97 protein-coding genes, 3 tRNA genes and 2 pseudogenes (1 of these 102 running past the window's edge) are annotated in these 115343 nt (G+C 43.6%); 62 read left to right on the top strand and 40 right to left on the bottom strand.

Annotated elements, in window-relative coordinates; translation table 11 throughout:
• Positions 1-21 precede the first annotated feature (21 nt).
• Positions 22-435 carry a GFA family protein gene (locus tag QWZ04_RS13105; protein ID WP_290328671.1) on the bottom strand — a complete coding sequence of 138 codons (414 nt, stop codon included), beginning with the start codon at positions 433-435 and terminating at the stop codon, positions 22-24.
• Positions 436-714: 279 nt separating this feature from the next.
• Here QWZ04_RS13105 and QWZ04_RS13100 point away from each other — a divergent pair, with 279 nt between their 5' ends.
• On the top strand, positions 715-879 hold the full coding sequence (locus QWZ04_RS13100) for a CCGSCS motif protein (protein ID WP_290328669.1): 165 nt from the start codon (positions 715-717) through the stop codon (positions 877-879).
• Positions 880-1003: 124 nt separating this feature from the next.
• On the opposite strand, the gene fecE is transcribed toward QWZ04_RS13100, so the two are convergent.
• Genes fecE through QWZ04_RS13080 form a run of 4 tightly spaced genes read right to left on the bottom strand, consistent with a single transcriptional unit; the run spans position 1004 to position 4653 of the window.
• Positions 1004-1768, bottom strand: coding sequence for a Fe(3+) dicitrate ABC transporter ATP-binding protein FecE (gene fecE / locus QWZ04_RS13095; protein WP_290328668.1), 765 nt, complete (start codon positions 1766-1768; stop codon positions 1004-1006).
• Entirely contained in the window at positions 1768-2736 is a 969-nt protein-coding gene (locus QWZ04_RS13090; protein WP_290328667.1) for a FecCD family ABC transporter permease, read from the bottom strand. Before QWZ04_RS13090 ends, fecE begins: the two co-directional genes overlap by 1 nt.
• On the bottom strand, positions 2733-3734 hold the full coding sequence (locus QWZ04_RS13085) for a FecCD family ABC transporter permease (protein WP_290328666.1): 1002 nt from the start codon (positions 3732-3734) through the stop codon (positions 2733-2735). The genes QWZ04_RS13090 and QWZ04_RS13085 overlap by 4 nt, the downstream gene beginning before the upstream one ends.
• Positions 3735-3741: 7 nt before the next feature.
• On the bottom strand, positions 3742-4653 hold the full coding sequence (locus tag QWZ04_RS13080; protein WP_290328664.1) for a Fe(3+) dicitrate ABC transporter substrate-binding protein: 912 nt from the start codon (positions 4651-4653) through the stop codon (positions 3742-3744).
• Positions 4654-4911: 258 nt separating this feature from the next.
• Between QWZ04_RS13080 and QWZ04_RS13075 the strand changes: the two genes are divergently transcribed.
• The 8 genes from QWZ04_RS13075 (at position 4912) to QWZ04_RS13040 (ending at position 14172) form a co-directional block, all read left to right on the top strand.
• Positions 4912-5445 carry a hypothetical protein gene (locus QWZ04_RS13075; protein ID WP_290328663.1) on the top strand — a complete coding sequence of 178 codons (534 nt, stop codon included), beginning with the start codon at positions 4912-4914 and terminating at the stop codon, positions 5443-5445.
• Positions 5446-5607: 162 nt separating this feature from the next.
• Positions 5608-6543, top strand: a complete 936-nt coding sequence (locus QWZ04_RS13070; RefSeq protein WP_290328661.1) for a hypothetical protein — start codon at positions 5608-5610, stop codon at positions 6541-6543.
• 312 nt (positions 6544-6855) lie between these two features.
• Complete coding sequence (locus tag QWZ04_RS13065; RefSeq protein ID WP_290328659.1) at positions 6856-7680, top strand: OmpA family protein; 825 nt, start codon at positions 6856-6858, stop codon at positions 7678-7680.
• 89 nt (positions 7681-7769) lie between these two features.
• A complete protein-coding gene (locus tag QWZ04_RS13060) occupies positions 7770-8378 on the top strand; it encodes a COG3904 family protein (protein WP_290328657.1) in 609 nt (202 codons plus the stop codon).
• Between the two features lie 94 nt (positions 8379-8472).
• Complete coding sequence (locus tag QWZ04_RS13055) at positions 8473-9159, top strand: hypothetical protein (protein ID WP_290328655.1); 687 nt, start codon at positions 8473-8475, stop codon at positions 9157-9159.
• Positions 9159-10319, top strand: a complete 1161-nt coding sequence (locus QWZ04_RS13050) for a trypsin-like serine protease (protein ID WP_290328653.1) — start codon at positions 9159-9161, stop codon at positions 10317-10319. Before QWZ04_RS13055 ends, QWZ04_RS13050 begins: the two co-directional genes overlap by 1 nt.
• Before the next feature lie 506 nt (positions 10320-10825).
• Complete coding sequence (locus QWZ04_RS13045; RefSeq protein WP_290328651.1) at positions 10826-11071, top strand: hypothetical protein; 246 nt, start codon at positions 10826-10828, stop codon at positions 11069-11071.
• Between the two features lie 188 nt (positions 11072-11259).
• Entirely contained in the window at positions 11260-14172 is a 2913-nt protein-coding gene (locus QWZ04_RS13040; protein ID WP_290328649.1) for an alkaline phosphatase family protein, read from the top strand.
• A gap of 62 nt (positions 14173-14234) precedes the next feature.
• Here QWZ04_RS13040 and QWZ04_RS13035 read toward each other — a convergent pair whose 3' ends face one another.
• Positions 14235-14858, bottom strand: coding sequence for a LysE family translocator (locus QWZ04_RS13035; protein WP_290328646.1), 624 nt, complete (start codon positions 14856-14858; stop codon positions 14235-14237).
• Positions 14859-14930: 72 nt separating this feature from the next.
• The gene (locus QWZ04_RS13030) at positions 14931-15410 is read right to left on the bottom strand and encodes a GNAT family N-acetyltransferase (protein WP_102525005.1); all 480 of its coding nucleotides are present in this window, start codon (positions 15408-15410) and stop codon (positions 14931-14933) included.
• Between the two features lie 96 nt (positions 15411-15506).
• On the opposite strand from QWZ04_RS13030, the gene QWZ04_RS13025 reads away from it, so the two are divergent.
• On the top strand, positions 15507-16430 hold the full coding sequence (locus QWZ04_RS13025; protein WP_290328643.1) for a LysR family transcriptional regulator: 924 nt from the start codon (positions 15507-15509) through the stop codon (positions 16428-16430).
• A 16-nt stretch (positions 16431-16446) separates the two neighbouring features.
• Here the strand turns inward: QWZ04_RS13025 and QWZ04_RS13020 are convergent, their stop codons facing one another.
• Positions 16447-17010, bottom strand: coding sequence for a sugar O-acetyltransferase (locus QWZ04_RS13020; protein ID WP_290328641.1), 564 nt, complete (start codon positions 17008-17010; stop codon positions 16447-16449).
• 157 nt (positions 17011-17167) lie between these two features.
• On the bottom strand, positions 17168-18097 hold the full coding sequence (locus QWZ04_RS13015) for a DMT family transporter (RefSeq protein WP_290328640.1): 930 nt from the start codon (positions 18095-18097) through the stop codon (positions 17168-17170).
• A 148-nt stretch (positions 18098-18245) separates the two neighbouring features.
• On the opposite strand from QWZ04_RS13015, the gene QWZ04_RS13010 reads away from it, so the two are divergent.
• Positions 18246-18701: an Lrp/AsnC family transcriptional regulator gene (locus QWZ04_RS13010; protein WP_290328639.1), complete on the top strand. Its 456-nt coding sequence runs from the start codon at positions 18246-18248 to the stop codon at positions 18699-18701.
• Positions 18702-18826: 125 nt separating this feature from the next.
• Here QWZ04_RS13010 and QWZ04_RS13005 read toward each other — a convergent pair whose 3' ends face one another.
• A complete protein-coding gene (locus tag QWZ04_RS13005; RefSeq protein ID WP_290328638.1) occupies positions 18827-20056 on the bottom strand; it encodes a M20/M25/M40 family metallo-hydrolase in 1230 nt (409 codons plus the stop codon).
• A gap of 127 nt (positions 20057-20183) precedes the next feature.
• Positions 20184-20399 (bottom strand): DUF3820 family protein, encoded by a 216-nt coding sequence (locus QWZ04_RS13000; protein WP_290328637.1) that lies wholly within the window; start codon positions 20397-20399, stop codon positions 20184-20186.
• A gap of 170 nt (positions 20400-20569) precedes the next feature.
• Between QWZ04_RS13000 and QWZ04_RS12995 the strand changes: the two genes are divergently transcribed.
• From QWZ04_RS12995 to QWZ04_RS12980, 4 genes are all read left to right on the top strand, one after another.
• Positions 20570-21235, top strand: coding sequence for an SDR family NAD(P)-dependent oxidoreductase (locus QWZ04_RS12995; RefSeq protein WP_290328635.1), 666 nt, complete (start codon positions 20570-20572; stop codon positions 21233-21235).
• A 72-nt stretch (positions 21236-21307) separates the two neighbouring features.
• Positions 21308-21955 carry a hypothetical protein gene (locus QWZ04_RS12990; RefSeq protein WP_290328632.1) on the top strand — a complete coding sequence of 216 codons (648 nt, stop codon included), beginning with the start codon at positions 21308-21310 and terminating at the stop codon, positions 21953-21955.
• Between the two features lie 213 nt (positions 21956-22168).
• Positions 22169-22660, top strand: coding sequence for a hypothetical protein (locus tag QWZ04_RS12985; RefSeq protein WP_290328630.1), 492 nt, complete (start codon positions 22169-22171; stop codon positions 22658-22660).
• A 15-nt stretch (positions 22661-22675) separates the two neighbouring features.
• Positions 22676-24304, top strand: coding sequence for an ABC transporter ATP-binding protein (locus QWZ04_RS12980; protein ID WP_290328628.1), 1629 nt, complete (start codon positions 22676-22678; stop codon positions 24302-24304).
• 76 nt (positions 24305-24380) lie between these two features.
• On the opposite strand, the gene QWZ04_RS12975 is transcribed toward QWZ04_RS12980, so the two are convergent.
• Positions 24381-24986, bottom strand: a complete 606-nt coding sequence (locus QWZ04_RS12975) for a superoxide dismutase (RefSeq protein ID WP_290328626.1) — start codon at positions 24984-24986, stop codon at positions 24381-24383.
• A gap of 728 nt (positions 24987-25714) precedes the next feature.
• On the opposite strand from QWZ04_RS12975, the gene QWZ04_RS12970 reads away from it, so the two are divergent.
• From QWZ04_RS12970 to QWZ04_RS12940, 7 genes are all read left to right on the top strand, one after another.
• On the top strand, positions 25715-26542 hold the full coding sequence (locus QWZ04_RS12970) for a hypothetical protein (protein ID WP_290328624.1): 828 nt from the start codon (positions 25715-25717) through the stop codon (positions 26540-26542).
• 21 nt (positions 26543-26563) lie between these two features.
• The gene (locus QWZ04_RS12965; RefSeq protein WP_290328622.1) at positions 26564-30436 is read left to right on the top strand and encodes a zinc-dependent metalloprotease; all 3873 of its coding nucleotides are present in this window, start codon (positions 26564-26566) and stop codon (positions 30434-30436) included.
• Between the two features lie 93 nt (positions 30437-30529).
• Entirely contained in the window at positions 30530-31552 is a 1023-nt protein-coding gene (locus tag QWZ04_RS12960; protein ID WP_290328620.1) for an ABC transporter permease subunit, read from the top strand.
• Positions 31553-31555: 3 nt separating this feature from the next.
• Positions 31556-32599 (top strand): ABC transporter permease, encoded by a 1044-nt coding sequence (locus QWZ04_RS12955; RefSeq protein WP_290328618.1) that lies wholly within the window; start codon positions 31556-31558, stop codon positions 32597-32599.
• A 67-nt stretch (positions 32600-32666) separates the two neighbouring features.
• Positions 32667-34472: an extracellular solute-binding protein gene (locus QWZ04_RS12950; RefSeq protein ID WP_290328615.1), complete on the top strand. Its 1806-nt coding sequence runs from the start codon at positions 32667-32669 to the stop codon at positions 34470-34472.
• 14 nt (positions 34473-34486) lie between these two features.
• Complete coding sequence (locus tag QWZ04_RS12945) at positions 34487-35485, top strand: ABC transporter ATP-binding protein (protein ID WP_290328613.1); 999 nt, start codon at positions 34487-34489, stop codon at positions 35483-35485.
• On the top strand, positions 35478-36449 hold the full coding sequence (locus QWZ04_RS12940) for an ABC transporter ATP-binding protein (RefSeq protein ID WP_290328611.1): 972 nt from the start codon (positions 35478-35480) through the stop codon (positions 36447-36449). The genes QWZ04_RS12945 and QWZ04_RS12940 overlap by 8 nt, the downstream gene beginning before the upstream one ends.
• 59 nt (positions 36450-36508) lie before the next feature.
• On the opposite strand, the gene QWZ04_RS12935 is transcribed toward QWZ04_RS12940, so the two are convergent.
• On the bottom strand, positions 36509-37300 hold the full coding sequence (locus tag QWZ04_RS12935; protein WP_290328609.1) for a helix-turn-helix domain-containing protein: 792 nt from the start codon (positions 37298-37300) through the stop codon (positions 36509-36511).
• 297 nt (positions 37301-37597) lie between these two features.
• Here QWZ04_RS12935 and QWZ04_RS12930 point away from each other — a divergent pair, with 297 nt between their 5' ends.
• Positions 37598-38587, top strand: coding sequence for a diguanylate cyclase domain-containing protein (locus QWZ04_RS12930; protein WP_290328607.1), 990 nt, complete (start codon positions 37598-37600; stop codon positions 38585-38587).
• A 56-nt stretch (positions 38588-38643) separates the two neighbouring features.
• Here QWZ04_RS12930 and QWZ04_RS12925 read toward each other — a convergent pair whose 3' ends face one another.
• Together QWZ04_RS12925 and QWZ04_RS12920 are read right to left on the bottom strand one after the other, a co-directional pair.
• Positions 38644-40068 (bottom strand): EAL domain-containing protein, encoded by a 1425-nt coding sequence (locus QWZ04_RS12925; protein ID WP_290328605.1) that lies wholly within the window; start codon positions 40066-40068, stop codon positions 38644-38646.
• A gap of 469 nt (positions 40069-40537) precedes the next feature.
• Positions 40538-42427 (bottom strand): methyl-accepting chemotaxis protein, encoded by a 1890-nt coding sequence (locus tag QWZ04_RS12920; protein WP_435433612.1) that lies wholly within the window; start codon positions 42425-42427, stop codon positions 40538-40540.
• A 290-nt stretch (positions 42428-42717) separates the two neighbouring features.
• Here QWZ04_RS12920 and QWZ04_RS12915 point away from each other — a divergent pair, with 290 nt between their 5' ends.
• Positions 42718-44460, top strand: a complete 1743-nt coding sequence (locus QWZ04_RS12915; RefSeq protein ID WP_290328602.1) for a glycoside hydrolase family 36 protein — start codon at positions 42718-42720, stop codon at positions 44458-44460.
• 276 nt (positions 44461-44736) lie between these two features.
• On the opposite strand, the gene QWZ04_RS12910 is transcribed toward QWZ04_RS12915, so the two are convergent.
• The gene (locus tag QWZ04_RS12910) at positions 44737-45510 is read right to left on the bottom strand and encodes an HNH endonuclease (protein ID WP_290328600.1); all 774 of its coding nucleotides are present in this window, start codon (positions 45508-45510) and stop codon (positions 44737-44739) included.
• Between the two features lie 641 nt (positions 45511-46151).
• Here QWZ04_RS12910 and QWZ04_RS12905 point away from each other — a divergent pair.
• Positions 46152-46298 (top strand): hypothetical protein, encoded by a 147-nt coding sequence (locus tag QWZ04_RS12905; protein ID WP_290328599.1) that lies wholly within the window; start codon positions 46152-46154, stop codon positions 46296-46298.
• Between the two features lie 215 nt (positions 46299-46513).
• On the opposite strand, the gene QWZ04_RS12900 is transcribed toward QWZ04_RS12905, so the two are convergent.
• Both QWZ04_RS12900 and QWZ04_RS12895 read right to left on the bottom strand, forming a co-directional pair.
• Entirely contained in the window at positions 46514-46789 is a 276-nt protein-coding gene (locus QWZ04_RS12900; RefSeq protein WP_290328597.1) for a helix-turn-helix domain-containing protein, read from the bottom strand.
• A gap of 1 nt (position 46790) precedes the next feature.
• Positions 46791-47135 (bottom strand): type II toxin-antitoxin system RelE/ParE family toxin, encoded by a 345-nt coding sequence (locus QWZ04_RS12895; protein WP_290328595.1) that lies wholly within the window; start codon positions 47133-47135, stop codon positions 46791-46793.
• 354 nt (positions 47136-47489) lie between these two features.
• Here QWZ04_RS12895 and QWZ04_RS23560 point away from each other — a divergent pair.
• A pseudogene (locus QWZ04_RS23560) lies at positions 47490-47773 on the top strand (transposase); the annotation flags it as partial.
• Between the two features lie 280 nt (positions 47774-48053).
• Here QWZ04_RS23560 and QWZ04_RS12885 read toward each other — a convergent pair.
• Positions 48054-48638, bottom strand: a complete 585-nt coding sequence (locus QWZ04_RS12885) for a hypothetical protein (protein ID WP_290328593.1) — start codon at positions 48636-48638, stop codon at positions 48054-48056.
• Positions 48639-48913: 275 nt separating this feature from the next.
• On the opposite strand from QWZ04_RS12885, the pseudogene QWZ04_RS23555 reads away from it, so the two are divergent.
• Positions 48914-49188, top strand: a pseudogene (locus QWZ04_RS23555) (IS91 family transposase); the annotation flags it as partial.
• 263 nt (positions 49189-49451) lie between these two features.
• Here QWZ04_RS23555 and QWZ04_RS12880 read toward each other — a convergent pair.
• The 4 genes from QWZ04_RS12880 to QWZ04_RS12865 all read right to left on the bottom strand — a co-directional run bounded on the left by QWZ04_RS12880 (position 49452) and on the right by QWZ04_RS12865 (position 50813).
• Positions 49452-50033: a hypothetical protein gene (locus tag QWZ04_RS12880; protein WP_290328591.1), complete on the bottom strand. Its 582-nt coding sequence runs from the start codon at positions 50031-50033 to the stop codon at positions 49452-49454.
• A gap of 375 nt (positions 50034-50408) precedes the next feature.
• Positions 50409-50482, bottom strand: a tRNA-Cys gene (locus tag QWZ04_RS12875).
• Positions 50483-50558: 76 nt separating this feature from the next.
• A tRNA-Leu gene (locus QWZ04_RS12870) sits at positions 50559-50645 on the bottom strand.
• A 92-nt stretch (positions 50646-50737) separates the two neighbouring features.
• A tRNA-Gly gene (locus QWZ04_RS12865) sits at positions 50738-50813 on the bottom strand.
• Positions 50814-51084: 271 nt separating this feature from the next.
• On the opposite strand from QWZ04_RS12865, the gene QWZ04_RS12860 reads away from it, so the two are divergent.
• From QWZ04_RS12860 to QWZ04_RS12805, 12 genes are all read left to right on the top strand, one after another.
• Positions 51085-51930 carry an SGNH/GDSL hydrolase family protein gene (locus tag QWZ04_RS12860; protein WP_290328588.1) on the top strand — a complete coding sequence of 282 codons (846 nt, stop codon included), beginning with the start codon at positions 51085-51087 and terminating at the stop codon, positions 51928-51930.
• A complete protein-coding gene (locus tag QWZ04_RS12855; protein ID WP_290328586.1) occupies positions 51930-52832 on the top strand; it encodes a LysR family transcriptional regulator in 903 nt (300 codons plus the stop codon). The genes QWZ04_RS12860 and QWZ04_RS12855 overlap by 1 nt, the downstream gene beginning before the upstream one ends.
• A 189-nt stretch (positions 52833-53021) precedes the next feature.
• Positions 53022-53540, top strand: a complete 519-nt coding sequence (locus QWZ04_RS12850) for a sigma-70 family RNA polymerase sigma factor (RefSeq protein ID WP_290328585.1) — start codon at positions 53022-53024, stop codon at positions 53538-53540.
• Position 53541: 1 nt separating this feature from the next.
• Entirely contained in the window at positions 53542-54507 is a 966-nt protein-coding gene (locus QWZ04_RS12845) for a FecR domain-containing protein (RefSeq protein ID WP_290328583.1), read from the top strand.
• Between the two features lie 72 nt (positions 54508-54579).
• Positions 54580-57702, top strand: coding sequence for a TonB-dependent receptor (locus QWZ04_RS12840; protein WP_290328581.1), 3123 nt, complete (start codon positions 54580-54582; stop codon positions 57700-57702).
• Between the two features lie 203 nt (positions 57703-57905).
• The gene (locus QWZ04_RS12835) at positions 57906-59252 is read left to right on the top strand and encodes a PKD domain-containing protein (RefSeq protein ID WP_290328579.1); all 1347 of its coding nucleotides are present in this window, start codon (positions 57906-57908) and stop codon (positions 59250-59252) included.
• Between the two features lie 168 nt (positions 59253-59420).
• The gene (locus tag QWZ04_RS12830) at positions 59421-60803 is read left to right on the top strand and encodes a PKD domain-containing protein (RefSeq protein WP_290328577.1); all 1383 of its coding nucleotides are present in this window, start codon (positions 59421-59423) and stop codon (positions 60801-60803) included.
• A 225-nt stretch (positions 60804-61028) separates the two neighbouring features.
• Complete coding sequence (locus tag QWZ04_RS12825) at positions 61029-61778, top strand: Slam-dependent surface lipoprotein (protein WP_290328575.1); 750 nt, start codon at positions 61029-61031, stop codon at positions 61776-61778.
• Between the two features lie 78 nt (positions 61779-61856).
• Positions 61857-63350, top strand: a complete 1494-nt coding sequence (locus QWZ04_RS12820) for a surface lipoprotein assembly modifier (protein ID WP_290328573.1) — start codon at positions 61857-61859, stop codon at positions 63348-63350.
• 119 nt (positions 63351-63469) lie between these two features.
• Positions 63470-64417, top strand: a complete 948-nt coding sequence (exbB, locus tag QWZ04_RS12815) for a tonB-system energizer ExbB (protein WP_290328571.1) — start codon at positions 63470-63472, stop codon at positions 64415-64417.
• Positions 64418-64420: 3 nt separating this feature from the next.
• Positions 64421-64852 carry a biopolymer transporter ExbD gene (locus QWZ04_RS12810; RefSeq protein ID WP_102524960.1) on the top strand — a complete coding sequence of 144 codons (432 nt, stop codon included), beginning with the start codon at positions 64421-64423 and terminating at the stop codon, positions 64850-64852.
• Positions 64849-65757, top strand: coding sequence for an energy transducer TonB (locus tag QWZ04_RS12805; protein WP_290328569.1), 909 nt, complete (start codon positions 64849-64851; stop codon positions 65755-65757). Before QWZ04_RS12810 ends, QWZ04_RS12805 begins: the two co-directional genes overlap by 4 nt.
• Positions 65758-65816: 59 nt before the next feature.
• Here QWZ04_RS12805 and QWZ04_RS12800 read toward each other — a convergent pair whose 3' ends face one another.
• Together QWZ04_RS12800 and QWZ04_RS12795 are read right to left on the bottom strand one after the other, a co-directional pair.
• Positions 65817-66506 (bottom strand): pseudouridine synthase, encoded by a 690-nt coding sequence (locus QWZ04_RS12800; RefSeq protein WP_290328567.1) that lies wholly within the window; start codon positions 66504-66506, stop codon positions 65817-65819.
• 114 nt (positions 66507-66620) lie between these two features.
• A complete protein-coding gene (locus QWZ04_RS12795; protein WP_290328565.1) occupies positions 66621-67913 on the bottom strand; it encodes a DEAD/DEAH box helicase in 1293 nt (430 codons plus the stop codon).
• 178 nt (positions 67914-68091) lie between these two features.
• Between QWZ04_RS12795 and QWZ04_RS12790 the strand changes: the two genes are divergently transcribed.
• Complete coding sequence (locus tag QWZ04_RS12790; protein WP_290328562.1) at positions 68092-69333, top strand: leucine-rich repeat-containing protein kinase family protein; 1242 nt, start codon at positions 68092-68094, stop codon at positions 69331-69333.
• Between the two features lie 86 nt (positions 69334-69419).
• Here QWZ04_RS12790 and viaA read toward each other — a convergent pair whose 3' ends face one another.
• The gene (gene viaA / locus QWZ04_RS12785; protein ID WP_290328560.1) at positions 69420-70868 is read right to left on the bottom strand and encodes an ATPase RavA stimulator ViaA; all 1449 of its coding nucleotides are present in this window, start codon (positions 70866-70868) and stop codon (positions 69420-69422) included.
• Positions 70869-70895: 27 nt separating this feature from the next.
• The gene (locus QWZ04_RS12780; RefSeq protein WP_290328558.1) at positions 70896-72557 is read right to left on the bottom strand and encodes an ATPase RavA domain-containing protein; all 1662 of its coding nucleotides are present in this window, start codon (positions 72555-72557) and stop codon (positions 70896-70898) included.
• Positions 72558-72880: 323 nt separating this feature from the next.
• On the opposite strand from QWZ04_RS12780, the gene QWZ04_RS12775 reads away from it, so the two are divergent.
• Both QWZ04_RS12775 and QWZ04_RS12770 read left to right on the top strand, forming a co-directional pair.
• Positions 72881-73396 carry an NUDIX hydrolase gene (locus QWZ04_RS12775; RefSeq protein ID WP_290328556.1) on the top strand — a complete coding sequence of 172 codons (516 nt, stop codon included), beginning with the start codon at positions 72881-72883 and terminating at the stop codon, positions 73394-73396.
• A gap of 107 nt (positions 73397-73503) precedes the next feature.
• Positions 73504-73884 carry a c-type cytochrome gene (locus tag QWZ04_RS12770; protein WP_290328554.1) on the top strand — a complete coding sequence of 127 codons (381 nt, stop codon included), beginning with the start codon at positions 73504-73506 and terminating at the stop codon, positions 73882-73884.
• 26 nt (positions 73885-73910) lie between these two features.
• Here the strand turns inward: QWZ04_RS12770 and QWZ04_RS12765 are convergent, their stop codons facing one another.
• Complete coding sequence (locus QWZ04_RS12765) at positions 73911-75167, bottom strand: DEAD/DEAH box helicase (protein WP_290328552.1); 1257 nt, start codon at positions 75165-75167, stop codon at positions 73911-73913.
• A gap of 83 nt (positions 75168-75250) precedes the next feature.
• On the bottom strand, positions 75251-75850 hold the full coding sequence (locus tag QWZ04_RS12760; RefSeq protein ID WP_290328550.1) for an acyl carrier protein phosphodiesterase: 600 nt from the start codon (positions 75848-75850) through the stop codon (positions 75251-75253).
• Between the two features lie 497 nt (positions 75851-76347).
• Here QWZ04_RS12760 and QWZ04_RS12755 point away from each other — a divergent pair, with 497 nt between their 5' ends.
• Complete coding sequence (locus QWZ04_RS12755) at positions 76348-77553, top strand: aromatic amino acid transport family protein (RefSeq protein ID WP_290328549.1); 1206 nt, start codon at positions 76348-76350, stop codon at positions 77551-77553.
• A gap of 263 nt (positions 77554-77816) precedes the next feature.
• Positions 77817-78029: a TFIIB-type zinc ribbon-containing protein gene (locus QWZ04_RS12750; protein ID WP_290328547.1), complete on the top strand. Its 213-nt coding sequence runs from the start codon at positions 77817-77819 to the stop codon at positions 78027-78029.
• A 135-nt stretch (positions 78030-78164) separates the two neighbouring features.
• On the opposite strand, the gene QWZ04_RS12745 is transcribed toward QWZ04_RS12750, so the two are convergent.
• Both QWZ04_RS12745 and QWZ04_RS12740 read right to left on the bottom strand, forming a co-directional pair.
• Entirely contained in the window at positions 78165-78842 is a 678-nt protein-coding gene (locus tag QWZ04_RS12745; protein ID WP_290328545.1) for an HAD-IA family hydrolase, read from the bottom strand.
• 358 nt (positions 78843-79200) lie between these two features.
• Positions 79201-79728, bottom strand: a complete 528-nt coding sequence (locus tag QWZ04_RS12740) for a hypothetical protein (protein WP_290328543.1) — start codon at positions 79726-79728, stop codon at positions 79201-79203.
• A 350-nt stretch (positions 79729-80078) separates the two neighbouring features.
• Between QWZ04_RS12740 and QWZ04_RS12735 the strand changes: the two genes are divergently transcribed.
• The 3 genes from QWZ04_RS12735 (at position 80079) to QWZ04_RS12725 (ending at position 83963) form a co-directional block, all read left to right on the top strand.
• Positions 80079-80549 carry a CreA family protein gene (locus QWZ04_RS12735; protein WP_290328541.1) on the top strand — a complete coding sequence of 157 codons (471 nt, stop codon included), beginning with the start codon at positions 80079-80081 and terminating at the stop codon, positions 80547-80549.
• Between the two features lie 191 nt (positions 80550-80740).
• The gene (locus tag QWZ04_RS12730) at positions 80741-82045 is read left to right on the top strand and encodes an inosine/guanosine kinase (protein WP_290328539.1); all 1305 of its coding nucleotides are present in this window, start codon (positions 80741-80743) and stop codon (positions 82043-82045) included.
• A 175-nt stretch (positions 82046-82220) separates the two neighbouring features.
• Positions 82221-83963 (top strand): formate--tetrahydrofolate ligase, encoded by a 1743-nt coding sequence (locus QWZ04_RS12725; protein WP_290328537.1) that lies wholly within the window; start codon positions 82221-82223, stop codon positions 83961-83963.
• Positions 83964-84069: 106 nt separating this feature from the next.
• Here the strand turns inward: QWZ04_RS12725 and QWZ04_RS12720 are convergent, their stop codons facing one another.
• Positions 84070-84741, bottom strand: coding sequence for an OmpA family protein (locus tag QWZ04_RS12720; RefSeq protein WP_290328535.1), 672 nt, complete (start codon positions 84739-84741; stop codon positions 84070-84072).
• A 225-nt stretch (positions 84742-84966) separates the two neighbouring features.
• On the opposite strand from QWZ04_RS12720, the gene QWZ04_RS12715 reads away from it, so the two are divergent.
• The 3 genes from QWZ04_RS12715 (at position 84967) to QWZ04_RS12705 (ending at position 88456) form a co-directional block, all read left to right on the top strand.
• Positions 84967-85596, top strand: coding sequence for a thiol:disulfide interchange protein DsbA/DsbL (locus QWZ04_RS12715; protein WP_290328532.1), 630 nt, complete (start codon positions 84967-84969; stop codon positions 85594-85596).
• An 18-nt stretch (positions 85597-85614) separates the two neighbouring features.
• On the top strand, positions 85615-86088 hold the full coding sequence (bamJ, locus tag QWZ04_RS12710; RefSeq protein WP_290328530.1) for a BamJ family beta-barrel-assembly machinery protein: 474 nt from the start codon (positions 85615-85617) through the stop codon (positions 86086-86088).
• Between the two features lie 601 nt (positions 86089-86689).
• Positions 86690-88456 (top strand): methyl-accepting chemotaxis protein, encoded by a 1767-nt coding sequence (locus tag QWZ04_RS12705; RefSeq protein WP_290328528.1) that lies wholly within the window; start codon positions 86690-86692, stop codon positions 88454-88456.
• A gap of 92 nt (positions 88457-88548) precedes the next feature.
• Here QWZ04_RS12705 and folE read toward each other — a convergent pair whose 3' ends face one another.
• Positions 88549-89202 (bottom strand): GTP cyclohydrolase I FolE, encoded by a 654-nt coding sequence (folE, locus tag QWZ04_RS12700; protein ID WP_290328526.1) that lies wholly within the window; start codon positions 89200-89202, stop codon positions 88549-88551.
• 164 nt (positions 89203-89366) lie between these two features.
• Between folE and moeA the strand changes: the two genes are divergently transcribed.
• Entirely contained in the window at positions 89367-90602 is a 1236-nt protein-coding gene (gene moeA, locus QWZ04_RS12695; protein WP_290328524.1) for a molybdopterin molybdotransferase MoeA, read from the top strand.
• A 9-nt stretch (positions 90603-90611) separates the two neighbouring features.
• The gene (moeB, locus tag QWZ04_RS12690; RefSeq protein WP_290328522.1) at positions 90612-91364 is read left to right on the top strand and encodes a molybdopterin-synthase adenylyltransferase MoeB; all 753 of its coding nucleotides are present in this window, start codon (positions 90612-90614) and stop codon (positions 91362-91364) included.
• Between the two features lie 110 nt (positions 91365-91474).
• Here moeB and QWZ04_RS12685 read toward each other — a convergent pair whose 3' ends face one another.
• Together QWZ04_RS12685 and QWZ04_RS12680 are read right to left on the bottom strand one after the other, a co-directional pair.
• Complete coding sequence (locus QWZ04_RS12685) at positions 91475-92869, bottom strand: ATP-binding protein (RefSeq protein WP_290328519.1); 1395 nt, start codon at positions 92867-92869, stop codon at positions 91475-91477.
• 70 nt (positions 92870-92939) lie between these two features.
• Entirely contained in the window at positions 92940-93638 is a 699-nt protein-coding gene (locus QWZ04_RS12680) for a response regulator (protein ID WP_290328517.1), read from the bottom strand.
• A gap of 221 nt (positions 93639-93859) precedes the next feature.
• Here QWZ04_RS12680 and QWZ04_RS12675 point away from each other — a divergent pair, with 221 nt between their 5' ends.
• From QWZ04_RS12675 to QWZ04_RS12665, 3 genes are all read left to right on the top strand, one after another.
• Positions 93860-94171, top strand: a complete 312-nt coding sequence (locus tag QWZ04_RS12675; protein ID WP_290328515.1) for a hypothetical protein — start codon at positions 93860-93862, stop codon at positions 94169-94171.
• Positions 94172-94230: 59 nt separating this feature from the next.
• A complete protein-coding gene (locus QWZ04_RS12670; RefSeq protein WP_290328513.1) occupies positions 94231-95070 on the top strand; it encodes a sulfurtransferase in 840 nt (279 codons plus the stop codon).
• Between the two features lie 108 nt (positions 95071-95178).
• On the top strand, positions 95179-97467 hold the full coding sequence (locus QWZ04_RS12665) for a bifunctional diguanylate cyclase/phosphodiesterase (protein ID WP_290328511.1): 2289 nt from the start codon (positions 95179-95181) through the stop codon (positions 97465-97467).
• A 56-nt stretch (positions 97468-97523) separates the two neighbouring features.
• Here QWZ04_RS12665 and QWZ04_RS12660 read toward each other — a convergent pair whose 3' ends face one another.
• Both QWZ04_RS12660 and QWZ04_RS12655 read right to left on the bottom strand, forming a co-directional pair.
• Positions 97524-98822 carry a glycoside hydrolase family 18 protein gene (locus tag QWZ04_RS12660; RefSeq protein WP_290328509.1) on the bottom strand — a complete coding sequence of 433 codons (1299 nt, stop codon included), beginning with the start codon at positions 98820-98822 and terminating at the stop codon, positions 97524-97526.
• 178 nt (positions 98823-99000) lie between these two features.
• Positions 99001-99993 carry a sugar-binding transcriptional regulator gene (locus QWZ04_RS12655; protein ID WP_290328506.1) on the bottom strand — a complete coding sequence of 331 codons (993 nt, stop codon included), beginning with the start codon at positions 99991-99993 and terminating at the stop codon, positions 99001-99003.
• A 449-nt stretch (positions 99994-100442) separates the two neighbouring features.
• Here QWZ04_RS12655 and tal point away from each other — a divergent pair, with 449 nt between their 5' ends.
• The 4 genes from tal to QWZ04_RS12635 all read left to right on the top strand — a co-directional run bounded on the left by tal (position 100443) and on the right by QWZ04_RS12635 (position 106231).
• On the top strand, positions 100443-101393 hold the full coding sequence (gene tal / locus QWZ04_RS12650) for a transaldolase (protein WP_290328505.1): 951 nt from the start codon (positions 100443-100445) through the stop codon (positions 101391-101393).
• A gap of 95 nt (positions 101394-101488) precedes the next feature.
• Positions 101489-103480 carry a transketolase gene (tkt, locus tag QWZ04_RS12645; RefSeq protein ID WP_290328503.1) on the top strand — a complete coding sequence of 664 codons (1992 nt, stop codon included), beginning with the start codon at positions 101489-101491 and terminating at the stop codon, positions 103478-103480.
• Positions 103481-103735: 255 nt separating this feature from the next.
• Complete coding sequence (locus QWZ04_RS12640) at positions 103736-105301, top strand: YjjI family glycine radical enzyme (RefSeq protein WP_290328501.1); 1566 nt, start codon at positions 103736-103738, stop codon at positions 105299-105301.
• Positions 105302-105307: 6 nt separating this feature from the next.
• Positions 105308-106231, top strand: a complete 924-nt coding sequence (locus QWZ04_RS12635; RefSeq protein ID WP_290328499.1) for a YjjW family glycine radical enzyme activase — start codon at positions 105308-105310, stop codon at positions 106229-106231.
• Between the two features lie 4 nt (positions 106232-106235).
• Here QWZ04_RS12635 and QWZ04_RS12630 read toward each other — a convergent pair whose 3' ends face one another.
• Positions 106236-107156, bottom strand: coding sequence for a LysR family transcriptional regulator (locus tag QWZ04_RS12630; RefSeq protein WP_290328497.1), 921 nt, complete (start codon positions 107154-107156; stop codon positions 106236-106238).
• Between the two features lie 629 nt (positions 107157-107785).
• A complete protein-coding gene (locus tag QWZ04_RS12625; protein WP_290328494.1) occupies positions 107786-108667 on the bottom strand; it encodes a hypothetical protein in 882 nt (293 codons plus the stop codon).
• A 258-nt stretch (positions 108668-108925) separates the two neighbouring features.
• Here QWZ04_RS12625 and QWZ04_RS12620 point away from each other — a divergent pair, with 258 nt between their 5' ends.
• Positions 108926-109147 (top strand): hypothetical protein, encoded by a 222-nt coding sequence (locus QWZ04_RS12620; RefSeq protein WP_290328492.1) that lies wholly within the window; start codon positions 108926-108928, stop codon positions 109145-109147.
• Between the two features lie 128 nt (positions 109148-109275).
• Here the strand turns inward: QWZ04_RS12620 and QWZ04_RS12615 are convergent, their stop codons facing one another.
• The gene (locus tag QWZ04_RS12615; protein ID WP_290328490.1) at positions 109276-111807 is read right to left on the bottom strand and encodes an ATP-binding protein; all 2532 of its coding nucleotides are present in this window, start codon (positions 111805-111807) and stop codon (positions 109276-109278) included.
• 334 nt (positions 111808-112141) lie between these two features.
• On the opposite strand from QWZ04_RS12615, the gene QWZ04_RS12610 reads away from it, so the two are divergent.
• Positions 112142-112933, top strand: a complete 792-nt coding sequence (locus QWZ04_RS12610) for a TetR/AcrR family transcriptional regulator (protein WP_102524880.1) — start codon at positions 112142-112144, stop codon at positions 112931-112933.
• Between the two features lie 176 nt (positions 112934-113109).
• Positions 113110-115343, top strand: partial view of an efflux RND transporter permease subunit gene (locus QWZ04_RS12605; protein ID WP_290328487.1) — the 5' portion only. The gene runs 127 nt beyond the window's last position; the window shows 2234 of its 2361 coding nt (coding positions 1-2234); the start codon lies at positions 113110-113112; its stop codon lies off the right edge, out of view.

Genomic DNA, 115343 nt, shown 5'->3' with positions numbered 1-115343 from the left:
GTGGGCCAATGGGTCACGCCATTAAGGCTGCTTATCAAACACCTTTACTCCATCAGGAATCGTGTACCAATCTTGTTTTTCACTGACCCAAACGTGCGCGCTTGGTTCAAACAGAGTTTGATCTTCTAGGCCAACAGGCTTTAATTTGAGCTTCAGTACTGATAAATCATCAGGATTGAAATGGTAAACACGATTGCCGCAATCTGGGCAGAATTTCGCGCCATTTGTGTTTCCGCTATCAGAACTGCGAGACCACTCTTTAAGCTCACCACGAAACTCAATGGCATCAGCAGATACCAAGGCCGTCACGCTAAATGGCGCGGTCGCAAGCTTTTGGCACTCTTGGCAATGGCACGCGATCACCATTTTTGGCTTCTCTCGTAGTGTATACGTCAATTGTCCACACTGGCATGATCCTTCCACTTGGTATTCCATACTCTGCTCCTGAAGATAACTTAACGAAAAGACTGAAATTGCAAATTAAAACATTCACAAAAACAATCTAAGCCAGCTAAATATTGACACTTATGTCTAATGGCAACAAGTGAGCCTCATCTCATTGAAGGAAAGTCTTTGCGGTTAACAGCGGTAACTTGACCATGTCAGCTGTTTCCTTTAAGGCTATTTGTTGACTCTTGATCAGTTTAACCTTAAGATGCATTTAAAATACCACTTTAAATATGTATCATTAAATAACCATAAGAGGACTTACTCATGGCACTTTCTTTCACCAATATTTTCAAAAAAACAGACGACAAAAAAGCGGAAGAAAAACTGGTACAAAGCCCAGTATCAAATGAAGAAACATCTTCTGAAGAGAAAGTAAAAGAAGCGAAAAAACATGGCGAACCAGGTGTATGTTGCGGCTCTTGTTCTTAATTGGATGCAAGAAACTGCACAACAAAACCTCACTCACCCATTGAGGTTTTGTTGTTTTCCTATCCAACAGTCAACCCTACATTCGCAACTCGCTACCGGAATAACTCACTATGGAACAAGGAACTTAGATCGGAATACACATAGGTGAATTAGATACGGGATCTTTCATGATTTTAGCTTCCAAATCAAAAACCTCTAACAACAGTTTCTCATTAAACACTTCATCCGGTTTCCCTTGAGTGATCAATTCACCGCTTTTCAGTACCACCAAATGATCGCTGTACCGACACGCCTGATTGAGATCATGTAGCACCACGATGATCGTTTTCCCCAATCGATTCAGTTCTTTCATTAAATTCATCAATTCCACCTGATGAGACAAATCCAAATACGTAGTGGGCTCATCTAGCATGACAATATCCGTATTTTGAGCGACAACCATTGCTATCCAAGCTCGCTGCCTCTGCCCTCCTGAAAGCGAATCCACTGGACGATGCGCAAATTCCAGCACTCCAGTTTGCTCCATTGCTTTGGCCACATGTTGATGGTCTTCATCTTTAAGCCCTACCCATCGCGATATGTGTGGAGAGCGTCCAAATTCCACCAATTGCTTAACCGTTATCCCTTCCGGGCATTCTAAGATTTGCGGCAATAACGCAATCTTGGTAGCTAATTGAGCATCAGGGTAATGTGCCAGTGCACTCCCATCTAACTCAATAGAGCCCTGACTTAACGGATTAATTCGGCATAGTGCTTTGAGTAATGTCGATTTCCCGCAACCATTTGGGCCAATCAATGCGGTAATTTTGTTTTCTGGAATAGCCAAAGACAAACCGTCAATAATGGTTGTTTGATCGTACTTGATGGAGACTTTATTTACGTTCAGCATTACCAACCCTTATATCTACGCAATAAGAAAATGAAATAAGGTGCACCGATAAGAGAAGTCAGTACCCCTGCTGGCAATTCAACAGGTGGTTGAATGCCGCGAGCTAATACATCTGAGAGTAACACCAATAAACCGCCGACCATCGCAGCACAAGGCAGCAAGCGCTTGTGATCATGGCCAACAATGAGCCTAGAAAGATGAGGTGCCAATAGGCCAACAAAACTGATGGTTCCGCAAATAGAAACACTGACGCTGGACAAAACCACCGCAACACTTAACGCTGTGACTTGAACTCGTTTGGGTGAAACACCTAATGACGTTGCGTTGTCTTCACCTAGAGACATCACGTTGAGCTTCCATGCTAGCCACCATGCGGCGGGCACAAGAACCGTGAGCGCTACGATGATGTAAGGAACTTGATCCCAATTACGTCCCCATAAACTGCCCGTTAGCCAGATCATGGCCGTATTGATTTCTATAGGGTGCACAACCAGCAGAAAATCAATCATACTGCCTAAAAAAGCACTGATCGAAATACCGATTAACGCAAGACGAGCAGGCGTAGGTTTAGACAAACGAGTAATAAACCAGATAACAAGAGCAGCAAACACTCCTCCACTCACCGCCGCTAATGGCAAGTAGCTATCAGGAGCATCAGGCATAACAACCAATAGACCCGTAGCAAACAGCCCGGCACCTGCACTTATCCCCATCAAATCTGGTGACGCAAGCGGATTACGTATCACCCCTTGTACAATCGCTCCCGACAAACCAAGGCCTGCACCAACTAAAACCGCCAGTATCAGCCTAGGCAATCGGTATTGATTGACGATAAAGTCATGCTCACCGCCATCAAAAAGCGTCGTTACAACCTCAGAATACGTCAGGTTCGCTGCGCCTATAAATAGACTCGCAACCGCAACGATGAGCAAAGAGCCAAGTAATATCAAAAACGGATATCGCCTCATATTTTTTTATTCCGCGCAGCCAAGAAAATAAAAATCGGCGTACCAATCAGTGCTGTTATCACCCCAACCGGAGTTTCAGCAGGAAATGCAACCCCTCTAGAAATCGTATCTGACCAACTCAACAGTGTTGCACCAAGTAAGGCATTGAAAGGAATGGATACATGTAAATTCTGACCGATAAGAGGCGCGGCGATATGCGGAACAATGAGTCCAACAAACGCAATCGGCCCCGCGATAGATACACTGGAAGCGGTGAGTAATATGATGGCAACGCACGTCAGTAACTGTGTGCGCTTTACATTGATCCCTAAACTTATTGCAACATCAGACCCAAGCGAAAACAAATTGAGGGATCTTGCGTTAAACAAAGCTAACGCGAGCCCAACAACACTGATCGGCCACAACTTATGCCACTGCTGAGCATTGATCGATGAAACTGAACCTGCGAGCCATTGTATAACGCTGTACGCCATGTCATCCGCAAGGATCACCGACGCTCGTGTTAGGCCAACCAACAAAGCATTAATTGCAATGCCAGCTAAAACCAACTTAAGGGGTAATGGTTTTTTAGAAAAAAAGCCGCCCAATAACAACACGAGAAATCCACTAGACACCGCCCCGAAAGCCGCTACTGCGATGGTTGGTAACGAAGAAAGAACAGGAAAGCCAACACTGCTTAATGCCATAAAACACGCAGCACCCGCGTTTAATCCGAGTATGGATGGCGAAGCCAACGCGTTTGAAGTCAACTTCTGCATCAGTAAACCCGCCACGGCTAAGTTCGCTCCAATTAACATCGCGCTGTAAACCCTTGGTGCTCTTAAAGTGCCAATGATTTGCTGTTCCATACTGGATAAATCAAAAGAGAAGTAGAATTGATAGAGGTGTTTTACGGTCAACTCGAAGCTCGACCAAGTGATCATTGAACAAACAAAGCCGATGAAAAATAAACTGGCTGTGAGCATCACAACCAGTTTTGTTTTGAATTTATAGCTCATTGATATGTTACTTGATAAGCAGCTGTTCAAGATTTTGAGCGATGCCTTCTGCGGCCATCATGCCGCGGTTCAATGACCATAACTCAGGAGACACGTAAACAGTTTGTTCGGTTTTCGCCGCTTTTAACATGTCGTACAGTGGGTTAGTTTTCCAATCATCGACCACGGTGTGATCTTTGTAAGGCCCGAGTAATAACCAATCTGGATTAACTTTAAGTAGCTGTTCGAAGCTTGTTGGAATGTAGGCTTTATCTGTTTGACCCGGAATTGGACTCGCAAGCCCCAGTGTCGAAATTACCCCACCAGCATAAGAAGCTGGGCCATGCATCCACATCCCTTTGTCAGTCACAACCGCAAATTGGATTGAATCTTTACTGGAAAACAGCGCTTTATACGTCGCCATTTTGGATTTATGTTGCGCAATTCGAACTTTCATTTGCGCTTCTTTGTTCAGTGCAACACCAATGATTTGCGCCGCTTCTAAGTTTTCTTGGTACGTTTCACCACGGCTTTTTAGAATCAATGTCGGTGCAATGGCTTTTAAATCTTCATATACCGCGCTATGACGCTCTGCATCTGCAATGATGAGATCTGGCTTTAGTTGGGCGATGGCTTCTAAACTCGGCTGTGATCGCATCCCTACTGACTGCCATTCTTTGATGATCGCTCGAACTTCTGGTATCACTCGCTCGGATTTTTTGTCGTCTGCAATACCAACCGGTGATACACCTACCGAAGCTAAAGCATCGACAAATGAATACTCCAGTGCAACCACTCGTTTCGGTGTTCCTTCAATGGTTAATGTCCCTAATTCATCATTAACTATGCGCGTTCCTGCGAATGCCGCTGAAGCAAACACCACGCATAGGCTTATATACGCCGCAGCAACCAGATTGAATTTCAATCCCTTTGAAAACATAACCAAGCACCCTTAAATGTAACAAATTATAGATGCAGACCATACACTTAAACTTAATGATAATCAATATCATTTAATTTTGATTGATATCTAATCACGCTAACTGGTTACCACAACTGAAGTTTTACGTATGTAAATCCATGTAAGTAGTGTGCTTACAATGGCTTACACGCAATTCATTTGATATGCGTCACATTTATGTTTCAATACGCCTGGATTTTGACAAGCCAAATAAATGGCACAACTTAGAGACATATCATGAAAAAGACTTTATTTGCCCTTTCTCTTATTACCGCTTCTTCGATAGCATCGGCAAACACACCAGCTTCAGTAAACCCTAACCTAGAAGTGGCAAATGGCGTATCTACTGCCAATCTCACTTTTAAAGAAACCGTTGTCGAAACCTGCGGTGTTAAAACAGTGAATACAATAAATGACTACGAAGGCTCTATTCTATTTCATGATGAAAAAGCAGATGCTTCAGAAGACTATGCTCAGTTTACGTTAATCACTAACGGAAATAAGGGCATCAAGGTGACCTCTTCAATCAATCCCAATAGCACTTCTTTGACTAAGTTTGACAACAGTAGCGTTAACGCTTCCGACGTTAAACTTTGGGTAGGCAAAGACTCTAAGCTTGCTAGTTTTGATCGCGCTAATGGTAATGAAATACAAACCTTTCCAACTAACACGCCGATTAAAGTGATTGCTACTGTAAAGGCGGATACATCTGAAATGAAAGCAGTTGAACAAACAGTTGCCGGTATTTTAACTATTTCTTGTAGCGCTTAATCAAACACCAAAAATTGAAAGCTAGGCTTTCAATAATGATGCTTACTGATATTTGGTGTCCACAACCATCAAATATCAGTAAGAAACTTTTGGTTACGCTTCTTATTATAAAAATAATAAAATTTATTTAGTACCACTTCGATTTACGAGTTAGAAAATATAATGAAATTTAACAAATTTTTGTCCATTTTACTGTTGGTATTCTCTGCGCATACTAACGCAGTATGGATAGAAAACGGTTCGAATTCGGTAACAAAACATATTAATAATCTCGGAATGAATGGGCGAATTATCTATACAGAGAAATCTCATTTATTATCTTATGATGAATTACAGAATATAAACGGTGATTCTAACCAGAAGTACCCTCATGCTGCATTTGTGACGTTGAGATTGAGCGGGCCACCGTTATCAACTTTTAATTTGGTTCTTAAATCTAACGTTCGATTAGAAATGTACCAAACAGTAAGAAATCAAACCCCACGAAGAATCGATGGCTTCGACGGTTTGTTCGTCAATATTCCTGTTAGTTTCGATGTTAGTGGCCGAATTGATATTAGCTATCTTTATTTACCCGTAGTTAATAACGACTCGGATAAAAATGAAAAACGCGTATCTCTATACTTAGAAAAAGACAGTAATATCTATTCCATTGATACCGTAACGTTCACGCGTCTTAATAGCGGTCAATATTGTGCCTTACTCGCCGATGATTATTCAGGAAAAATCCAGTTAATGGATGAGTCCATCGGCGATGTTGGTGTAGACCCTGCCCGTATTACTGCCGTCGCGTCTAATGGCGATAATTATCGTCGCGACGATGACGGCGATCATCGCTTAACGTTCAGCACCCGAATAGTACACGATGGCAAATACATTGATCTACCAAGCACAGTGGTCGTCGATCCTGAAGCTTATTCAAAGCATGGTTATCAAAACCAAGAGATCGAAGACGAGTCAGGTGGATTCTATAGACTAAAAGATGAAAAACCTCTTGATACCAAGATTTATCTTAAAGTTAAAAAGAACAGACATGAACTGCGCGCTGGCAACTACCGAGCAACTGTTATCGTAACCTGCAGAGGAAAAAATGATTAAATATATATTGGTCGTTGGGTTATCAATTTTGACACTCAATGCCCACGCTCATTCTCAAAAAACTGAATTAATAAAGCAAACCGTTTATAGCAAAAACGCCGTGGTAAAAGTTGAAGTCGGGAATCTAAATGACATCAATAAAGAATTTGAAATTGAGGTAAATGGGCATATAACCAAGCAAAGAGTGAAAATACAGCCAAGAAAATTCATTACCGTTCCCGTTAAATTATCCATTATACCGAACGTAATTAATCATTTTGAAATTTGCTCAATTATCATAAACAAAAACGTTAAAATACCGAGAACTCGAATATGTACGCCAGTAAAACTCTTATTTCCACAATCGCGATTGCAACAACATTATTCACAGCAGGACAACTAAATGCGGCCAGTCTCGGTATTCCTTCTGCTCATATTCCAAGTGGCTACGACAGAATCACCACCAGCGACGGCCTGACGTGCGAATCCACCATTGCAAGTGACACATACGTAACTACTGGCCTAATGGGAACGCAAAGAACAGATGGTTACAACAGCTCAACAAACAATAATTTGCGCGGGCGAGATGAAATAGGAGCTTACGTTCAAGTGATTATCCCTATTGGCGAAAGCCGAGAAAGGCTTAATTGTAAACGTTTTGAACAGTTAGAAATCGACCGTTTGAAAGCCGAAGTGGCAAAACTCAAGCTTGAATCTGCCATGGGTGACGTTTGGGCCGACTACGAAACTCCAGCGCCTAAACCCATTAATGTACCTGCAGTTGCACCGCAACAAATCGTGCAATTTGGCTCGCAGCACGGCATGAGTCTGTTTAAAACCGGCAGTAAAGATCTAGATTACACAAACCTCTATCAGTTAAAGGGGTTAATCAAAACGCTCAATACACACGATGAATCTAATGTCACGGTTATCGGGCATACCGACAACACAGGATCATCGGCTTTTAACCTACGCCTTTCCAAGGAGCGCGCACAGTCCTTAGCTCACTACTTGTCAAATCAAGGCGTTGATAAAAGCCGTATTACCGTCATTGGGGCTGGCGAAGAACAGCCCATCGCAAACAATGATACGCAGCGAGGCCGAGAACAGAACCGTCGAGTAGAGATCGTAATCGATTCATTTACCGTTAAGCAGTAATAAACAGACAGCCTTCAACAAGATTCTCTGTCCGTACATTCGATTGGCTGGTGCAAACATTCAGCCTAATACCACTAAAGGGATTCAAGATGAAAAACATACTATTAGCATTCACTCTCGTTGCCACTTTAAACGGCTGTGCCATTAAAAAATTTGAGAACATCTACACTTCGTCATGTGGTTATCAAATCGAAGAATGGGAAAAGCCCCTCACTTTTGGCGTAATAGACGGCATAGCCTACGCAAGTGGTATCATTTGTGAGGGTTCACCGGATGCGTTTAACGCACTGGTTAACGATCATCCAGCAATCAGCATGATAAAGATGGGGGTTATTGACGGATCAGCTGATGACTACGCGAACCTGGAATTGGCACATACAATACGAGAAATGAACATTGCGACTCACCTTTCTGCCAATAGCAGTGTTGCCTCTGGTGGTACCGACTTATTCCTGGCGGGGGTCACAAGAACCATTGAAGACGGAGCCAAGATAGGTGTTCATTCGTGGGCAGCTGGCGATATTCAAGGCCATCAATTACCAAAGAACTCACCTGAACATCAGATGTACCTTGATTACTACCAAGAGATGGGCATTCCAACCGATTTTTATTGGTTCACTCTGGAAGTGGCACCCGCTAATCAAATGCATCAGATGACAAAATCTGAAATTCAAAAATACGGACTAGCGACCAACTAGGCTCCCGTCTTCCCATTTGATCAGGGCGATAATAGCCGTCAACTTATTTGATGGTTTTGTCTTGTCGAATTGAACCTTCTATATTGGAAATAAAATGAAAGTATTCGCCTTTTTATTATTAACCATTTGCTCGTCCGCCATTTCATCAGAGATCCATGTTGATCTTGAAAACTTGACCAATAAAGCCAAGCAATGCTCGGCAACGCTGTGCGCTGAAAGTGAGTTTATTGGCTACACCACCAAGCCTAATGACAAACACCGATTCGCAAGGAGTGTCGACCTAAGCGGGCTAGATTGGGCCTTTTGGTTCGGAAATGACCAGAAAATTGCCAAGCCAAACGCTGATTTCATTGGACCGGTGACCACCTTTGGAAAAGTTACCTTTATCGAAAACCAAGCTGTCCATGGTAACCAGTTCTACTGGGAGAATGGGCAATCATCTGACTACCAAGACGAGTCTGTGTTTTCTGCGGCTATCCGCCACGGCGGGTTTTCTTTCCAAGTTTCTCCAAACAAAATCGGCGCATTTCAGCTCGACCTATACAGCCATAACTGGCTAGCGTCATCGGATTTTGAGGTCTGCACTCCAACAGAATGCATCAAGATCATGAACGACATCACCCTGCACATGACTAGCATAAAAAACAGCGCCACATTCACAACGCAAACTCCCCAGGATGTCATCACCATTAACTACGTCATGGCACCAAGGCAATATGATTTTGACCAATCTAACGGATATCACGCGATTGAAGCCGTAAAACTAACGGAAGTGAAGTAATGAGAAAACTCATCCTTATACCTGTATGCCTAGCCGCATTTTCTGTTCAAGCTGGTCTTGGAAAAATGGACCGCTCCGTTACTCAACATAAAGCGTTCGCGTTACAAACAAAATTTGATTTCGCATGTCACCTAAACGCAGGTTCCGCAACCATTATTGACCCATATTGGGCGATTACGGCTAACCATGTTTCCAATTCAAAATCCGAAGGCGACAACGTTTTGACCTGCTATTCTTATGAAAAAGATCAAAATGGTGTTTATCAACAAATAGATCGCCAAGTCGCCAAATCAGACTCAAACAACCATTACGGTGAATATGAGTTTACTGATGGCGTCTATGATTTTGCTTTAATTCGACTCGATACTCCGATTCGAAATATCAAACCTGCCAAGCTCCCAGCTAAAAGTATGTTTAATTACAATGAAACCTACCAAGTTAACCAAATCGGTTTCGGGAACTATAACGGTCGCAATGGCGGAACAAAGGAAGTGAAATACAACCACACCGACAGAAAATGGCTAGCAGAATCGAACCTTGCGCCATCCATCATGAAAGAAACGGATCTTCACTGGGTCGCGATACATGGTGACTCTGGTTCAGGCATCACAATCGAACACGAGAATGAGTTTTATATATTGGGTGAAATAGGTCTTCAATACTATGGCGAACTTGGTTGGCAAGATACTTTTGATGATGTCATTCAACGTGTTGATTGGATCCAAAAGCTGATGAAAGAGCGTGGTTTCTCCTACGCTGAACCCGTTGCACTAACAACAGTTATGTGGGATGAAAACAGCCACAAAAATATATCAAATGCTCATGCGTACTACAGTACGTGGACTGCGCATAACATGGACTTTAATCAAACTTATTGGCGCAAGGATGGGGGCATTGTTAATACCGCTTATGTTCAAGCTGGCGATCGTTACACATTTGAAACCGTCATTCCCAAAAACCCTGAAATGCCCGCATTTGATCTGTACGTCAACAGCCGAATCGTTGCTCACAACATTAAGGCAGACAAGCAGTCACTGAAGCTCACGGTTAATGCATTCACAAACCAAAGTGATCAATTAGTCATTGAGTTCAAACCCTTGGTGGCAAACGGAACCAAAATCGTGATCGATCACTTTCTTGTGAAAAAAGCCAAACCATAAAACCACCTCATCAACCTGTTAGAAAGCGTTAACAGCCTAGGTTGTTAACGCTTTGTTAGCAGAATAAGCGCAACTCTAACTTCGATATGTTGCCTGAGGTGCAGTCAATCTCTGATAATTCTTAATATTGCCCATTGTCAGCAAGCCCCTGTGCCTATTTATTTGCCTAGCAAACCTATTTGTTATCATCATCCCCATTCCGCTTACAGCGATAAAACTGCCATATAGCTTGTTTCGAACATCCTCCTTTGAGTAGTCACCTGTGGCATCCATGAACACGAGACTAACCGCTCCCAAAATGTGAGCTAATTAGGCAATATTTACGAAAAAACACTGATAAAAATAAACACTTAATCTCCCATAGTACTTAGGGTCAAAAATTCGGCTAAGACAATCAATTGACGAACCCGCCTTGTTTGAGAGTCATTTCAAACTTTTTCCATAAATTAGTTTGTCCAACTAGCTCATTGGTGTTATTTATAAATTACACCAAAAGGAGATAGACCATGAATACAAAGGCTTTCATTGCATTACTCGCACTAGCTAGCAGCTCAGTATTTGCTGTAGAGGTCACGTTTGGTGAAACCGTCGAGCGCACATGTTGGATAAAATCTGAGACTCATCACGCCAAAAACAGTAATCTAACACTGACAAGTTACGATAAGAACGGCGCCGCAGTTTATACTCTCGATACAAGAAAAATTGAGAGTAATCGCCAAAATAGCGATAACCACACTGTTTCGTGTAACTAAATTAAGCTGTTAAAGAAACGTTCGACGCATTTACATCCATCGACTCTGTTTTGCGCTCTTCATGGGTATTTTCACACTTTTCCAACGCCCTCTCTCTGTTTTTCTATTGAACGCTTACGACTAATATTGACTAAAATGCATAAACTGAAACAATAAACAAAATCGATACATTGAGCGTAAGTATAGCTATGCATTTTAAGAGAATATCTACCAAGCCTAATCATTGGCTAATCGGTAGCATTTTGGCGTCTTGTTTCACCAGTACCTCCGTTTCTGCCGACATCTCGTCCACTCCAGTTATTGGCGGTATATTCAGCTCGAGTAATGTACTCAAAAACCAAGTGTTGTCGTCACTCAGTTACTCAACAACCTTGAGCCGCGATGCCAGTCTATTTACTCTCGCAGGCGTGACGTTAGACACTTACATTCTGTCTTTGCCTCTTGACGTCAAAACCAAGGCGCGCGTGATCGCCCAATTATCTAACCCCACGTATTCCATTCCTTTAGGCTACTTTCTATATCACTATTACGATCGCTATAGCGGCTTAGGCAGTGAAGACGTCTTCAAACAATACCTATCAACGGTCTATGACGAGCAATCATTAAAAGACTTTGAACATAGCCTGTATCAATTTGGTGAAAAAGCATCAAAGACTGAGCATCCAAATGAAGCCAAAGGCCACCATGAGGGCATCCAGGTTGATCAGCAGTTTATCGCTAATATGGTGGTGATCTACGATGCGTTGTTTGAGATTGGTGTTTGGCAAGATATGGATACCTTACCCGAGTCCTATACTTACTTGACCACGAGCCCTCACGATCTTGACATCATTAACAAGATTCAACCTATCATTGTTGGGCTCATCAACAAACAAGCTAACAGTATGGATGAGGGGGACATGAAGCATGCCCTTCTTGCCATTGCCGAAGACGGCCAAAAGGAAAATGCCAACAAACCGAATAACAAAGCGCAAGCGCTAACGGTCACCTTAATTGACTTCGTTCGATTAAACTTGCTAAAGGCCTATCGCCAATTCGTATTCCAAGATGAGCGAGAAGCTGCGCTTAACCAATGGATGCAAGATGCTTTTGACGATGCACCAGACACCCTTGTTGGTTTTTTACACTCTCAACAAAACAGACGCTTTGCGGTACAAGTAACCGTCGATGGTTTACAACAGGGTCTCATCGAAGGTCTGGTCGATCCAAGCTCACCTTTTATATCGCTGGCAAATCAGAATCATCAGCAAAGGCATAACACCAAACCAAAACATGAGAACGTCATCGAACCTCAGCATGAACAACAAGTTCGTTTCATGGAAATTTTAGCTGATCAAACTTATAACGACCCACACTATTTACCCTATTTAAAACGCCTTTACCGTGACCACAAAACCAACATTTCTCGCGTTGGCATCTCATCAACGCCAACCATTAGCGTTCGCAACCTACCCATAATTAAGACAGGAGCAAAAGTGTCTGGCAAAGGGGGCACTGGCATTCCTAACTTCCACTTTGTCGACCGTGAAATTGACCGCGCTTACTATTTCTTCGGCAACGATGCCCTGCAGCTCGACGTATTGATGGCTGATAACCAAGTCCAAACTATGTTTGATCGATTGGATTATCTAAAAACGCTGAACTGTAACGGACAATACGACTGGAATGCGCACACCACTTATGATGGCTTGGTTAATCTAGGGCTTGGAGAGTCGCTTCGAGACTATGGTGAGAAGCGCTGTGTAAAAGAACTACAGCAACGGGCTAAAGTTGAACAAGCATTGAAGCAAATGCGCTCTGCATTAATCAATGATATTCAAACCTATCAGTCTATTTCTGGGTTCGATCTGTTCACTAAATTCGCTAAAAAAGCAGAAGTTGAACAATCTATTAAGCGCTATGCCGAGCGAGATGGCCATGGTATGCCAGACTTCACTTTAATCTACAATCCTTGGCCTGACCATTTTGCGCATTTTACAGGGCCATTTAGCGATGAGATATTAATGCCAACCGGTGAACTTAATCGGCTCGATTACTGGTTAACGCAAATAGAACAAACCTATCGCGATGCGGGTGTATACAATACAACTCTGTGGGGAATGGCCGGAGATCATGGGTTAACTCCCGTGTTCTATGCCCTTAATCCAGAAAAAGAAGTGCTCACCCAACTTCAAGCAGAGTTAGATTATCCAATCGTGGTACAAAAGATCTCATCTGATGAAGGAGAAGGCCCTAAAATCACCAACGCGTTACACTACCCAAGTTTAAAACACGTAGACGTGGTTGTCGCTTCAACGGCAGGTGGTAACTTTATGATGGACTTCTTTAATTCTGAAAGCGGCTGGAAAGTTCAACCTGTGTATCACGAGTTAACAAATTGGTCTCCTATCGCCGCACCTGCAGGTCAAAGTATCGATATTATTGACCAAATCAGCGCTCGTTTACCCGATTCACTGGATTACATGGTCGTAAGGGAAAGTCGCTGTGACGCCGACAATTGTGAAGTACGAATTATTGGTAACCGCGATACCCAACGTATCGATGAACTGATCACCCGAAACGGTGATAAGCTGTTCTATGAATCGGCTCTAAATAACCAACACACTCAACTACTCGGCCTACAACAGCTTAACCCTTACTTACCAAAACCAAGCGATGCAGATTTTGCACAATACTCAGCACTGATCGATAAGTGCATTAACCGCGCGACCAAGTCCGATACCCACTCTTGGTGTAGTACGCAAGAATGGAAACAAGTCACTCGGTTAACGCTAAGACCTGACTCCGTCAATCAACTGGCTAATATTTATTTGGAAGATCGTGCAGGCACGGTCAACCTATTTCCCAAAGCGGGCATAGGCTTTAATACCAAAGTACCAGGGCGTCACGCAGGTGAAGACTACTTAGAGAAAGATGCGTTCATAGGCTTTTGGGGTGCACCGATTGGCGTTAATTCAACACCGCTAACCATCGAAGAAAACGGTTCACTAGCACCGACACTGTTTGAATACCTAACGGGAGAAACCGTCATCACAGGAGAAAATGGATGGGGCTTCCCCTCGCTGCTTGATAAGTTGGATATTCCTCACACCAGAAATTAGTATCCGCCTAATATGGTAAGCTCACACAAAGTAAGCTCGCACACTGTGAGCTTACTTTTCTATCAACCAACATTCCCACCAAAAGCGAGTAAAAGACCAAAACAGGCAAGTAACACGCTGGATAATTGGTTGAATCTTCGGCTCGCATTTTTACTGGTCACGACTCGGCCTATTTTTGCGCCTAAAATAGCGTACGTCGCCAGCACCCCGCCGACAGACACCGTTGAAGTCAGAATAACCAACATGACATCCGACTGACTGAGTGAAGGCACATCAATAAAAATTGGAAAGAACACCATGTAGAACAAAATGGCTTTCGGATTGGCAATAGCAATAGCGAACCCCATTAACAAACTGGATGACCACGCCCCTTGTGTAGAATTGGCTTTTTCATCTTTAGTGATGGGTTGCTGCCACGCTTTATATGCCATCCAAAACAAATAGCCGACACCTGCATACCTAAGAGCAACCGACCCTTGGCCGATCATTGAAGACACCATTGCCAGACCGGAAATCGCAAACAGGATAAATACATAATCCGCGAATAACACACCAAAGGTGGTCAGCAAACCATGTTTAGCGCCTAGAAGTATTGAACGCGAGGTCACGGCAAACACACTGGGCCCGGGGATGAATGCGGATATGGCCATCGCGCTGCCTAGGGCAATCATTACACTAAATGTCATGTCTCTTCCTTATTGACATTGAGAGGGCAAAATCAGCACAGAGAGGCAACCCGCCCCTCTGTTGGCCGAACATCAACTTTGTGCAAACTGCTGAAGTTCATCTCCGGTCATTCGATAGATAATCCATTCACTTTGTGCTTTGGCACCGATCGATTCATAAAACTCAATCGACTTCTGATTCCAATCAAGCACCGTCCATTCAAATCTTCCACAATCACGTGCTACCGCTATTTTGGCTAAGTGCTTCATGATTGCTTTTCCTGCCCCTACCCCACGTTTATTTTCAGCCACATACAGATCTTCTAGGTACAGACCATACTTACCCAACCATGTAGAATAGTTAAAAAAGTAGACTGCAAATCCGATGGCTTCACCATCATGCTCACAAATCAGCGCCTCGGCGTGAGTTTCTTCACCAAATAGCTTATCTTCTATTTCTTTAACACTATTAAGTACGGCATCAGGTTCTTTTTCATACACGGCCAAATCATTAATAAACTGTAGAATAGCGCTTGCATCCGCCTTTACAGCGCCGCGAATCTTAATCGTCATATTTCCCTCTGTTCTTGACTGATTGAGCGTCCAGTGTAAGCTGAATAAACCAATGAATGAAATGCATTGTATTGAAGTGCTAAATGAAGAAGATGCATGGGCAGTTTTAATAATCTCGACCTTAACTTACTTAAAGTCTTTGCGGCTATGTATCAAACAGGCTCTGTTACACAAAGTGCCGACCAGCTAAACCTGAGTCAGTCAGCTTGCAGCCATGCACTCACCCGCTTAAGAGAGCGGTTGAGTGATGAGCTGTTCATTCGAGTCGATAACAAGATGCTTCCGACCGAGTATGCCCGTCACCTAGCTCCAAATATCTTGCCCGCTTTGGCTCTATTAAACAAAGGGCTCGAATCTTCACGGCCGTTTTGTGCTCAAGACAGACACGTGTTTCGAATTGCCGCAACGGATTACACATCGTGGTGTATGCAACCCTTTCTGTCGTCAATAAGCCAACAGTATCCGAACATAGATATTGAGTTTCTTCAGCTAGAGCAACGCTTGCCCGTAGAGGAATTAAAGCAAGGTGATATTGATTTGGTGTGTGGTTTCTCTCATCAAGAAGAATCGAACGAAGCGCTAGAGCATCTCATTTGGTTTGAGGATAAATACGTAAATGTTCGCTGTAAGCAACACCCAGTTCAAAACTCACTCACATTAGAACAATTTTTAACTTTCCCGCATGTGCTGATTACACCGTGGAATGAGCCCCGTGGCATCATTGACTTTTCATTGGCTCAGATCAAAAAGAAACGGCGTATCGGACTAAAAACAGCCAGCGTATTAGCCGCTCCTCATTTCGTCATTGATACACCTAATTTATTATCGATACCGAGCCGATACGCTGATCACGTTTGCCAAACACTGCCACTGATTACTGACGCACTGCCTTTACCAGTACCTAACTACCAATTGATGCTTTACTGGCACAGAACCTTGTCAAAATCACCAAAGCTAGAATGGTTTATTCAGCAGTTTTCTGCGTTTCATCAATCAAACCTAGTCAGTATTCAAACATAGTGAATGGCCAAGCTCACTATTTCGAGGTTTTAGGCGGGTTCTCGCGTAAGACCTTAGCCGGATTTCCTACGCAAATGGTATTGGATGGTAAATCTTTAACTACAACGCTTCCTGCGCCTACTACAACATTATCACCAATGGTGACACCCGGACACACAGTAACATTCGCGCCAAGCCAAACATCATGACCTAAGCGAATCGGTAATGCGGACTCAAGGCCACTAGAGCGCTCCGTCGGATCTAACGGGTGAGTGGCGGTTGCTATCACGACTCCAGGGCCTAGTAGACAGTTATCGCCAATGGTGATGGTATTGCAGTCTAAAAACGTACAGCCATGATTGGCGTAAAAATTCTGACCTAAATGAATGTTGTAGCCATAATCGCAATAAAAAGGCACGTTTAGGCTGGCATTGGTCTCGTACCCCAGTAACCGGCTTATTATCGCTCCGCGATTACTGTTTATTGGGTGGCTTTGGTTTAGCTCATAGCACGCACTTTCCGCACTTGCTCTATCGGCACTAAGAGTGCGATCCGAAGGGTCGTAATTTAGGCCAGCCAGCATTTTTTGTTTTTCGTTCATGATTCACTTCTTGAGGTTAGAGTCATACAAAACTTAATCGTAAAACCGAGTATATCGTTTTGTAACCACACCAAAAGAGGTGAAATTCTAATTTTAAGTCATTTTACTCACAGACATGACATTGATATCAAAATACAAGCGCCTGATGAATGACACGTCATGTTTTATTTGACCAAATAACCCCTGTAATGGTTAGGCTCACTCCGCACACAATGGCAATCGATAGAGGTTCATCAAAAACCGGAATCGCTAACATCGCCGTAAGACACGGAGAAATAGACCCCATAATTGAAGCGCGTACTGATCCGAGTAGACCCACCGCATAGGAATATCCAATCGTTGCCAGCACACCAACCCCCACACCCTGAACTAAAACAAATGGCATCGCTTCTTGTACGGAGAAGCTTCCCCAATGAGTCGTCACGGTATCAGTCAAAATTAATGCTAATGTGATAAAAAAAGATGAGTACGACAGTATAATAGCAACCGAAAATGCACTTATTGCCGCTCGTTTGATCCCTACCGTATAAATAGCCCATAGAACGCTCGCACTGAGCAATAAGCCAACACCGGTGAGCATATCCGCAGATCCATCGCTCGAGTTACCTATCACCATAGTTACAACACCAAGTAATATCAGCGACAAAGTGAAGGCCCGTTTTTTAGAAACTTTCTGACTCAAAAAGAAATGGCCGATCATTGCGACAAACAGCGGCGGTGTGCCCGCTAATATTGTGCCTACATAGGCGGTAGGCGCACTTTTTGCCCCTAGCGAAGCTAAAAATAAAAATGGGACACCGCCCACTAAAAGCAATAACACATCAGATGAACGAACTTTCTTTAATTCATGGATGTTGGCGAAAATAAAAGGAGTTAAGAGAATCATAGGCACAGAAAAACGAATTAACGCAACGTCTGCGATTGCAAGCGGCGAAGAACCGATGGCGCGTACAGAAAGAGCAAAGCCAGACCAAACGAGCAAAACGGCCGCCATTACCATATACCCATTCATCAAAGGGGTTATCGCACTTCGATTCACTTTAGTTGTGAGCACGTTAGTTGTGAGCGCTTTACTTGTCTTTTCCATCTAAATGACTTCCTATGCCTATATCCTACCTAGTATTATTCATCAATACAGGCGCATTTAGCTGGCAAAATTAACGTCATTACTTGTAATTGCTGATGGAAAAGATTAATTTTTCATTATTATTTAACGGAAATCGCCAAGAGAAGTTATGGATAACATAGATCGTCGTATTCTAGAGGTTCTTCAAAAAGAGGGACGCATTTCCACGGCTGACTTGTCTGAACGAGTAGGATTATCGCCGTCGCCTTGCGCAAGACGCTTAAAACGTCTTGAGGACGAAAACTACATTGAAGATTATCAAGCGAATTTGAGTAAAGAACGAGCCGGCATCGCGATGACATTTTTTGTTGAAGTGAGCCTTAATAACCACCAAGAAGAATCGATTGCGAATTTTGAACAAGCGTTGTCGGAAATGAAAGAAGTCATCAACGGCCACATCGTTTCAGGTGGTTATGATTACTTATTAGAAGTTGTCAGCCCAAACTTAGCGGAATATGAAGCCTTTACTAGAAAACTCCACAAAATCACAAGCCTCAAAGACATTCGTACCCACCTATCGGTAAGACAAGTAGTTACGAAAAAATCACTGCCAATTTACCTATAGCAATAATCTACTGCGGACAAGCTCAATGATGTCCTGACTGGTGGGGCTCATAGAGAAGCGCATAAAAAAAGAGCACTCATTCAAACTGAGTGCTCTTGCGTCTCAATAAAACCGAAAGCGTCTGATTACAAGTTGTCTAAACGAATATGACTGTTTTTAAGATCATCTCGCTTAATGCCTGCACCATCATTGAAGCTGTTGAGATGACGCAGTAGCTCCGTGATCGCTTCGATAGAAGCTAAGAGGTCTCCAGTATGAGCCGATTCCGATGACGTATGCATATTACGAATTGGGTAACCAATAGTAATTGCGGCGCTATCAACACCAGCAAGGGCTGCTGCCATTCCGTCGGTGCCCATATCACGGCCAGAGAAGTCCAACTGATGTGGTATTTCTTTTTCAGCGCATAGATTAACCAGCGTTTGAACCAGGTATTCAGACGCAACAGAGCCGCGACCAATGGTAAAACCGTCGCCCATTTTAAGCGGATTCATATTTCTGCTACCGATACCCGGAGCCGCTTCGTAATCGTGATTGACATCCGTTGCAATAAGCACGTCAGGTTTTAGCTCACCCACAACTTGAGTTGAGCCAAAACGGCCAATCTCTTCGTGAGTGGCAATCGTATAAAGCACGCGTACATTTTCAAGACCTTCATTTGCAAGCGTGCGAGCAATTTCAGTCACCGAGAAACAACCTAACCCGTTGTCTAAATACGCGCCATAAAAGGTATCTGGTGCAACGCCTCGTTTAATGGGGCGATCAAGTAAGATTGGATCACCTGCACGCAAGCCTAACGCCTCTACCTGAGCTTTTCGCTCATCACCATGCATGTGAAGTTCTAGATAAATAGACTCAGGTTTAATGCCCTGCTCACCGGAACGCTGGCCCGGAGTCGAGAAGTGAATGGCACCCAATGCTTCCACAGTACAACCTTGAATCACTTTGTAAGCGCCGACTTTTTCTGGATCTTGGCAGAATACTTGAACTTCGTGACCAATCAGCGTTGTTGGCAGGAACGAATCCGTGTTAATCCATACTTTTCCGTCTTCATCTATCTTACGAACTTGCATGCGAATTTTATCTGCATGGCCAACAATCATGACACTAGTAAGGTCATCACGACCAGGATGAGAGTCAAACACCAAGCTCGCATTGGCTTTAAACTGATGAACGCCCCAACCTTCAGGCATGAAGGATTCAAATTCTGGCTTGATCACACCGTAGCTCATTGCCGCTTCAAACCCAATTGGTGACGGTGACGCCAATACTGCTGACATGAATTCAAACTGAGCTTTAGGCATCGGTGCCTTCCAAGCTTTTACTGAATGTCCTTCATTGATTTCCGTACTCATTGATATCCCTTACTACTAACAATTAATGGCCAATACGGTAATAATAACCATTAATATTTTCAAGCTGTTATCACTATTTCATGAAATTAAGTTTACTTAGATCTTTACAGGTTATGGCAAATATAATTTACATTCTCTTCAGCGGCCTGATGACTTCTTCTAAACCTTCCACTTTCAACGCTAAGCAAAGTTGTAATAACTTGCCTAACTCACCTTCAGGAAAGCCTTTCTTATCGAACCACAATAGGTACTCTTCCGGTAGATCTATCAAGCAACGTCCCGCATATTTTCCAAAGGGCATTTTCATATTGGCCAATTTGATCATATTTTCTGGTTCTAGCATCTTATTTCTTAATCGTTAATTGGATTTGCCGTTAGTTTATCGGTTTAAACAGAATTTGTACTCACCGATTTGAAATTCACTTGGAGTGCTATTTTTGTTTTACAAGTCACATCCATTCGGGTGTTTCATCGTTATGATTCCGAAGATCTTAATACAGTGAAGGCACAACAATGATATTAATTACTGGCGCAAGCAGTGGCTTAGGCGCAGCACTTGGGCGACTTTACGGCAAAGAAAAACGCGCAATGACTCTGACGGGACGTAATAAACAAAGGCTAAATGATGTTGCCCTTGATTGCGGTGAGCATGTCAACACCATTACCGCTTCGCTTTCTAACCACCAGCACGTTGAGCAGCTATTCGAACAGTTTACTTCACCACCGTCTTTGGTCATCCATTGTGCGGGAAGTGGTTACTTTGGTCCGCTTGAAGATCAAGATCCTGGCGCAATGGCTCGCCTAGTGGAAAATAACCTACTATCAACCATGTACCTATTAAAACAGCTCGTCGCAAGATACAAGCACTGTAACACCACGGTTGCCATTGTGATGTCTACCGCTGCGCTGTCGGCTAAGGCAGGTGAAACCACCTATTGCGCGGTCAAATGGGGAGTGAAAGGCTTACTCGAATCTACGCGGCTAGAACTTAAAGGTTACCCAATGAAGTTAATCGCCGTTTACCCAGGCGGAATGGCAACGGACTTTTGGTCGACGAGCGGGAAAGATCTGGATAGCTCTGAGTTTATGACTGCAGACGAAGCAGCAAGCATGCTAAAAAGCGCCCTAACAAGCACGGAACATGGTTATGTTTCCGACATTACCATTAACCGAAATTAGTCACAATTCGGCTATTAAAATGATTGCGCCTTCGATACACTTTAGCCAAACCTAAATGCTACCGAGAAATTCATGTCTAAGCGCCGCCTACCGATTCCGTTGATCTTACTGATTCCGATTGTATTACTCGCCATTGTGATTATTGCAGGAGCCTACCGCTTTAGCATGACGGACGAAGAAATCGGCCAAAAACAGGGCTGGATTACCAGCAAACCTGATGAAGTAATGCTCAACCTTTTCTCATATAAAAACGGCAAACCTCTCAAGCTCATTCTCCCAGACAGCAATCTAACGGTGGCGTTAACACACTTTGTCGGCACTGGTACGAATCGCCGGGCTGTTGGGGAGTTTAATCATGACGCAGAGCGTGGTGAATTAGCTTACGACTACTTCCAAACGGCCATGCTCAATTTTCATGAACCAACAGATAACATGATTTATGTTGCGCCTTATACGGTGAGTAACCAAGGTTCAGGAATCTTCCACTACCTTGGATTGTTTGAGGTCTACCAAGATGAACAACGTATCCAGCAACTCGATACATTCTTCCTAGGTGATCGCTTAAAGAATGTAACCGTCATACCCTATGAACCTTTTGATGTAACGAACTCAGTAGAGGTTACGTATTGGGTCCATGGTGAACAACAAGCAATGGCCGAAGAACCGTCTAAAGAAATGAAAATCACCCTTCCATTGACACCTACACATTTCAAAAAATAGAATCAAAAAAGGCAGCTCTCAGTGAGCTGCCATACTCACCAGCTCATTCAGTCTATTTCTTTAACCCTTTCAGGTTAGCGAGCCCAATTGTCCCTCAACCCTATTCAACTCACAGCAATTTTCTCAAAAAACACAAATATAAATGATAATTATTTGCAATTGATAGTCAGTTTCATTTAAATTACGTATTCTTCGAACGAACAGGTAGTTTAAATGGATATCGAACAGTGCTGGTCTCATTACTTAAAAGCGGAAGAGCTTAACCAACAAGGCCATTGGCCTGAAGCTTATCATCTATATGATGATGTGTTATCCAGCCTACCTGATAATATTCAATTGGCGGTTATGTGTGATCGCACTAAACCCTGCCAGCTGGCCTGTTTATTAGATGGTTTTCGAACAGCGACGGTAAACCAATCCGAAATACTGAACAACCTCGGCAAACGCGAGGAAGCGTTCGAACTCCTCAACCAAACCTATGCGTATTTCCAATTTCTTACTCTAGAGTCAATAGATTTGCTTAAGGCACTTGAAAATGTACTGCATAAACACTGCGAAGATCTCTTCCGCCACCTTGCCGCTTTTTGCGCCGCACAGAGATCAGCAAATTGGATGCTTGAAATGGAAAACATTCAAAAAGCACACCACCATTTTTATCAATTACAACACACCAGCACCATTGAGCCATCTCATAGACTCAATTAATTCATAAGGTTATTCATGTCTCCAATATTGACTGTAAAGGATTTGTCGATTTCGTTTTCTACCAACGATGGACAAGTTGATGCTGTAAAAAACGTCAATTTCACTCTGAATAAGGGCGAAACGCTGGCGATCGTAGGAGAGTCCGGATCCGGTAAATCTGTCTCGACCAGTGCAGTAATGCGTCTATTGCCGCACAATGCCATCGTATCCGATAGCTCATCAGTTCACTTTAACGACACCTCTTTGCTTGATCTTCCTGAGAACAAAATGCGAGATTTTCGTGGCAATCGCATTGGTATGATATTCCAAGAACCGATGACGTCATTGAACCCCTATATGCGCGTTGGTGTTCAAGTTGCTGAAGCATTAACTTGTCATAAGAAAGTGTCTAATTCACAAGCAAAAAAACGCGTGCTTGAATTGTTTGATTTAGTGCATTTACCGGAACCTGAACAAGCCTATACGAAATACCCACATGAATTTTCTGGCGGCCAGTTGCAACGTATAATGATTGCCATGGCGTTAATGAATGAGCCCGATATTCTGGTCGCTGACGAACCGACTACGGCGTTAGACGTAACGGTGCAAGGTGAAGTGCTTAATCTCATCAAAGAAATACAACAAAAAATGGGCATGGCGATTCTATTTATCACTCATGACTTAAGTGTGGTAAAACACTTTGCCGACCGCGTCATCGTTATGTGTAAAGGCGATGTCGTAGAAACCGGGGAGACTCAAGCTCTATTCTCAGCCCCTCAGCATGAATATACTGAAATGCTGATTAACTCAATTCCGAAAGGCGGTAAAGACCCTGCCGTCACCACTGACAAACCGTTATTATCCGCACAAGACATTCGCGTTAAGTTCTTAATCAAGCCTGCATTTTTGCACAAGAAAGCCGTTCACTTTGAAGCGGTGAAAGGCATTTCTCTCGTTCTAAAGCAAGGCGAAACTCTCGGTATTGTTGGCGAGTCCGGTTCTGGTAAATCCACACTGGGTCGTGCGCTCATCGGGTTGTTACCATCGAGTGGTAGTATCCAGTTTAAAGGGCAAGACCTGACTACCTTGTCGAACAAGGAACGCTTTGCCCTTAAAAAAGACATACAAATGGTGTTTCAAGACCCCTATGGTTCTTTGTCGCCTCGCATGACAGTTGGCGACATCATCACCGAAGGGTTAACCGTCCACCAACCGCACTTAAGTAAAAAAAATAGGCTTCAAAGAGCTCGTATCGCATTAGAGGAAGTTCGGTTAGAAGCGAGTTCAATCAACCGCTACCCACACGAGTTTTCAGGCGGCCAACGTCAACGTATTGCTATTGCGCGCGCGTTAATCCTTGAGCCCTCTTTTATGCTATTAGATGAGCCAACCTCAGCGTTAGATCGTTCTGTGCAATTGACGGTTATCGATCTTCTAAAGGACATTCAAAAACGCCGTCAAATTGGCTTTTTGTTTATCAGTCATGATCTCAGTGTCGTAAAGGCGCTATCTGACCGAGTTATGGTGATGCAAAAAGGACAAGTAATGGAAGAAGGTACTGCTGAAAACATCTTCCGCTTTCCTAAGCATGACTACACCAAAAAACTCATTAATGCTTCTTTCGATTTAGAAGCACTAAGCGAGCCAACAGAGGTTGTGGCTTAACCTGAACGAGTGGTTCCAACGTCTCCGCTTCGATATAAAAATGGCTGATTGCTTATGCATTCAGCCATTTTTTCAATTAAAGCGCTGCTTGATAGTGCGCTTCGACCGCTTTCCAGTCCACCACTTGCCACCACGCGTTTATATAGTCCGGGCGACGGTTTTGGTAGCTAATGTAGTAAGCATGCTCCCACACATCTAACGCTAGAATAGGCGTACCCTTAACTGCCGCCACGTCCATCAAAGGGTTATCTTGGTTGCTTGTTGAAGTGATTTGTAACTCGCCGTCAACAACAACCAACCAAGCAAACCCAGAGCCAAAGGTATTGATTGCAGCATCGCTAAACTGTCTTTTAAATGCTTCAAGCTCACCAAAGGTACGCTCAATCTCAGAAGCCAACTTGCCTGATGGTTCAGATTGAGGCGAAGCAGACATACAGTTCCAATATAGAATGTGATTGTAATAGCCGCCTCCATTATTTCTGACCGCGGGAGAATGCTTACTGATGTTGGCAAAAATCTCGGTTAAAGATTGGCTTTCTAACTCGCTGCCAGCGATAGCCGCAGTAAACTTATCGAAATAAGTGCGGTGGTGTTTACTGTAATGAACTTCCATCGTTTTAGCATCGATGTATGGTTCTAAGGCACTATATCCATAGGGTAATTCTGGAAATTGATGAGACATGACTTTCTCCTTTTTATGTCGACATCAACACTATTGCAATTGATTATCATTTGCAAACGATAATTACTATCAATTGATTGCCCTGCTTGGATATTCTCAATCTATTCTGACACTCACCAGAACTCTTTGCTCCCGTGGTACTGGATCCACTAAAACAATGGTTTAGATCATGACCGCTTTACAGTCATCAATTTAAATACCAGTGATGAAAATCACTGAAATATACTAGAAAGATGCAATTTATTATTTAGTCATATTCATACGCTCATATGTTCTAACTCCGATATTAAACTTTAAACAGGTTACATATTTAGAATGGGCTAATGTAACGGCAGGCTAATATGTTTTGAAATAAATTCACTGATGCTATTCGTACTATTTACACAGACGAAAACGTTTGCGTTGTTGTCATAGTCTCACATCTCAAAACTAGGCACATACGCCAAATCATAAACAAAACCCAACACATATGACCTTAAATTACATATAAATAAGAACTTAAACCCAACATAAAGAAGAATATCAAAGTTTTAAAAATATCAGGTCCTTTTAACTGGTTTCATCTAATAAGACCATAAGCTCAACCAAACGGTACTTTATAAATAGGAATACCTTGTAAAGCGCATGTCGATTATTATTGATAAGTCTAATTAGAATAGTAATACCAACACTTCGTGACGCATGGAGCGGAAACGAACAGTAAGATCCACACAGGGAATGGGCATATCATGAAACTCAGTACAATTAGTTGCATTATTGCATCTGCATTAATGTCAGCCCCCCTTCACGCAGAAGAAACACCAGCACCGAACACGTCGAGCGAACAAGTAAAAACTTGGGGACTCTCGCTAGGTCTGGATTACAGCAGAAATGGTTATAAAGATAGCCACCACCTTGCTGAACGAAATTTGTCTGCCAAGGCATCGATTATATATAACTACAGTTCCGATATTAACTTTACAGCTAACTTTTCTGGATACCACAGTTACGATGCTTTTCTTGGGGATTATTGGGAAGATGTTTGGCTAACAGCGAATAAGAAAGATCTATGGAACCCAACAGATTATATAGCGATGTCTGTTGGAGCACGTGCTCTTATTCCGGTCTCAGAACTTTCCAAAAAAACAGATCTGCAATCCGCCATTCGAGGTGACGTTATTTTCGCCTTCGATTTGGGTGGTATTTTAGAAGGACTTAATATAATCGATGCCGTTCGATTACGTAAGAACTTCCATAAATATACTACAGTCGGCACCTTACCTTTAGAGGAGTATAGGCTTAGCAATGCACTGTCCATTAACTATAAACCAAACAAGTGGTTCTTTAATATCATGTTTGATAGTTCCACTTCTTGGAGTTATAGGGGCACAAGTTATTCGCCAAAACTCACTCACGCAGAAGAAATAGGGTATCAATTCACCGATCAGTTCAGTTCGGCTATTGGCATGACCAATAGCGCAACTTATTACGATCCTGATAGAGGCCCTAGCCCGCTAAGTACATTGTTTGATCTAAAAAAACCAACCTATTACATCACACTAAATTATAACTACTAACCATATTGCAAGGTGAATAATATGTTTAAGCAACTGGCCATTGCATCTGTGGTGAGCATCGCTCTCTATGGGTGTGGCGCAGAAGAGCGCACCTATGAAACTGTAGCTCGCGCTCAAGAGCAAATCACAACACAATCTCTAGATACCGAATCTCTTTGGTTATATATGCCTTCTACGGGGGCAACACCGCGTTACGCTACAAGCCAACGTGGCTTTTTCCAAGGAACACCAAAACTGGTTAAACTTCGCTTTGACGATGCCAATGGTATTTTGGCTGAAGAAGTCGACCGCGATACAATACGAGCGGGTAAGAGTTCGCGTTATGCAGACGTCATTAACCAAGCCCCTGTTCTGAAAATCCCTGGGACATTCCAGCAATACCGATGTGCTGAAAACGATTTCGATGAATGTACCAACAAAGAAGAATTAAACAAAGATGCGGACGCAACTTGGAATACCGCTTCCCATTTCACCCCAGATTTCGCAGAAATCAAATCGCTAGCGGTTGATTCCGTCGACGCGTGGTACACCTCTACCGATGTTAAAGAAACGGCAAAGCCAAGACTTACGCACTGGGAGTACGATCCAAAATCTGGCACCATCAATGTTGAAGTTGAGCGTACATTTACCGCCGACTCTGACGACGCCTACAAGTTTGGTTACGACTTAGACAACTTATCGTTCAAAACGCGCTTCTTCTATTCCTTAGTAAAACTCGATTCCATCGCAAGTAAAGACTACGAGAAAGTACTTTACCCTGGTAGAGACTCCTCCCGTTACGGTTTCTTTAATGATGAGAAAGTCGAACGTTCCGCAACAGGCGAAATTGGGCTGCAAGGTCAAAAATTCCGTTTGCTGAACCGCTTTAATCCGAAAAAAGAAATAAAGTACTACTTAAGCGACAGCTATTTCGAAAAAGGCAGTGAGCTATTTCTTGAAACCACCCTTGAAACTATTAAAGAAATTAACGAGGTATTGGAAGCGGGTAAAACGGGTGTCCCATCAATCAAAATTGTGAATGAGGACACTCCTAAAGGCATCCACACCGGTGATCTTCGTTACAACGTACTTAACTTGATCACAGATCCTGTAGACAGCGGTCTACTGGGTTACGGCCCGTCAGCAACTAACCCGCTAACTGGTGAAATAGTACATGCACACGTGAACCAGTACGCAGGGGTGATCCGAGCGTCTTCGCGTCGCATGTGGAATCAACTCACCATGCACTATAACCGTGGCGAAATCGATAAACCTATCGCTCCAGTACCTGCGCCTCAACCACCAGCAGACACAATAGGTAATGTTGCAACCAATACTGGTTTTGCTGGCGTAGAAGACAGCTTAGTCGCCAATAAAACAACGGCACTGTCAGACTCGACTCCTTTCACCGTTCCAAATGAACCTAATTTTGCTAACGGCTACACACAATGGCTAACGGCAGGGCAGCAACCGACAAAAAGCTTTAGTAAGCAGGTCGCACAGCGCCAATTGGAATTAGATAGAATGGCTGAGAACAACATGTATTCAGAGGAATTCATGTGGGTCAGCACTCGCTCTAAGGGGTTAGTCACGGGCATTGATTACCTACAAGGTGATTACTTTGATAACTCTGATCTTGACCCTTCTGCGTCCGACTACCAAGACAAGGTCAACACCAAACTTAAAAAATGGTCGAAACTGTCTGCGGAACAACAAAAAATCGTCAGTAATCAGATTTCAAAGCACATGTATCGTTCAACCTTGGTTCATGAACTTGGGCACAACCTAGGCTTACGCCATAACTTCATGGGATCGGCAGATAAAGACAATTTCTATACGCAAGAAGAAATTAGTGCTCTTAATTACACCAAAATACCGGCCCACAGTTCGGCAATGGACTACGGCGCCTCAATTTTTGATGAGCTGCCGATCTACGGGAAATACGACGTCGCTGCGTTACGTTTCGGCTACGGACGCAAATTGCAATACACAACAAAAGTCGACAAGGTGAACCCAGAGACAGGGCTTATCGAAAAAGTCGACGTGACCAAATATGCCAACTTCGAAGACATTGACGCCGAGTTAAACCTAAATGAACAGGCATACCTACTAGGTTCAGTCAAACAGCTAAAAGAGACCGTCTTCAAAAATGATTCTGAAGCTAAGTTTACCAACTTTGATTACTGTACTGACGAACACGTTAGAAGTAACAGCACGTGTAACCGCTTTGATGAAGGTTCAAACATCCTTGAGCAAACTAAATTCCGTATTCAAAAATACTGGGATAGCTACGACCTAAGGAACCGACGTGACGACCGTGAACAATTTTACGAGTATCAAGTACAGAGCTACGCCTACTCTCGCTGGTATGAGTTCAATGAAATTCGTTCAGTCGTGGATGATCTTGGTGATATCGATTACCAACTATCTAAGCTGAGAGGCTCGGAGGACAGCTATGGTAAGAGCGTCGCCAATTACTATACCGATAACTGTCAACGTGCCGATGTCCGCAGAGGCTTACCTGAAGGTGCAAAAATGGTGTGCGACACCTTTGATGCTTCATTACTCGCTGCAAACTTTTTTGTCGAAGTAATGAGCAAGCCTGATCGTGTCTGTGAGATAAGAGTGTCTACCAATTCAGGACAGATCACGCGTTTCGTGCCGCTGTCTGACTTATGGAGCTCTTATGGGCCAGGCATACAAGACAAAACCACCTTGCCTGAATCATGTTTCGATAAAGATCTGGTCGCAGAAATGGCGTCAAGCCGTGATAACATCACCGTATTGTCTGAAACTCGTGATGGCCGCCCTTATGCCAACATGCGAGCTAACAACCCTTACAATACGTCTTCGACTGCCGTTGACCAATTCGGTATTTGGCCAGACAAATTAGTCGCCGCGCAAATGCTTGTTAAGCGTACTGATTACTCCAGCGCAAGAGACAAATCAAACATCGCCCTGCTAGATGTATCGAGCATCCACGGTAGTGTTCAAGGTACACCGCAAAAAATCAAAACTTATCTTGGTTACTTAGGTTACGGAATGGATTCGTTTGCTGACCCAATCTTTGTCGATAAGGATGGTGAACGTGCAACAACGGTAACGCCTTACCAGCCAGATATTAAGCGAGCGATAGACGTACCGCCGTATTTGTTCAATTTGAAATCGTTTTTTCAATTATCACAAAATACAGTTACGCCAATGTTTACCGCGCTCCTTAATAACTTAGTGGCATTCGGGTATGCCGAAGAGTACGGCCTAGCTGACAGCTCGCAAGACTTGTTGGACGACATAACGCTTACGCGTCCAAACGACAGTGTTGATGATAAGGGCAGTGTTACCTTCAGCTTAAAAGCCAGAAATTACGTAGTAACGCGTCGAAATGGCTTGGCAAAAAACATGGCTGAAAAGGCTTTGTTAATTAACGGCCGTCAGGATGACTTGCTCAAACTGGATGACACTAATTACATAACAAAACAGAACCTGAAAGCTAATGGTGTTAAAACACTGAATGACTTTAAGTTGGTGATGTTACGTGATACGGCTGCCGTTGGATTGCTGAAGAAGACGTCGTACTTCGACGGTATGTTTAGAGCGACACTGTTTTCACCAGCAAAATTCACCCTAGATAAAGACAAAAAATGCTATACCGTTACCGCAGAGCCAACACGCTGTAACAGCAAAGACAACTTGCATGCTGCGTGGAAATCACTGCAAGCCAATGAAGATGACGAAACCTATCTGACTGCATTACTTAATTGGGCTGACCAATACAAAGATCTGATTGCTGAAGAGTTAAAACGTAACCCTCAAAACACTGAGATTTACGATATCAACCCAGAATCAATTTGGCTTTGGAGTTCGAGAGAATACATCCAATATCGCTATGCATTAGAACAACTGCCTGTTCTATAAATACCTAACGTAGTTGCAACCCTCAAGACTGGCTCATATCGAGTCAGTCTTTCTTTGCCTCTATTTCCATAAAATTCAATTAAGGAGTTTGAATTGTTAGCCTATTTTAGTCGGCGGTTGTTGTTGATTATTCCTACCTTTATTGGCGTTACCTTATTGGTATTTGCTCTTACACGGTTTGTGCCTGGTGGCCCAGTAGAAAGAATGATCTCGCAAATGCAAAGCCAATCGATAGATGGTGGCAGTGCCGGTCAACAGCAAGGCTCCCAGTCTTTATCCGAAGATCAGATCGCAGAGTTAAATGCCTTTTACGGGTTAGATAAACCGATTTTTGAAGCCTATTCAGAATGGTTGATGAAATTGATTCAATTTGATCTTGGTGAGTCCACCCGTTATTACGAACCCGTGTGGGACATGATTCAAGAAAGGCTGCCTGTCTCAATGTTCTTCGGCTTTTGGACATTCGTGATCAGTTACTTGGTCTCAATCCCTCTGGGCATCCTCAAAGCCATTAAGCACGGTTCCAAATTTGATAACGTTAGCTCCGTCATGGTGTTTATTGGCTATGCGCTCCCTAACTATGTTGTCGGCGTTTTTCTGATTTCTTTTTTTGCCTTCCACTTAGGTTGGTTCCCAATGGGCGAGTTCGTCAGCGACGATTTCGAAGACCTTCAGTTTTCTCAGCAGCTTTATGACCTCTTCTCCCACGCTTTATTGCCTTTGATTTGTTACATCATTGGGGATTTCGCCATCTTGACCATGACGATGAAGAATAACTTGCTAGAGAACCTTGCTGCGGATTACGTCAAAACCGCCATCGCCAAGGGCTTGCCATTTAACAAAACGGTAAGAAAGCACGCATTAAGAAACAGCCTGATCCCGATAGCGAGCCATCTAGGGAATGTCGTTTCTGTATTCGTGGCGGGCTCTTTTCTTATCGAAGTGGTATTTAACATCGATGGCATTGGGCTTCTCGGCTATGAATCCATCGTCGAGCGAGATTACCCCGTTGTGATGGGTATTTTAACCATTTCATCTCTACTGCTGATGTTTGGCAATATCTTATCTGATCTCTGCGTTGCAGCCGTCGATCCTCGAGTGAAATTTGGACATTAATGTATGCAAATTGACCCACTAACCAAGAAAAAACTGAAACGGTTTCGTTCGATAAAGCGCAGTTATTTCTCTTTTCTGATCCTAACCACTTTGGTTTTGCTGTCTTCTGTCGCTGAATTATTAGTCAACAATAAAGCACTGATGGTTTCGTATCAGGGAGAATGGCATTTCCCAACTTACACTCACGTAATAAGTGGCCGAACATTCGGGCAAGATTATGAATATGAGGCGGACTATCGCGAACTTGAACACCTTTTTAAAAACCAAAATCAAGGGGATTGGGTCTTAATGCCTCTCGTACCTTGGGACCCGTACGAACAAGACTTCGATGGCACGAATTACCCTCCTACTGGGCCATCCGTGACAGAAAAACATTACTTGGGTACCGACCAATCTGGCCGAGATGTTCTGGCGCGTTTGGTATATGGCTTTAGGATTGCCATTTGGTTTGCCATGTTAACGCTTGCTATCTCATACACCATTGGGGTGCTTGTCGGCTCACTTATGGGATATCTCGGCGGTCGATTTGACCTGATCATGCAGAGGTTTATCGAAGTGTGGTCAATGGTACCGTTTTTGTACGTCATCATGATCATGGTGTCGATCATTCAGCCAAGTTTTCTCCTTTTTGTCTTTATCAATGTTCTATTCGGTTGGATCAGCATCACCTGGTATATGCGGACTATGACCTATAAAGAAAAAGCACGTGAATATGTCACGGCAGCGCGCGCTCAAGGCGCTGGTATGTTCAGGGTGATCATCAAACACATTCTGCCTAACACCATGGTCATGATTGTCACGCTCGCGCCATTTGGCATTGTCGCCAATATCACCACCTTAACCGCATTAGATTACCTCGGACTTGGGCTGATGCCACCGACACCAAGTTGGGGCGACTTGCTGCAACAAGGTAAGTCTAACTTGGACGCCTATTGGATCATAAGCTCCGTCGTGTGTGCCATCGTTCTGGTTTTAACCATGGTGACGTTTATTGGCGAAGGAGTACGAGAAGCCTTTGACCCGAAAAAATACACCCGATACGTCTGATTATCTCAAATACACAATAAAACAAGAGTGCAAGGTAGCACCCTATTACAAAGAGTTTGGAGACACTATGAAAACACTGTTTACATCGTTATTGCTGTTAATACTCGGCACGTTTTTTCCATCCATTGCGAGCGCTGACTCTGTGCCGCAAGGGTTAAATTGGGTTTCTAACAACGAACAACCAACCTTCGCAGATAGCAACGCCAAGCAAGGTGGCACTTATCGTATTCACATCAACAGCTTTCCACTGACCATGCGTACCGTTGGGCCAGATTCAAATGGTAGCTTTCGTGCGTTTATTATGGATGGTAATCCTTCTCTCATTCAGCAACATCCAAACACCCGTCAATACCTACCAGCGCTTGCAAAACAGTGGGCCATAGGCGACGACCACAAAACCGTCTATTTTAAACTGGATGAAAATGCACGCTGGACGGATGGTAAGCCCGTCACCAGCAAGGATTTTGGGTTTGTGTTTGATTACATGCGAAGTAAACACACTAAAGCACCTTGGTATCAAGACTTCTATACCAATAAAATCGCAGGGATCACCATCTTTGATAAGCATACCTTTGCCCTGCATTCAGCCAACGAGCTGGCTAACGATGAATTGCTCATGCGTCTGAATATTTTGCCAAAACCCGCTCATTTTTACCCGAAAGGCATCCCAAATAATTTTGTCAAACGTTACAACTGGAAAGCAGAACCCGTAACGGGGCCGTACGAGGTCGCCAAAATCAAGAAAGGCAAGTACGTTAAGCTGTCGAAAGTCGATAACTGGTGGGGCTACGGCAATAAATACTATCAGCATCGCTACAACGTTAACCACATCATGCTAAAAGTCATCCGTGACTCGGACATTTCTATTAAGTACTTTGAAAAAGGCGAGCTTGATGCCTATTACATGGTCTTTCCTTCCATCTGGCACGAAAAAGCGAAAGGCGATTTATACGACCGCGGCTTTCTCGTCAAAGAATGGTTTTTTAACCAATCCCCTCAAGGAGCGGCAGGCATTTGGCTTAACCTAAATGCAGACAAAATGGGAAATTCGGATCTACGACGTGGTATCGCCCACTCTATGAATGTACCGAAAATGATCGACATTGCGCTGCGTGGTGACTATACCCATCAGCAAAGTTTTGGTTCAGGTTTTGGCGACTACGACAACAAGCAAATCCAAGCCAAAGCGTTCGACTTGGCACTGGCAGACAAGTACTTTGACATGGCCGGGTACAGCGCTTTAGACAAAGACGGCATTCGCATAAACCAAGCAGGTGAGCGCTTGAGCATCACGCTAACCTATTTATCCAAAATGCACTCACCTCGCGTGATTGTATTGAAAGAGGAAGCGAAAAAAGCGGGGCTAGAAATTGAGCTCAAGTTGGTAGACGGGGCAACAGGCTTCAAATCATTACTTGAGAAAAAACACCAAGCCGCATTTTTGGGCATGGGCGCCCCACAAATGCCCGTGTATTGGCAGTATTTTCACTCTTCGAACGCCAAGCCACAAACTAACAACTTTACCAACTTTGCCGATCCCGCGATGGATAGCCTAATCGAACAATACGACTCTGAATTTAACGTCGACAAGAAAGCGACGTTGTCTCGTCTAATTCAAGAAAAAATAGCCCAGTGCGATTGTGTTATTCCTACCTATTCAGTGCCATTTTCAAGAGCAGCGCATTGGCGTTACGTCAAGCTTCCAAAAAACATCGGTACCGCCTTGTCTCGCGATATTCTAGATGCAAAAAGCATGGAGTACGGCTTGTTCTGGATAGATTTGGAAGAGAAGAAAACCACCATGAAAGCTCTTAAATCTGGCCAGTCGTATCCTTCAGTAACCCGAATAGAAAAGCGTTTCGCTCAGAAGTAATGGACCCTGTAAGCATGAAAAATGATTGTATTTTGTCAGTGGAAGGCCTTGAAACAACCTTTACAACGGATGATGGTGATATCACCGTCCTCAATGAGGTTTCTTTTGATGTCTCTAAGGGAAAAACCATTGGTATTGTTGGTGAGTCCGGGTGTGGTAAAAGTGTGACCGCCGCATCCATCATGGGGCTACTCCCTCATCCATACGGAAAAATAACGGCGGGCTCAATTCTTTATAAAGGCAAAGATCTTGTACAAATGCCAGCAGAAGCACTGTACCAAACTCGTGGTAATGAAATCTCGATGATTTTCCAAGATCCTATGACGGCGTTAAACCCTGTTCATACTATAGGGAAACAACTTTGCGAGGTGTATGAACTGCACAAACCTGACCTATCGCGCAAACAGCAAAAACAGGCAGCGATAGAGATGTTAAAACAAGTCGGCATTCCTGCCGCCGAGCAAAGAATCGATAACTACCCTCACGAGCTATCAGGAGGCATGCGTCAACGTGTGATGATCGCGATCGCACTAGCTTGCAACCCTGATGTCTTGATTGCCGATGAACCCACTACCGCATTAGACGTTACGGTGCAGGCTCAAATACTCGATTTGATGAGCGAGATGCAGGACAAGAGCAACATGGCCATTGTGTTGATCACTCATGATATGGGGGTCGTCGCTCAAAGTTGTGACGAAGTGGTGGTTATGTACGCAGGTAATGTCGTTGAAAAAGCCGACGTCTATACCCTATTTGATTCTCCACGCCACCCATATACCCAAGGTCTACTTCAGTCAATTCCAAGAATGGATGGCGAGCCAAAATCACAACTTGGCACTATTCCGGGTTCAGTACCCAGCTTGCAAGAGATGCCATCTGGCTGCCGATTTCGAAGCCGATGCCAATACCAAATGCCACAATGTGCCACCCGAATACCGAAACTGATGTCTATTGGTCATCATCACTCCGTCAGCTGCTTTCTTATGTCAGAGGAAGGGAACGTAAATGGCTAACACTCTCTTAGAAGTACGCAATCTCAAACAACATTATTTGATTCGCAAAGGGCTATTTAGCAACAATGTTTATACTTACGCGGTTGACGGTGTTTCATTCACCGTCAAAGCAGGCGAAACACTCGGGCTGGTTGGCGAATCAGGCTGCGGAAAAAGTTCACTTGGTCGCTCACTGCTTAAGCTCAATGAGCCGACCTCAGGGCAGATCATTTACGACGGGCAAGACATCACCCATTTTACCGCTAGGCAAATGGTTTCGTTGCGTAAAGAAATTCAAATCATTTTCCAAGACCCAATGGAAAGCCTCAATAGCCGCCATACCATCGGGCGGATTTTGCAAGAACCCTTCGACATTCATAAAATAGGAACCCAAGCAGAGCGAACTCAAAAGGTCAAAGAATTACTCATTAAAGTTGGGTTACCAGAATCGGCTGCAGAGCGATACCCTCATGAATTCTCTGGAGGGCAACGTCAACGCATTGGGATCGCTCGTGCTATTGCGTTGAACCCGAAACTCATCGTCTGCGACGAAGCCGTATCAGCGCTCGATGTTTCCGTCCAATCGCAAATCATCAATCTTCTTCTTGATCTGCAGGCGACGATGAACCTCGCGTTAGTATTCATTGCCCATGATTTATCCGTTGTGAGGCACATCTCTGACAATATAGCGGTCATGTACCTTGGCCGCATTGTTGAAATGAGTGATACCAGTTCTCTTTTTGCCCGCCCGCAGCATCCTTACACCCAAGCGTTAATCTCCGCCATCCCATTGCCCGACCCGCGATCGAGAAAAAAACGAGAGCCGCTTAAAGGCGATGTGCCCTCTCCTATCTCTCCTCCCAAAGGATGTCATTTTGAATCAAGATGCCATTTTGCGACAGAGCAGTGCAAAACCGACTACCCTCAGTTAAAGCACGTCGACAACCATCATTATGTCGCCTGCCACAGAATTGAAACGACTTAATAGCCTGAAACTAAAACAATAAAAAACCAGACATCAAGTCTGGTTTTTTATTGTTCTTTTTAGGCTTCAACCCTAGCGATTTGCGCCCGAACTTGAGACAAGAAATCGTTGGGAAGCGTACGTATTCCCTCTGAGAATCGTAACGTTTCGTGTGGTGTGACAAACAATAAAACGTTACACAAATCGCCCTCACCATCGGCGTCTTTCTTCATATTTTCAGTATGATACTTCAGCACTTCTTGAGTAAGCATCTTATTCAAGGCATCAAGTTGAGATTCTTTTAAGTTCATACGCGAAAACCCCACACGAACACAGTTAGGGTTTTCCAGTGCTTGCGCTTTAAGGATATCTTTGTACTTCAAGCTTAATTTCGAGTCTTCAGAAAAGCGGTAATACAACGGGCCATTTAGCTGCGTTTTATTGTCATCCGTTAGCTTGACTAATCCAAGCAACTCAAGCGCTCTAAAGTACGCGTACGTCGATGCCTCGTCCAAACCGTATTTCTTTTTCATGTGATCATGACTGTCGCGATGCCTAATATGCCTAAGCTCTCGATAGAAGTCATACAAGTGAGGAAACTGAAAAAAGATCTCATCTTGAGTGTTATTAAAAAAACTCTCGTTGTCATGCTGAAGCTTGACGGCCAATTTTTGCAGTTCTTCTAATGTGGTATCTATCTCACGACAATAATCGAGTAACCGCTCCAACGTAATATTGGGGCTATATAGATGACGCTTAAACGTTGAAAGAGGCACACCAACTTCATCTGCGAGATCGCGATAAGTCCGCCCTTTTGTTTTAATCACACTTCTGAGTGCTGCTAATAGATATTCTGAATTTGCCGCTCGCATCCTGCTGAACTCCTACATCCTGTTCTGCGAATTATTACATTTGTATATAAGTTATAATTTTTGGCAACCTATTTCTAACCATTTACCTCTACTTGCTCACAAGATCGTCTCATCTTTCTCTGATACAGGGCTAAATTTATGTCGAGAAGGGAACACTGATCATCGGTATCAATTATCACTATCATTGATATTGTGACACCTAAACACTCAATATTTTATAAAGCATGAATCTTAGGTTATTGTTAGCCGTAGATTAAAAAGATCCTGCATGGAATCTGCGGGCTTAAGGCGTACTTCATGGATGAATACTTAAAGAAAATCAAACAGTTTGAAGCGGAAAATAAACGATTAAAACAAGAAAACGCCCGCTTAAAAGAAAAACTCAGCGTGACACTAGATGGCACTGGCCTTTGCCTATGGGAGCAGCATGTCCCTAGTGGTTCATTGACCATATTCAACGTTGAATGGGGCAAGATGCTTGGCTATCAAGCGAACGAATTAAGTGCAACGGTCGACATGTGGAAAAGCAAATTACACCCTGAAGACTATGACTTTACCGTTCGTGCATTTGAAGACCATATCAATGGCAAAACCGATTTCTATCAAGTCGTGCACCGAATGATCCACAAAGACGGAACAGACAGCTGGGTATCAGACCGTGGCCGCGTTGTGGAGTATGACGACAATGGGCTGCCACTTCGCATGATGGGTACGCATATCGATATTACGCAAGAAAAGCGCTACGAAATCCAACTCGCAACCTTAGCAAACAGTGATCCTCTTACTGGCTTATTAAACAGAAAAGCCATGTTAGAGAGCTATCAAAACCACTTAGCAACACACAGCGATAGTGGCTCTGCGTTGATATTCATTGATGTAGATAACTTCAAAGCCGTCAATGACGAGCTCGGACACAAAGCCGGAGACGACCTACTACTCGAGATTGCAACTTGGCTCAAAAATAATGCGATGGAAAACTGCAGAATTGGCCGACTAGGTGGAGACGAATTCGTCATACTCTGTAGCTACTCGCACCGTACTGAGCTAATGAAGTTGTGTCACCGACTCCTCTCATTTTCAGCCGTATCACTCCAACATTCGCAAGCTACATTGACCTTAGGATTTAGTATTGGTATATGCTTGTTTACGGGTAATCAACATCGCTTTGAAGACGTCTGCCAGCGTGCCGATTCAGCCATGTATCAAGTAAAGAAAAATGGAAAAAATAGTATCGCGGTGGTCAATATTGATGACGATTGCGCTACGCTTTGTCACGCTGCTCGCTAAGTCATAGGATTGCAGCGGTCATCCCATCGATTACCTATCTATCCAGGCCGTTGGCACTACGCACCTAGCAAAGAAAACGCCTTGTTTTTTTCGCATGGTTTAGAATAATAATAACCCTGAATATAAATATTACTCTTTTTAAGCGCTTTAATAATTTCTACTTGTCCAATGTTTTCAACGCCCTCAATCACGACAAGTCGACTAAAGTGCGCGCACAATTCAAGCACTTGAAATAACGTTTGCTTCTTATGCGAGTCTATTTCGATATCATCGACATAACGCTTATCAATTTTAACGGTGGAAATAAAAGGTAAGTTCAACGCATCTAAATTTGCATATCCGCTGCCAAAATCATCTAAAGAAAACCTAAAACCCAAACTGGTCAACGACTCAACTACGGCTTTTAACTCATCACTGTAGATCAGTTGATTGTTTTCAGTAATCTCAAATACCAACCGTTTACGTAGCGGTTCGCAGGTTAGCGTTAAAGCCAGAACATCTGAGACAAAATTAGGCGCGCATAGATCATTAGTCGAAATGTTTACAGATACTGGGGGTATCAGCTGGTTTAGCGATAAGCGAGCTTTAAGATCGCCAATAACATTTTTCAATACAATGAAGGTGAATTGATAATGCAGGTGCTCATGTTGTTCTAGTATCGGAACAAAATCACCTGGCCCAACGTTGAGTTCATTATTCCATCGTACCAGTGCTTCGTAGGCAGAAGGCTTTTCGTCACTTAAAGCATCATAAATTGGTTGATAAACCACATGAAAACTCTGCTCTTCATAGCAAATTGATCGATAGAGCTCTCGAGTTAAGTATTTTTCCTTCATTGCAGAGCAATAGCTTTCTTCTTGGTGAATGTACAACCCTTCAACAGTGCTCAGCGCTTTTTTCATCCCAAAGGAGAGTCGGCGTTCCATTTTATCGAGATCGGCCAATACCGATTTACTCGACATATAAAGAGATGAAATCGCGTAATCCATTGCGACCAAGCCTCCATCAAACACTAATTCCTTAGGTAATCGTTCAATGAGTTTCTTTTGTTTTTCTGCTACGTCTTTGTTATTGAGTGGGTTATAAACAGCGAATGCAACAACCAAATACTCATCACTATATACTTTCAAAAAAGTCGGACAGACACTTTGGTTTATCTCTTTATACAGTTTCTGGCGAAGCTTGTCTTTTCGTGTCAAACGGTATAATGACTGCTCAGAGCGCCCAACCTTAACTAAAGAAATGTGGTAATACACTGTCATTTTCCTAGCTTCGATTCGCTTCATTAGCGAAGAAAAATACTCAAAGCCAAAAATGTCTTTTTTTAACGATTGAAAATACTCTTCACTATTTAACACTTGCCCATATCTAAAGTCAGTACTTCTATTCTCACTGTGTTTAAGCGAGCCTATTGAAAGTTTTAAATAGGCAATAATAAACACACATAGAAACATCGCTAACACAACGGTTAGAAATACCATCTTGGTTTACCTTTATTAGTTTGTCTTACGAAGGCAGAAAAGCTTATACATACACTTGAGTAAACAAAGTGTATGTGACTGTATCTGCAAGAAAAACAGCACACTACCACTTACCAACAAGAGAGCCAAGAACAAAATACTAGGGAAGCATCCATATAGAGCAATAACTCAACCATAAACCATTAATATAAATAGAATTTAAGTCACAGAACGTCAGAGCTGGAAAAAATATTATTTTATCCCGCTTTCTTTTTACTCGCATAATGAGCCATATAAAAACGAAACGACCGACATTAATTAGCTTGTACTAATTAATGTCGACTAGTATTTTTAATAAGATGTTGCTAATTAAGTCATATTAAAAATACGACATTAACAATATAAGAATGCACAATTAATAATAAATCAAAGAACACAAGCTTGTTATCGCTTCTGCTCTTTTATGTTCTAACAAATATCGGTCACGAAACTAAAGCTTGAATCGTGAAAGTTCTTGTTTCAAATCACTTGCCAAATGACTCAGTTGATCAGCCTGCGAAACTGCATCTGTCGCATCTAGCGCCATCACATCACTCACTTCACGAACAGACTCAGTGTTCGCATTTATTTCTGCTGTCACCAATGACTGCTCTTCTGCCGCTGAGGCTATTTGGGTCGCCATATCACTGATCATCTGAATCGCTTCGCGAATTTGAGCCAAACTCTCTCCTGCCATATCCACATCGTGCACGCTTGTTTTCGCCATATCATGGCTTTGTGTCATCACTTTGACAGCGCCGTTGGTTGCTTGTTGCAAGCGTTTTATCTTGTCTTCGATCTCTTCTGTTGAAGCATGAGTACGTTGAGAAAGCACTCGAACTTCATCAGCAACCACCGCAAAGCCGCGACCTTGTTCACCGGCCCTTGCAGCTTCGATTGCCGCATTAAGCGCAAGCAAATTAGTTTGCTCGGCTATTTCACGGATCGTCGCCAAAATAGAAGCAATTTGCTGACCATGCTCTTCCAATTCACTGATGATAGAAACTGCACTCGTAAGTTCAGTTGCTAACTCGTTAATTGATGATTGACTCTTAGCCATCTGTTGAAAGCCTTGCTCACTTAATTCGACAGAGTGGGTCGCACTTCTCGCTGTGCTGTCTGCATTAGACGCAATTTCCGATGTTGCTGTTGCCATTTCAGTCACAGCAGTCGCTACCATCGTTATTTCATCTTGCTGTTTACTGACACTTTCACTGCGTTTTAATGCGCTACTGTTGGCTTGATCAGCACCGTTGTTCATTGCCGTTGAAACTTGAGTGACGTTTTTCATCATTCCATGAAGTCGGTCTACGAACACATTAAACTTATCGGCAAGCTGCCCTACTTCATCTTTACTCGACACTTGAAGACGTTGTGTTAAATCACCATCCCCTTCCGCAATATCAGCCAGCGCTTCACTCACTCGGCCAAGTTCAACTAATTGACGAGCCACAAACCACGACGTAGCCGCCGCCATAACGATCAATACAATCAAGCCTGTCGTTATCTGACTGACCAACATGTCGAACAAAGGTTGTTCTAATACCTCTTTGTCCATTTCAATCACAAGGAGCCAGTCAGTCCCCTTAATGGGCTCTGCCATGATGACTCGCTCAGCACCATCGACTTGAGTGAAGATTGTCTTGAGGTTTTGTGCAGCACTATTTAAACCAGAAACGCTCAGCTCAGGTGCAATCTCATTAACTTGCTTAAGAATGAAGTCTTTATTCTTATGAGCAACGACCGTGCCTTGCTTATCAATCAGAATCGCACGCCCATTACCTGGAACCTCAATTGCCAATACATCTTGAATAAGTTTGTCCAGCGCAAGATTTGATGCCGCCACACCAATGATCGAACCATTTTTTATGACTGGGTCAGTCAGTGTAACCACCAAGGTTTGCATTGTTACACTCACATAGGGCTTGGTAGTAATAGCACTATTCTCAGCCAGTGTTTGTTTATACCAACCTCGCACTCTTGGGTCATAGCCCGGTTTATTAAGTGAAGGGTCATGGCGAAACATCTCACCTTCTTTATTACCGTAATAACTCAGTCCAAAACCACCAGATACAAGGGTTTGACGTAAATGAGGAACAATATCTATCGAAGGGTTAAGTTGAACTTGCTGTTTAAGTCCGTGTACTGCCTGTTTCTTGTCATAGAACCAGTCACCAATTCCTTTAGCATGTGCTTGAAGTGTATTACGGCTTTCACTCTCAATCGCCTGCCAACTGTTATTTTGAAAGGTCTTATAACCCATGAAAAGGAGAATGGCAGATGTAACAGCAATCGCCAAAACTACAGAGAAAACCATTTTCCTCTTTAGACTAAATTGCATATTAAGAACCTCTTATAGAATGCTTTAAGAATTATAAAAAGAAATCCTATCACCCATACACATGATTTAATTAGGGTTACTCCTAAAAACCATGAAACAAATTGAGCATTGTGCTTAATTGTGACTTTGATTCATTCACGACTTGCCGTTAGGTTTAATCAACACACACCGATCTCGTCACAAAAAAATCTCACATCGTGATCTTGATGCTATTGATAAAATAGACAGCTCCCAATCTCCATGCTGTAATTCGAATAACACGCTATGTGTTTTCGATTGTAGAGTAAACCATGATTCAATCTGTGATGTTAGAGAATGGCTGTAACCTAGATTTACTTCAGCCTGATGTATCCCATACCCTTGTACGTAACGAAGTCGAACTCGAGTTTCAAGGCATTCACAATGAAGCGATTCCAGAGTCCTATTTAGTCGCCCGCACTTTTTTAGCCTGTGAGCATCACGCCAAATTACTTGGCGATGGCTTCCAAATGCTAGCCCAAACCGGCGGTACCTTTGACCAGCTCATTGATATCGGACGCTGCCCAGATAACAACGAAAGCTATCGTATCTACCCGAATGACGCCGCGAAGCGTTTCTACAATTACTTGGTATTCGAGCAGGCAGATGGCTATCATCTATTTGGTTTTACTTCATGCCATCGTTTCGCGGGATACTTCGAACTATCCCCAACCTCAACCGGGTTTGATATTGACGTTTACCTTGATGGTGAAAACAGCCAACCAGAAAGCTGGGACACTAACCAACTCGAAAGCTTTTGTGCGCTTCACGGTGAGTCACTGTCTGGACTCTATGCTGAATATTCAACACTTATCAAACAGCGTCATGGGCTGCGTTCCGGCGTGAAGCAGAATGCGCCGATCGGTTGGTGCTCTTGGTACGCCTACTACGCTGATGTCACCGAAGACAATATCAAGCTCAACGTAAATCAAATGCAAGAGACGCTTGACGATCTAGAACTGGTCTTGCTTGATGATGGCTATCAAGCCCACATGGGCGATTGGCTCTCCCCTTCTGACAAATTTTCTGGTGGCGTCAAAGAGCTTATCCAAACCATCAAAGATAAAGGGAAGAAGCCCGCCATTTGGATGGCACCGTTTATTGCTCAACCAGAGTCAGAAGTCTTTAAGCAGCACCCCGACTGGTTTGTAAAACACGCTGACGGCTCACTTCTCAAAGCCGAAGATATCACCTACGGAGGTTGGCGCTGCACACCTTGGTATATTTTGGATACGTCTCACCCTGAAGTACAAGCGCACCTTACTCACGTGGTAAAAACCATGAGAGAAGATTGGGGCGTCGAGTTATTTAAATTGGACGCCAACTATTGGGGCACCTTAAAGGGTGTTCGCCATCAACTGGGCGTTACGGGTGTGCAATCTTACCGAATGGGGATGGAAGCGATAGCAGAGGGCGCAGGTGATGCGTGGTTACTCGGCTGCAACGCGCCGATGTGGCCATCACTCGGATTAGTGGATGCGATGCGAGTCTCCGATGATGTCGAGCGTCAACCGCACCGATTTGAGCAGATCGCTAAAGAAACCTTTTATCGCTCTTGGCAGCACCGCCAATTATGGCAAATCGACCCAGATTGCGTCACTCTGACGTCGCTGGCAAACCAAGCCACCGACAGAGCCAGCTATGAGTTCCATCGAACCGCTATGCTTGCCTGTGGTGGGTTACTGCTGTCTGGCGATCCACTACCAGACATAACCGCGTTTGCCCAAAGCAGCTTTTGTAAGCTCATCACCAGACAAAAACACAATCAACATGCCGCGAAATTTACGTCACTGACATTGAATCATGCCTTCTTACCACTGACTGAGCACAACGATCTGCATTGTTTGTTCAACTTCAACCAAGACAATCAAGAACACACCTTAACGGCCAATCAGCCGGTATTTTGGTACGACTACTGGACAGGAGAAAAACTCACGCCTGAGCCTGTACAAATATACCAAGTTAGCCTCAATGCGGGGTTACAGTCTCGAGCGCTGATCACCGTATTCCAGTAACCACCAACCTTTCCATCACGTCAAGCTATCTCGCTTGGCGTTTTATTTGCTGCCTTGGTCACATCAATGCAAAATATCGCGCAGCAATATAAGGGACATAAAAATAACGTCACATCGAACATGAAATCAGAGGAGAAAGACAACAGAAGAAGTGAGAAAAGGTTCAAGGCGGTGCGCCCACCACACCAGATCGCACAATTTACTATGAGAAGTGGCAACGGGCTTGTTCAACACTCGGGATTTAACGCTGGCTGCGCAGAGCATAATCCTTATTTGTTAGCCGTAATGTACTTCTCTGTGACAATTTGGACAGAGAGCGATAGCATTATCAACAGTATCATCTCCCCCCTTAGCCAAGGGCACTTTGTGATGCACTTCTAAATAATACGTGTCGTCCTTTTTTCTTCGGAACGGTGCGATATTTCCACACTCCTCACAGTGCTTACCAGCTCTATACAAAACTTCAGCAACTACGTCGGGATTTCTATCATAAACAGCTGTTGTTACATATCTCTTTTGCGGCTTTGACTTTGCTGTATTAAGGCGTTTTTTGCGCTCTTCAGAACTAGATTTCAGAGATTTTTCTACGTTTTTTACAAAAGACGATACTACCTCTTCATATAGATCCCTACCCGAACCAAGCTCAGATAAGAGTATTTCAGAGACCTCTGATTGCAATGGTTCACGAAAAGTTATTCCCTGAGAACAAAAGTGTTTTTTAAAATTGCTCCAGCCTTTATTCCCACCTGCTTTTTGGGGAAGGATTTCGCTCAAGATATCTTCGTCAAGAATTGGAAAATCGATTAACTTAGAAATATTTTCCAACTCAAAGCGATATGGAAACTCGTTTTCTAAGTCATCATAATGCGAGATTACTTTAAAAATGCCGCATAAACGGAAATTATCATGCCCAATTGGCTTTTGAATAACAAAGAACTCTGAACCTACGGAGACCTTGTTTCGCTTAGTTTCATTTGTTAGTCCATATCCCAAGATTGAGTCAAAACCCCCTGCATTCTTGGGACCGTGATAAGCATAGTAATATTTCATTATCTCTCCATTATTCCGATTACGGCTAACGCCCGCTTCTTGCGAACCCCCTCATAATTAACCATAAAAACAATGAGGTAGACGCGCACCGCCGCCTTTGATCTAATGAATATCGCCAAACACACATTTTGATCAAATGGGCTCACGATGCGCGATATTCAGATTCTACAGCAAACCTTACAAAACCAATGCCCCTCGATTCACAAAAAACGGCTTAATTCTCTGATACTTGCCATAAATAGCATGCTTGACGGCTCTGATTTGACCCTGACTAAGCTAGGTCGTCGGCTAGAAACAATACCACGGTAAAACATGCAATTAAGCGTGTTGGTAGGCTACTTGGAAATCGCCAACTCCACCGTGAAAAAGACCTTTTTCATTGATAATAACGGGGGCTAATCCCTGTCCAGTAGTCCTTGTTGATTGGTCTGATGTTTGTGAGCAACTTCGTTATATGATGTCAAAAGCATCCGTTGCTCTGGATAGAACTCAACGTGGACACACACCAAAAATCGGAAATCTACTTCCACTTAGATTTCGTGTGTGTCCCGTTAATTTATCAATTGTTTAAAGTGCGGCAATACATGCGAGGTGGGATTAACTAATTTGGCATCGCTAACGCTTATCAAGCGTGTATCGATTTGGACCAATGGATCCGTCGGCGAGTACGTATGTGTTACTGGCGTCAGTGGCGTAAACCACGGACAAAGGTGCAAAACTTACTTAAACGCGGAGTCTGGTTCCAAACAGCCCTTGATTGTGGTCTTACAAGCAAAAGGCCGTGGTGAAGTTCGAAAACACCCGGGATACAGCTAGCGCTGAGTAATGATTACCTTAAGAAAGCAGGATTGTTTTCACTAAGAGATGGATGGATTGCTGTTCAATACCCAAATCAGAAAATGTAGATTAGGCGTTCTGAAGGAACCGCCCTGTGCGGATCCGCATGCAGGGTGGTGTGGGGCTGGAGGGTAAAGACCTCCGGCTACCCGATTAACTGCGATACCTAAACTAAGCGAATTTCGACTTTTTTACCAAGCGCTGATGCAAAACGCTCCAACGTGGAAAGCTTCACATCTTCTGCGTGATTTTCGATACGTGAGATAGCACTTTTTTGCGTGTGCAGCAAAGTGGCAACGTCAACTTGCGTTAAGCCAACTTCGTTGCGGGCTTCTTTAAGTAACGCACCAAACTTAAGCGCCTGATAACCCTCATCAAACCCTTCCAAAAACTCAGGATCATGTCCCTTGCGAGCGGCAATATATTTTTGTAAATCACTCATGTTACTTTCTCCTCAAGTGATCTTTGCGGCGAGATTCAGCGAGCTTAATGTCACTAGGTGGTGTTTTCTGAGTTTTCTTTTGAAAACCATGATTTAGTACCACCAAATTATCACCGTCAAAGAAACCTAACACTCTGAATATGTTATTCCCAACCTGCGCTCTAATTTCCCAAATATCATCGGTACCTTTCAACTTCTTAAGGTAGGTAGAAGGAACTGTCTTTAGTTCTTCGACTAACTTCATAACCCAAGTAACTTTTTGAGCCTGTTTAGCTGAAAGTGAGTCCAGAAAATCGGCTACTGGAACCTTTCCATCTTCAGTTTGGTAAAATTTAATTTCTCTCATGGAGAAAGGTTAACATAGAAGTGAACTTTTGGAAATGCGAGAGCAGTTAACGCCGTAATAAGCGGACTAAAATAGTGGATTATAATGTGAAGCGAAGCGAAACGTAACCCACTGTTTTAGTTGCGTTTAATTACCTTATTGAACGAAGTCACTCCGCAACAGAGTAAAGCGTACACCGCCCATATTCTCTGTACCTCCATCGTTGTGATGGTGGATGATAGGAGAACACACCATTAATCCTACCGAACAAGAACCATATAATCGTTGTTATGAACAACATCTTACCAGCTTAACTATGCAAGATAAACGCCCTGCTACCATTGATACTTATTCTCGCGCGGTGCGTCGAATTAGCTTGAAGCCATCAATCAACACCCACAACAGTGGTTACCCAAATCGATACCGAAACAGTGGGTCGTTGACTGCCATGACCATAGCGTCACCTTCCGCTACAAAGAAAGTAAAACCAACGCAATAAGAACGCGCACTTTACCCACGATTGATTTCTTGTTGCTCTTGTTGCTAAACCTGTTTTATCAAACTCCGCCAATGACACGTCCATCAGAACCAAAGCCATACGAACATGCCAGTGCTGTCAGCATGACACGGCGTGCGTGGGAATAACGCGACCGAGATAGCCGAAAGGCGAACATAATAAGGATGATGACCGAAATGAAATCAGAGGAGAGACGAACAAAAAGAAGAAGATAAAACGGCTAACTGATTGACAAGATTACTGTCGTAACCTTATCTCAGCCTCGCTCGACTTGAGAAAAGCCTCAAGGCGATGCGCCCACCACACTAGATCGCACAATTTACTATAAGAAGTGGCAACGGGCTTGTTCAACTCTCGGGATTTAACGCTGGCTGCGCAGAGCATAATTCATATTTATGATGAAAATACTCACTACGCCCACATTACCTCTTAACACCCAGTAATATTGTACATTCTGAACGACCAGAAAAATGAAAACTTGAGCACAGAAAACCATTTTCCGAAATGTGAGCCATTAACCTTTTATTTGTGGTTTCATACTCATTTAAATCGGCATTACCATGAGCTAGGTAAATACCTCCAGTAACAACACCTAACTCCTGAGCTTCCATAAAGTCGAGTGCCAAATTCTTACTATTGAAAGCAAATAGATACTCTGAGGATTGATTAAGATTCCTAATGTCAGCTATATCGATATTATTTGGCATTTCATCAGAAAACAGCTTATCGGCAATATTTAAGACAACATCATGGATAACTGCTAAATCATTTGATGGGCTTTCAAAAACAATCATTTCAAGACTGTAATTCTCACAGAGATGAGACAGCGCTGTAGTTTGTTCAGGAAATAGACCTGATACAAAGAGCGCATCAAATTTAGAATTCAATAAAGGAGAAAATTCGATATTTTCATGAGGAATAAAGCTTCCATTTGACACCGAATCTAACTTCGGAAGTGAAATAGCTAATTGCAATTCATCCATATCTATTTCTGATGGTTCAAACATCGCATTCCTTATTTTATTCGATTTTAATAACGCTCACATTAAGTGGGCTAAAATTGCTTGTTGAACGAAGCCGCTCCGCGGCAGAGTAAAACGTGCACCGCCCATACTCTTTGTACCTTCATCATTGTGATGAAGGATGACAGGAGTACACAGTATGAACCCTACCGAACAAAAACGAATAATCGTCTTTATGAACAACACCTTACCAAGTTAACTCTGCAAGGTAAACGCCCTGCTACCATTGATGCCTATTCTCGCTCGGTACGTCGAATGAGCTTGAAGCCATCAATCAACACCCACAACTGTGGTTAACCAAATCGATACCGAAACAGTGGGTCGTTGACTGCCATGACCATAGCGTTACCTTCCGCTACAAAGAAAGTAAACCAACGCGATAAGAACGCGCACTTTACCCACGATTGATTTCTTGCTGCTCTTGTTGCTAAACCTGTTTTATCAAACTCCGCCAATGACCACGACCATCAGAGCCAAAGCCATACGAACCTGCCCGTGCTGCCAGCATGAGATGGCGTGGGTCGGAATAACGTGACCGAGATAGCCGAAAGGCAAACATAATAAGGATAATGAGCGAAATGAAATCAGAGGAGAGACGAACAAAAAGAAGAAGATAAAACGGCTAACTAATTGATAATATTGCTTTCGCAACCTTATCTCAGCCTCGCTCGCCTTGAGAAAAGTCTCAGGGCGATGCGCCCACCACACCAGATCGCACAATTTACTATAAGAAGTGGCAACGGGTTTGTTCAACACTCGGGATTTAACGCTGGCTGCGCAGCGCTTAATCCTTATTTGTTATGCCTTATCTACGATGGATTCGACTTGCGTATTCAAGATTTTTCTCATCATAATTATTGAGAATTTAACACCATCTTTTTCTGAAACGATATCTCTTAAATAAATTTTATCTGAGCCATATTTCTGAGGAAATTTAATGCTCATATAGGTCATAAGTTCTTTTTGAGGCTCCCAGAATCTATATTTAATTTCATCGTGACCAGAATACTTAGTTAAAAAACGATCTATCGTAAGTCCTTCTCTCTGCCAATTAACAAGTTCTTTGTTTACCCAAACATCATTCCAAGTTTCAAAAACTGGAAAGTGGGCGAGAATGTTACGCACAAATTTAAATAGCGCCCCACCAATTTCTGACTCCATTGGAGGTCTTTGTTTTTTCAGAGCTTCTAACACCATTTTAAATGGTTCATAACTTAATGCTTCCGCGTAAACAGCAAACAAATGAGAAACTTTACTGAAACGATACCATTCCTCTTTTTGCCAAAATTCATCTTCTATGATTTCGTCAGCAAGATCATAGAACCGATTATAAGCAAGGCTCAAAAAGAGTTCTGCAGACTTAGTTGGTCTCACATCCACGCAGATAACTCCATTAGGCATAACGCTTTATATACAGATCTCCGTCGCCTATTTGACCAAAAATACAACAAAATAGTTCTGAAAATCTTTCGTAATACTACTCTTCTACTGGCATAAAATCAGTAAGTTATGGAATCTATTCATACCGCTATCGCCAAAACATTGGATCTTTGCTATCTAAGTCACGGATCGTTGGAAATCTGCCATTGGTGTTTATAAAAGCAGCATCTTTTTGTAAAGAAATCTCTGTTATTAAGCATCAATTCAACCTGAAGGCGGCTGTTTAGTGCAAGAAAGGACGGTTTGAAAATATGGGAGTTAAAGCGACAAGATACAAAAAAGCCCCAGCATTTCTGCTAGGGCTTAATCAAATAATGGAGGCGCCTCCCGGAGTCGAACCGAGGTCCACGGATTTGCAATCCGCTGCATAGCCACTCTGCCAAGGCGCCATTATTCTTTTTGTGCTCATCTTTTATTGCTATTAATGAGCTTAGTTTTACTTCCACTGCTTGAGTAGAAAATAGATGGTGCCCCGGGCCGGACTTGAACCGGCACAGCGCGAACGCCGAGGGATTTTAAATCCCTTGTGTCTACCAATTCCACCACCAGGGCACGCAAACTTGTTGCGATGCTCCTAACCATGAGTCCTCAATGAGGACGGTCAGACACCATCTTCGATACCGCTTTCGCCATATCTTATAATTTGGAGCGATACATCGGGTTCGAACCGATGACCTCAACCTTGGCAAGGTTGCGCTCTACCAACTGAGCTAGTATCGCCTTGTTCTTAAAGAAGCGTTAACTTCCATATGGGCTTTGCCCTGAGAACGAGATGTACTTTAACGGATTGAGAAAATCCGTCAACAATAAATTTTGCATTTTGATTCAACCGGTTAAATTTACATCCTATTAATTGAAAATCCATCATTTAGCGATCACAAAAAGATCAGCCATTCGAAACAGTTTATGCTTGATACCAAACTTTATCTGCAATTACCTATTCATGTGCCACGTTTTAGGCATAATAACCGCTCAAAGAAAAAGGATTGAAATGAACAACTCAGCACTACTTAAACAGCTTCAGGCCGGTGGTACATTAGATTTATATCAACTCTACCTCACCTTTCATCCCATGCCTGTCCACCAGCTACTTTCTGAGTTACAAAAGCTCAAGCAAAAGAACCAACTCTCAACCAAGTTGAGCCACCAAGTCACACAAGCTGAGAGAGCTTTTGCTAACGCCGACGCCAGCAAGAGCGCCGAAGAGAACTTGAAGATAATCGGCCAAGAGCTTGACCTTCAACAAAGAGCACATAGCATGAGCCGTTACATCCAACTGTCCGACAACCATCGGCACTTTACTCCCCAAGTAGAGTTAGTCATGTTTGGTGATTCAATCACGGAATGGGGCCCCTGGGCAGACGCACTCCCTCAAATAAAAGTCGCTAATCGCGGTCTTGCCGGGGATACCACAAGAGGCATGCTCGGCAGAATTGATACCACGACAAACGTTGAACCTAAACTGATTTGTGTCATGGCTGGTATCAACGATTTGGCTCAGGGTCACACTGTCTCTGAAGTGTTTGAGAACTACACCCGCATGCTTGAAATATGGAAAACCGACAATACAAAAGTGATTGTACAATCGACGCTTCATGTAGGTATCGCGCTAGATGAACTCAACGCCAAGGTATTCGAACTCAACCAACAGCTTCAAATGCATTGCACTAATAACGGTTTTTACTACTTAGATCTCAACAAAACACTCGCACCAACTCAGATCTTATCCAATACTTTCAGCTGTGACGATTTACACCTCAATGCCAGCGCTTATCAAATATGGCTTGATGCATTGGCTCCTGTGTTAACAACTCAGCTTAGTAAAGAAGGCCTATAATGCGAAACAGCGACGACTTTGTTATTTTTTACCATCTTGTCGAGCATGGTTCGTTTAGTAAAGCGGCAGAATGCATTGGCTTAACTAAGTCTGTCGTCAGCAAGCGTGTGACTCGATTAGAAGAAGAATTAGGTGTACAACTTTTATATAGAACAACGCGAAAACTCACCTTAACAGAAGCCGGAGAAGTCTTTTTTAAACATGCTCGTGAGGTATTTCAATCAATCCAGAACGCTCAAGATGCGATGAGTGGATTAGGCGAACGCTTAACTGGCAACATTCGAATTACGGTTCCGACGATTTCTGGCGAGCTATTCTTACCCAAAGTTATCGCTAGATTTAGCAAAAAGTATCCAGACATTAATATCCAAATGGATCTAGATAACCGATTTATAGATATTGTCGAGCACGGTTACGACCTAGCGATACGTACTGGCATGCTGCCGGATTCCAGCTTTATTGCTCGAAAATTAGTTGAAGCGAGATGGGTAATTTGCGGCTCCCCAGATTATTTTAGCCAGCATCCTGCTCCACAGAGCTATACCGAGTTACGTAGCCACAACTGCCTCACCTATTCCTACCAAGAAACAGGGGCAAATGAATGGTTATTTCAACGAGGCGATGAGTCATTCACCATAAAAGTCTCGGGAAACCTCACTAGCAATAACGCATCTGCACTACGTAAAGCCGCGTTATACGGTCAGGGGCTTATCTACGTACCTAAAGTGTTGGTTGCAGACGACTTAACCGGAGGGCAACTTGTACAAGTATTAGAAGATCAAGTCGCCAAGAGTCTCGGCATTTACGCTATCTACCCTTATACCAAACATCAGCCAACGAAAGTTAGGCTGTTTATCGAACATTTGTATCAATGTTATAGCGAAGAACAACAGCGATTTTAGTGCCGCAGCCAAAATCAGGTATCTATATTGCTGCTAACACCCCTTCCCCCTCGGTAAGATAAGCACCAATCTCCTCTCTTTGTGCATTTCAAAAGGATTTTTATCATCTTTAATTGATTATTGTCAATTATAATGATAATTATTATCATTTGAAAAATACAACAGATTTAAACAAGGGAGTAACAACCAATGACAGCTATCTGTACGGTAAATATGGCGAGCATTGATCACATGTATCAAGAGCACCGTAGCTGGCTTTCGTTGTTTATTCAGCGTCGATTAAGTTGCCCGGAAACCACAGCGGATCTAGTCCAAGACACCTACTTACGCTTGTTAGTGAGAGGTAAACTGCCTGAACAGAAAGACTCCCGTAGATACTTAACTCATATCGCCAAAGGTTTGGTTATCGACTTGTATCGACGTCGGAATATTGAAGCCGCGTATTTGGAACTCTTAGAGCAAGAACCCGATAAAACTTCGGGGTCTCCCGAATCGCAACTCATTGTCGTCGAAGCTTTGGTTGAGGTAGATGCCCTCCTTCACCGCCTCCCTAATAAGGCTCGCCAAGCACTATTAATGCGCCAATTAGAAGGCATGAGTTATAAGCAAATCGCCTTAGAATTGGACGTCTCTGTTTCATCGGTTGAAAAATACGTCGCAAAGGCACTTCAAGGTTGCTTACTCATTGCGCTTGAAGAGCAAAATTAACATGAAACAAATATCAAGAGATTCCATTGAACAAGCTTCTGTTTGGATGGCTCGCCTATGGGCGGATGATGTTGCCGAGCATGATAAGCAAGCTTTTCAAACATGGCGTACCGCCAACCCTGATAACGAATTTGCATGGCAACAACTCGAACAAATTCAAAGTAAGTTCAACGCCATCCCTCAACCTGCTCTTAGCCGGAAAGTCCTGTCTAAGTCTAGAAACATGCCTTCAAATAGTGCGCCTTTACGCGGTATATCTCGTCGCCAAGTTTTGTTAATCGGCGGGGTTTCTTTAGGGACTCTTGGTCTCGTGCTAAACAGCCGAGCTGAACGACCACATGGGGCTGAATATGTCACGGCGGTAGGCGAAGTGAGGGAGATTACTTTGTCTGATGGCACTCAAATGGCCATGAATACCGCCACACGAGTCTTTGTAGATTTCAATCAATACGAAAGACGGCTCCATTTGCTGGAAGGGGAAATATTGATCACCAGCTCTCATCATCTCACGCCCTTTTTCGTCACAACAAAACAAGGTAAAGTCACGCCTATTGGAACTCGATTCTCTGTCCAACAGCGAGCAGAAGACACCTTAGTAGCGGTATATGAAGGTGAAGTTGCCCTCCAACCTGAACGCAAACAAATGGCTCAACACCTACTCGCTGGAGAAAATGCCACTTTTACGCGCATAGACTTGCTCGCCAAAGATAAAAACCCTTCCGCTGATCCGTTGTGGCTAGAACAAAAAATCATGGCTCAAAATACGCCGTTACCACAATTCATGGAAGAACTTTCTCGATATAGAAAAGGCGTATTAAACGTAGATAAAAACCTTAGTGAACTTAAGCTGACTGGCGTTTTTTCTACCCTTGATACCGACGAAACTCTTTTCAATATTAGTCAAATTCTGCCCGTTGAAATCCAATACCGAACGCCTTTGTGGGTGAGAGTCTCAGCAAAAAAATAAATTCCTATTACGGTTTTTCAGGCTTCACTCGGTGTACTGACTAGAAATCAGTAAATCGAAAAGGAATTCAAGTTGTACTCTTGTTCTCATCATAAATTATTGCTCGTGCTACTCAGCGCTCAACTGGGCGTTGCATCTGCATTCATTTCTACGTCCGTACAGGCCAACGAAGCCTCCGAATTCAATATCCCGGCAGGTACACTCGATACCGTACTTAACGAATTCGCAATAAAAGCAGGGATTGAGTTCCACCTTAATTCGGCACTTTCCAATGACTTATATAGCCCAGGTATTAACGGGCAATATAATGTTGATGATGCCCTTAGTTTACTGCTATCCAACACTGGGTTACGAGCCCTGCTTCAACCTGACGGTGCTTATCGCGTGGCTTCAGAGCAAGCAGGCATGACACTCGCGCCCATTCAAGTACGCACGTCATTAGATGACGGTACTCATCGAGATGAAGAAGGCGAATATGAAATTTACGACAACGACGTATCCAGCACATACTTAAGCAAAGAAGAAATCGAACGCTTTAAAGGCACCAGCGCAGCCGACTTATTTACAGGTATGGCCAACACCCACAGTGGTGAAGCGAGAAATGGAGGCGGCAGTATTGACCCAAACATTCGAGGAGTGCAAGGGCCTGGTCGCGTACCTGTCGTGATAGACGGTACAGAACAAGGTATTTCTGTTTATAACGGCTATCGCGGCGCATCCAACCGAAACTATATCGATCCAAACTTAATCGGCGGAATGAAGGTCCACAAAGGTGCGCAAATAAATTCAGACATCAACACATCAGTCGGTGGCGCGGTAGAGGTTACGACCCTGACACCTCAAGACATTGTTCCAGAAGGCGAAACGTTTGGACTCGAGTTTGTCGCTGAAAGCAGCAGCAATTCCATTGAACCCAATGTCGCCCGCTTACACACGGGAAAAAACTGGCAAGATGTTCCCGCTTACGCTGAACTGGGTGGCGTGCCACTCTATGATGATCCAGAGCTCCGATTCCAGACTCGAAGTGATAAAAATGACAACCCCGTTAACGGTGAAGATGTGGCCTATCGATTAGCCATTTCTGGCATCAGCCCAAAATTTGAATGGCTAGGCGCTTACGCTTATCGCAATCGAGGAAACTATTATTCTGGTACAAAAGATTCCGGTTTTTATGCGCAGCCGTATAAAACCGGCGATCGTAATGGAGTTGCGGGTCGTATTCCCTACTTACAACCAGAACACGTGGCTCTCAATCATCTTCCCGGCCATGAAGTACCCAATACTTCATCTGAAATGGAGTCGTTCCTACTCAAAACCACGTTCAACATGACCGACTTTCATAAACTGCAGTTCAGTGCTCGCTTCACCGAGAGCACCCACGGCGAAATCTTGGCGAGTCGTTCGGATTATCGCAACCAAGACGGCCTACCTCAATGGCCACTTGCCAACGTAAAAATGCAAGCTTACAGCCTAAAGTTCAGAGCCAATCCGGCAAACCCGTACTTAGATCTCAGCACCAATTTATGGACAACGCTAACCGACTCTCGAACCAACACAGGGTATGGATTTCCAAACTTCACTCACCAGAAAAGCGATACCCCGAATAAAATCATCAACACCGCAACCGTAAATCGGGAAGAGAGCCGAGTCGGGTTTAACTTTAAAAATGCCATGACGTTAACCGAAGAGTTAGACCTGTCGTTATCAGGTAATTACCAGCAGCATAAGTTAGCCCCAAAAGAAGGGCTTCAGTACATGATTGACCTATACGAAGGCCCGGTAAGAGCAGGAGAGCGCGAGGAGTATAACGGTGCAATTACGATGGAATGGCGACCATTAGAGTCCGTTATTTTCAATGCTGGCGTCCGCTATTCGCAATACCAATCTGAAGATCATTACATCAAAAATCGATTAGATGCAGGTGATACAAAAAGCTTAGAAACGTTGCAACGAGACGGCTACACACTCCGCTATCAAACCATCGAAACGTTTGCAGCTGAAGAAATCGCTCAAAATGTTGCCAACGCCGAGCAAGGCGTTCGCGCCACATTTACCAAAGATAATATCGCTAAGAACATCAACCGCTACCAAAACTTGATGGTGATGTTCCCCGATAGAAAAGACGAATTTCAACAACAGATACAACAGCATCAAAGCGAGTTGGCCAACTTTGATAACTTACTCGCCTCTAAGGTAGAAACGAAAGTCACCGCGGCTCAAAACGAAACTACCTATACGGTGGATCATCAAGCCGATTGGATGTTTAACGCCAAGAATGAGCTAAAACTAGCCGGGAACGCTTGCGCCAACGCAATGAAACAAGCCAATTACGTCAGTGGTAGTTGCAAAGCCTCGAGCAAAAGCCAATCAAGAGAAACCAATACTCGCTATAAAAACAGTGGCAGTGGTTGGGTCCCTTCTTTATCAACCACTTGGTTAATCGATGATTCGAGCCGTACCTACGCGCGCTATGCTGAAACTCTTCGCTTCCCTAGCCTATTTGAAAGCACCAGCGGGTTCTCTGGTAACCCTAGTTTTTCAGCGCCACTAGAACCTGAACGAGCAAAACTATTTGAAGTTGCCTACATTCGTTACTTTGATACGGCGAGTGCAAAACTCACTTACTTCGATCAAGTTATTGAAGATGTCATGGATCGAGACAGAGACAGCTTCTCGTTTGCAAACCTCGATAGCCAACGCACCAGCGGTATCGAACTGCAAGGCATGTTCGACAATGACGCCTACTTCGGTGATGCTTCAGTCGCATACAATTTCAGAAACGAAGTGTGCGATGAAAACTCGGCAGCTCGTGGGCAAATATTAGATATCAGCAACGGCACAGATTCATCGGATGAGACCTGCGTTCGAGGTGGTTATACCCAAACCAGCTACCTCGCAGCCCATGCCGCGCCTGAATATTCGGCGAGCATAATGCTCGGCGCTCGCTTCTTTAATCAAGACTTGGAAACCGGTTTACGAGGAAACTATGTGTCGGGCAGCCACAAAGATGAAGTCATCAAGCGCACCAATGTCACGACTTACGATGCGTACATCAAATACATTTTCAATAAACAATTTGAAGCCGAGTTAATAGGCACCAATTTAACCGACCTTTATTACTTGGAAACCGGCTCTGTCTCTGGCATGCCAGCCCCTGGTCGAACGGTTAGCCTAAAGCTCCATGGCCGATTTTAATTAGCATTACCGAATCCTAACAAAATACAAACCGCTTTTTGAAGTCACTCTTCAAGGGCGGTTTTTCATTTATCTTTCCGATAAAAATACTGCAAAAAAACGTTACGGATTTGCTCATCCTGTTCGGTGTTATAGGTGACATGTTAGATCAAGCACCACTGATCAATTAACGGAATAGCTCCCACAAATTTAGGACAAATGAAATGAAAACAAGTTTGAAATGGATATTGATATCATTCGCCATCCCCGCATTAGCGGCATGTAATGGTGGAGGTTCAGATGCAAGCAAAGACGTTGATGCCACTAAGAACCAAGTGCCAGTCGCAGTTGCTGGGCAAGATCAAAACGTCGCTTTTGGTTCACTCGTCAAACTTGATGGCAAAAACAGTACCGACAAAGACAAACAACTATTAACCTATAAATGGTCATTAAAAGCTAAACCCGCAGGCAGTGCGGCCACCTTAAGTGCTACAGATGTGGTGGCTCCACAGTTTACCCCAGACAAAGCGGGGACGTATGTCGTAAGCCTAATGGTCAACGACGGAAAAGTAGACAGCAAAGCCGTTGATGTGACCATTGTTGTCGCACCTAAAGCGATCAACTCGGTCCCTGTGGTTAACGCTGGCGCCGATATGACGCACGCTATCGGTAGCCCTGTGTCTATTACCGCAACGGCAACCGATGCAGATAACGACGCCTTAACTTACGCTTGGTCAATTCAAACCCAAGCCGCTAACAGCACGCCAACCCTGACCAATGGCGACACAAAAACCGTCACTTTAAATGCGAATACCGAAGGCGACTATATTCTTCAATTGTCAGTATCAGATGGTAAAGACACAGTAAAAGACTCGGTAACCGTAACCTTAGAATCAGCAAACGTTGCACCCGTTGCAAAGGCGGGAGCAGATCAAACGGTAGCTAAAGCAGCCGTCGTCAAATTAGATGGCACAGGCAGCTCCGATGCCAACCTTAGTGACTCGATTCTTTACGAATGGACGTTTGTCTCTAAACCAGCCAATAGTGTTGCCGACCTAACCGGTGCGAATACGGGCACGCCAAGCTTTACGGCCGACTTAGTAGGTGAATATGTTGTGTCGCTAACTGTCAGCGATGGGCACTTTAAGAGCGCCGCATCGAACGTCAAAGTGACGGTCACGGAAGCGGTTAAAAATGAGCTGAAAATTGTTTTTCATGATCGAGATCCAGCTCTGAATGTCTTGCCTTATGTCTTTGAACCCATCACCATCAACAAAACATTCGCGGATCCAAAACCTGCTACTTACAAAATTGCCAGTTTCAGCCTAGAGGCAGTTGGCCAAGACTACACGTTAAAAGAAGTCACGCCGTGGGGAGTAATGGGTGTTGTACAACCAATCATAAAAGGAGTGGTAGAAGGACAAGTAATTAAAGCAGGAGAAACGGTTGAAATTGAGCTTCTGTCCCCGCTAACCGGCGGCCAGCAAGCGATGCTTTCATTTAGCGTTATCATTGAAGAAGACATTAGTAACTATATGGTTGCCGCTACTTACCTTTTCACAACTAACTAACCGCAATATCAGCATCTTCTGATCCTGCCTCTTCAGCGAAAGTGCGGCGTACCGTATTTTCGCTGTTTCATTACTTAGCAATAAAATAAATCAGCTCTTGATTACGGATTCTTCGATTTGGTTCGGTATACACGATAGGACTCAATGTAACCTCTTCAGGAAGACGCAATGAAAAACAGATTTAAGTGGTTTGCCAGCGTGGCGACATTATCTCTCTTACTGGGCTGCAACGGAGGCGGTAGCGGCGACAGTCCCGATATCGACCCGAGCAAACTAAACAATCAAGCCCCCATCGCGATTGCCGGTGTGAATCAAAATGTAAAAGTAGCCACTAGAGTCAAACTAGATGGCACTGGCAGCGTTGATAAAGACCACGACCTCATCACGTATCAATGGCAATTTGAATCAAAACCTCAAAATAGCCAAGCCACAATCCAAGACAGTGCCAGCGCCCTTTCTGAATTTACAGCAGACATAGAAGGTACTTACATCGTCAATTTGATCGTCAATGACGGCAAAACCAACAGTAGGCCAAATTCAGTACGGATCATTGTGGCTTCCACGACCACCAATTCGCCTCCGACAATCAGAAAAATGAACGATAGAAAACTCAACTTGGTCACCACTGCACACTTGTTTGCCAGCGCAAGTGATGCAGACAAAGATGAGTTATTTTACCAATGGGAAATCATTGAGCGACCAAATAATAGCCAACCTGAATTACTTTACAGGAACCATGGTGGCAAAAAAAACTCTGTTCGATTCAAGACCGATACCGCTGGAGACTACATTATCCAAGTGAAAGTATCGGACGGGCAAGCCATCAGCACCGATACTTTCACTTTGAGTTATTACTACGCCAACGTCCCGCCGTCAGCTGAAACGGGATCTGCAATCTACGCAACCGAAGGGATGACTATTCCTCTTGATGCGAGCATGAGCAAAGACCCAAATGGCGACCCCATCACTTACCAATGGCATTTTGTTTCTAAACCAGCCAATTCAAATACCGTCATTGTTGATCCGAGCGCAAAAATCAGTGAATTCTATGCCGATGCACCAGGCATCTATGCTGTTGGTTTAACCGTTAGTGATGGCGAGTTTACTGATGAGCCATACAAGCCATTTTATGTGAAAGTATTTGGGCTACAAATGCATACAAAGCTACTTGTAGGTGACGACACGGAAATGCAGATTCTCCCTTATAAACAAGAATTTGTGGTCGATAAAAGCATAGAAACTGGAGATATTCCCACCGAGTACATATTGAGAAGCTACACCATTGAAGCCGTGGGTAAAGATGTCACGATCAGTGGGATCAGCGCCAAAAACTACAGTGAGTCTGAAGTGACTCCCTACTTTATTGGCCTAGCAGAAGGCGAAATCGTTACGGTTAAAAAGGGGGAACGCGTTACCTTCCAATTAGCAACACCTCCCACTAACGGCAAATCAGTACGATTAGGATTTGGTTTTTCATGGAGCCTAAACGGCTACGGCGATTTTAGCGCTCAAGAACAATTCTGGGCTGGGTATCAGTTCAAGAGCCGTTAAGTGGATTTTTAGCTCGGCTTACTGCCGAGCTTTTTCTTTTTTTCTTACAAAAAAACCAAAAACTATTACGGATTTTGCGACTTGGCTCGGAGTATTAAATGAGACTTATCAACGCTGCCTATCGCGCGTAATGGCCGCCGATGAGTCTTACGAACGGTCTTTTACGACCACTACAGCTTGAACCTGATCTGCAGTAATGATGCAGTTCAATAGAAGGAAGATATAATGAAACCAGTTCAACTTTCATGGATTACCGCAGCGATGCTTGGCCTAAGCTCATTGGCTCATGCAGGCTTTGATGGCGCGATCAGCGACAACTCTTTACGCCAAGTTGGAGAATCTGAAGTATGGGTACCGTTTTTCCACTCAAAAGGTAAAGCGGGTATTGGTAGCGCTACCGGTAAACGTGTCGATTTCGATGGCCTAGCGGGTAATGTGTTCTCAAGTGACTATCGTGATCACAACAACAAGACTGAAAAAGGCATTCATACATCGGGCAGCAAGCACTTTGGCAATTCTCATTACAACTTTGCCCAAGTAGCCAATAGCGACATTTGGTTCGGCGAGTGGTACGAAGGTTCTCAAGATCAAGACTTCAACAACCGTACCGTGTACTACATTGGTAACGATGCGGGTACAACCGTCCCAACCAGTGGCTCGGCCACATACAAGATCACAGGTATCAACAAGTTTTCTGGCAACAACAAGTTAACGGGTACGTTTGATGCGGACTTCGGTGCACAAACCTTGTCTGGCGATATTTCAAACGGTTCACTCAACGTCAATGTTTCTGCGCAAATCAATGCCGCGACTGCCGCCTTTACGGGTAACGCAACCGCAACTCAAAACGCCGTCACTACAGCGGGTACTTCTCAAGGTCACTTCTTTGGTGCCGATGCAGCTTCCCTTGCAGGCTTTGCTAAGTTCGATACAAACAGCCAGCTAGACACCGCGTTCGGTGGTGAAAAGCAATAATCTAATTACGTTAGATTAAACAGCACCTCTCAGAAGTAGCTTCGGCTACTTCTGTTTTTTATCGCGGCAGAGCTAAACATGAACCTAATCCCCCCTTCAAAGTCATCCGTTTTGGTGTGCTTGTTATTCGGCTTTTCATTTTATTCGCTCGCTGATCAAGACACTAAAATTCAAATTCAACAACGCGATGAGTTAACCGCTCGTGAAACAGAACAAGCGCTACTCGCAGAAGAGACGAAAAAGGAACAGCAAAAAAATGAGCAAGCGTCATCCATCATCATTGACGGGGAAACATATCAAGTAAACGACACCGTTCCAGAGCTTGGGCAAGCGTTGTACTTATCAGTCCAATCTCGCCAATGGGCACTCGTATCTCAGTTTCTCACTCGATATGAGTCTCTTGAAGGTTTCGACCCTTTATTGGTTCACTACGCCAAAGCTGCGCTGTATCGTATCAAGGGTGAGCTATCACGAGCAGAACATGAATACTCACAACTGTTAACCTTGCAACCCGATTTTTTGCCCGCACAACTAGAACTGGCAAGAGTCCAGTTTGAAAATCAAAAAAACGCCGACGCCTATGAGCTGTTTTCTGTCATCGACCAAAATTTACCCTCCGATAACCCGCGTTCACAAGGGATCAGAAATACCGTAAACAGTTTTATGACCGCGGCTAAAAATAGAGACGCTTGGAAAGGATCATTTAGCTTTGGCCCTTCTTACAACGATAACCTAAACCAATCATCAGAATCGTACACGTGCTTAGCAAGGCTTCCATCAGGGCAATGCCGAGTCGAACGCAGTACTCCAGATGCGGTAAAAGGATCAGGCTTCGATTTTAATGCCAGCCTCAACAAACGCACTTCTCTGGTCGGTCATCATGGCATTGCTTTTACTGGCCTCGCCTACGGGTCGAGCTATCTGAATGACGATAAGTTCAATGAGCAAACATTACTCACCAGCCTCGGATACAGCTATCAAAACGCCCGCGACAAGTTCACTTTGTCTCCGCAGCTAGAATACAGCGCTTCGGGCAATAAAGCCCTCTACCTTGCGAGTGGTTTGAAGTTTGATTGGTTCAAAAGCTTAACATCATCGAGTGCTATGAAGCTCGAGCTCGAGGCTGAATATCAGGACTACCGCCCAGCACATCTTGACTATCAGTCCGATTGGCAATGGTCATCCTACTTCAGCTACTGGCACCAATTACCCAACAAGTGGTTGCTGTTTGGCGGATTAGATTGGACTCAAAAGGACAATGACCAAAAGGTACATGCTTATCAACTACTTGGCGGAAGGTTAGGCGTTAACCGAGCATGGGGTGACGCTGTAGACGTCAACCTATTTACGTCATTTAGGCAACGAAAATATGGTGATTTTAGTTCTCTGTTAAACGAAAGAAGAACAGATAATGAACAGAGTTACACACTGATGTTGTCATCAAAAGCCCTCTCATTTTACGGTGTTACGCCGCTGCTCACCTGGACTCATAAGCGGGTAACGAGCAATGTGGACTGGCTCTATACTTACCAACAAAACGAAGTTTCGCTCAAGTTAGAAAAAAGATTCTAAATTTATTCATTTTTCTTTACGGGTTTTGTTCTCTGATTCGGTATAGAAGGTAGGACAAAGGCACAAGCCTCTTTTATGGGTTGTGCCTTTATTGTGTTTTCCCATAAATCGAAATTTCAATGATGACTTTATTCCCAAAAACACTGCTTGTTTGGCTCGCTCTCGTCGGCAGTGCCTATGCACTCGATCAAAACGTTAACCTAGATAATACCCTGACTGCTCGCAGTTCTGCTGTTCACTCTGTCGTTTCAGAAGAAATCCATACCGCCGATAACACGGTCAAGCCAACCGCTGCGCTTAATGCTCTAGGACAAGAGCAAGAGCAAGAGCAACAGCAACAGCAACAGCAACAGCGCCCAATTAAAACGGCTAGCAAAGTCCAACACGACATGACACCAATGGGGATGTATCGCGCGGCGGATTGGGTCGTAAAGTCTGTGATGATTTTATTGCTGCTTGCTTCCGTTCTCTCTTGGGCACTGTTTGTTTCTAAGCAAATTCAAGTCTCTCTTGCCTGCAAGCACGCGGCCAGATTATTAAGAGAACTGATTGCTTCTGAGAATCTAAAAGAAGGAAAACAGCGTAGTTTCGATAAAAAGGGCGGCGGTTTGGCTTTAATCGACTCGGCGTTACACGAGTTAGAACTTTCAGCGATGGGGGCTGCTAGCAATGATGGCATCAAAGAACGAGTTCAGATCAGCTTAGAAAGAACACAAGCGTCTCTCAACAGCAAAATGACTTCCGGGACGGGCATTTTGGCAACCATAGGTTCCGTTGGCCCATTTGTTGGCCTGTTCGGTACCGTTTGGGGGATCATGAATGCTTTTATTGGCATTGCTAAAACTCAATCGACCACGTTAGACGTTGTCGCCCCTGGGATAGCAGAAGCCTTACTAGCAACCGCTATCGGGTTAGTTGCGGCGATTCCTGCGGTGATTATGTATAACCATTTTACGCGAGCCATTGGACGCTATCGGGCCTATTTGGCCGACATTAATGCGGCATTATTGGTTTTAGTAAGCAGAGACTTAGATCGAAAACCTAATACTCTAGGCAAAGCGGGATAACTCATGGCATTCAGACCCAACTCCAATAGTGATGAAATGGTGGAGAATCATGACATCAACATCACACCTTTAGTCGATGTCATGCTCGTACTTCTTATCATTGTGATGGTTGCAGCTCCGCTCGCAACCGTTAATGTTCCCGTCGATTTACCTACATCTTCAGCTAAGCCTCAACCCCAACCGGATGAGCCTTTTTATCTGACGGTGCAACAAGGCCTGATTTTAACCCTAGGTGAAGAGAAAGAAGTCAGCTTAGCGCAACTACCGTTAGCGTTAGATACACAGCTGATGGACAAATCTAAGCGTATTTTTCTACGAGCAGATAAAAACTTAACGTACCAAGATTTAATGACCGTCATGAATACGGTGGTTGCTGCCGGATACTCACACATAGCCCTTGTTGGCGAAGAGAAGCCTGCGGATTCCAATTCATGAATGACTTCCATCAACGAGAAAATCATTTTGATCAACGAAAGAGTCATGTAAATACCGATGGAAGCCGCCGTTGGTTTTTTGTCGGCATGACCAGCAGTCTCGCGTTACACGTGGGTTTTGCCGTTGCTTACTTTTGGACGCCGAATCATAATTACCAGCCGCCACCAGCCGCCGCACCGATCGCGGTCAGCCTTGTTGCCCCTTTATCGGCCCCGAATAAAAAGGTCAATGACCTTCCCCCAGAGCCAGATCAGCAAGCGACGATTGCTCGCATTCCAACGCCCATGGAGCCACCAGCTGAGAAACAAGAAATTGCGGATGAAAAACCAAAACTGATCGCCGCTGAATCAGACAAACCCTCTCAGTTTAAATCCATCGACAAGCTAGAACCAAAGAAAGCAACCACAGAGCCGAAGCAAGAACCTGAGCCAATAGCTAAGCAACCAAAAACAAAAGCGGAGAAAACCAAACCCCTACCCAAAAAACCTGAGGATCAAACACCTGACACGGTGCAATCCGTCGCGAAACAAGCGACGTCTATACCAACAATAGAGGTGAGTAAACAAAGTCAACAAGTCAGCGCATTGCAAACCGGACAGTTAAGTGAACAAGGGAAAATAGCAAGACTAAACTGGAAACAGGTACTGCACGCCCATCTAGAGCGTGAAAAACGCTACCCACGTAAAGCCAAAAGAATGCGAAAACAAGGCATGCCGATCATTCGTTTTACACTCGATAGAAAAGGCAAGGTTTTGGGAGTAAGTTTGATAGAAAGTTCAGGAACGGCATCACTCGACAACGAAGCTCTAGACTTAGCTTACCGAGCCCAACCTTTACCTGTACCTCCCAAAATAATTCCAGATAATGAATTAACCCTAACGTTACCAATCAACTTTTCAATGTAACTGCATGCTGGCTCAAAGAAATGTGATGGACCAAAAGGCCTATGTGCCAAATGGCGCATTTACTTACGAAATGACCGCACTTCATCAGCGGTAAGATAACGCCATTGACCTAACTCAAGATCTAAATGAATGTCACCAATTTGCTCTCGGTGAAGGGAAATAACACGGTTGCCTATGGCCTGAAACATACGTTTCACTTGGTGGAATTTTCCTTCTGTTATCGTGAGTAGTACCTCGTTTGAGGTTACACTTGATAGCTTAGCTGGCATGGTTAGCTTTTCTTCGCCTTGCAATTGAATGCCGTGTAGGAATTTGGCCGCAGCATCTTCCTGAATCGGTTTCGAAAGACCGACGCGGTACGTTTTTTCACAGTGTTTTGATGGTGTAATGATATCGAATGACCAACTGCCATCATCGGTAATCAAGACCAACCCAGTCGTGTCTGCGTCCAACCTACCCGCAATGTGAAGCTCTGATTTGTTATCTATTTCTATATGATTAAATAGCGATGGGTAAGCTTCATCTATATTAGAGCAAATGGTATTGGCAGGCTTGTTCATGACTAAGTAACGAAATGGGCGAAGCGTGAGAAGTTCACCGTTCAAAGTAACCGAATTACTTTCATGCACTTGCGATCGCTCTATCGTCACGACATCCCCATTCACTTCAACATGCCCTATCACGATCTGCTCTAGGGCTTCAGCTTTGGTTAGCTGGGTACTTTTACAAATAAACTTATCTAGGCGCACTACAAACCACACTTTCTGCCGACATTAACCCACTATTATCTATCGAGGTCGTTCGAAAACAAGCAAATACCCGATAAAAAAGGCTCTTGATTTTCACACCAAGAGCCTCTGAGACTAGTCGTTATTTCTTAACCAAACATCGCCATTATTAGCCGCTTTCTTTTTACGTTTTTTCTTGCCAGTACCTTCTGGTGCCGCCATTGGTTTTGTTGCCTCTAACAGTGCAGCAATCGCCGCTTCATCTACTTCAAAACCGGCAACTTGCTCACGCTCCAATCGCACTTTGTTTTTCTTTTCGATGACTTTAAAGTGGTGGTAATCTTCGTAATCAATCAAAGATAACGCCAGTCCCACTTCACCGGCGCGGCCACTTCGGCCAATTCGGTGCATGTAGTCTGAAGGGCTTCTCGGTAAGTCAAAGTTAATCACAACGGGCAGTTTTTCGATGTCTAAACCACGTGCAGCGATGTCCGTTGCGATTAAAACATCAATTTCACCCGCTTTAAATGCTTCAAGTACTCGGCTACGAGCACCTTGGCCTTTATCACCATGGAATACTTCTGCAATGATTCCACGTTTGTGCAGTTTGTCGGCTAAGTGTTCACAACTATTTTTCGCGTTAACGAAAATAAGCGCCTGACGCCATTGATGTTGGTTGATCAAATGCGATAGAACCGCTGTTTTTTCACCCTTATTAACCGTAAACACTCGTTGAACTAACGTGCTGGTGTCTGTGCTTTGTAACTGCACTTCAACAGGGTCGTTAAGCAACTCTTGAGTCAGCGCTTGTACTTGCTCAGGAAACGTCGCTGAAAACAACAGAGTCTGTTTCGTCTTCGGCAACTTGGCTAGTAACTCAGATAATTCTTCAGTAAAGCCTAGGCTTAACATACGGTCTGCTTCATCTAGCACTAACGTTTTTACTCTGTCCAGCTTAACAGCATTACTTGAAATCAAATCAAGTAGTCGGCCTGGAGTAGCGACTAGAATGTCGGTGCCGCCACGAAGAGCAAGCATTTGTGTGTTTGCCGAAACACCACCAAATACCGAAACGGTTTTGATCGCGCCATTAAAATGCACCGCGTAAGATTTAATGCTGTCTGCCACTTGTTTCGCGAGTTCACGTGTAGGCACTAAAATTAGACCACTGACGTAGTTGCCTTTGTCAGTGCGAGCATTTGATAACTTTTGTTCGTGCAACTGCTGCAACATAGGCAGAGCAAACGTTGCCGTTTTACCTGAGCCAGTATTTGCCCCTGCGATTAAATCTCTACCGGCCAATACACTTGGGATAACTTGCGCTTGAATAGGCGTTGGTTGTTGGTATTCCAGTTCCGTTAGTCGAGCTAACAAAGGGGAAATAAGGCCAAGTTCAGTAAAGGTGGTAGGCGTTGTAACAGTGCTCATGAATAATAAAGGCTCAAAGCTAAAATAATGACCGACTATTTTAACTTACTTTGCCCTATTCGGTTAGCAAAATTGTACCCACACAACCTTATTAGCGCCTGGATTGCATCGACTTTAGGATGCAAATTCCTGTAGACTGGCGACCGCTCTAACTCAACTCAACCATGGACAACTCGTTTTGCACACAGTCTCACAGCTAAAATCCGGTGAATTAGTCGGTATTCAACGCCTCAGCATATCTGAAAACCTCACCACTTTTCCTATGGAAATACTGTCTTTAGCTGACAGCCTTGAAGTGCTCGATCTTTCTAACAATCAATTATCTAGCTTGCCAAGTGAGTTAGCACAGCTCCACAAACTTAAGATCATTTTCGCGTCAAATAACTTGTTTGAAACACTTCCTGAAGTATTAGGTCTGTGCCCTAACTTGGAAATGGTTGGCTTTAAGTCTAACCAAATTAAGCACGTTCCAGAGTCATCGCTACCGGAACAATTACGCTGGCTGATCTTGACTGACAACGAATTAGAAACACTGCCGAACTCGTTGGGTGAACGTCCAAGAATGCAAAAGCTGGCACTTGCAGGTAATAAGCTCACTTCTTTGCCTGGCAATTTATCGAAGCTGCATAACTTAGAGTTGGTCAGAATTTCTGCTAACCAACTAACAGAATGTCCAGATCAATTATTCGGTTTACCGAAATTGGCATGGCTGGCTTTTTCAGGCAACCCATTTAGCCGTTCGGATATTCTTAATGATTCCGTTCCACAAGTCACCTCTGCTAGCTACCAACTAGAACAAGTACTAGGGCAAGGTGCATCTGGCGTTATTTCAAAAGCAACATGGCTTGAAGAACAAGCTCAACTTCCGTGTGATATCGCAGTAAAAGTATTTAAAGGCGAAGTGACCAGTGATGGTTATCCAGAAGATGAGCTGCAAGCGTGCTTAAAAGTCGGCAATCACCCAAGCCTCGTGCAATCATTAGCTCAAGTAAAAGAAGAGGGCTATTTGGCGCTTATCATGAGTTTGATCCCCGCACACTTTGCAAACCTTGGATTACCACCAAGCCTACAAAGCTGCACTCGAGATACTTTCCCTAGCGATTTTAGCTTAACCATCGCGCAAATAGACAAGATGGTTAACCAAATGAAAGAAGTATTTGAGCACCTGCACAGCAACCAAGTGTGCCATGGCGATTTATACGCCCACAACACCTTATTTGATGCTGAAGCGAACATCATTTTTGGTGACTTTGGCGCTGCAACTATGTATCACATGCTTTCAGAAGCACAGCAAGCTCAAGTTAAAGCCATTGAATACCGAGCTTTGCAGCACTTCATCGACGACTTATTGCAGGTATGCGAATCGTCCGATCGTGATAGTGACCGTTACCTTCAATTGCGTCAGGAAGTCATCGCTTAATCTGCATATACAAAAAAGCCTACGCTCACTTTATGAATACTAAGTGACGTAGGCTTTTTCGCATTCTATATTCTACAAAACAGGCTTTACCAACGCTTCATCAATCGATTGACAACGTTAGGCGTGTAAGTCCAACAGTGGTCAAACATAGACATCAGCTCCGGGTTACCATATTTAGACAAGCAGATGGCGTGAAAGCGATTGGTTTTCGATTTTAAGGTATTCACCTTTTCTAAAATATGCTCTGGCTGCTTAGGTGCAATAAAGTCTGAAATAACGACTAAATCGCCGTTGCGATATTTGTCGGTAGACATCAAATCAATTGAGTTTTCAATCACCGGTTCTATCTCGGTTCCGCCGTGAAAACTGTAGGATAAAAAGTCACTGGCTTCACGTAAACCATCTTGCTTGGTCAATTCATAGGTGATCTGCTCTGTTGAGAAGATGATAACAAAGCAGTCTCGCTCTTCCGCCAACGCTATTTGCATCAATGCGTAAGCCATTGCCTTTGCACACTGCTCTGGAAAACCTTCCATAGAGCCTGAGGCGTCTACACACAAAATAAACGGCCCTTTTTCTTTATCTACCTGTTTATTTTCTGGTGATTGTGCTTTTACTTTACGCAAAGTACGACGTTTGCCTTTGGTTCGGTAATTCATCAAGCGTTTGTCGATTAAGTGCTTATAAAAAATCACTTCAAGCTCAGGGTATGCCAAAAACATGGTTTCGTTTGGTAACAACTTACTGAGATCATCACCTTCATGAATACCCACAATATCATCGGTGGCCTCATCACTTTGTTCTTCGACCATTTTTAGCTCTTCAGCCGGCGATTTATTCAAGCTAGGGTCATCAACATCGCTTGCCATTCGCCCCAATGTTGCCGCGATTTTCTGTAGCTCTTTGTTTTTCTTTAAAAACTCAGCATGACGTTTCATCACTGCGAGATCCGTTTTCGACAACTTGGCTGAGGCCATATCCCATAAGCGACCAATACTACCAACGTCTCCCGATTCGGTGACTGCATCCATGCTTTTCATGGTCTCGATACGCTGATAAAGATCGGCCAGTAGCTTTTCTTTATCGGCTTCCAGTTCTGATACTTGCGCTTGCTTTAGCGCTTCACTCAAACTTTTGTACCACTCATCACAAAAGTAATGGGCAAACATTGGGTTATTAACCCCTTTGTTTTTTTCAAGCAGTCGGCGTGCCGGCAAATAAAACGACGAGTGCCATTCTAACTGTTTTACTACGTCGTCTATTTTGACGAAAAACTCGTCTTCGCTCCAATGGACAACCTCTTGATATAGGCTGAGTTCCTTTTGAAATCTTTCAGTTTCGCATACTCGAGTCATTTTATGTTTAACTCGGCCACGCCATTTAAGTAAATGGTTTTTAAGGGACGTTTTTACCCCTTTATTATTGTCGGCTACTAGCATCACCTGAGACCGCCCCAACAAATCGTTGACAGCGGTGTCGATCATGCCTGAATCTGCAATCATCAAGGCTAGGTTTAATCCGTCGGCTCCTAACATAGGCGCTCCTTCACTCTGACAAAAACATTATTCAAAATACTGCGCCAAGCTTTTTACACGGCGATGGGATTTTTCGCTTTCTAAACTTGTTTTTTCCAACTCTAATCCGAGGTTTTGAATGGTCGACTCCATTTGTGTTGGCAGGTCAGGTTCAACAAAACTGTGTGGCAGAGCGCCGTGAAAGTTGGATTTTACTTGGCGTAAGTGATGTTCGGCTTTCGTCAACTCTTCAATCGCTTCATCACCACGTCGACACCAGTTTTGATATTTTGCGCTGTCCAATCCTTTATGGGTAACCAAACCAACCAATACGGAGCGATTTGCGATGTCTTTAACGATTAAGCAATTATCGGCATCGACATCTAGGCGTATTCGGCACATGCTAGTATTTTGGTTAACATAGCCATACACATCACCGCCACCGTCTTTAATCGCACGTTCAAGTTCATCCATCGCCATATACACCCAGCGACTATCGCCTTTCTCTGATTCAGAGACCGACATATTGCTTTGCAGTAACACTAACTTAGCCAAACCGGATGCATTACCTACCTTGTAACGTTTAGCTTGAGATACATCGCAACCATACACTTCCTTACGCAACAGCTTACTGCTTGTTTCTAAGCTTAACGTCATAGAAAATTCGGCTTCAATTTCATTTTGAATCTGAGCCAGTTCCTCGCGGCAAAACTCTGTCTGATTGGAAATCTGGCTTTGATCGAATGCATGATGGATTGCAAAGTCATTCATGACGTCATTGACGATCAAGCGCGACTCCGGGCTGTGCCACAAACAATCGCGTAGAAGCAATAAATCAAGCGGGTTAATCGAATCTCGGCCATTGAAATAGGCACTGGCTTTAAGCAGCTTGACTGCTTTTTTCCAACGACGATCCGAGATATACAAATCAGAATTAAGTGATTCACCACCGTTGTCTTCTACACGTTGTTCGATCAGTGTTTTTAAGGTGTATAGCTTTTCAAAACAGGTTTCATTTAATTCAAGAGTTTCAAGTTCTTGCTGCCATAAACCGTATTCTTCGTCAGTAATAGCAAGGCCAGGTGGTATTTGTGCTTCTTGCGGAGTACCTACGGTAAGCATGGAGCGAAAATTCTGCTTATGTTGAATTCGATTAACAAAAATCCGCACGACCATTCGATCATACAAGGCTTCAAGGCCGCTATCTTCATCTGGCAGTTCGTTAGACGCAGAGATAAGCAGGCGCATCGGCACTTTCTGTATCTCATTACCATTTTTGAAGGTCTTTTCATTCACTACAGTGAGCAAGGTATTAAGAATCGCAGGGCCAGCTTTCCAAATTTCATCAAGAAAGACGACTTGAGCTGTAGGGAGGTAGCCTTGAGTTAGTCGAACGTATTTACCGTTGTCTTTTAGCTCTTGGATGCTTAACGGGCCGAAAACTTCTTCGGGCGTTGAAAAGCGTGTCATTAAATAGTCGAAGTAACTGCTGTTATCAAACGCTTGGATCAAGCGCTTGGCTATTAGGCTTTTTGCAATTCCTGGAGGGCCAAGCAAAAATACGCTTTCACCGGACAAAGCAGCCAGTAAACACAATTTAATGGTGTGTTCACGTTCATAGACGCCATCAGACAACGCTGTTACCAGCTTGTTGATCCGCTCAGAAAGCAGCGCTTTTTCAGCGTGATTTCTTGTTTTAACTCCTAACATCCCTATTCCCTCAGTCCAAGCGGCACAAAATTTTCATCTAATACAATTTTATACATTTGTTATCACTTTGTTACAAGTGGCATTTTTAATTATTCAGAACTTATAACAGATCACAAAACGCTAGGTGACTGAGCAACCTATGATTACATAAATGAGAGGTTACTCACTCATTGCGTAAAACAGGTAAGCAATTGAACTGTGACAATTTTATGTAAGTTTACGCAACTGTTGCTTTACAAAGCCAACGCCGCAACGCAATATCAATACTATTGGCTTCTTTAAGCATCCGTCTTAGTAAGCAGTATGAATTAGAAAGGCAAACAATGAGCCGTCAGATACACACGTGGAAAAACATCTCTTTGTGCGAAGAAGATCTTACTCTACCAACAGGCACGCAGATAACCCATACGACGATCGTCCACCCTGGGGCGGCTGTTATCCTGCCTATATTAGATAGTGGTCAGATATTGTTGATAAATCAATTTCGCCCATCACTGGGGAAGTGGCTGTTGGAGTTACCCGCAGGAACAAAAGAAGTAAACGAAAGTGCAGAGTATTGTGCAAGAAGAGAGTTAGAAGAGGAAACGGGGTACAGCGGAAAGGAATTTATCTCATTGGGACAAGTGACCCCGCTCGCCGGTTTTTGTGACGAAATTCAGCACCTATTTGTTGCTAAACAGTTGAGCAAGACAGAACGCCTTGATTGTGATGAAGATGAGATCATTGAGGTAATGCCAATGACTCTGAAAGCGATAGAACAATTGGTGATTGAAGGGAAAATTACCGATTCGAAAACCATTGCCTGTATAAGCAAAGCCAAGCTGTGTGGTTTTATCTAGAACAGCCCTCCATTAAGGCAAACATGCCTTAAATTTGTTTACTACACTTGAGCTTCCCCTAAGGGGAGGCTTTATGTTGTTATAAAGCCCTCAACCCGCAGATTAGCATGAGAAAATTACGTTCAAAAAAAATAAACACGAACATACTTATCACAGCCTCAGTGATCCTATTTGCCGCGCCATTTTCTAATCTTGTAAATGCCAGCAATACCTCAATTGAACTCGGAAAATTAAAATCACCAAGTTGTCAGTTCTGTCATATCCCAGCCGACAGCACTGCGGTAAATAGTAACCTATCAGGCAGTAGCGACCCGAGCTATCCAACACTTAATGGGCAGAATGAAACCTACCTGCTAAATGCTATGCTCGCCTACCAAAATGGCCAACGCACCGGTGGGCTAGCCGAAATGATGCAAGCACAACTCCAGAAACTAAACAGCGATGACTTAAAAGACATCGCTGCGTATTACTCTTCTCTACCTAAATAAGTATTAAGCTTCGTTTACAAAAGGCATTACCACTTTGGCTTGCCGCGTGAAGCGTGGATCTTCATTTTGGCTTTCATTTTCCTTTTCTCTGCCGTGCGGCCTTGGCGACGAACTGGCTTATTGTCATCTACTGGCTCATTAGCGCTTGGCTCAAACCCTTTAATCCACTCTTGAGGAAGGCGAGTATCCAATAAGGTCTCAATCGCTTTTAGAAGGTACTCTTCATCACGGCTCATCAAAGAGACCGCCAAGCCATGTGATCCCGCACGCCCTGTACGACCAATGCGATGAACGTAATCTTCTGCTTTAAATGGCAATTCATAGTTCACCACTTGCTCAAGTTGCTGTATATCAATGCCACGAGCAGCCACATCTGTCGCGATGAGTGCTCTGACCTTACCCGACTTAAAGTCGTCCAATGCTTTTTGGCGTGCCCCTTGGCTCTTGTCGCCATTGATCGACGCCGCTTTAATGCCATCGAGCTTGAGCTCTTTTACTAAGGCGTCTGTCCCTTGCTTTGTTTTTACGAACACAAGTACCTGTTGCCAGTTCTTAGACCCAATAAGGTAAGCCAGCAATTCTGCTTTACGCTTTTTATCTACTGGGTACACCATCTGCTCAACCAACTCTGCGGTTTTGTTTTCTGGTGATACTTGAATCTCGATAGGATCGTTTAGCAGGCTATGGGCGATCTTTTTCACGCTTCCAGCAAATGTCGCTGAGAAAAATAATGTTTGGCGCGCTGAGTTTAATCGATGCAAGATACGCTGAATATCAGGCATGAACCCCATATCAAGCATTCTATCCGCTTCATCCAACACTAAGGCTTTCGTTTTATTCAATGAAATGTTTTTAGTGAACAAATGATCGAGCAAACGACCTGGAGTCGCGATAAGAAAGTCAGTACCACCTTTTAGGTTATCGGTCTGCACTTTGATGCTGGTGCCGCCATACGCGGCCACAACTTTGATATCAGTGCCTTTTGCATAAGCCGTAAGGCTGTCGAATACTTGTTGCGCCAACTCTCTGGTCGGCACAAGAATTAACGCACCAACATCTTTGCCGTGAGATTCGCGAGGAAAAGGTTTCTCCAAAAAGCGTTGGATCAACGGCAAACCAAACGCGGCGGTTTTACCTGTCCCCGTTTGCGCTCCCGCTAACACATCTTTACCTTCAAGCACCGCTGGAATGGCCTGCTCTTGAACCGGAGTTGGATCGACAAAGCCTAATTTGGCGATGGTAGAACAAAGCTGCGGGTTTACACCCAAAGATTGGAAAGACATGGTGATTACTCTTGCTAAAATTCGAGCGCGGATTGTAGCAAAGAAATTCGGCACGAGCATGCGATTAACGTTGTTAGGAGATGTTATTTTTGAAAGTCAGCCGAAGAAGCTGCTACGTTGAGTAAATCCTCATAGAAAGATGAGAACAACCGCTGTAATTCCGGTTGCTTTTCGCGTAATACATGGTGACATTCAGCCAATGGAGTAAACCTTGGACGCCTCATCGCCATTCGCTCCAATGCGTAGGCAATATTGTCTATATATACGTAGGATTCAATCCAACGACCTTTCCACATATGATTGGTCATTTCGAGGTATTTGGGCGGTAATTCTACCGTATTAGGTTCACTTTCTAAACGCGTAACCTGCTCAGCTTTTTGGCAAAATTCAGCGAGTGATTGTGAGTGGTATTCATTCCAACGGCTCGCCAAGCAATGATCCCAATACATATCTAATGCTATTCCCGCAAATCGCTTTTGTTGTTCAGGAAAAAACTGCTTCGCCTGTTTAACAGTGTCGTGAGAATCTGTGTAACTGTCGACAAATCGGTGCAGACGAATACCTGCGACGATATTGTCTGGAAATTGGTGGGTCGGATCACCTTTAACAAAGTCACCAAGCAAATTGCCCAACATGCTGCTCTGGCACTGTTCAGCAATATGTAAATGCGCCAAATAATTCATATTGCCTCCTGAGACTTTCGTTAATACAAAAAGAAACAGCCTCATCATTGAGGCTGTTTAATGTTTATTATGCTTGTTGTTACTGCTCTTCGCCACTTTCTTCCTCGGCATAATCAGATAGGTTAAGGCCGATTTCCATCGCATCAAGCAGCTCCAAACCATCATATTGGCAATGTTCGTCACTCATTGTACTTCTCCAGTACGCTTGTTATTGGCTTCATTTATACGACATAGCACTCATACTTCCTAGCAAATCTACTGCAGTTGTCATTCATTATTTGATCTAGATCGAGTTTCCAACAATGCCACTATGTACATAATTAATTACACGCACAGTTCATTTATATGTACAAAATGAGTTGTTTCTAATGAAATATTCTGACAAAGTAACGCCATAACGAGGATCTGCCTTGTTGATTGCTAGTTTTACAGTGATTACTGTTTAATTATCAACCACAAGCCATGTTGAAACATCATAACCGTAAAGAATTTTATACATGAATAACTCAAGACTGATCGGAAGCACACTTATTATTGCCGGTACCACAATTGGTGCAGGCATGCTTGCACTACCTTTGGCTTCAGCCGGGCTTGGTTTTAGCACCTCAATGATCATGATGTTGTGCATTTGGACATTAATGGCTTTCACCGCGTTATTGATGTTGGAGCTTCACCAGCATGCAGAGCACGACGCAACACTGCATACACTAGCGCAACAATTTTTAGGCAAAAAAGGAAAGTGGCTGGCAACAGGTGCAATGCTGTTTTTGTTTTACGCACTATGCGCGGCCTACATTGCAGGAGGCGGAAGCCAGTTCAACCAAAAGCTTCACCATTGGTTTAACTTAGACACTTCTCAAGAATTCGCGACCCTGATTTTTACCTTCATTATTGCACTGGTTGTCACGTTTGGTACTCAGTCAGTAGATAAGGTTAACCGCGTATTATTTGCAGCAAAAATCATTGCTATGGCGACTGTATTGTTCTTCTTATCTCCAAGCATTCACTTAGATAACTTGGCCGCAATGCCAGTGCAACAAGGCCTGATTATTTCTGCTTTGCCGGTCATTTTTACTTCTTTTGGGTTCCATGGCAGCATTCCAGCGGTCGTTAAATACCTAGAACTAGACGTTAAAGCGGTGAAACGTGCGCTCGTTGTTGGGTCATCCATTCCTTTGCTTGTCTATACTCTTTGGCAGGTTTCAACTTTAGGTGTATTGAGTCAATCTGAGCTAGCTGGTAGTTCTGACTTATCATTATTCATCAATAGCCTTTCTCAAACCGTCCAACAAGGTGCGTTTTCAAATGCCGTCTCAATTTTTGCTGACTTAGCACTATTGACCTCGTTCTTGGGCGTGAGCCTTGGGCTATTTGAATTTCTTGGTGATAGTTTAGGCAAGCATAAAGTCGGCTCAAATCGATTCAATATCGCGATAATTACTTTCACCCCACCGTTGGCTTTCGCACTATTTTACCCTCAAGGCTTCATCACTGCTCTTGGGTATGCCGCCATTGCTTTGGTTATCTTAGCCGTGTTTCTACCCGTCGTTATGGTAGGAAAGGCACGTAAACAGCTTGCTTACGAAAACTGCTATCAGGTGAAAGGTGGCACGATCCCCCTCGTTTTAGCGGGCACGTTTGGCGTGGTTATTATTGCTACCCAGATCGCTATTTCAGTCGGTTTGATCCCGGCATTAGGGTAAATCGGTGTATTCAAAAGTAAGACATATTAGCGGCTAACGAGTATTGAGCTACGTAGATATCACACCGTATTATCTATGTAGCTCAGAATATTTAGTGAAAGGATTTTAGGTACGTAAAACTTTGAAGTCGGCTGTAGAACGGAGATTTGTCATGTAATCAAGTTGTGATTGGTTGGTAATATAAATTAGCGATTGCTATAGTAATTACGCATCAAATGACCCAAAACAACACGTGACTAACCAATAATAGATAAGGGGTATTCATGCCTTTAAAAGTCACTCCCGAAACCAAACATTTTTTTGTATTGCAGCCAATCTCTTCTTGCCCTAAATGTGGTAGCCAAGATTACTTAATTTCAGAAAGTGGCAAAATGTTTATCTGCGAAAAATGTGGCTATTTGTCACGGAATCACAAGATAGACCAAGAGCCTCAACTTAATCAAGACTTAGCGGGTGATAACGACATGATTCATTAGAGCCCATCATTATTAAGCCACTAGAGGAAACTCTAGTGGCTTAATATTTTACTATGCTGAGAGGCTTGCTCTCTCATGCCTAGTTGAAATACAGCACCAGAGTTTAACTTTCGCAGCCTTTAACTCACTCCGTAACTACGCGGTTGTTTCGCTGTGCGGTAATAGTATTTCTGGGATCAGCTGAGATATGCTGCTTATCGTAGATACTAAAGGGTGGTCTATCACGACTTCCGATTCATTCGGTCGAAAGTAATAAGTGCGCATTCCCGCCCCCACTCCTGCATGAACACCTTTTAGCGTGTCATCAACATAGATGCACTCTTGCGCCGACAAGCCCATATTGAGAGCAGCATAGTGTAATAGATCAGGATCAGGTTTCCAGGTGTTGGTTTCAAATGCACTAAAGATAGAGTTGTTGAAATAAGAAGCGAGCCCTGTTAGCTCAAGAGCGTGTTCAATTTTGTCTTTTTCGCTATTTCCAGCGATGCATACCGCAACATCCGCTTTGTTAAGATCGTCCAGTAGCGATCTCACGCCAGGCATTGCTTTTAGCTTCGCTTCGTAAAGATCATGCTTTCGCTCGCGGTATAATGGCTCTAGTTCATCCAAGGACACCGTCAGATGGTATCGGTCACATGCTTCTTGCAACACGTCTACTGGCTTTCCACCTTGAAAGTGTTTCAAAGCGTCAACAAGGGATACGGTACAATCATATTGAGCAAAAACGTCCACTAACGCCTGGCAACACAAGCTTTCGCTGTCTACCAAAGTTCCTTCGCAATCAAAGATCACACACTGAGTTTTTTCTGCCATTTGCTCCGCCACCATTTCCAAGTGATTGAGTTTCAGTGTTGTCTAGCTATCAAGTATTGCAAAGGATAAGCGACGAAAAGTGATACTTAACGCCAGTTTAGAGGTTAATTTTGTGACTTAAGTAAGCTTCGGTTATTGATTACAAAACTCATCGTTCAATTTATAAGCTACTAATATATTTGTCACTTATGAGCCCTTGAATGGACTTATTTGATTGAGAGTAAGTTGCAGGATGAGCAGAACGAAGAATCAGATCGCAATAATTTTTGGGGAAGTAGCATGCTGATCCGTTCAGTACTTGAAAAACCAGCATAAGATAACACGTGAAATGTTACATTTTCATTGAAATTTCAGCGAACTACTCTTCAATAACCAATTGATTTATTGAAGTAACATCCAAACTTTCGCAGTTTAATACAGCAGAGATATAACTGTGTTCATCGCCATTCGTTGAACCACTAAAGGTCACATCTGACACCAACAAAACATCATCTACTTGATGCGTGACAGCGCAAGCAACCGCTTCGCCATTTTTGAAACCAACGTAAAGAGGAAAATCATCAGACAAAATAATTTGTGTGAAGAACTCCAATAAGAAAGCACGCTCTTGCTCATCTTGCCGTGAAGACGCCATCGTTAGCGCATACATGATTGTCAGACGGTGGAAATCGACCAGATGAACCTCATCTACCTCTTTACCGACTTTGCTTACATCACTAGCACGAAACTCAGACAGCGGCATTTGTATGTAGTGCTTGTCTTGTTGTTCTGCTAAATATAAGTCACGGCCTTTAATGCTTTCAGCTGTCGGGTACTTCACGGCTACGTGAGATGATAGCCAATCGTTTTTCTTCTTTACTAAAGTGTTGATCGTGTCGCTCATCATTATTCATTCTTTTAGTGTTGGAGCGTGACCGATGAAAAGACTTTTCAACGTATATTACCCCCAAATGTGACAACCCCTTTGATTACAAATGGGTTTAGGTGGGGTACTGCATGCACTCAGTAAGCACACCAACAAGGCTATCAACAATATCTTGAATTTCATAATTTCTTTTCATTCTTTTAGTGTTGTATAGAAAGTATATCGGGTTTTTCTGACCCCATTAGGAATATACGAGCTTTGCTACTTGTAATTAGCAATTCAACCGCCATATTAATGGCAGGGCTAGGTCCCTCTTGATACACTCTTATTCAGCAACGTTATCTAGCAAACTTTCACATAAAGGAATAACAATGAAAAAGTTACTTTTGGCTTTAGGTGTCACAGCCCTTCTCGCAGGCTGTTCTGATAACGAGGTTGGTGATGTAGGGCTTGGCTGGTTCACAATGAAAGACATCAAAATCTCAAACTTAGATGATGATAAGATCTCGGGCGTAACATGCCACATTGCCTCAATTGAAGCAGATTTCAGCCTTGCCGACCCAAGTGACAGTTCTATCTCATGCCGACAAACGGGTGACATTACCCCTGAGATGATTGCAAGCATCGACAAAAGTAAGTCTGGCGAAGTGGTGTTTAAAAAATCTAAAAGTATTTTCTTTAAAACAATGAAAGTAAGACGCATCTACGACGCAGAGAATCAAACTCTGCTTTATTTGTCTTACACAACGAAAGAAACCGACGGTAGCTTTAAACACAGTCTCTCTACCGTACCGTTGTGGGGAACTAAAGCCTATATTGAGCCTCAAGTAGCCACTAAATAGCACGACTCTCAACTCAATGAGCTCGAACAGAAGTGTTAATGCTGTTCGGGCTATTTCTCTGCTCGCCTCCTCTCCGCTCGCCTTGAAGGCACTCGCACAAACCTCTCAGTTTTTGTTGTAACAAAAATGAAATTTGCACTAATTGTGTGGTAGAATCCGCGCCTGTTTTTCTGAAACCGTTTCTTTTTAGCATGAAATTTCCCGGTCAACGTAAGTCAAAACACTATTTCCCTACTCATTCACGCGATCCGTTGGTGAACCAAGTTCGCCAAGCGCCGAAGCTACACAGACCAACTATTGTTGGTGTGGGTCAAACCATCGTCGATATTGAAGCTCGCGTGGGTGACGAATTTCTTGCTAAATATAACTTGAGCAAAGGCCACTCCTTAGTGCTTGAAGAAAGCCAAGCGGATGCTTTGTATCAAGAATTGAAAGTTCAGGGTTTAATCACCCATGAACATCCGGGTGACACGATTGGCAATACACTGCACAACTACTCTGTACTCGCAGATAGCAAGTCCGTATTGCTGGGTGTAATGAGCAAAAACATCGAGGTTGGCTCTTACGCCTATCGTTACCTGTGTAACACCTCTGCTCGGATGGACTTGAACTACTTGCAAACGGTTGAAGGCCCTATCGGTCGCTGCTATACGTTGATTACCGATGATGGCGAGCGCACTTTTGCTATTAACGAAGGCCATATGAACCAGCTTTCTCCAGAAAGCGTTCCTGCTCATATCTTCAAAAAAGCAGCTGCTCTGGTTGTCTCTTCCTATTTGATGCGTGGTAAGCCAACGGACCCTATGCCTGCAGCGGTTCAACGTGCTATTGATTACGCGAAAGAGAACGGAGTACCTGTGGTTTTGACCTTAGGTACCAAATACGTAATCGAAGGAAAAGCAGAATGGTGGCAGGAGTACTTGAAAAAGAACATCTCCGTCGTTGCGATGAACGAAGAAGAAGGCGAAGCTCTCACCGGTGAAAAAGATCCTTTATCCGCCGCAGATAAAGCACTTGAGTGGGTTGATTTAGTTTTGTGTACTGCTGGCCCAGATGGTCTTTACATGGCAGGCCACACTGACAAAGCCGCACTTCGTGAAACCAACTTCCCGATGATCGATGGCAGCATAGCGAACTTTAATCAATTTGAGTTCAGTCGTGCCATGAAAAAAGCGGAATGCGACGAAGCCGTTAAAGTTTATTCGCACATTGCCCCTTATCTTGGCGGGCCACTTGAAATAAAGAATACAAATGGTGCTGGTGATGCCGCGTTGTCGTCTTTATTACACGACATGGCAGCAAACAAATACCACAAATCTAACGTGCCAGATTCGACGAAACACGATCATCGATACTTAAGTTATTCATCTTTATCTCAAGTGTGTAAATACGCTAACCGAGTGAGTTACGAAGTATTAACTCAGCACGCACCGAGATTGTCCCGCGCATTACCCGAACGTGAAGACAGCTTAGAAGAAGCTTACTGGGACCGATAATTATTAACAAAGCCGGCAATTGCTGGCTTTGTTGTTTCTATCTAGTTACTAATTAGTTACCATTTAGTCAGTTGCGATTTATTACTATCAAAAACACTTTACAAAGATATTTTGCACGGTATATTGCGGACGCAAACGTTTACGCAACTGACTTTGGGCTTTTAGGGGGTTTTATATGCTGAGCGATATCGATATCTGTCGTTCCATTCCACTTTCTTCAATCGACACTGTGGCACACAATGCTGGGCTTAACAGTGGCGAATTTATTCCGCACGGACGCCACAAAGCAAAAATTTCTTTAGATACGCTCACTAGGCTGGAAAAGGAAAAATCCGGCAAGCTTATCCTGGTTACTGCCATCACTCCAACGCCACTAGGTGAAGGCAAAACGGTAACGACTATTGGCCTATCTCAGGGACTTGCTAAGCTAAACAAGTCTGTTATGGCCTGTATCCGTCAGCCATCAATGGGCCCAGTATTCGGCGTTAAAGGCGGTGCCGCTGGTGGCGGTTATAGCCAAGTCGCACCGATGGAAGAGCTTAACCTGCATCTAACTGGCGACATTCATGCCGTCACTGCCGCACATAACCTAGCATCCGCTGCCATTGATGCCCGAATCTATCATGAGCAACGCCTTGGTTACGAAGCCTATGCTGACAAAACGGGCCTGAAAGCGCTTAAAATCGACGATAAGAATGTCGTTTGGCGCCGAGTTGTTGATCACAACGATCGCGCATTACGCATGGTTACCGTTGGTTTGAATCAAGAAAATAAGACCATCAATGGCTTTGAACGCCAAGATGGCTTTGATATCTCAGCGGCTTCTGAATTAATGGCAATTTTAGCTTTAGCGAGCGATCTACAAGATCTTCGTAAACGTATTGGCCGCATTGTTTTGGCCTACAACCTAGATGGCCAACCGGTCACGGCGGAAGATTTACAAGTTGCTGGTGCCATGACAGTAACGATGCGTGAAGCCATTGAACCTACCATGATGCAAACCTTGGAGGGCGTGCCTACGCTTATCCATGCAGGGCCATTTGCCAACATTGCACACGGAAACTCTTCAATCATTGCAGACCGTATTGCCACTAAACTTGCGGATTACACCATCACTGAGGGTGGTTTTGGCTCGGATATGGGTTTCGAGAAAGCCTGTAATATTAAAGCTAATATGGCGGGTTTTGGCCCAGACTGTGCCGTCGTTGTCGCTACGTTGCGTGGCCTTAAGGCAAACTCAGGTTTATACAATTTCAAGCCTGGTCAAGCGCTACCAGACAGCCTATTCAGCGAAGATGTCACAGCATTAAAAGCGGGCTTTGCTAACCTCGAATGGCACATCAATAATGTGTCTAAATACGGTGTGCCTGCTGTTGTTGCAATTAACCGATTCCCGCAAGACAGCGTTCAAGAACTTGAATTGCTCAAGTCTTGGGTGAAGGAGCTTGGTGCAGAAGTGGCAATCAGCGAAGCGTTTTCTAAAGGTGGCGAAGGCGCGATTGAACTCGCTAAAGCCGTCGAAATAGCCTGTGAGAAACCAAGCGCATTTAAACCGCTTTATACGCTAGACCAAAGCTTAGAAGAAAAGCTAATGACCGTCGCTGAAGTGGGTTACGGGGCAAGGGCTGTTGAGTTGTCTGAATTAGCTAAAAAGCAGCTGGCTACCTACAACGCACACGGCTTTAGCAAGTTGGCTCTCTGTATGGCCAAAACGCCAATGTCGATTTCGACAGACGGCTCAGTAAAAGGGGCACCAAAGGACTTTACTGTGGAGGTTCGTGAGCTCAAGCTTTGTGCTGGTGCGAACTTTGTTTACGCTTTGTGTGGCAACGTAATGACTATGCCTGGCTTGCCAGAAAAGCCTGCCTTTATGGGCCTAGACATTGACGCAGAAGGCAATATTATAGGCTTAAGTTAGCCTTGTAGTTCAACGTATCCAAGTAAATAAAAAGACGACTCTAAGTCGTCTTTTTTAATTCTATATTCATAGTTTTGTGTGAAACTTGCTAACGACTAGGCCGACACTAGTTGATGGCCTCAATGAACATCAATTCCACTCTTCTATTACACGCTTTTCCGCTTTTAGAAATATTCGAACAACTTGGTAAATGCTTACCATAGCCTCGAGTATAAACATTCCGAGTCGCGACATTATTGTTCGTTAATAGTAGCTTTACTTGCATCGCACGTTTATCTGACAAATTGTCATTAATCTGATTACCACCGGTGCTGTCCGTATGACCATCAATCACGGTTTTGATACTTGGTTTTTGCGATAAAAAGCCACCAAGCTGCCCCAACCAAACGCGAGATTTCTTAGTGATGGTGGCAGAGCCTGTTTCAAAGTGAATGCGCTGTTCTAATTTGACGACGGTGTGCTGACCGGGAATCACTTCGTACTTGATACGATTGCTTTCCATAAACGCCATCAAAGAACGCATTTCATTCGTGTTATGCATGGGCTGAGAAGCCATTACAGGCTTTGCCATCGGCATAACTTGTGGCTGATTCAAATTGGAAGTAACCGCGGGCTGCCCCACATTCGCCGATACCTCTTCCCCTCCCCAGTCTGGATAAATAAGGTCGCCACTGGTCTTCGGTGCCGTTTCCAGCATTGAAGGAGGCGTTAGCGCACTACACCCTTGCAATAGAATACCCATCAACGCTATGGCAAAAGTCTTTTTAATTACCCACATATTAATGCTGGCTCCCAAAACATGCTGTTAGTACTATTAATAACTATATCGACCTAACTACTAAAACTTTAGGAGAAAAGTGCAAATTTAGCTGCAAGACTCCCTAGTTGTGCTCATATATTAGTCATTTGAAATACTTTCGTACACAGTTAGGGAACCAATCGCTTTCTTTTACTTCTAATTGATGTAGATTCAGTTTTCAATCATGTAGGTTATTTGATAAATATGTCTAAAAATAAATTTTCTATCTTGGTCGCTTTAGTTAGCTCTTTTTTTCTTATAGCTTGCAGCGAAAATGACCAGCAGCCACAAAAAGGCCAGCAATACTCTCAGTTGCCAACGACTCTGACTCAATCGAGTATTACACCCGTCACTGAAGTCTTCTCTCTTACTTGTGGTCACTGCCGCACGATGGAGAGCATGGTTCCGCAAATAGAAGACGGTATCAAACAGCCCATTAGCAAGGTACACGTCACGTTCAATGAAAGCGCGCAAATCGGAGCGCTGATTTACTATGCGGCGCAAATGCAACTCGATAATACGCCAGATCACGCCATGATGGATGAACTGTTCGAAGCCGTTCAATCTCGCGATCACGTAGACACAGCAGCAAAACAAAAAGCCATTGAAGAGATCTTCAACTCTCGAGGTCTTGTAAGCCCATACCAGTTTGACGAAATTCAGCAAAAAGCGCTATTTGAAGAACTTTCTGTTGCTGAAAGCATTACTACACAAGGTCAGTTTAATTCGGTGCCAACTTTCATTATCAATGGTAAATACCAGCTCATTACCTCTGGGCATAAAGATGTTAATGACATAGTAAACACGATAAACTACCTACTCTCTCAACCATAAAGACTATAAGGATAGCTTGTGTCTAAGTATCTATTTCCAGCCATTATTTTTATTCTTGCTGGATTTTTTATCTACCGCACGTGGACTAACCACAAAGCAGCAGACGTTAACTTTGCTCAAGGGCAAGAGTTTTTAGCTCAGAATGCCAAGAACGAAGGTATTGTTGTGACTGAATCCGGCCTTCAATACCAAGTAATTCAAGAAGGCACAGGTACCGAACACCCAACGCTAGACAGTAAAGTGACGGTTCACTACCACGGTACTCTAATTAACGGTGAAGTGTTCGATAGTTCAGTTGACCGCGGTGAGCCAATTGCATTCGGTCTTAAGCAAGTGATTAAGGGTTGGCAAGAAGGCGTTCAATTGATGGTCGTAGGGCAAAAAATTCGTCTGTTTGTTCCAAGCACGCTTGGTTACGGCAAAAACGGTTCAGGCCCTATCCCACCAGCTACCGTCCTAATTTTTGATATTGAATTACTCGCTATCGACTAATCGTTAGTGACGCCCGAAGCAATATTTAATATAGCTGCCCTCTGGCAGCTTTATTTTTATATGCATACGGGTGATTATTGATATTTATGAATCACGACTAAGTGGCACAACAAGCATATAAAACCAAACCAAAATAGATTTGAAACAGAACCATTTTCAACTTAGTGCGTAGTACAATCTCCCCACACTGAAATAATAGACTAATCAATAGTTGACTATTTCATTACTCAGATTACTCCATGGTGTAAAGACCGCCTCTCAGAATGATTCCTTTTTTATCAGGCATGACAAACTGTTACAAAGCTCTGGCGTATGTAACGGAATAGAAGTCATATTTATTTACATTTTTACAACTTTTACTTTAACCTGAATCAAAAACAGCTAAGATAAATAGAGGTGACATTAGATCACTACTCTGTTAGTTGGAATTGATTGGGGTACAAATGCACAAAATTAACGCATATGTACCACTTTGAAGGTTTGGTTTCGGGCAGGAAAACCCGTCAACCTTAACAAAAGTGTAACATTTAAGTTGAGTTTTATTTGTAACATTAATGTATGGCTTCAACCTTCTGTCATTTAGCTCAAAGAAGTGCGAATTATGAATATCAAATCTCGTCTTATCCTTCTTGGATTGATTTCAATCCTGGGTATTGCCACCATTTTAGGTGTCTCTATCAGTTTCTCTAATACGGTTGGTGAGTTAGCATCAGCTAGGACTCAACTCGTTGAATTAGAGGTGAGACTTCTCAATTTACGCCGTAATGAAAAAGACTTTTTACTAAGAAAAGATACGAAATATCTTTCGAAATTCAACGAAAATGCCGCTCTCTTTGTTGATATCAACCAAAGCATTTCAAGCGTACTCGCTAAACACAATATCCCTTACCCAACTCGACTTCGATCTGATCTCGATGTGTATAAAGGCAAATTTGCTACATTAGTTTCAGGTAATCAAGTATTAGGTCTAAAAGAAGACCAAGGCTTGATGGGCAATTACATGTCGATATATCAGCGCCTAATCACTTCTTCGACTCCAGAAAAAGAGCTAGCCCTGGATCATTTTCACCACAACTTACTGAAAGGTGACTTCAAACCTGAAACGCTTGAGGGTTTCGTGTTTAAGGAGTTCACCGATGCGGGTGAGAAAGTCATCAAACAAATGCACCACGTTGGAATGAAACACGATGAAGGCTTAATGGGTGATGTACGCTCTGCGTCTCATCAAATTGAAGAGCAATTTACCGCTGCATCTGAAGCGCTGCAATCTGGCGTTGCAAGCTATGAAAGCCGCCTCTCTACTATACAATGGTCGGTTACTGGTGCGATTATCTTAGTGATTGCCCTAGTGCTTTTCCAAATCGTAACGTCTATCAACTCTATGATGAACAAGCTGCTCACCACAATCCAAACGATCTCAGAAACCAATAACATTGCTATGCGTACCGATGTTTCAGGTAAAAGTGAGCTTGCGACATTAGGACGTTACTTCAATGATCTATTGTCTAGCATTGAAGATTTGGTGTCGGGTTCTCAAGTTAAGTCTAAAGCACTGTTTAGCAGCACTGAGAGCATGCACGGGCAACTTCAAGGTGTTATCGAAAAGTTTGGCGTACAGAGTGAACACACCACGACTATGGCGACTGCGGTACAAGAGATGGTATCAACCATAGCTGAAATATCTGAAAGTACTGCCATTGCCGCCGAAGGGGTTCAACAAGCAGCGAACCATGCAAACAGCGGCCGTGAAGTCGTAAGCAGCACCGTAGACAACATTAATGGCCTATCAAATACTCTCGCTAACAGCCAAGCTTCGATCGGGTCTTTGAATCAACACGTGTCTCAAATTGGTGGCGCGGTAGAAATGATTCAAGGAATAGCCGAGCAAACTAACTTACTTGCACTTAACGCAGCTATTGAAGCGGCACGCGCCGGTGAGCAAGGCCGTGGTTTTGCAGTAGTAGCGGACGAGGTTCGAGCACTTGCTAGCCGTACTCATGAATCAACACAAGAAATTACAACGGTAGTCAACGCAATTCAAAACCAAATGTCGACCGTTGTTGATGATATTGAAACTTGTAACCGTCAAGGGGAGGAAACCAAAGAATTCTCTCAAACGCTTGACCAAAACTTCTCGCAAATCATTACTGATATGGACAACATCCAAAGTAATTCTGAACGTATTGCCTCAGCGATTGAAGAGCAAGGCATTGTAATGAACCAAGTAGCGGAATCTATCACTGAACTTCAGATGATTTCGGATGACAACATGGTTTCTGCTAAGCAGTGTTTTGAAGAAGTAGACAGTGTTCAAGTTCAAGCACAGGACATGGACCAAGCGGTTGCTCAATTCAAAACTAACGCTTAGTTAGTCACTGGGTTCAGTAAAACAAAGCTAAATCGACACGTACAAAAAGGGCTCCTTCAGTAGGAGCCCTTTTATTTTTTCACGACTAAGTATTAACGTAACCCGTGCAAAAACTCGTGTCGAGTGGCTGGGTTCGATTTGAAAATCCCGCCTAATGCCGTTGTCGTTGTGACGCTGGTTGCGTCCATCACTCCGCGAGATTTCACACAATAGTGTACTGCATCCATGGTAATAGCGACGTCATCGGTTTCTAACAGCGCTTGCAACGCCACTAATACCTGCTGCGTCATGCGCTCTTGTACTTGAGGACGCTGTGCAAAGAAGCGTACGATACGGTTAATTTTGGAAAGGCCAATAATCTTAGAGCGAGGGATATACGCAACTGCCGCACGACCATCGATGGTCACTAAATGGTGCTCACAGGTGCTGGTAACCGTGATGTCTTTTACTCTCACCATTTCACTGCACGACATTTTGTTTTCAATCACCGTGATTTTGGGGAAGTTCGCGTAGTCTAAACCTGAGAATACTTCATCGACGTACATCTTAGCGATACGGCGGGGCGTCTCTTCTAGGCTGTCATCACTGAGATCAAGTTCTAGCAAGTTCAAAATTTCTCGCATGTGATGTTCAATTTTTTCTTTTTTCTCATCTCGTCCAATATCATTTGGGCGCAGCGGAGTTTCAATTCCATTTTTAGCCAGTGCGGTTTTCACTAACTTGGCTGATTCACTTATACCCGACATGCATACTTCTCCCATGCGTAATAGTTGGACCGATATAGAATAGCTGACAAATATACTCGGAATTTTGATCAATTACACCCATATTTTGAAACGGGTTAATGCTTCGCAGCCCTTAACTATGCTAAGGTTGCGCTAACAAAAACGACAAAGTATAGGAAAAATTTATGGGTTGTTGCGACGCTCCAGGTTTGATGCCGATTGAAGAAGCGATGGACAAAATGCTCTCTACGGTTAAACCGCTTTCAGACACTTCAGATGTACCGTTAATGGACGCATGTGGCAGTGTGCTTTCCAAGTCTATTCGCTCCCCTATTTTTGTCCCTCCTTTTGATAATTCAGCGATGGACGGATACGCGGTTCGTATCCAAGACTTAAGCTCAGGTAAAGCACTGCCTCTCATTGGTAAGTCATTTGCAGGCCAACCTTTCGAAGGTGATTGGCCACAAGGTACCTGCATTCGAATCATGACCGGAGCCAAAATTCCAACGGGTTGTGATGCGGTCATCATGCAAGAAAATACCGCGGTGACCGACGCTGGTATTGAAATCCATCAGTGCGAAGTAAAACCCAACTCTAACATTCGCCCCTGTGGGGATGATATTGGTGAAGGCGACCTCGTTCTAGAGCAAGGCCACCGCTTAACGCCTCGTGATATTCCGATGATCGCTTCACTGGGCATAGCCAAGGTTGAAGTCTACCGCCAAGTAAAGATTGCTTTTTTTTCAACAGGTGACGAACTAAAACCATTAGGTGAGCCTCTTCTTGAGGGGCAAATCTACGATAGTAACCGCTATGGCATCAAAGAACTGATTGAGAAATTTGGCTGTGAGGCCATTGATCTCGGTATCATTCCAGACTGCCCTGACCTACTCAGAAAAGCGTTTGAAAGCGCTCAAAACCAAGCCGATATCGTTGTAACTTCTGGCGGTGTTAGCGTTGGCGAAGCTGATTATACCAAAGACATTTTGGAAGAAATGGGCGAAATTGGATTCTGGAAGCTGGCCATCAAACCTGGAAAACCATTCGCATACGGTTTACTAGAAAACGCATTGTTTTGTGGATTACCCGGTAATCCGGTGTCTGCGATGCTAACCATGTACGTTTTGGTTCAGCCTTTGGTTGCCAAGCTCAGTGGACACAGCGAATGGAAAGAACCAGCGCTAATTCCTGCAATCACTCGCTCTCGATTCAAAAAATCACCCGGACGCACCGATTACCAACGTGCAATCTATACCATTGAAGATGGTCAGTTTGTTATTGAGAGCACGGGCAATCAAAGCTCTGGCGCATTCCGCTCGATGAGCCTCGCCAATTGTTTCGCAGTGCTTGAAAATGAGCGTGGAAATATTGAAGTGGGTGAAACCGTTCAGCTTCAACTGTTCAATAACACGTTGTACTAGGGCTCTATTTTGGAACTGTTATCCGATAAAGAAATGTTACGCTACAACCGTCAGATCATTTTGAAGCAATTTGATTTTGAAGGGCAAGAAGCGTTAAAGCAAAGCTCAGTTCTTATCTTAGGTGCCGGGGGGCTGGGTTGTGCTGCAAGCCCATACTTGGTCAGTGCTGGTGTGGGAACCGTAACTCTCATCGACGATGATGTGGTTGAAGTGTCCAACCTACAACGCCAGGTTTTGCATAATGATGACACCGTTGGGCTTAAGAAAGTCGAGTCTGCGGCACAAGCGTTATCAAAGCTCAATCCTTATGCGTCCGTCAACACAATAGCAAAACGGCTCGGCGATGACGAACTGCTGCCTTTAGTCAAATCTCATTCCGTGGTGTTAGATTGCAGCGACAATGTAGAGACTCGTAATCAGCTAAATCGATTATGCTTCGCGACTAAAACACCGTTAATTTCAGGCGCGGCAATACGGATGGAAGGCCAGATTAGCGTCTATACCTATCAAAATGACGAGCCATGCTATCAATGTTTGAGTGCGTTGTTCGGCCAACAGGCATTGACCTGCGTGGAAGCCGGTGTGATGGCCCCATTAGTTGGTATCGTTGGTGCGACACAAGCGATGGAAGCCATTAAAGTCATCGCCAAAATGGGGACACCAGTATCCGGTAAATTGCTAATGCTCGATGTCATGAGCATGTCTTGGCGGGAAATGAAATTAGCAAAAAATACTGGCTGCTCTGTATGTGGTTCAACCTAACGTTTCGATTTACTGAGCTTTTGAGCTTTTGAGCTTTTGAGCTTTTGAGCTTTTGAGCTTTTGAAAATAGTAAAACAAATGAGCCGATCGGATGATCGGCTTAATTTTGCTTACTTTTCGTTGGCGCAATCACAAACATCTAGCTCAAGTATTAACGTAAAACACGCGCCACCTAACTCACTGTCCGTAACCGCAGCACTGCCTCGATAACGCAATGCAATTTGTTTAACGATGGCCAAACCTAAGCCGTGCCCACCCAATTTCTTGTCTCTTGATTTATCAGCGCGATAGAAAGGTTCGAACAGCATGCTCCAGTGCTCTTTCGGCACGCCGCAGCCATCATCATGTACTTCTATTCGCAATTGGTGATCGGATAGACTTGGCTTAATCAGCACCCGTTTGTTAGCATATCTAAGCGCATTACGCGTTAGATTGGAAACCGCTCGTGAAATTAAACTTGTATCCGCACTCACCAGGTGATTTAACTCAATAGGCAAGTACTCAATTTGTAATGAATAGCCTCGTTGCCATTTTAGTATTTCCTGCGAGAACCAGCTATTAACATCAATCTCTTGGCAATCTAACGGATTATCTGCACGTTCCGCTTTAGCATAGTAGAGAAGTTCATTAACTAATGTCTCCATTTCTTCCGTGTCTTCGATAATACTTTCGACGGAATCAACGCTTTTTTGGTTTGAAGCAATTAAATCAACTTTCGTCGATTTTTTTTCATATTCAATGTTTATTCTCTCTGTTTTCTCGTAGCCCCGCTTGACACCATTTAGTTGCTCTAACAATAGCTCAGCTTGCCATTGAATCCGAAAAACTGGCGTCCGTAATTCATGAGCCACTGCATTCGTAAGTGCTTTATTACTGGTTATAAGAGCAGATATTTTATCCGCCATATGGTTAAAATTACGATTCAGCTTACCAACACGATGGCCGCTTTTTTCTGATACTCTCGCCGAGAAGTCACCATTTGCAAATCTGAGTGTCACCTCCTCTAAGCGACGAAAACGACGACTCAAGAACCAAATTAGCCCCATACAATAGAGACCAAAACCAACAAAGAAAAAAGCCCAGACTAAATTGTCTGCAAACCAAACGGCTTGCACAAGAGGCGAGTTCTCATTGATGTAAAGGCTGTAAATCAGTTCACTGTTATCTAAGGTAAACCACCACATGTTGTCTTGATCGGCAAACGTGTTGGCTTCGGGATTGTTAGCCAAGTAATATTGAACGTGCTTCGGTGTGTCTTGTATATTTTGCTCATCAAATACTTCATGGGTTGACCTAGCGAAGTGCTTAATGATATCTAATGCATTATCCAGCCCAGAGACCATAGAAGTTTCGTTTACTAGGTCGCGCATGGCTTGTGCGCGATAGTGCTCTAATACCACTATATGATCGGTATTAAGCTGGAACACCACAACTTCGTATGTCACCAATGTGGCCGCAAAGAGCACGATCAAGCCGATAAGAGATTCTATGTAAATACGCCACATGGTTTTCTTCGCTATACGTCGGTATTAATTTAATAAGTCAAGCAGTAAGCCCTGACATCGTATTGAGTGATTACCAAGCATCTGCAACGAACAAGTAACCCTTACCGCGAACGGTGATGATGCCCTTTGGATCCGTCGCACCCCCCTCCAGTTTCTTCCTTAAGGCTACGATTCGATTATCAACACTTCGGTCAATACCATCGTAATCGATGCCTCTAAGGGCTTTAGTAAGGGCATCACGAGACAATATATCCCCTGCCGATTGCGCCAGTAACCACAGTAAATCAAATTCACTGTCGGTCAGTGTCACGGAATCACCTAACAGCACGCAGCTACGACTCGCCTGGCTTAACACCAAACCGCCAAACTGCAATTGACCATTCGATGATGCCACCTCAGCGGCGGTTGTTCGCCTTAATAACATTCGAATTCGAGCCAAGAGTACCCGCGGTTTAATCGGCTTAGTGACAAAATCGTCAGTGCCGGTCTCTAACGCTGCAACGTGATCAAAATCATCATCACTCGCCGTCAACATAAGCACTTTACCAGTAAACCATGTCCTGATCTGTCGGCAAATTGTCAGGCCATCTAAGCCTGGTAACATCAAGTCGAGTAGCACAAGATCTGGGCGAACCTCTTCAATCAGAGCGGGCGCAGCCATCCCATCGCCAGTGGTTGCAACGTCAAAACCTTGAGTTTGAAAGTAATCAGCAAGCATTTCTCGTAATTTGTCATCATCTTCAACGATAACAAGCTTGGTAGCAGACATGGCAAGGCATTCCTTATGGTAATGGGTACACTAATAACCATACAATCAAAAGCATCAATAAACAATGAGCCTAGCCTGCGAATTGACAGCAACTTATTGTTAGGAAATAATAAATTAGTTAACGATTACATAGCAGCAGTGGTCAAAAACACAAGCTCAGCTTATGGAATACATGGTAGTGACAAACGCTTACATCATCCCTCACATACGAGAACCAATCGATGGCTAAACTCTACATTGCCGCCTTACTTATGGCTCTAGGAATTAGTTTTCTTATGCTGCTCTCACATTTTCCAGCACAAACCCATATAGGTGGCCCAATATCTGCAACCGTGCAGGATCGGATTTTAACCCAATCTTTAGATGGCCAACGCCACTATCTGCTCCTCTCTCTTGATGAGGAAGTCAATACTGTCATTCGAATTGCAGTCGGTAAAAGTAACCTCTGTCGAACTGGAGACAAAGCAACAGTGCAACCGATTACAACCTTGCTGTCAAAGGAGTTAAGTTATCAACTGATTACGTGTTTATGACTTGATATTTAACCCTTTTTCGTCTTACATTAACGCCTGTTGATATTTAAAGGGACTTAATGATGACAAGCGCACTCGTTTCAGCTCAATGGCTTTCAGACAACATTCATCGCTCAGATATCGTTGTATTAGACGCAAGCTTTGCGAAAATGATCCCCGGAGCGCCGCAGCCCGCTACCGTTGGTTTTATTCCTGGTGCGATTCGATTTGACTATGATGCGGTGATTTGCGATCAGTCTAGTTCACTTCCTCACATGCTACCCAGCCCTGAAGACTTCCAAGCACACGTTCAAAGAATGGGCATCAACACCGATTCAACCGTTGTCGTCTACGATGATGCTGGCACATACGGATCCCCGAGAGCGTGGTGGATGTTTCGTGTCATGGGATTTGAGAACGTGTTCGTATTAAACGGTGGTATCAAATCTTGGGTTAACCAGGGAAATAGAACTCTTGCCAACCTCAGTTTCGCCGCATCAAAAGGAAACTTTCAAGCGGAGTATCAAACCCGTTGGTACGCCCATTCAAATGATGTACTTAATGCAATTAAAGACCCGACGGATCTTATCCTAGACGCCCGTTCTCAAGCTCGATTTTTTGGCTTGGTTCCAGAGCCACGCGCTGGTTTACGCTCGGGCCACATTCCGACATCTAAAAGCCTACCTTTTGCTACATTACTCAACGGTGACGAGTTAAAACCCGCCCATGAACTTGATGAAATAATGAGTCGATTTATCACGTCAAATTATGAAAAAATCACGTTCAGTTGTGGCTCTGGCGTAACCGCATCAATCCTTGCACTTGCTGCCTATGAATCCACCAATCTTGACTTGCGCGTCTATGATGGCTCTTGGTCTGAGTGGGGGATGAGGCACGATCTACCAGTACAATTGACTTAACCTCTCACAATAAATACGAAGTAAAATCTTTATCGTGACTTTACGCCCAATGTTGATATGATCTTCGGGTTTTTTGGCTGTAAAAAGAATCCATAATACAAGGCAGTAATGGCTAATCTAAAACGGAATATTTGGACGTTATATAAGTTTCTCGTCCTCACCAGCTCTCTTTTGTTTGCATTTATTCTCTATTTACAATTTGACCAAGTAGAAAAGAGCCATTTAGAAGAGCAATATAACTCTGTACAGCTTTTTTCTAATGGCTCTCAAACTCTGTTAGATAATCAAGAAATGATTCTCGATATGCTGGCCGAACGCCTTGTATTTGGGAATACCTTTGAGAGTCATACTGCAACCCAAAATTGGCTCAATAGCCTCTTGTCTATCAATTCAAATATTGCGGCATTTGGCCTAGCCCGACCTAACGGTGTTATCGAATTAGCTAGCTCAAACCTTAAACTCGATCAACAGCCCAACTTACTCAAGCAAGCCAAAACGCGACACTCTTTTAGCAAGGCTCTTACCAGCTATAAAATGGTCATCGGTCGTTCTTACTACAAGTCCGACATCAATCAGTTAATTCTGCCTATACGAAAAGCCATCCGAGACGACAATGGCCACGTTATCGCAGTCATGACAGCAGGGCTAAAACTCGACGGTACAACTCTATTTGATATTGAGTTGCACAATGGAGAAGATCACCAGATAGGACTAATAAGAAACGATTTCTTCATCCAATATATGATTGCTTCTGACGTCAACCCTGTCAATTACGACGAGCCACTAGACGCCGATAGCTTTCTTAGCACATTGCGTGATATCAGTGCAGCAAATAGCTTAACTCTTACTCAACTGAAAGGCTCTACCAAGCCCGTATCAGCTAATGTGTTTAACCACACAACACCATCTTCATATACAGTCAAATATTTGCCACGCTACGATGTATGGGCCGTCTCAACGGTTGCACTCGATCATATCGCGTTAGAGTACCTACTTAGCATTGTCATTTACATCGTCATTTACCTGATGCTGCTACTCGTATTTTACGTCTTTATTCGCTCGATTGACCAACATGAAAAAGAACGCCGCAAAGAACTGCTGTATCAAGCCCACCATGATCCTCTGACCTCATTGCCGAATCAGCACTATTTGCGCACTCATGCCCGTAAGTGGTTTAAGCACTCCATGAAGCCAGCATCTTTGCTGTATTTGGACATCAATCAATTCAAGCGCATCAATGACAGTGCGGGTCATAAGATTGGCGACAAGATCCTCATCTTGATCGTAGAACGACTTAAGAATCTACTTACAGACGATGCACTGCTGGTCAGAGAGAGTGGTGATGAATTTCTGATCGTCACGTCAACAATAGACAAATATGAATTAGAGCGATTATCTCGCAGTATTCTTAGCAAACTATCTCAACCTTTTTCGGTTGACGACTACAGTTTTATCTTAAGTTGCAGCATTGGCATCTCTCAGTATCCCAAACAAGGGTTGCACCTTGATGAGTTACAACGAAGTGCAGACATAGCCATGTATCAAGCAAAAAGCCAAGGGAAAAACATCAGCTTTTTTGATGAAGAAATGCAAGCTTGCTACTTGCAAGAAATACAATTGGAACAAAGACTACGCAGTGCCATCAACGACAAAAAATTGTCTATGGCTTATCAGCCGCAAATTGACAGTAATGGCCAGTTACACGGCGTAGAAGCACTCGTGCGCTGGAGTGATTGTGAGTTTGGCTTTATCCCGCCAGACCAGTTTATTCCGATCGCTGAGAACTTTGGATTAATGCCTAAACTAGGGCAATTGATCATGGAAATGACACTGACCGACATGGAAGCCCTACAGCGAGAGTTAGGCTATAGCTTTCAAACCGCCATCAATATTTCGGTCAAACAAATTACACAAGGTGATTTTCTAGATAACTTGTTATTAACAGTTCAAAAAAGTCGTTATAACCAGCGGTACATTACGCTAGAAATTACTGAGAACCTGTTTATTGAAGACAAAGAAATCATGCGCCCTCTGTTTGCTAACTTGAAGAAGTTAGGCATGCGTATTTCATTGGACGACTTTGGCACCGGGTACTCGTCATTGAGTATCTTGGGCGAGTTACCCTTTGATGAAATCAAAATCGATAAGAGCTTTGTCGACAATATCGATATTGATGAAAAGTCCTATAAAATGGCTCAGAACATCATCTCCATCGCTAAGAATTTCGATAGAGAAGTACTTGCTGAGGGTGTTGAAAGTAAAGAGCAAGAAACAATACTGCGAGAGTGCGGTTGTGATCTTTTCCAAGGCTACTACTACGCTCGCCCGATGAGGTTTAAAGATTTAAAACAATTTCTCACCGTTAAGTCCCCGCAAAAATTAGCGACCGTGGAATAAAAAACAGCGCATAGTGCGCTGTTTTGAAAAGAGATAACCGATTATCACTCGTAAAACTAGTCTTGAGTCATCTCTTGGTACATGGTTTTTGTTAACTCACCACTTGGATCACCGGACAATTCCCAAGAGAATATCCCCCCTAGGTTGGCATCTTTAGCCCATTTAACTTTGGCTTTAATTGACTGAGCATCCTCAAATGAAATGAATACCTTTTTATCCTCATTCCAAAGAAACGGCGCGTGTGCCTCTTTGTCGTATTTATATTGGTAGCCTTGGCTTTCCCCATAGTTCCTCATTAGATCCCAGAACATAAAGTAGCCATTCTCTCCGGTTCCAAATTGTGCGCCCTGCTTAGAAACAAGATCCGATGTTGGTAGCTGACCATTAAAGTTCTCGGTACCTTGCCATCCGCGCCCATAAAATGCGGCCCCCAGCACCAGCTTCTCATTAGGGATACCCTGCTCTATCATCTGGTTGATGAACACATCTGCTCCCATCCCCCACCAACAGCGCTCTGTCGCATGCAAGTTTGTTAAGTGACCCGTTTGACTTCCCCAACCTCCAAGAAAATCATAAGTCATTGCGAACATGTTGGTTAAATAAGGGGCAGCATTCTTCCAGTCAATTTGAGCCGCTTTAGGCCCAACGCCCACGGCTGTAGAAAGTTCGTACGCTCGCTGCGTTTGTTGGGAAAGTGAATCTAAATCATGACGTAATGTTTTTACCAGTAAAGTGAATGCATCGCGCTCTGATGCTTTTTGCTCGTCGTTCAATTTAGTGTCAGGATTCCAAGGAGACGTCGTTAAACCACCGCCACCTGGATACTCCCAATCCAGGTCGATTCCATCAAAGAAATCGTATTTGGCGATCAGCTCTACTGCTGTCTTAGAAAAGTGGCGTATCGCGGCATCATCTTTAGCCATGGCATGGAACGATTCTGACATCGTCCATCCGCCAAACGATGGCAGTACTTTTATTTTCGGGTGATCTTGCTTCAGTTGAGCAAGTTGGGCGAAATGACCTTTGTAGGGAACATCGACTTTTACTGTGCCAAAGTCATGCTGCAGCGCCGATTTAGTATCAACAACAATCGCCGTAAACGGAGCTTTGCCCTTACATTGTTCATTTACCTGCTTTTGAACTTGTTCACTGGCACCTTTATGTGGGCCACACATGCTTAAAAAAGCATAAATAATATGAGTTAAGTTGTCAGCTGGAATATCATTAACAGTATATGGGTTACTTTGGTTTTCGTACTGCCAGTCTGCAAAATAACCTGCTACCACTTTCTCTGCGGCCGTCGCTGGCGCGCACATCCCCCCAACAACGGCAGCTGTGATTAACGCTTTTTTCATGATGATTCTCCTTGGTTATGTGTTTATAAAATAACCGCAGAGAAATTTGTTCACGTTCTGAATTAATAAATTAGTGAATAGACGATGAAATCTGTTGTTTTCATTTAAGTTATTGCATTAATTACATATTCACTTTGTAGTGACTCGCAAAGCTAACATCTAGATTCACGGTGTTTTCCTACAACTTCGTCATCTGCTCATCAAGGTTAAGTACCGTAAGAGCATTACTTACACTGGTCGCTATCACATCTACGACCCCTGTTCGCAATGCACCCAACAGCGCCAAAGGCTTACTATTTTCTGCCGCGATCGCTATAACTTCATTGATTGGCCTAAATTCTTCTATCGCTAAGCCAATTACTCGGTCACTCATCACGGTGTTGGCCGTTTCACCGGCAATGTCAAAAAAGTCATAGCCTGCAAAGTCGCCAACAACACCTTGATTCAACCGAGACTGCACGACTTCATCAGCACTGAACCAACCAAGATCAACCATGTAGCTGTTTTCACTCATATCGCCGATACCCACTAAGGCGACGTCAGCTTTTCGGGCTAGATCTAGCGTTTGCTTAACCGTAGAGTTTTGCATAAATGCCATTTTTTGATCTTTGTTTTCAGCATACGCCGGGGCATATAAGGTTTCTGAACTGCCCCCGTATTTTTTTGCTAGCTGACGGCATATATGATCGGCATTGAACATACCGCCTCTAGGGTGTATACCGCCAATACCACAAACAAACTTACACTCCCGTGGCGTAATGACCCCTGTATGATGAGCGACAGCGGATACATTTCTGCCTTGACCGACGGTAACCACCATGCCATTTTTTAACGTGCTCGCGAGATAATTAGAAACAAGCCCCGCCACCTGCAAACGCTGAGATTCTTCGTTTGGCTGATCGAGTGCAACCAAAGCTCTTTTCACACCAAAGCGTTCAATTAAACGTTGCTCAATTTTCGCGCTGAATACTGGGTGATATTTCACCGTAATTTCAACAATGCCTTCATCTCTGGCTTGCTTTAACATCCGGCCAACTTTGGCTCTTGAGATAGAGAACTTACGCGAGATCTCTTCTTGAGTTGCCCCGTCTTGGTAATACGCAACGGAAATCTCGGTTAATAGGTCTGTATTTTCAACAGAGACATCTTGGTTACTGCTATTTACTGCCATATCTTCACCCCAATATACAACTAAACACTTAAATTGGTTCGCACAATTGCTCAGGTGCTAATCATATGTCACACGACCAACTCATTGCAACTTTCGCTCAGTGCCATTACAAATTCTCACACCGTTTTTTGACGTTCATCCTACTTCTCTAGCCCTTGCAAACATTAGGCAAACGTTTAGTTACACACACTAAAAAAAAAGGCCTACAAAAAGCATGATTTTGGTCACTATATGATAGTTCTATGGATTGACTTAATACGTAAATAGGTTAAATATGAATACATCATTTACTCACCAAGTGAGCATATGTTCGAAACAAATGCTCCAGTGAAATAAATTTGTTCTGTTGCCATCTTTAAACCTTATGCCAACCGAACGAAAAATTAACCCGCTTGCAAATGCCAAAGCTTTCTTCTTATAAAAGAAAGCCAATAAATAGGATAACCATCATGAGCAATAAGTTAGAGCAACTTCGTAAACTGACCACTGTAGTCGCGGATACTGGCGATATCGAAGCCATTCGTAAATACCAACCAGAAGATGCAACAACCAACCCTTCTCTAATCCTAAAAGCGGCACAAATTGCGGATTACGCGCCATTGATTGATCAATCTATCGAGTACGCAAAATCACAAAGCCAAGACAAAGCACAACAAGTTCAAGATACTTGCGACATGCTTGCGGTAAACATTGGTAAAGAAATTCTTAAAACCATTCCTGGTCGTATCTCAACTGAAGTTGACGCTCGTCTTTCTTACGATATGGAAGGCAGTGTTACGAAAGCGCGTCAGCTTATCAAAATGTACAACGATGCTGGCATCACTAACGACCGCATCCTTATCAAGCTGGCTTCTACATGGGAAGGCATTCGCGCAGCAGAGATCCTAGAAAAAGAAGGCATCAACTGTAACCTAACGCTGCTTTTCTCATTCGCTCAAGCTCGTGCTTGTGCTGAAGCTGGCGTATTCCTGATTTCTCCTTTTGTTGGTCGCATTATGGATTGGTACAAAGCAAAAGAAGGCCGTGACTTTGAAGCACAAGAAGATCCAGGTGTTGTTTCAGTAGCCGGTATCTACGATTACTACAAAGCCCACGGCTACAAGACCGTCGTAATGGGTGCTAGCTTCCGTAACATCGGAGAGATTTTGGAACTGGCTGGTTGTGACCGCCTAACCATCGCTCCACAACTTCTTGCAGAGCTAGAAGCCGCAGAAGGTGATGTTGTTGAGAAGCTTATCGATTCAAACGGTGCTCAAGCTCGCCCAGCACCAATGACTCACGCTGAGTTCCTATGGGATCACAACCAAGATCCAATGGCCGTTGAAAAACTGGCTGAAGGTATCCGTAACTTCGCTGTCGACCAAGGCAAGCTTGAAGTGATGATTGCTGAAAAGCTGTAGCCCTAAAGCGTAGCGGCCTAACGCCAACGAATACATTCAAGAGGTTACAGCTCTGTAGCCTCTTCACCAAATTTAAAACTAATCTGGAAACCATTATGGATCGTAAACATTTAGCTAATGCAATTCGTGCGCTAAGCATGGACGGCGTACAACAAGCAAACTCTGGCCACCCGGGCGCACCTATGGGAATGGCTGATATCGCTGAAGTACTTTGGCGCTCTCACCTAAACCATAACCCTTCTAACCCAGAGTGGGCTGATCGCGACCGTTTCATTCTTTCTAACGGCCACGGCTCTATGCTGATTTACTCATTGCTGCACCTTGCGGGTTATGAGCTATCGATTGATGATCTGAAAAATTTCCGTCAGTTGCATTCTAAAACTCCAGGTCACCCTGAGTATGGCTACGCACCAGGCATCGAAACAACAACGGGTCCTCTAGGTCAAGGCATCACTAACGCTGTTGGTATGGCAATGGCTGAGAAAGCACTTGCTGCTCAGTTCAACAAAGAAGGCCACGACGTTGTCGATCACTTCACTTATGCATTCATGGGTGATGGTTGTTTGATGGAAGGTATCTCACACGAAGCGTGTTCGCTTGCGGGTACTTTAAGTCTTGGTAAGCTGGTTGCTTTCTGGGATGACAACGGTATTTCTATCGATGGTGAAGTAGAAGGTTGGTTCTCAGACGACACTCCTAAGCGTTTCGAAGCTTACGGCTGGCATGTAATTCCTGCGGTTGACGGCCACGATGCGGACGCAATCAATGCAGCAATTATTGCAGCAAAAGCGGACCCTCGCCCTACTCTAATTTGTACTAAAACAGTCATTGGTTTTGGTTCTCCAAACAAATCTGGTACACACGATTGTCACGGTGCCCCACTTGGCGCCGACGAAATTGCAGCAACACGTAAACAGTTAGGTTGGGAGCACGGTGCGTTTGAAATTCCGCAAGATGTCTATGCGCAGTGGTCTGCGAAAGAAGCAGGCGCAGCTAAGGAAGCAGCGTGGGACGAGAAATTTGCAGCTTATGAAGCAGCATATCCAGAACTTGCAGCAGAATACAAACGACGTGTAAACGGCGACTTACCTGCACAGTGGGAAGCAAAAGCATCAGCGATCATTGCAGATCTTCAAGCTAACCCTGCGAACATCGCATCACGTAAGGCGTCTCAAAATGCGCTAGAGGCGTTTGGTGAAATGCTGCCAGAATTCATGGGCGGCTCTGCTGACCTTGCACCTTCTAACCTAACTATGTGGTCTGGTTCTAAGTCGCTAACGGGTGAAGACTTCTCTGGTAACTACATCCATTACGGCGTACGTGAATTCGGCATGACCGCTATCATGAACGGTATTGCATTGCACGGTGGTTTCGTACCATACGGCGCAACTTTCCTAATGTTCATGGAATACGCGCGTAACGCAATGCGCATGGCTGCTCTGATGAAAATTCAGAACATCCAAGTGTACACGCACGATTCTATCGGTCTGGGCGAAGATGGTCCTACTCACCAACCTGTTGAACAAATCGCATCACTACGCCTAACGCCAAACATGAGCACATGGCGTCCATGTGACCAAGTTGAGTCTGCTGTAGCATGGAAACTGGCTATTGAGCGCAAAGATGGCCCAACAGCGCTTATTTTCTCTCGTCAAAATCTTGCACAACAAGAACGTGATGCAGAACAAGTAGCAAACATTGCGAAAGGTGGTTATATCCTTAAAGATTGCGCTGGCAAGCCAGAGCTTATTCTTATCGCAACAGGTTCTGAAGTAGAACTGGCAACCGAAGCTTACGCTCAACTTACTGCGGAAGGCAAAAAAGTGCGCGTCGTTTCTATGCCTGCTACTGACGCTTTTGACAAGCAAGATGCTGAGTACCGCGAATCTGTACTACCAGCAGACGTAACAGCGCGTATCGCGATTGAAGCCGGCATTGCTGACTTCTGGTACAAGTACGTTGGTTTCGGTGGCAAGATCATCGGCATGACAACGTTTGGCGAATCAGCACCGGCTGGCGAGCTATTCAAGATGTTTGGCTTTACTACTGAAAACGTAGTTAAAACAGCAAAAGAACTGATTGGCTAATAAGATTCACCACTCGTTTTACCTAGTAGGTGAAGCAAGAATAGTGGTGAGTTCTAAGAAATAGCTAAGCCAGAAATTGAGAGCCTCGTAACCTATGTTACGAGGCTTTTCTCGTTAATAGTTTAACCAAAAAATATCGTTAACCTACTCACTCCGGATTTCCCAAATAGAAAAGCCTAGTTAGCGTTATTTCACTTTTGGAAAGCAAAAGATCGCGATATTCTGTTATCCATAAGAATCATATGGATAATAGCCATGACGCTACCAAAATCGCTACTCGATATTGCAACAAACCCTACGCTTTCTGCTAAACAAAAAAGCAATCATCTGGCACTTGAAGCCGATGCGACTATCCCATACGTTACTGTATCTAAATACGTAAGAGCTGCAATGGATGCGGGCATCATCTGCGATATGTTCGAGGGCAACGCCCCGTTCAAACCTCGCTATGTGTTGCCAGACTACGCAAAATTCCTTCAACAAGGCTCAGAATATTTAGAATTGGAACCTGCTCGTGATTTAGATGAAGCATTGAACGCTCTCACCATCATCTACCACCACGTCCCGTCAGTAACCAATATTCCTGTTTATCTAGGCCAACTCGATGACGTGCTGCTGCCATATGTCAATGACATGGATGCAGACCAAGTCTACAAGAAACTTAAGCTGTTTTGGATCATGCTCGACCGCACTCTTCCAGATGCATTTATGCATGTGAACATAGGCCCAACCGATAACATTATCTGTCGAACCATTTTAGCAATTGATGCAGAGCTAAAACAGATAGCTCCTAATCTGACATTTATGTACGATCCAGCGCGGACACCAGACGATCTTTTACGTGTCGCCAATAATAATATTTGCCAAACAGGCAAGCCTCATATTGCCAACTTCCCTATCCATGCTAACGCATTTGACGATAAAGGCTTTGGCATCGTGAGCTGCTACAACTCTCTGCCTTTAGCGGGTGGTGCCAATACGTTGGTGCGAATGAACCTAAAAAAAGTCGCACAATCCTCTGAAAGTATCAGCCAGTTTTTTGAAAAATCTTTGCCGCATTTTAGTCACTTAACGTTTCAGCTAATCGAAGCCCGAACTCAATTCCTGCATGAGCAATCCAATTTTTTCAACAGTTTCTTAGTTCAGGAATCGCTCGTCGAAGAAAATCGATTTGCTCCGATGTTTGGTATCTACGGGATGGCAGAAGCGGTTGAGCTGTTGCTTGAAAAAGAAGGCATTAACGTTACTTATGGCAGCAACGAAGTAGCCAACCAGCTCAGTTATCGCATTTCTGCTGCATTGAGTGATATTGTAGTGAACACCCCAGTCACTCACGGCTATAACGGCAAAGCTCTGTTACACGCACAAGGTGGTATCAGCTTAGACCTTGAAGTGACTCCCGGGGTACGTATCCGATACGGCCAAGAACCAGACCCGATTACTCACCTAAAAGCCGTAGCGCCTCATCACCAGTATTATCCATCTGGGATCAGTGACATCCTGACAATAGATGAAACCGTCAAAGATAATCCTGAAGCCATGTATCAGATTTGCAAAGGCAGCTTAGCGCTTGGAATGCGAGAGTTCACGGCCAACGTCCACTCTAACGACTTGGTTCGCGTCACTGGCTACATGGTCAAACTGTCGGATATCAAGGCATTTAGAGAGAAAGGTTCAAGAGTTAACACGACCGGCTTAGCGGCAGAAGCGGCGCAAAACACAGGAATACTGGACCGAGCACCACGAGTGATAAGCACTGAACATGCACCTTATCAAGCACTCAAAGAACACCACTCGCTTACTGAAAATAGCGTGAGCTAACCAAGTATGTCCGTAGCAAATAATGCTAGGCGCACAACAGAAGCGGTAGTGAGTAAAATACTGCCGTTCTCTTGTGTCGACGGACCGGGAAACCGGCTAGTCGTGTTCTTACAAGGGTGTAACTACGATTGTAAAACTTGTCACAACCCTAGCACCATTAATCACTGCAATCATTGCGGCGAATGCGTAGACACCTGCCCAACCAATGCGATTACTTGGATAAAACACGAGACCAATTCATTAGAGGGGCCATCAAAGAAACCAACCATTACCTGGAACGAAGCGAGTTGCATTCAATGTGACCAATGCGTTGTAACCTGTCGCTTTCAGTCTAGCCCTAAAACCAAGCGGTACAGCGTCGACGAGTTACTCGATGTTGTTCGACAAAACCATCTATTTTTATCTGGCATCACCATGACAGGCGGCGAGTCCACCTTGCAACTCAAGTTCATCATCCAGTTCTTTCAAGCCATTAAAGACGACGAACAACTAAAACACCTAACCTGTTTTGTAGACAGCAATGGCAGCCTAGGCGTAAACGGATGGCAGGCGTTAATTCCAGTCATGGATGGCGCGATGATCGACATAAAGTCATGGCAACAAGAGGCTCACTTATGGCTAACCAAGCGAAATAACCATCGAGTATTCCAATCTATTACCCTGTTAAACGAACACAATAAGCTCTATGAAATACGTTTTCTTCATGTTCCAGGAAAATCTGACTTCGAATTACATGTCAGCGAACTAAGCGAATACTTGAAAACCTTAAGCCCGTTGCCAAGAATTAAAATCAATGCATACAGCAATCATGCTGTCGCTGGGCAAGCTAAAAGCTGGCCGAGCTGTTCACAAGGTGACATGCAAAACCTAGTGACCAAATTCAAACAACAAAGAATAGAAAACCTCATCATTCCATCGGTTTATATTTAGCAACTTAACTAACATTCAGTTCCATGATCTGCTCATGTAACCAACGGAGTGCAGGGTCATTCAGACTAGGTTGATGCCAAACCAAGCTATACGCTACCTCGCCATAGTCAAACGGTAACGGCTTTGCAATCAGCCCTTTCGCTTGCATCGCCTGCTGTGCCCACTTTTTAGAGCTCGTAAATAGCAAATCTGTTTGATGGCACATCAGAGCAGCACTGCCAAAATCTGCAACCGATACCGCGACTCGCCGGTTTTGGTGTTTTTGAGCCAGCTGTAGCTCAAAAAATGGCACACTCAGGTCTGTATCAAATATGCCGATATGACCAAAAGAGAGGTAATCATCCACGGTAAGATCTTTCGTTGCTAATGGGTGGTCTGGGTTCATCAAACACACCATCTCGTCATGTAATATGCTCTGCCAAACCAAATTATTGGTGAGCTTAGGTGGCTGACTTAAGTCATGAGGTAACAAGATAAAATCGAGCTTTCCGTTTGCCAAACCATCAAAACCCAAGCTTTCCTTAGACCGAATCTCCAACCTAACGTTTGGTGCCGCTTGCAACACTTTTGCCGTTAACTTCGCTGCCAAAAGCTCAAAGGTACTTTCACGCATCGCCAATGAAAACCGTCCTTTGTACTTCGCAGGGTCAAAGCTTTCTTGAGTCAGCAGCTGATTCATATCACTGAGCATTTGATGCACGGTTGGCCCTAATCTGCGTGCCAGCGGCGTTGCAATCAAACTGTTACCATGCCGATAAAACAATTCATCACCAAGGCTGGTTCGTAGTTGCGCCAGTGTTTTACTGACAGATGAGGGGCTAACACATAAGCGTTCGGCGCTGCTAGTGACACTCAACGTATCGAGCATGACATGCAAAGTAACCAGATGCTTCATGCTGATTCGAGAAAGTTTAATTAAATCCATAATGCGCTAATAAGAGGTAAGTATTTGATAAAAAAGATCGTTGTTGAGCATAACACTCGTGAGGTTGTTTCAATAATAGAATAGGTATCTTACTTTAGAAAAACAAAAAGCGCTCAACAGTTTCGTGAGCGCTTTTAATTAATTATTCTATTACTGTAAATTGTTCTATTACTGTAACGTGTACTTTTTCTGTATCGTTTACTGTTTAACAATGTTCGTTTACCTGTAGATGTTGCATATTCCTCCATACTGTATTTCATGGGGTTTCTTTTTGAATCAAGACTATGCTATTTGTACATTTCCCGTGACTTATCACTCGGGCCACGCTCCTTTTCTCTCTAAAGGTATAGTCTTAAGTTAGACTAAGTTGTCAGACAAAAAAGTGACACAGGTCTTGTTTTTGGAGATAGAGAACAGCCAAACAATCGTCCTTACTTCCACAAAAAAATCGAACAACGATCAGTGGTAATTAAATCCTTTTCGCATCAGTGAGATACATCGAACACGACCACTAATTTCTGACATCGATACATTACTTCCTGCTTTTCTATTAGTCGGCTAACCGTTCAGTTCCAGGCAAAGTCAGACCAAAACTAAATCCGATCAAAAAAAATCAGATCAAAGCGAAATCAATTCGAAACAAAGTCAGTACGAAATAAATTCAAAAATAAATTTTTAAGCGCATAAAGAAATAGCAAAGGTAACAACACGGTTTTCAGTATGAACAGAACCATCAAGTTAATGAAACCAGCAATGGATGTTTCAACGTCCTCTTTGATGTTTAAAATCTTGTCTTTTTGATTCATCACACCATTCGACACACTGTCCCATTTTTGTTTCATCGCCTCAAAATAACCTTGTTCTGCCTCATCGCCATTTTGTTGATAATCACTATTTGCGTCCCCAAGAAAATCCACTGTTGTGGCAACGACTTGAATCTGATTCGAACTTTCTTGCGTATGCTCTTCCAGAAAAAAGGCATCAACGGCCAAGTTAAGAGACACCGTCACGACCAAAAGAAAACGCACCAAAACAACCACTTTAAACACGGTAAGTACATGATTGATATTGGGTTGAGCACGCTTGTACCAAAGTGCAATTAACATGGCTAGCGAGCTAAGTATTAACACACTGTTTGCTAACGGAGACGCCAGAATGGTGACTAATATTTTTTGCAGTGCCAAAGAGCCAAATGCGAGAGTCATGACCCAGCAAAACTTGTCGATCAAATCGCTAATTGGGCTAAGTAAGGCCCCCACTTTAACAGAGGCAACGCCTGCGGATACTTCGGTGCTTTTTACCAGTGAAATGCCAGCGTCTAGCGTTCTTGCCGTCGCAAAGCTAACTCCAGCGGCCACCATTGAGTGATTAAGCTGCTGCTCGGCATAATCGTCGGCAACGTTAGTTAGTGCGATCGCAGCAATAACCACAATCATCAAAGACAGAAACAGACGATGTTTAAATAAAACATCGAAAATACCTTGGTTAGGTAATAGTTGGGTCGATTGCATCTTAAGTCCAGCTCCTTATTAGCATGAATCCGTCAGTATTTGTTCGATATGAGGCGGATACTACCTTAGCGCTACGTATGAAACAACGAAACAGCCCGGAACTATTGTCATAGTTATTTCCCCAAAAGCTCACAGAATTTCCATAATTACTTTTACGAATAACGATACATTAAAATGCTATAAAAACTCATTTGACGCCACTCCAAATCACTCCTAAATTTTGCTATTAGGTGTGTCAAATAAGGGAGATCATTGAAAATGAAAAGAGCAAGCTCTACGTACCGATTACAATTGATAAAAGAAGTCGCGATCCGTAACCAGCGGCTGCATTCCAATGACCCCATGGCAAGCTACATTCAACACCTGATTGATCATAAGCCTGAACAAGAAGAACACGCAGAGCGCAACCAACGCTTCAGTGGTTGTCACTTCGACGAAGGCGTCGGCGGCTGGGTAAGCGACAGCTGGGACATGAAATAGTCAAACTTATGATACCGAACCACAGCGATCTAAGCTTATTTATCTAACATAGCGCTTCTGAGCACTGTGGTTCTTGTTTGCTTTATTGACTGTTAAGCGTATTCAAAATTTCGGTCAAAAGTGCCGACTCAAACGTACTTTTCTATTGCTGCCATCAACTGCTTTTTGTTAATAGGCTTAGGCAAATAATCATTCATTCCCACTTCTAGGCACTTATTGAGATCTTCTTCCAACACACTGGCTGTTAGCGCTAAAATAGGCATCGATGCCTTGCCATTTTCTGCTTCAAATTTTCGGATATTAATCGTTGACGTAAATCCGTCCATTTCGGGCATCATACAATCCATTAGAATAACGTCGTATACCCGATTTTGTTGCACTAACTCCACCGCTTCTAACCCATCGTTAGCAATTTCAAATTCATATCCTGCTTTCGTTAATAACAAAGAAACCACTTTTTGGTTTACGCTGTTATCTTCAACCACTAGAATCCGACCTTTTGAGGCCGGTTGATTTACACCGTCAGGTTTGCTGTCTATCGCATCGATTATCGTTGCCGCGTCGTCTACATCTATTGTGGGATGAACTTGTCGTGAGTCATAACCGTGTGACTGAGTTCCGTTCGTTGCTCTACCCACTGAACATTGTGTCAATGCGCTATACAGCCGACGGCCTAGCAACGGATACTGGACGACACCATCAATGGGGTTGTCCCCTATCACGTCACTCAACTCAAACGAGTCCAACTTTTGAACTAACAATAGCCGTGGTTTAGGGTTCATCCCGTTGAGTATTTCCAATTGGACACTCAACTCTTCTGGATCTGTTGGAGTATAAATGACCGTATCGCACGGCAGTGAAATCATGGTGGCATTGTGATACGCATGAACATTATCGCATTGATAATATTCCAAACATGCCGTCAGATCGCTTTCAATCAAAGTATCCGTACCAAGTAATGCGATAGTCGAATCAGGTAATGGCTCAGGGTGGAACGATTGAATAGGTACATCCAGTTTAAAATAAAAATCACTACCGACACCCTTGGCTGACTTAACGTTGAGCTCCCCGCCCATCATCTCAACCAGTTGATAACTAATACTAAGCCCTAAACCTGTTCCACCGAACTTTCTCGTGATTGAGTCATCTTCCTGGCTAAAGGGATCAAAGATTCGCTCTAATTTGGCCTTATCTATCCCGATACCTGAATCTTTAACAGAAAAAAGCAATGAGCACTTCTGACCCCGTGTCGGCACGACCTTGACCGAGACTGTGACGCTACCGGTAGAAGTAAACTTAACGGCATTGGAAAGCAAGTTAACGAGAATCTGGCGTAAACGATGCTCATCAATTGCCAGTCTATAAGGGATGTTCTTATCAACCTGAATGTGGATATCCAATGACTTAAGTTTTGCTCTTGCCAACAACATCGACGTTGAATCATAGACGAGTTCACGTACATCTGTTGGAACGGGTGAAATTTCCAAGTTGCCCGACTCTATTTTAGAGAGATCAAGAATATCGTTGATCAGCGCATGAAGGTGCTGCGACGAGGTTTCGATTGTATGTAAATAGTCCCTTTGCGTTATCGACAACTGGGTATCGGTGAGTATTTCTGACATACCGATAATGCCATTAAGAGGTGTTCGAATTTCATGGGACATATTCGCTAGAAAGGTACTTTTTGCGCGGTTTGCTGACTTTGCTTGCTCCCTCGAAGTATATAACCCACTTTCCAGCCGAGAGACCGAAATGGTGACATAGCTCAACACACCAGCAAGTAATAAAATAAGCGCCCCAAGCAGCACATTTGCTTTAATGGCAAGTGATTTCATTTCTGCTGATATCTGCTGAGGAATTTCGGTATACAGTGCTTCTAATTGATTCTCAACACTGTGAATAAGCCTACGAAGCTCGCCATGCACACCTTGATTTTGATCGTAGCCAAACTCCTCATGTGCTCTTTGCAAGCGCCCTAACTTATCTCTAAATTGAAATGCTTTCGTCATGACAGCAGACTGACTCGAGGCCACGTATTGAACAAGACTTTCTAAGTTACGATTCATGACTTCAAGGTCTTGAGCCCTAAAGCAGCGAAAAAATACATAATTCGACTGTTGAGTTTGTGTCAACAAGTTTAGTAATTTCGCATCTTGAGTTTTAATCGCCTCGTTTTGTAACTCAAACCAAGCCTTTTGTCCCTGACCAATAAGTCCGCCACTATTCGTACTGCTACTGTCATCATTTGGGTTGCCATGAATCGCATAAGTGAGCGTGGATAAGCGTTTAAACAGAGTTTGATAACTCGCTATACCACTCATCAGATCAATCATCGAGTGAGACCAAACAAAATCATACTGTTTGAGGTATTGATCAATATTGATAACACTTTGATTTAGATTAGCGACATCATCAATGACCAGATCGATGTACTTATCATCAACACGGCTTACAAAGTCTTTTTCAGAACGACGAATGTTAAGCATGTATGTTTCTGATTTAGTGATACTGGAAAGCAACTGACCTAAATCCGTTTCTCGCTGAGAGTAATTGCTGTCAATTAATACAAAGACAACCAATAAAATCACTACCAGCACGCTGGAGAGTTGCATCTGATGCCGAATGGAACCAGACAATTTCCTGTTACTAGACTTCACCATCTCAAATACCTTTAATGCACACTGCTTACAAGTGTAGGACAAATCAGGGGGTAAGTGCCTGTTTAAAAAGTAAGTTATATGCCTACTAACGGGTAATCATCACAGTTTTATCACTTGCCTCACTTCGATTTTCCGCTCTATATCGCCATCATTCATCGTTTCGGATAAACAATAACCAGCATCAATATGAAAAAAGCACTTGATTCGTTCGATAAATACACTATTATGACGATATGTCATTTTTGACGAATCGTCACAAATGGTTTTCTATACACTAATGAGGAACGTGTTACAATTGAGAAAGGGACAGTGATAAGGATACGGTGAAAGACCCATGTTTGGTTTAGGTTGCAGCAAAGGTGAAAAAGGTGGTTTGTTTTCTTGCAACGAAACTCTTAGCAAGAAACAGCAATCAATTGTGAATCGTGAAATCGAACTCATTAACCTAGCAAAAACGCTGGTTGAAGAGCAAGGCTTTGCAAACTTCACAATGGATAAGTTAACCGCGATAAGCCCTTATTCTAAGGGGACTATCTATAACCATTTTTGTAGCAAAGAAGATGTGGTATTAGCGTTATGCATTCTTTCGTTAAAGAAAGAAGCAGCCATGTTTATACGCAGTAGCGCATTTGAAGGAACTTCACGAGAGAAAGTCATGGCCATGCATGTAGCTTATCGCTTATATGTGCAAATGGAACCGGTACTTTCTGACTGTGCGATGACAGCCAAAACACCTTGGGTACTGGATAAAGCATCGCCTAAACGAGTACAGGAACTCAATAAACTTGAAGAAGAAGTCATAAAAAGCGCCGATCTACTCGTGCAACATGCCGTAGAAACGGGCGACTTACAATATTCTTCAGGGCTGAGTGCCGATGCCATCGTGTTCGCAAACTGGTCTGTCGCTTTTGGCTCCAATGCTTTGGCAAAAAATGCATCGGAAAGCTACTGTATCGATAGGCTTCAAGACCCTTATTCAGTGTTACATAACGCAAGCATCTTATTAGATGGCCTCAACTGGAAACCACTTTCAAGCGAATGGGATTACCGCAAAACTTGGCAAAGAGTCGAACAGGAATTATTTCCGGAAGAAGTCGCCTTTTTAGCCTCTAAAGGTTTACGTTAAGCACCATTTTTAAGCCCGAATTTCGGGTTTTTAAATGTCCATACGTGACGATTCGTCAAAAATATCATCGGTTCTGACTCCAAATTAGAGTTATTCCGATAATTTAGGTGACATTAGCCAGCATTGCTGGTTTTTAATGACACATTTATGACGAAACGTCACAAACGGAGAGTGTGATGAACAAACAACCGAACTTCTTTACCCGTTTACTTAAGAGCCCCATCAGCCATACGCGCTGGGTATTACTCCTTACAACGTTACTACTCGTAACCGCTATCATTGGAGGAAAAAACCTATATTTCAGAGGGGATTACAACATCTTCTTTGATGGGACGAACCCCCAGCTGCAAGCGTTTGAAGAAATCCAAGCGACATTTAATAAAACAGATAACCTGGCCTTTATCGTTGCGCCAAAAGACAATAATGTATTCAGCCCTGAAACATTAACTATGATTCAAGCGTTTACAACAGATGCGTGGCAGATCCCGTACTCTAGTCGTGTCGATTCATTAGCTAATTATCAGCACACTGAAGCATTTGAAGATGACTTACTTGTCGAAGATTTACTCTATTCAGAATATCAACACACGGCAAAGAGAATAGACAAAGTCCGCGATATTGCTGTCAATGAACCTGTCCTTAAACAGTCTGTTGTTTCAGAACGCGGTGACGTCACCGTAATCAATGTAACGTTGCAGATACCTAAAATCGACGAGACCGCAGAACTGCTTGAAGTGGTTCATTTTTCCAATGACTTATTGGCAAAATACCAGCTAGCCTACCCTAGTATTGAATTTCACACGGCAGGTATTGTTGCACTAAACAACGCTTTTATGGAATCAGCTCAACAAGACAGTTCAACGTTAGTTCCCGCTATGTTGCTTGTCATATTATTCTTTCTGACCATAATGTTGCGCTCGATCTTTAGCGTTATCGCCACTCTTCTGGTCATCATAGGTTCTGTCGCGGCAACAATGGGACTTTCTGGTTGGGCGGGTATGTTCCTAAGCACTGCAACCGTAAACATCCCAACCTTGGTATTAACGCTCGCCGTTGCAGACTGTGTGCACGTCATTGCGACGATGCGCCACGAAATGCTGCAAGGAAAAGGCAAGCAAGAAGCCATAGCTCATAGTGTTTGGGTCAACTTCATGCCAATTTTGATTACTTCCGTGACGACTGCCATCGGTTTTTTGATGATGAATATGTCTGACTCTCCGGTATTGCGGGACTTCGGTAACTTGGCCGCTCTTGGCGTTATGATCGCCTGCATTTTATCTTTTACTTTACTTCCTGCATTGCTCAAAGTGTTTCCAATTCGAGTAACACTTCAAGCTGAGCAAAAACCCAATTATATGGATCGACTGGGGGATTTTGTTGTCGCCAAGCGAAAAGCACTTTTGCCTATTTCAGCACTAGTGATTGCCGTTTCCGCCTCATTGTTGCCTCTCAACCAGATTAACGACGACTCAGTAAAGTACTTTGATACCAGTAACAGCTTTAGACAAGCCGCTGACTTTATGGAAGAGCGCATCAGTGGCATGACCAACATCGCAATTGCGGTTAAAACTGGAGAATCTCAAGGCATCGCTGACCCGAAATTCTTGACGGTGCTTGGTGAATTCACCGATTGGCTGCGTGCACAACCCGAAACGGATCACGTTGCGTCCCTTTCCGATGTATACAAGCGCCTAAACCAAAACATGCACGGTGATGATCCAACCTATTACCAGTTGCCACTCAACCGAGAGCTCGCCGCGCAATACTTATTAATGTATGAGATGTCATTGCCCTACGGGCTCGATCTCAATAATCAGATCAACATTGATAAGTCTTCGGTCCGCATGATGCTAACGACTCAGAACTTAGGCAGCAAGCAACTGGTCGATATTGAACAACGTATCCATCAATGGTTTGCCGACAATGCACCCCAGTATCAAATTCAAGCGTCTAGCCCCTCACTCATGTTTGCTCACATCGGTGAAGCCAATATGGCTAGCATGCTAGCTACGTTACCCATCACCTTAATTCTCATTTCCGGCCTCATGATATTTGCTCTGCGTTCGTTCAAATTGGGGCTAATCAGCATCGTGCCCAACATGGCTCCGGCCGTTATTGGCTTTGGTATTTGGGCGCTGTATTCAGGGGAGATCAACTTAGGTCTTTCTGTGGTGGTTACCTTAACGTTAGGCATTGTGGTCGACGACGCCGTTCACTTCCTTAGCAAATACCAACGAGCTCGAAAAGAGGGAAACAACGCAGAACAAGCCGTTAGGTATGCGTTCCACACGGTGGGAAGAGCATTGGTCATTACGACCATAGTGCTTGTCGCAGGCTTCGCAATCTTAGGTTTGTCGTCGTTTAGGCTTAACGCAGATATGGGCCAACTTAGTGCTCTAGTCATCTTCTT

The sequence above is a fragment of the Vibrio tapetis subsp. quintayensis genome (assembly GCF_030409945.1).
Lineage (GTDB): Bacteria > Pseudomonadota > Gammaproteobacteria > Enterobacterales > Vibrionaceae > Vibrio > Vibrio quintayensis.
Note: the sequence above shows the minus strand (reverse complement) of the source record. Positions and strands in the feature narration are given on the sequence as shown.

What these genes read in the sequence shown, in the direction of transcription:
- QWZ04_RS13050 (WP_290328653.1), top strand. Translation starts at nt 9,159, where the DNA reads ATGAGAAAACTCATCCTTATACCTGTATGCCTAGCCGCATTTTCTGTT.
- tal (WP_290328505.1), top strand. Translation starts at nt 100,443, where the DNA reads ATGAGCAATAAGTTAGAGCAACTTCGTAAACTGACCACTGTAGTCGCG.
- QWZ04_RS12660 (WP_290328509.1), bottom strand. Translation starts at nt 98,822, where the DNA reads ATGAAAAAAGCGTTAATCACAGCTGCCGTTGTTGGGGGGATGTGCGCG.
- QWZ04_RS12850 (WP_290328585.1), top strand. Translation starts at nt 53,022, where the DNA reads ATGACAGCTATCTGTACGGTAAATATGGCGAGCATTGATCACATGTAT.
- QWZ04_RS12920 (WP_435433612.1), bottom strand. Translation starts at nt 42,427, where the DNA reads ATGCAATTTAGTCTAAAGAGGAAAATGGTTTTCTCTGTAGTTTTGGCG.
- QWZ04_RS12985 (WP_290328630.1), top strand. Translation starts at nt 22,169, where the DNA reads ATGGATATCGAACAGTGCTGGTCTCATTACTTAAAAGCGGAAGAGCTT.
- QWZ04_RS12860 (WP_290328588.1), top strand. Translation starts at nt 51,085, where the DNA reads ATGAACAACTCAGCACTACTTAAACAGCTTCAGGCCGGTGGTACATTA.
- QWZ04_RS12980 (WP_290328628.1), top strand. Translation starts at nt 22,676, where the DNA reads ATGTCTCCAATATTGACTGTAAAGGATTTGTCGATTTCGTTTTCTACC.
- QWZ04_RS12810 (WP_102524960.1), top strand. Translation starts at nt 64,421, where the DNA reads ATGGCATTCAGACCCAACTCCAATAGTGATGAAATGGTGGAGAATCAT.
- QWZ04_RS12750 (WP_290328547.1), top strand. Translation starts at nt 77,817, where the DNA reads ATGCCTTTAAAAGTCACTCCCGAAACCAAACATTTTTTTGTATTGCAG.
- QWZ04_RS12630 (WP_290328497.1), bottom strand. Translation starts at nt 107,156, where the DNA reads ATGGATTTAATTAAACTTTCTCGAATCAGCATGAAGCATCTGGTTACT.
- QWZ04_RS12930 (WP_290328607.1), top strand. Translation starts at nt 37,598, where the DNA reads ATGGATGAATACTTAAAGAAAATCAAACAGTTTGAAGCGGAAAATAAA.
- QWZ04_RS12845 (WP_290328583.1), top strand. Translation starts at nt 53,542, where the DNA reads ATGAAACAAATATCAAGAGATTCCATTGAACAAGCTTCTGTTTGGATG.
- QWZ04_RS12735 (WP_290328541.1), top strand. Translation starts at nt 80,079, where the DNA reads ATGAAAAAGTTACTTTTGGCTTTAGGTGTCACAGCCCTTCTCGCAGGC.
- exbB (WP_290328571.1), top strand. Translation starts at nt 63,470, where the DNA reads ATGATGACTTTATTCCCAAAAACACTGCTTGTTTGGCTCGCTCTCGTC.
- QWZ04_RS13055 (WP_290328655.1), top strand. Translation starts at nt 8,473, where the DNA reads ATGAAAGTATTCGCCTTTTTATTATTAACCATTTGCTCGTCCGCCATT.
- QWZ04_RS12915 (WP_290328602.1), top strand. Translation starts at nt 42,718, where the DNA reads ATGATTCAATCTGTGATGTTAGAGAATGGCTGTAACCTAGATTTACTT.
- QWZ04_RS12615 (WP_290328490.1), bottom strand. Translation starts at nt 111,807, where the DNA reads ATGGTGAAGTCTAGTAACAGGAAATTGTCTGGTTCCATTCGGCATCAG.
- QWZ04_RS12950 (WP_290328615.1), top strand. Translation starts at nt 32,667, where the DNA reads ATGAAAACACTGTTTACATCGTTATTGCTGTTAATACTCGGCACGTTT.
- QWZ04_RS12955 (WP_290328618.1), top strand. Translation starts at nt 31,556, where the DNA reads ATGCAAATTGACCCACTAACCAAGAAAAAACTGAAACGGTTTCGTTCG.
- QWZ04_RS12835 (WP_290328579.1), top strand. Translation starts at nt 57,906, where the DNA reads ATGAAAACAAGTTTGAAATGGATATTGATATCATTCGCCATCCCCGCA.
- QWZ04_RS12680 (WP_290328517.1), bottom strand. Translation starts at nt 93,638, where the DNA reads ATGTCTGCTACCAAGCTTGTTATCGTTGAAGATGATGACAAATTACGA.
- QWZ04_RS12945 (WP_290328613.1), top strand. Translation starts at nt 34,487, where the DNA reads ATGAAAAATGATTGTATTTTGTCAGTGGAAGGCCTTGAAACAACCTTT.
- QWZ04_RS12900 (WP_290328597.1), bottom strand. Translation starts at nt 46,789, where the DNA reads ATGAGTGATTTACAAAAATATATTGCCGCTCGCAAGGGACATGATCCT.
- QWZ04_RS12625 (WP_290328494.1), bottom strand. Translation starts at nt 108,667, where the DNA reads ATGCAATCGACCCAACTATTACCTAACCAAGGTATTTTCGATGTTTTA.
- QWZ04_RS13060 (WP_290328657.1), top strand. Translation starts at nt 7,770, where the DNA reads ATGAAAAACATACTATTAGCATTCACTCTCGTTGCCACTTTAAACGGC.
- QWZ04_RS12795 (WP_290328565.1), bottom strand. Translation starts at nt 67,913, where the DNA reads ATGAGCACTGTTACAACGCCTACCACCTTTACTGAACTTGGCCTTATT.
- QWZ04_RS12780 (WP_290328558.1), bottom strand. Translation starts at nt 72,557, where the DNA reads ATGTTAGGAGTTAAAACAAGAAATCACGCTGAAAAAGCGCTGCTTTCT.
- QWZ04_RS12670 (WP_290328513.1), top strand. Translation starts at nt 94,231, where the DNA reads ATGATGACAAGCGCACTCGTTTCAGCTCAATGGCTTTCAGACAACATT.
- QWZ04_RS13010 (WP_290328639.1), top strand. Translation starts at nt 18,246, where the DNA reads ATGGATAACATAGATCGTCGTATTCTAGAGGTTCTTCAAAAAGAGGGA.
- QWZ04_RS12745 (WP_290328545.1), bottom strand. Translation starts at nt 78,842, where the DNA reads ATGGCAGAAAAAACTCAGTGTGTGATCTTTGATTGCGAAGGAACTTTG.
- QWZ04_RS13080 (WP_290328664.1), bottom strand. Translation starts at nt 4,653, where the DNA reads ATGTTTTCAAAGGGATTGAAATTCAATCTGGTTGCTGCGGCGTATATA.
- QWZ04_RS12925 (WP_290328605.1), bottom strand. Translation starts at nt 40,068, where the DNA reads ATGGTATTTCTAACCGTTGTGTTAGCGATGTTTCTATGTGTGTTTATT.
- QWZ04_RS12830 (WP_290328577.1), top strand. Translation starts at nt 59,421, where the DNA reads ATGAAAAACAGATTTAAGTGGTTTGCCAGCGTGGCGACATTATCTCTC.
- QWZ04_RS12620 (WP_290328492.1), top strand. Translation starts at nt 108,926, where the DNA reads ATGAAAAGAGCAAGCTCTACGTACCGATTACAATTGATAAAAGAAGTC.
- viaA (WP_290328560.1), bottom strand. Translation starts at nt 70,868, where the DNA reads ATGTTAGGAGCCGACGGATTAAACCTAGCCTTGATGATTGCAGATTCA.
- QWZ04_RS13000 (WP_290328637.1), bottom strand. Translation starts at nt 20,399, where the DNA reads ATGCTAGAACCAGAAAATATGATCAAATTGGCCAATATGAAAATGCCC.
- QWZ04_RS13100 (WP_290328669.1), top strand. Translation starts at nt 715, where the DNA reads ATGGCACTTTCTTTCACCAATATTTTCAAAAAAACAGACGACAAAAAA.
- QWZ04_RS12885 (WP_290328593.1), bottom strand. Translation starts at nt 48,638, where the DNA reads ATGTTTGAACCATCAGAAATAGATATGGATGAATTGCAATTAGCTATT.
- QWZ04_RS12655 (WP_290328506.1), bottom strand. Translation starts at nt 99,993, where the DNA reads ATGGCAGTAAATAGCAGTAACCAAGATGTCTCTGTTGAAAATACAGAC.
- QWZ04_RS12740 (WP_290328543.1), bottom strand. Translation starts at nt 79,728, where the DNA reads ATGATGAGCGACACGATCAACACTTTAGTAAAGAAGAAAAACGATTGG.
- folE (WP_290328526.1), bottom strand. Translation starts at nt 89,202, where the DNA reads ATGTCGGGTATAAGTGAATCAGCCAAGTTAGTGAAAACCGCACTGGCT.
- QWZ04_RS13005 (WP_290328638.1), bottom strand. Translation starts at nt 20,056, where the DNA reads ATGAGTACGGAAATCAATGAAGGACATTCAGTAAAAGCTTGGAAGGCA.
- QWZ04_RS12965 (WP_290328622.1), top strand. Translation starts at nt 26,564, where the DNA reads ATGTTTAAGCAACTGGCCATTGCATCTGTGGTGAGCATCGCTCTCTAT.
- QWZ04_RS13085 (WP_290328666.1), bottom strand. Translation starts at nt 3,734, where the DNA reads ATGAGCTATAAATTCAAAACAAAACTGGTTGTGATGCTCACAGCCAGT.
- QWZ04_RS13015 (WP_290328640.1), bottom strand. Translation starts at nt 18,097, where the DNA reads ATGGAAAAGACAAGTAAAGCGCTCACAACTAACGTGCTCACAACTAAA.
- QWZ04_RS13020 (WP_290328641.1), bottom strand. Translation starts at nt 17,010, where the DNA reads ATGAACGAAAAACAAAAAATGCTGGCTGGCCTAAATTACGACCCTTCG.
- QWZ04_RS12765 (WP_290328552.1), bottom strand. Translation starts at nt 75,167, where the DNA reads ATGTCTTTCCAATCTTTGGGTGTAAACCCGCAGCTTTGTTCTACCATC.
- QWZ04_RS12990 (WP_290328632.1), top strand. Translation starts at nt 21,308, where the DNA reads ATGTCTAAGCGCCGCCTACCGATTCCGTTGATCTTACTGATTCCGATT.
- QWZ04_RS12635 (WP_290328499.1), top strand. Translation starts at nt 105,308, where the DNA reads ATGTCCGTAGCAAATAATGCTAGGCGCACAACAGAAGCGGTAGTGAGT.
- QWZ04_RS13045 (WP_290328651.1), top strand. Translation starts at nt 10,826, where the DNA reads ATGAATACAAAGGCTTTCATTGCATTACTCGCACTAGCTAGCAGCTCA.
- QWZ04_RS12725 (WP_290328537.1), top strand. Translation starts at nt 82,221, where the DNA reads ATGCTGAGCGATATCGATATCTGTCGTTCCATTCCACTTTCTTCAATC.
- QWZ04_RS12705 (WP_290328528.1), top strand. Translation starts at nt 86,690, where the DNA reads ATGAATATCAAATCTCGTCTTATCCTTCTTGGATTGATTTCAATCCTG.
- QWZ04_RS12940 (WP_290328611.1), top strand. Translation starts at nt 35,478, where the DNA reads ATGGCTAACACTCTCTTAGAAGTACGCAATCTCAAACAACATTATTTG.
- QWZ04_RS12685 (WP_290328519.1), bottom strand. Translation starts at nt 92,869, where the DNA reads ATGTGGCGTATTTACATAGAATCTCTTATCGGCTTGATCGTGCTCTTT.
- QWZ04_RS13025 (WP_290328643.1), top strand. Translation starts at nt 15,507, where the DNA reads ATGGGCAGTTTTAATAATCTCGACCTTAACTTACTTAAAGTCTTTGCG.
- QWZ04_RS12805 (WP_290328569.1), top strand. Translation starts at nt 64,849, where the DNA reads ATGAATGACTTCCATCAACGAGAAAATCATTTTGATCAACGAAAGAGT.
- QWZ04_RS12730 (WP_290328539.1), top strand. Translation starts at nt 80,741, where the DNA reads ATGAAATTTCCCGGTCAACGTAAGTCAAAACACTATTTCCCTACTCAT.
- QWZ04_RS12855 (WP_290328586.1), top strand. Translation starts at nt 51,930, where the DNA reads ATGCGAAACAGCGACGACTTTGTTATTTTTTACCATCTTGTCGAGCAT.
- QWZ04_RS13075 (WP_290328663.1), top strand. Translation starts at nt 4,912, where the DNA reads ATGAAAAAGACTTTATTTGCCCTTTCTCTTATTACCGCTTCTTCGATA.
- QWZ04_RS12775 (WP_290328556.1), top strand. Translation starts at nt 72,881, where the DNA reads ATGAGCCGTCAGATACACACGTGGAAAAACATCTCTTTGTGCGAAGAA.
- QWZ04_RS12720 (WP_290328535.1), bottom strand. Translation starts at nt 84,741, where the DNA reads ATGTGGGTAATTAAAAAGACTTTTGCCATAGCGTTGATGGGTATTCTA.
- QWZ04_RS12675 (WP_290328515.1), top strand. Translation starts at nt 93,860, where the DNA reads ATGGCTAAACTCTACATTGCCGCCTTACTTATGGCTCTAGGAATTAGT.
- QWZ04_RS13065 (WP_290328659.1), top strand. Translation starts at nt 6,856, where the DNA reads ATGTACGCCAGTAAAACTCTTATTTCCACAATCGCGATTGCAACAACA.
- QWZ04_RS12995 (WP_290328635.1), top strand. Translation starts at nt 20,570, where the DNA reads ATGATATTAATTACTGGCGCAAGCAGTGGCTTAGGCGCAGCACTTGGG.
- fecE (WP_290328668.1), bottom strand. Translation starts at nt 1,768, where the DNA reads ATGCTGAACGTAAATAAAGTCTCCATCAAGTACGATCAAACAACCATT.
- QWZ04_RS12820 (WP_290328573.1), top strand. Translation starts at nt 61,857, where the DNA reads ATGAACCTAATCCCCCCTTCAAAGTCATCCGTTTTGGTGTGCTTGTTA.
- QWZ04_RS12975 (WP_290328626.1), bottom strand. Translation starts at nt 24,986, where the DNA reads ATGTCTCATCAATTTCCAGAATTACCCTATGGATATAGTGCCTTAGAA.
- QWZ04_RS12910 (WP_290328600.1), bottom strand. Translation starts at nt 45,510, where the DNA reads ATGAAATATTACTATGCTTATCACGGTCCCAAGAATGCAGGGGGTTTT.
- QWZ04_RS13040 (WP_290328649.1), top strand. Translation starts at nt 11,260, where the DNA reads ATGCATTTTAAGAGAATATCTACCAAGCCTAATCATTGGCTAATCGGT.
- QWZ04_RS12715 (WP_290328532.1), top strand. Translation starts at nt 84,967, where the DNA reads ATGTCTAAAAATAAATTTTCTATCTTGGTCGCTTTAGTTAGCTCTTTT.
- QWZ04_RS12935 (WP_290328609.1), bottom strand. Translation starts at nt 37,300, where the DNA reads ATGCGAGCGGCAAATTCAGAATATCTATTAGCAGCACTCAGAAGTGTG.
- QWZ04_RS12640 (WP_290328501.1), top strand. Translation starts at nt 103,736, where the DNA reads ATGACGCTACCAAAATCGCTACTCGATATTGCAACAAACCCTACGCTT.
- QWZ04_RS12770 (WP_290328554.1), top strand. Translation starts at nt 73,504, where the DNA reads ATGAGAAAATTACGTTCAAAAAAAATAAACACGAACATACTTATCACA.
- QWZ04_RS12755 (WP_290328549.1), top strand. Translation starts at nt 76,348, where the DNA reads ATGAATAACTCAAGACTGATCGGAAGCACACTTATTATTGCCGGTACC.
- QWZ04_RS13035 (WP_290328646.1), bottom strand. Translation starts at nt 14,858, where the DNA reads ATGACATTTAGTGTAATGATTGCCCTAGGCAGCGCGATGGCCATATCC.
- QWZ04_RS13070 (WP_290328661.1), top strand. Translation starts at nt 5,608, where the DNA reads ATGAAATTTAACAAATTTTTGTCCATTTTACTGTTGGTATTCTCTGCG.
- tkt (WP_290328503.1), top strand. Translation starts at nt 101,489, where the DNA reads ATGGATCGTAAACATTTAGCTAATGCAATTCGTGCGCTAAGCATGGAC.
- QWZ04_RS12895 (WP_290328595.1), bottom strand. Translation starts at nt 47,135, where the DNA reads ATGAGAGAAATTAAATTTTACCAAACTGAAGATGGAAAGGTTCCAGTA.
- QWZ04_RS12610 (WP_102524880.1), top strand. Translation starts at nt 112,142, where the DNA reads ATGTTTGGTTTAGGTTGCAGCAAAGGTGAAAAAGGTGGTTTGTTTTCT.
- QWZ04_RS12970 (WP_290328624.1), top strand. Translation starts at nt 25,715, where the DNA reads ATGAAACTCAGTACAATTAGTTGCATTATTGCATCTGCATTAATGTCA.
- QWZ04_RS12825 (WP_290328575.1), top strand. Translation starts at nt 61,029, where the DNA reads ATGAAACCAGTTCAACTTTCATGGATTACCGCAGCGATGCTTGGCCTA.
- QWZ04_RS13090 (WP_290328667.1), bottom strand. Translation starts at nt 2,736, where the DNA reads ATGAGGCGATATCCGTTTTTGATATTACTTGGCTCTTTGCTCATCGTT.
- moeA (WP_290328524.1), top strand. Translation starts at nt 89,367, where the DNA reads ATGGGTTGTTGCGACGCTCCAGGTTTGATGCCGATTGAAGAAGCGATG.
- QWZ04_RS13105 (WP_290328671.1), bottom strand. Translation starts at nt 435, where the DNA reads ATGGAATACCAAGTGGAAGGATCATGCCAGTGTGGACAATTGACGTAT.
- QWZ04_RS12665 (WP_290328511.1), top strand. Translation starts at nt 95,179, where the DNA reads ATGGCTAATCTAAAACGGAATATTTGGACGTTATATAAGTTTCTCGTC.
- QWZ04_RS12760 (WP_290328550.1), bottom strand. Translation starts at nt 75,850, where the DNA reads ATGAATTATTTGGCGCATTTACATATTGCTGAACAGTGCCAGAGCAGC.
- QWZ04_RS13030 (WP_102525005.1), bottom strand. Translation starts at nt 15,410, where the DNA reads ATGACGATTAAGATTCGCGGCGCTGTAAAGGCGGATGCAAGCGCTATT.